General features: G+C 37.5%; 85 protein-coding genes and 5 tRNA genes (2 of these 90 only partly in view). 54 read left to right on the top strand and 36 right to left on the bottom strand.

Translation table 11 applies throughout. The features are described from left to right. The 4 genes from ACKWCD_RS14820 to ACKWCD_RS14805 all read right to left on the bottom strand — a co-directional run. Positions 1-330, bottom strand: the 5' portion of a protein-coding gene (locus tag ACKWCD_RS14820; RefSeq protein WP_413984733.1) for a response regulator. The gene continues 75 nt to the left of window position 1, outside the view; 330 of the gene's 405 nt are visible here — the first part of the coding sequence; it begins with the start codon at positions 328-330; its stop codon lies off the left edge, out of view. Next, a complete protein-coding gene (locus ACKWCD_RS14815; protein WP_413984732.1) occupies positions 317-2,167 on the bottom strand; it encodes a PAS domain S-box protein in 1,851 nt (616 codons plus the stop codon). The genes ACKWCD_RS14820 and ACKWCD_RS14815 overlap by 14 nt, the downstream gene beginning before the upstream one ends. A 171-nt stretch (positions 2,168-2,338) precedes the next feature. Continuing rightward, entirely contained in the window at positions 2,339-2,794 is a 456-nt protein-coding gene (gene coaD, locus ACKWCD_RS14810; RefSeq protein ID WP_413984731.1) for a pantetheine-phosphate adenylyltransferase, read from the bottom strand. Positions 2,795-2,819: 25 nt separating this feature from the next. Next, the gene (locus tag ACKWCD_RS14805) at positions 2,820-3,803 is read right to left on the bottom strand and encodes a D-alanine--D-alanine ligase (protein ID WP_413984730.1); all 984 of its coding nucleotides are present in this window, start codon (positions 3,801-3,803) and stop codon (positions 2,820-2,822) included. 159 nt (positions 3,804-3,962) lie between these two features. Here ACKWCD_RS14805 and ACKWCD_RS14800 point away from each other — a divergent pair, with 159 nt between their 5' ends. The 5 genes from ACKWCD_RS14800 (at position 3,963) to ACKWCD_RS14780 (ending at position 7,522) form a co-directional block, all read left to right on the top strand. Then, entirely contained in the window at positions 3,963-4,550 is a 588-nt protein-coding gene (locus ACKWCD_RS14800) for a PASTA domain-containing protein (RefSeq protein WP_413984729.1), read from the top strand. A 1-nt stretch (position 4,551) separates the two neighbouring features. Continuing rightward, entirely contained in the window at positions 4,552-5,577 is a 1,026-nt protein-coding gene (locus ACKWCD_RS14795) for an RluA family pseudouridine synthase (protein ID WP_413984728.1), read from the top strand. Between the two features lie 41 nt (positions 5,578-5,618). Further along, the gene (locus ACKWCD_RS14790; RefSeq protein WP_413984727.1) at positions 5,619-6,245 is read left to right on the top strand and encodes a peptidoglycan DD-metalloendopeptidase family protein; all 627 of its coding nucleotides are present in this window, start codon (positions 5,619-5,621) and stop codon (positions 6,243-6,245) included. A 95-nt stretch (positions 6,246-6,340) separates the two neighbouring features. Then, entirely contained in the window at positions 6,341-7,102 is a 762-nt protein-coding gene (yaaA, locus tag ACKWCD_RS14785) for a peroxide stress protein YaaA (protein WP_413984726.1), read from the top strand. A gap of 57 nt (positions 7,103-7,159) precedes the next feature. After that, a complete protein-coding gene (locus ACKWCD_RS14780; RefSeq protein WP_413984725.1) occupies positions 7,160-7,522 on the top strand; it encodes a hypothetical protein in 363 nt (120 codons plus the stop codon). A gap of 1 nt (position 7,523) precedes the next feature. Here the strand turns inward: ACKWCD_RS14780 and ACKWCD_RS14775 are convergent, their stop codons facing one another. Further along, positions 7,524-7,652, bottom strand: coding sequence for a 30S ribosomal protein THX (locus ACKWCD_RS14775; protein ID WP_413984724.1), 129 nt, complete (start codon positions 7,650-7,652; stop codon positions 7,524-7,526). A 180-nt stretch (positions 7,653-7,832) separates the two neighbouring features. Between ACKWCD_RS14775 and ACKWCD_RS14770 the strand changes: the two genes are divergently transcribed. Together ACKWCD_RS14770 and ACKWCD_RS14765 are read left to right on the top strand one after the other, a co-directional pair. Next, positions 7,833-8,531 (top strand): uracil-DNA glycosylase family protein, encoded by a 699-nt coding sequence (locus ACKWCD_RS14770; protein WP_413984723.1) that lies wholly within the window; start codon positions 7,833-7,835, stop codon positions 8,529-8,531. Positions 8,532-8,879: 348 nt separating this feature from the next. Beyond that, entirely contained in the window at positions 8,880-11,426 is a 2,547-nt protein-coding gene (locus tag ACKWCD_RS14765; protein WP_413984722.1) for a phosphoenolpyruvate carboxylase, read from the top strand. On the opposite strand, the gene ACKWCD_RS14760 is transcribed toward ACKWCD_RS14765, so the two are convergent. After that, complete coding sequence (locus ACKWCD_RS14760; RefSeq protein ID WP_413984721.1) at positions 11,423-12,397, bottom strand: carboxypeptidase-like regulatory domain-containing protein; 975 nt, start codon at positions 12,395-12,397, stop codon at positions 11,423-11,425. The two genes, ACKWCD_RS14765 and ACKWCD_RS14760, sit on opposite strands and share 4 nt — an antisense overlap. A 62-nt stretch (positions 12,398-12,459) precedes the next feature. Continuing rightward, positions 12,460-12,903 carry a hypothetical protein gene (locus tag ACKWCD_RS14755; RefSeq protein WP_413984720.1) on the bottom strand — a complete coding sequence of 148 codons (444 nt, stop codon included), beginning with the start codon at positions 12,901-12,903 and terminating at the stop codon, positions 12,460-12,462. 178 nt (positions 12,904-13,081) lie between these two features. On the opposite strand from ACKWCD_RS14755, the gene ACKWCD_RS14750 reads away from it, so the two are divergent. Beyond that, a complete protein-coding gene (locus ACKWCD_RS14750; RefSeq protein WP_413984719.1) occupies positions 13,082-14,290 on the top strand; it encodes an outer membrane beta-barrel protein in 1,209 nt (402 codons plus the stop codon). A 4-nt stretch (positions 14,291-14,294) separates the two neighbouring features. On the opposite strand, the gene ACKWCD_RS14745 is transcribed toward ACKWCD_RS14750, so the two are convergent. The 13 genes from ACKWCD_RS14745 to ACKWCD_RS14685 all read right to left on the bottom strand — a co-directional run bounded on the left by ACKWCD_RS14745 (position 14,295) and on the right by ACKWCD_RS14685 (position 30,578). Continuing rightward, the gene (locus ACKWCD_RS14745; protein ID WP_413984718.1) at positions 14,295-15,788 is read right to left on the bottom strand and encodes a M20/M25/M40 family metallo-hydrolase; all 1,494 of its coding nucleotides are present in this window, start codon (positions 15,786-15,788) and stop codon (positions 14,295-14,297) included. 136 nt (positions 15,789-15,924) lie between these two features. Continuing rightward, entirely contained in the window at positions 15,925-21,228 is a 5,304-nt protein-coding gene (locus ACKWCD_RS14740; RefSeq protein WP_413984717.1) for an Ig-like domain-containing protein, read from the bottom strand. A 365-nt stretch (positions 21,229-21,593) separates the two neighbouring features. Next, positions 21,594-22,106, bottom strand: coding sequence for a hypothetical protein (locus ACKWCD_RS14735; protein ID WP_413984716.1), 513 nt, complete (start codon positions 22,104-22,106; stop codon positions 21,594-21,596). 78 nt (positions 22,107-22,184) lie between these two features. Further along, positions 22,185-22,949, bottom strand: a complete 765-nt coding sequence (gene trpA, locus ACKWCD_RS14730; RefSeq protein ID WP_413984715.1) for a tryptophan synthase subunit alpha — start codon at positions 22,947-22,949, stop codon at positions 22,185-22,187. A 56-nt stretch (positions 22,950-23,005) separates the two neighbouring features. Further along, a complete protein-coding gene (locus ACKWCD_RS14725) occupies positions 23,006-23,296 on the bottom strand; it encodes a GIY-YIG nuclease family protein (protein ID WP_413984714.1) in 291 nt (96 codons plus the stop codon). 37 nt (positions 23,297-23,333) lie between these two features. Beyond that, positions 23,334-24,518, bottom strand: coding sequence for a tryptophan synthase subunit beta (gene trpB, locus ACKWCD_RS14720; RefSeq protein WP_413984713.1), 1,185 nt, complete (start codon positions 24,516-24,518; stop codon positions 23,334-23,336). Positions 24,519-24,574: 56 nt separating this feature from the next. After that, positions 24,575-25,255 (bottom strand): phosphoribosylanthranilate isomerase, encoded by a 681-nt coding sequence (locus ACKWCD_RS14715; RefSeq protein ID WP_413984712.1) that lies wholly within the window; start codon positions 25,253-25,255, stop codon positions 24,575-24,577. A 3-nt stretch (positions 25,256-25,258) separates the two neighbouring features. Further along, a complete protein-coding gene (trpC, locus tag ACKWCD_RS14710) occupies positions 25,259-26,041 on the bottom strand; it encodes an indole-3-glycerol phosphate synthase TrpC (RefSeq protein ID WP_413984711.1) in 783 nt (260 codons plus the stop codon). 120 nt (positions 26,042-26,161) lie between these two features. Continuing rightward, positions 26,162-27,157 carry an anthranilate phosphoribosyltransferase gene (gene trpD / locus ACKWCD_RS14705; RefSeq protein WP_413984710.1) on the bottom strand — a complete coding sequence of 332 codons (996 nt, stop codon included), beginning with the start codon at positions 27,155-27,157 and terminating at the stop codon, positions 26,162-26,164. Between the two features lie 122 nt (positions 27,158-27,279). Continuing rightward, on the bottom strand, positions 27,280-27,843 hold the full coding sequence (locus ACKWCD_RS14700; protein ID WP_413984709.1) for an anthranilate synthase component II: 564 nt from the start codon (positions 27,841-27,843) through the stop codon (positions 27,280-27,282). A gap of 1 nt (position 27,844) precedes the next feature. Next, complete coding sequence (locus ACKWCD_RS14695; protein WP_413984708.1) at positions 27,845-29,242, bottom strand: anthranilate synthase component I family protein; 1,398 nt, start codon at positions 29,240-29,242, stop codon at positions 27,845-27,847. A gap of 249 nt (positions 29,243-29,491) precedes the next feature. Beyond that, positions 29,492-30,067 carry a YceI family protein gene (locus ACKWCD_RS14690; RefSeq protein WP_413984707.1) on the bottom strand — a complete coding sequence of 192 codons (576 nt, stop codon included), beginning with the start codon at positions 30,065-30,067 and terminating at the stop codon, positions 29,492-29,494. Positions 30,068-30,131: 64 nt separating this feature from the next. Further along, entirely contained in the window at positions 30,132-30,578 is a 447-nt protein-coding gene (locus ACKWCD_RS14685; RefSeq protein ID WP_413984706.1) for a MarR family winged helix-turn-helix transcriptional regulator, read from the bottom strand. Positions 30,579-30,781: 203 nt separating this feature from the next. Here ACKWCD_RS14685 and ACKWCD_RS14680 point away from each other — a divergent pair, with 203 nt between their 5' ends. Continuing rightward, a complete protein-coding gene (locus tag ACKWCD_RS14680; RefSeq protein WP_413984705.1) occupies positions 30,782-31,093 on the top strand; it encodes a rhodanese-like domain-containing protein in 312 nt (103 codons plus the stop codon). Positions 31,094-31,109: 16 nt separating this feature from the next. On the opposite strand, the gene ACKWCD_RS14675 is transcribed toward ACKWCD_RS14680, so the two are convergent. After that, on the bottom strand, positions 31,110-31,973 hold the full coding sequence (locus ACKWCD_RS14675; RefSeq protein ID WP_413984704.1) for a peroxiredoxin family protein: 864 nt from the start codon (positions 31,971-31,973) through the stop codon (positions 31,110-31,112). Positions 31,974-32,034: 61 nt separating this feature from the next. Between ACKWCD_RS14675 and ACKWCD_RS14670 the strand changes: the two genes are divergently transcribed. The 29 genes from ACKWCD_RS14670 (at position 32,035) to ACKWCD_RS14530 (ending at position 58,971) form a co-directional block, all read left to right on the top strand. Next, on the top strand, positions 32,035-33,318 hold the full coding sequence (locus ACKWCD_RS14670; RefSeq protein WP_413984703.1) for a DUF2851 family protein: 1,284 nt from the start codon (positions 32,035-32,037) through the stop codon (positions 33,316-33,318). Between the two features lie 9 nt (positions 33,319-33,327). Then, positions 33,328-33,555: a PspC domain-containing protein gene (locus ACKWCD_RS14665; protein WP_138658920.1), complete on the top strand. Its 228-nt coding sequence runs from the start codon at positions 33,328-33,330 to the stop codon at positions 33,553-33,555. A 2-nt stretch (positions 33,556-33,557) separates the two neighbouring features. Continuing rightward, positions 33,558-34,565, top strand: coding sequence for a potassium channel family protein (locus tag ACKWCD_RS14660; protein WP_413984702.1), 1,008 nt, complete (start codon positions 33,558-33,560; stop codon positions 34,563-34,565). Between the two features lie 88 nt (positions 34,566-34,653). Continuing rightward, complete coding sequence (locus ACKWCD_RS14655) at positions 34,654-36,270, top strand: alanine/glycine:cation symporter family protein (RefSeq protein WP_413984701.1); 1,617 nt, start codon at positions 34,654-34,656, stop codon at positions 36,268-36,270. Positions 36,271-36,280: 10 nt separating this feature from the next. Then, entirely contained in the window at positions 36,281-37,153 is an 873-nt protein-coding gene (locus ACKWCD_RS14650) for a ComEA family DNA-binding protein (RefSeq protein ID WP_413984700.1), read from the top strand. 10 nt (positions 37,154-37,163) lie between these two features. Further along, entirely contained in the window at positions 37,164-38,333 is a 1,170-nt protein-coding gene (locus ACKWCD_RS14645; RefSeq protein WP_413984699.1) for an acyl-CoA dehydrogenase family protein, read from the top strand. A 117-nt stretch (positions 38,334-38,450) separates the two neighbouring features. Further along, entirely contained in the window at positions 38,451-38,645 is a 195-nt protein-coding gene (rpsU, locus tag ACKWCD_RS14640) for a 30S ribosomal protein S21 (protein WP_138658915.1), read from the top strand. 148 nt (positions 38,646-38,793) lie between these two features. Next, positions 38,794-39,687 (top strand): tyrosine-type recombinase/integrase, encoded by an 894-nt coding sequence (locus ACKWCD_RS14635; protein WP_413984698.1) that lies wholly within the window; start codon positions 38,794-38,796, stop codon positions 39,685-39,687. A 44-nt stretch (positions 39,688-39,731) separates the two neighbouring features. Then, entirely contained in the window at positions 39,732-40,034 is a 303-nt protein-coding gene (gene hpf, locus ACKWCD_RS14630) for a ribosome hibernation-promoting factor, HPF/YfiA family (RefSeq protein ID WP_413984697.1), read from the top strand. Positions 40,035-40,133: 99 nt separating this feature from the next. Continuing rightward, positions 40,134-40,207, top strand: a tRNA-Thr gene (locus ACKWCD_RS14625). A 45-nt stretch (positions 40,208-40,252) separates the two neighbouring features. Further along, positions 40,253-40,334 (top strand) — tRNA-Tyr (locus ACKWCD_RS14620). 51 nt (positions 40,335-40,385) lie between these two features. Then, positions 40,386-40,458, top strand: a tRNA-Gly gene (locus ACKWCD_RS14615). Positions 40,459-40,519: 61 nt separating this feature from the next. Then, a tRNA-Thr gene (locus tag ACKWCD_RS14610) sits at positions 40,520-40,591 on the top strand. Between the two features lie 60 nt (positions 40,592-40,651). Next, positions 40,652-41,839 (top strand): elongation factor Tu, encoded by a 1,188-nt coding sequence (gene tuf, locus ACKWCD_RS14605; protein WP_138658912.1) that lies wholly within the window; start codon positions 40,652-40,654, stop codon positions 41,837-41,839. A gap of 65 nt (positions 41,840-41,904) precedes the next feature. Continuing rightward, positions 41,905-41,980: transfer RNA gene (locus ACKWCD_RS14600), tRNA-Trp, on the top strand. A 15-nt stretch (positions 41,981-41,995) separates the two neighbouring features. Then, a complete protein-coding gene (gene secE, locus ACKWCD_RS14595; RefSeq protein WP_413984696.1) occupies positions 41,996-42,184 on the top strand; it encodes a preprotein translocase subunit SecE in 189 nt (62 codons plus the stop codon). A gap of 11 nt (positions 42,185-42,195) precedes the next feature. After that, positions 42,196-42,747 carry a transcription termination/antitermination protein NusG gene (nusG, locus tag ACKWCD_RS14590; RefSeq protein WP_138658910.1) on the top strand — a complete coding sequence of 184 codons (552 nt, stop codon included), beginning with the start codon at positions 42,196-42,198 and terminating at the stop codon, positions 42,745-42,747. A gap of 67 nt (positions 42,748-42,814) precedes the next feature. Then, positions 42,815-43,252, top strand: coding sequence for a 50S ribosomal protein L11 (gene rplK / locus ACKWCD_RS14585; protein ID WP_138658909.1), 438 nt, complete (start codon positions 42,815-42,817; stop codon positions 43,250-43,252). 21 nt (positions 43,253-43,273) lie between these two features. Next, positions 43,274-43,963: a 50S ribosomal protein L1 gene (rplA, locus tag ACKWCD_RS14580; RefSeq protein WP_413984695.1), complete on the top strand. Its 690-nt coding sequence runs from the start codon at positions 43,274-43,276 to the stop codon at positions 43,961-43,963. A gap of 26 nt (positions 43,964-43,989) precedes the next feature. Further along, positions 43,990-44,508: a 50S ribosomal protein L10 gene (rplJ, locus tag ACKWCD_RS14575; RefSeq protein ID WP_413984694.1), complete on the top strand. Its 519-nt coding sequence runs from the start codon at positions 43,990-43,992 to the stop codon at positions 44,506-44,508. 49 nt (positions 44,509-44,557) lie between these two features. Further along, entirely contained in the window at positions 44,558-44,938 is a 381-nt protein-coding gene (gene rplL / locus ACKWCD_RS14570) for a 50S ribosomal protein L7/L12 (protein WP_138658906.1), read from the top strand. A 147-nt stretch (positions 44,939-45,085) separates the two neighbouring features. Further along, the gene (gene rpoB / locus ACKWCD_RS14565) at positions 45,086-48,895 is read left to right on the top strand and encodes a DNA-directed RNA polymerase subunit beta (protein WP_413984693.1); all 3,810 of its coding nucleotides are present in this window, start codon (positions 45,086-45,088) and stop codon (positions 48,893-48,895) included. 58 nt (positions 48,896-48,953) lie between these two features. Beyond that, positions 48,954-53,252: a DNA-directed RNA polymerase subunit beta' gene (gene rpoC, locus ACKWCD_RS14560; RefSeq protein WP_413984692.1), complete on the top strand. Its 4,299-nt coding sequence runs from the start codon at positions 48,954-48,956 to the stop codon at positions 53,250-53,252. 50 nt (positions 53,253-53,302) lie between these two features. Further along, positions 53,303-53,614, top strand: coding sequence for a DUF3467 domain-containing protein (locus ACKWCD_RS14555; protein WP_413984691.1), 312 nt, complete (start codon positions 53,303-53,305; stop codon positions 53,612-53,614). Between the two features lie 97 nt (positions 53,615-53,711). Then, positions 53,712-54,467: a hypothetical protein gene (locus ACKWCD_RS14550; protein WP_413984690.1), complete on the top strand. Its 756-nt coding sequence runs from the start codon at positions 53,712-53,714 to the stop codon at positions 54,465-54,467. A gap of 681 nt (positions 54,468-55,148) precedes the next feature. Then, positions 55,149-55,739, top strand: coding sequence for a hypothetical protein (locus ACKWCD_RS14545; RefSeq protein ID WP_413984689.1), 591 nt, complete (start codon positions 55,149-55,151; stop codon positions 55,737-55,739). A gap of 372 nt (positions 55,740-56,111) precedes the next feature. Further along, positions 56,112-56,342 carry a hypothetical protein gene (locus ACKWCD_RS14540; RefSeq protein WP_413984688.1) on the top strand — a complete coding sequence of 77 codons (231 nt, stop codon included), beginning with the start codon at positions 56,112-56,114 and terminating at the stop codon, positions 56,340-56,342. A gap of 196 nt (positions 56,343-56,538) precedes the next feature. Then, positions 56,539-57,621 (top strand): DUF4421 family protein, encoded by a 1,083-nt coding sequence (locus ACKWCD_RS14535; RefSeq protein ID WP_413984687.1) that lies wholly within the window; start codon positions 56,539-56,541, stop codon positions 57,619-57,621. Between the two features lie 114 nt (positions 57,622-57,735). Next, positions 57,736-58,971 (top strand): aspartyl protease family protein, encoded by a 1,236-nt coding sequence (locus tag ACKWCD_RS14530; protein ID WP_413984686.1) that lies wholly within the window; start codon positions 57,736-57,738, stop codon positions 58,969-58,971. A gap of 313 nt (positions 58,972-59,284) precedes the next feature. Here ACKWCD_RS14530 and ACKWCD_RS14525 read toward each other — a convergent pair whose 3' ends face one another. From ACKWCD_RS14525 to ACKWCD_RS14515, 3 genes are all read right to left on the bottom strand, one after another. After that, the gene (locus tag ACKWCD_RS14525; protein ID WP_413984685.1) at positions 59,285-59,839 is read right to left on the bottom strand and encodes a hypothetical protein; all 555 of its coding nucleotides are present in this window, start codon (positions 59,837-59,839) and stop codon (positions 59,285-59,287) included. Positions 59,840-60,229: 390 nt separating this feature from the next. Beyond that, complete coding sequence (locus ACKWCD_RS14520) at positions 60,230-61,066, bottom strand: hypothetical protein (RefSeq protein WP_413984684.1); 837 nt, start codon at positions 61,064-61,066, stop codon at positions 60,230-60,232. Positions 61,067-61,071: 5 nt separating this feature from the next. Further along, entirely contained in the window at positions 61,072-61,968 is an 897-nt protein-coding gene (locus ACKWCD_RS14515) for a hypothetical protein (RefSeq protein WP_413984683.1), read from the bottom strand. A 182-nt stretch (positions 61,969-62,150) separates the two neighbouring features. Between ACKWCD_RS14515 and ACKWCD_RS14510 the strand changes: the two genes are divergently transcribed. Further along, entirely contained in the window at positions 62,151-62,825 is a 675-nt protein-coding gene (locus ACKWCD_RS14510; RefSeq protein ID WP_413984682.1) for a hypothetical protein, read from the top strand. 102 nt (positions 62,826-62,927) lie between these two features. On the opposite strand, the gene ACKWCD_RS14505 is transcribed toward ACKWCD_RS14510, so the two are convergent. Further along, positions 62,928-64,517 carry a peptide chain release factor 3 gene (locus ACKWCD_RS14505; protein WP_413984681.1) on the bottom strand — a complete coding sequence of 530 codons (1,590 nt, stop codon included), beginning with the start codon at positions 64,515-64,517 and terminating at the stop codon, positions 62,928-62,930. Between the two features lie 403 nt (positions 64,518-64,920). Here ACKWCD_RS14505 and ACKWCD_RS14500 point away from each other — a divergent pair, with 403 nt between their 5' ends. The 10 genes from ACKWCD_RS14500 to ACKWCD_RS14455 all read left to right on the top strand — a co-directional run bounded on the left by ACKWCD_RS14500 (position 64,921) and on the right by ACKWCD_RS14455 (position 99,277). Then, complete coding sequence (locus ACKWCD_RS14500; RefSeq protein WP_413984680.1) at positions 64,921-67,965, top strand: T9SS type B sorting domain-containing protein; 3,045 nt, start codon at positions 64,921-64,923, stop codon at positions 67,963-67,965. Between the two features lie 13 nt (positions 67,966-67,978). Beyond that, on the top strand, positions 67,979-68,935 hold the full coding sequence (locus ACKWCD_RS14495) for a PorP/SprF family type IX secretion system membrane protein (RefSeq protein ID WP_413984679.1): 957 nt from the start codon (positions 67,979-67,981) through the stop codon (positions 68,933-68,935). A 12-nt stretch (positions 68,936-68,947) separates the two neighbouring features. Next, positions 68,948-70,912: an OmpA family protein gene (locus ACKWCD_RS14490; RefSeq protein ID WP_413984678.1), complete on the top strand. Its 1,965-nt coding sequence runs from the start codon at positions 68,948-68,950 to the stop codon at positions 70,910-70,912. Positions 70,913-71,220: 308 nt separating this feature from the next. Continuing rightward, positions 71,221-74,796 (top strand): beta strand repeat-containing protein, encoded by a 3,576-nt coding sequence (locus tag ACKWCD_RS14485; RefSeq protein ID WP_413984677.1) that lies wholly within the window; start codon positions 71,221-71,223, stop codon positions 74,794-74,796. A gap of 227 nt (positions 74,797-75,023) precedes the next feature. Beyond that, positions 75,024-79,649, top strand: coding sequence for an FG-GAP-like repeat-containing protein (locus ACKWCD_RS14480; RefSeq protein ID WP_413984676.1), 4,626 nt, complete (start codon positions 75,024-75,026; stop codon positions 79,647-79,649). 474 nt (positions 79,650-80,123) lie between these two features. Further along, positions 80,124-86,945 (top strand): hypothetical protein, encoded by a 6,822-nt coding sequence (locus ACKWCD_RS14475; RefSeq protein WP_413984675.1) that lies wholly within the window; start codon positions 80,124-80,126, stop codon positions 86,943-86,945. Positions 86,946-86,976: 31 nt separating this feature from the next. Next, the gene (locus ACKWCD_RS14470) at positions 86,977-89,001 is read left to right on the top strand and encodes an Ig-like domain-containing protein (protein ID WP_413984674.1); all 2,025 of its coding nucleotides are present in this window, start codon (positions 86,977-86,979) and stop codon (positions 88,999-89,001) included. A gap of 3 nt (positions 89,002-89,004) precedes the next feature. Then, positions 89,005-89,958: a PorP/SprF family type IX secretion system membrane protein gene (locus tag ACKWCD_RS14465; RefSeq protein WP_413984673.1), complete on the top strand. Its 954-nt coding sequence runs from the start codon at positions 89,005-89,007 to the stop codon at positions 89,956-89,958. A 72-nt stretch (positions 89,959-90,030) separates the two neighbouring features. Beyond that, a complete protein-coding gene (locus ACKWCD_RS14460) occupies positions 90,031-98,199 on the top strand; it encodes a T9SS type B sorting domain-containing protein (protein ID WP_413984672.1) in 8,169 nt (2,722 codons plus the stop codon). 25 nt (positions 98,200-98,224) lie between these two features. Beyond that, complete coding sequence (locus tag ACKWCD_RS14455) at positions 98,225-99,277, top strand: TolB family protein (RefSeq protein WP_413984671.1); 1,053 nt, start codon at positions 98,225-98,227, stop codon at positions 99,275-99,277. Between the two features lie 76 nt (positions 99,278-99,353). Here ACKWCD_RS14455 and ACKWCD_RS14450 read toward each other — a convergent pair whose 3' ends face one another. Then, on the bottom strand, positions 99,354-99,851 hold the full coding sequence (locus tag ACKWCD_RS14450; RefSeq protein WP_413984670.1) for a hypothetical protein: 498 nt from the start codon (positions 99,849-99,851) through the stop codon (positions 99,354-99,356). 244 nt (positions 99,852-100,095) lie between these two features. Between ACKWCD_RS14450 and idi the strand changes: the two genes are divergently transcribed. The 4 genes from idi to ACKWCD_RS14430 all read left to right on the top strand — a co-directional run bounded on the left by idi (position 100,096) and on the right by ACKWCD_RS14430 (position 102,450). After that, entirely contained in the window at positions 100,096-100,623 is a 528-nt protein-coding gene (gene idi / locus ACKWCD_RS14445) for an isopentenyl-diphosphate Delta-isomerase (RefSeq protein WP_413984669.1), read from the top strand. 1 nt (position 100,624) lies between these two features. Beyond that, positions 100,625-101,032 carry a 6-pyruvoyl trahydropterin synthase family protein gene (locus ACKWCD_RS14440; protein WP_413984668.1) on the top strand — a complete coding sequence of 136 codons (408 nt, stop codon included), beginning with the start codon at positions 100,625-100,627 and terminating at the stop codon, positions 101,030-101,032. Positions 101,033-101,147: 115 nt separating this feature from the next. Further along, complete coding sequence (locus ACKWCD_RS14435; RefSeq protein WP_413984667.1) at positions 101,148-102,110, top strand: type I phosphomannose isomerase catalytic subunit; 963 nt, start codon at positions 101,148-101,150, stop codon at positions 102,108-102,110. Positions 102,111-102,180: 70 nt separating this feature from the next. Further along, on the top strand, positions 102,181-102,450 hold the full coding sequence (locus ACKWCD_RS14430) for a hypothetical protein (RefSeq protein ID WP_413984666.1): 270 nt from the start codon (positions 102,181-102,183) through the stop codon (positions 102,448-102,450). Between the two features lie 51 nt (positions 102,451-102,501). Here ACKWCD_RS14430 and ACKWCD_RS14425 read toward each other — a convergent pair whose 3' ends face one another. The 8 genes from ACKWCD_RS14425 to ACKWCD_RS14390 all read right to left on the bottom strand — a co-directional run bounded on the left by ACKWCD_RS14425 (position 102,502) and on the right by ACKWCD_RS14390 (position 113,411). Then, complete coding sequence (locus ACKWCD_RS14425; RefSeq protein ID WP_413984665.1) at positions 102,502-103,206, bottom strand: DUF4369 domain-containing protein; 705 nt, start codon at positions 103,204-103,206, stop codon at positions 102,502-102,504. Between the two features lie 70 nt (positions 103,207-103,276). Then, complete coding sequence (locus tag ACKWCD_RS14420) at positions 103,277-104,554, bottom strand: DUF819 family protein (RefSeq protein ID WP_413984664.1); 1,278 nt, start codon at positions 104,552-104,554, stop codon at positions 103,277-103,279. A gap of 37 nt (positions 104,555-104,591) precedes the next feature. Beyond that, positions 104,592-105,389, bottom strand: coding sequence for an HAD family hydrolase (locus ACKWCD_RS14415; RefSeq protein ID WP_413984663.1), 798 nt, complete (start codon positions 105,387-105,389; stop codon positions 104,592-104,594). A 70-nt stretch (positions 105,390-105,459) separates the two neighbouring features. Beyond that, positions 105,460-107,661 carry a DUF5916 domain-containing protein gene (locus ACKWCD_RS14410; protein WP_413984662.1) on the bottom strand — a complete coding sequence of 734 codons (2,202 nt, stop codon included), beginning with the start codon at positions 107,659-107,661 and terminating at the stop codon, positions 105,460-105,462. A 108-nt stretch (positions 107,662-107,769) separates the two neighbouring features. Continuing rightward, the gene (locus ACKWCD_RS14405) at positions 107,770-109,968 is read right to left on the bottom strand and encodes a DUF5916 domain-containing protein (protein WP_413984661.1); all 2,199 of its coding nucleotides are present in this window, start codon (positions 109,966-109,968) and stop codon (positions 107,770-107,772) included. 73 nt (positions 109,969-110,041) lie between these two features. After that, complete coding sequence (locus ACKWCD_RS14400; RefSeq protein WP_413984660.1) at positions 110,042-110,203, bottom strand: type II toxin-antitoxin system antitoxin; 162 nt, start codon at positions 110,201-110,203, stop codon at positions 110,042-110,044. 22 nt (positions 110,204-110,225) lie between these two features. After that, positions 110,226-111,086, bottom strand: coding sequence for an SPFH domain-containing protein (locus ACKWCD_RS14395; RefSeq protein ID WP_413984659.1), 861 nt, complete (start codon positions 111,084-111,086; stop codon positions 110,226-110,228). Between the two features lie 81 nt (positions 111,087-111,167). Continuing rightward, on the bottom strand, positions 111,168-113,411 hold the full coding sequence (locus tag ACKWCD_RS14390) for a transglycosylase domain-containing protein (protein ID WP_413984658.1): 2,244 nt from the start codon (positions 113,409-113,411) through the stop codon (positions 111,168-111,170). Positions 113,412-113,516: 105 nt separating this feature from the next. Between ACKWCD_RS14390 and ACKWCD_RS14385 the strand changes: the two genes are divergently transcribed. After that, the gene (locus ACKWCD_RS14385) at positions 113,517-114,293 is read left to right on the top strand and encodes a S1/P1 nuclease (protein ID WP_413984657.1); all 777 of its coding nucleotides are present in this window, start codon (positions 113,517-113,519) and stop codon (positions 114,291-114,293) included. A 173-nt stretch (positions 114,294-114,466) separates the two neighbouring features. Here the strand turns inward: ACKWCD_RS14385 and ACKWCD_RS14380 are convergent, their stop codons facing one another. Further along, positions 114,467-115,063 (bottom strand): alpha-ketoglutarate-dependent dioxygenase AlkB family protein, encoded by a 597-nt coding sequence (locus tag ACKWCD_RS14380; protein WP_413984656.1) that lies wholly within the window; start codon positions 115,061-115,063, stop codon positions 114,467-114,469. After that, positions 115,063-115,343, bottom strand: the 3' end of a protein-coding gene (locus ACKWCD_RS14375) for an AraC family transcriptional regulator (protein WP_413984655.1). 607 nt of this gene lie beyond the right edge of the window; only the last 281 of its 888 coding nucleotides appear in the window; the start codon falls outside the window, past its right edge; the stop codon is at positions 115,063-115,065. The genes ACKWCD_RS14380 and ACKWCD_RS14375 overlap by 1 nt, the downstream gene beginning before the upstream one ends.

The raw sequence follows: 115,343 nt of genomic DNA, 5'->3' as shown, positions 1-115,343 counted from the left end.
TTTGCCTTTGTACAACTTCCAGTTTTGTTCGTCTGTGCTATCAATTGATGATGTTATAATATTGATGCGCACTTTGTTTGTAATAGGAAGGGCAATGAATTCCTCTAGAAATTGCCACCCATCCATAATAGGCATGTTGATATCTAGGAAAATCACTTCGGGAATTTGTTGGCCATCAAATATCATGTCTTTAATGCCATCTATGGCAAGTTTTCCATTTTCGAAGGTGTTTATGGTGTCGTAAGAAACCAGTGAATCGAGCATTTTCCGCATTCCAAATACGGTTATTGGGTCGTCATCTATTATACAAATAGAGTTAATCTTTGTCATTGAAATATATTTTAAATGTAGTGCCCTTGCCAACTTTACTGTCAACTGTCACTTTTCCTCGCATAGCCTCTATTTGATTTTTTGTGATATAGAGACCAATGCCCTTTGCGTCTTTATTGTCATGAAATGTTTTGTACATTCCGAATAGCTTTTCGCCGTACTTATCTAGGTCAATTCCAAGTCCGTTGTCTTCAATATGCAAAACCGTGTAGTCACCTTCTACTGAAGTACTCAATCGAATAAATGAATCACGTTCTAGTGACCTGTACTTAATGCTATTGGTCATGAAATTGGTAAGAATACTGTCGATATATGCCGGCACCACTCTAATTTTCACATGATTTTTAATAGTATTAATAATTTCGATTTTGTTCTGCTCTAATTCTGCACTTAAATTCTGTTGAACCTTAGCTATTTTTTTGTTTAATTGAAGGTATTTTTTATGTAAACTTGTATTTGTCGTTATGTGGACTACCTCATTTAAATTATCAAGGGTCTCCAAAAGATTATCAGAAGAATCAAGGAGCATTTTCATTATTCTCTCTTTCTCTACTTCGGACTTTTCGTTGGCTAAAAAGTCTAGCAACATCGAGAAATTGGCACTATGCGAACGTAAGTTGTGAGAAACGATATGCGCAAAATTGATCAGTTTTTCATTCTGTGATGAGGTTACATCTATTAATTTTCTTAGTTCGAGTTCCGTTTTTTTGATATCGGTAATGTTCATGCGAATACTGACCAAACCATAAGCATGTTCATCAGTGTCGATAAGGGGAATTTTGGAAATCAAATAGGTGCTGGACTCGCCGTTGTCCTCCTTATGAGTAACCTCTTTTCTTAAAATTGGTTTAAGATCTCGCATTACTGACAAATCGTCCTTCCTAGTAATTTCTGCCCTAGTCTTTTCGAAGAAGCTAAAATCATCTTTTCCAATAATTTCAGCTGTAGAAGCTACTTTGCAGAAATCCATTTCTGATTTGTTAACAAGTATTCTTCGAGATTCAAGATCTTTAATGCTTACGCTTAAGGGTAAGTTATCAATTAGCGTTCGTAAAAGACGTTGATTCTCTTTTGTCCTGACTTCTGTTAAATGACGTTCATTTATATTTTGAATAGTACCTACCATACCTGAGAACTTGCCTTTTTTGTATAGAGGTTTTCCAGATACTATTACCCATATCTCATTTCCTTTTGCGGTGATTAATTGTAATTTTTCACTAAAGGGAACTTCCTTTGTTATCGCTCTATTAACGGTCATTGAAATGGTATTTCGACTATGACCAAGCTTGTAAAAATTCGAAGTTTCTATAAAATTGGGGATATAATCTTCAGGTACTTCGTGAATTGCCTTTGTGCGACCATCCCAAAACATTTTATCTTCTGCCAGATTATAATCCCAAAAGCCTATTTCAGCCATATCGGAAATATCTTCAGATATGATTTCCAGTTTTTCGAGCTTGGTTTCAGTTGAAACTCGACGGGTAATGTCTTCCGCTTGTAAAATTGTTCCAAGTATGTTTTCGTTTTCGCTATACCACGGTGTGCTTTGTAGCTCAAACCATTTTTTATTTTCATTTTTGGTTTGGTGGCTTTCAGTTAAGGTTAAGTTAGGTAACCCCTTTAGACAAGCCGAAATACTCTTCTGCCATTCAAGATTTGAATGCTTAAAAAGAGAAATAATGTTTGCGCCAATTACCTTTGAATTGTTAAGTTCGAAGTCATTTAACCATTTATCTGATACATAAACTACTGTTTTTCGTTTGTCAACGAAAACTGTTGCTTTAGGCAGCTGTTTTATTAGATAATTGTTGGTGGATTTCTGACTTCCTTTCAACATATTGTTGTATTTTCTTACAATAATAAGTTGAATTGAGAATGAAAATTAATTTATGTTGTGAATCGCACGAATGTAGTGGTGTTATTCCATTTTTATATGGAAAACGTACTTTAATTCGGAGGTTTTCCTTGAATAAATTCCTACAAAACAATGGATAGGTTAATTCAAGTGCTATTTCACTATGACTGTTGTTGGAACTAAACCTGTATAATCACCGCCGTTACGAATAACGTCTCGAACGATCGAAGAACTTATAAATGATTTTCCAGATGCGGTAAGAAGAAATACGGTTTCAATTTCAGTTAAAGATCGATTTGTATGGGCTATAGCTTTTTCGAACTCAAAATCCCCAGGATTTCTCAAACCACGTAGAATAAAATCGGCATCAACTTTTTTACAAAAATCTACGGTCAACCCTTCATAGGTCTGGACTTTGATTTTCGACTCATTAACAAATGCAGCTTCAATAAACCCCATTCTTTCCTCCAAAGAAAACATATATTTTTTATCCGCATTAACCCCTATCGCTATTATCAATTCATCAAAAAGTGTAATGCCTCTCTTAATAATATCATGATGACCTAAAGTCAAAGGGTCGAAAGAACCTGGAAAAATTGCACGTCTCATTCTATATTACTTATGGTTTCTAAAGTTAGCCTTTTTTAGCTAAAGCTTCATCAATTGCACTTTCAAACAGTTGTGAAAGTGATATGCCTGCCACACCCGCCTGTTGGGGTAAAATACTTTGTTCGGTAAGACCAGGAGTAGTGTTCATCTCCAGCATGTAAGGGGTATCACTAACAAAAATGAATTCACTTCTTGAATACCCTGTCATTTTCAAAATGTCATAGGCCCGCCGCGCCATTTCAGAAACTTTTCTTTCTTGTTCTTCTGATATTCTGGCCGGTGTAATCTCTTTCGACTTGCCTTCGTATTTGGCCTCATAATCGAAGAAATCATTTTCAGTAATGATCTCTGTAATCGGAAGCACTTTGGTTTCTCCTTGATACTTTATAACACCTACGGAAACTTCAGTGCCATCTAAGAAGGCTTCGATAATAATTTCATCATCCTCTTTGTAGGCATTTGCTATTGCAGGCTTCAAATCTTTTTTCTCGTAAACTTTTGTGATTCCGAAGCTGCTTCCGGCTTTATTTGCTTTTACAAAGCAGGGTAATCCTACTTTTTTAGCAATGGCATCTTCATCAATAAGGTCTCCAAAATTTAAGTAATAAGACTCCGCGCAAGGTATTCCGTAAGGCTTTAATACACTTAAAAGATCACGCTTGTTAAACGTTAGCGCAGATTGATAATAGTCGCAAGATGTTTGCGGAATATCTAATAATTCAAAATATGCTTGCATTAACCCGTCTTCGCCAGGAGAGCCGTGTATGGCATTAAAAACACAATCGAATTGAATGTATTTTGCATCAATTTTTACTGAAAAATCATTACGATTTATAGGGTGCTCCATATTATGATCATCTACATAAACCCACTTGTCTTTTAAAATATGTATGCGATATGCCTCATATTTGTCTGTATCCAAATACTGGTATACAACATTTCCACTTTTCAACGAAATTTCATATTCGCTGGAATAACCACCCATTATAATGGCGATCTTTTTTTTCATATTCAGTTATATTTCTTGATCGAGTATTAAGAATACTATCTTTCAAAGTAAAGAAAAAGACATGGTATTCATTTAGTTCGTCAATATTTTTTTCAAGAAAGAAAAGGTTTTGTATAGATATAACTTCATTTCCTATCTTTGCGAAGATAAATCGATTTCATGCGAAATTTTCTTAGTTTTTTAAAAAGTAAAACCTTTTTTATACAAATAGGACTTGCAGTTCTAGCAGTTGTAGTTCTGGTTTTCTTACTATTGCGATGGCTTAATAGTACCACGAATCACGGAGAATTTGTTGAAGTACCTGATTTTTCAAAAATGTCAGTTATGGAGATGCGTGAAGCAGTTGAAGAAGCGGATTTGAGGTATGAGGTATTAGACTCGGCAAATTTTAACCCCGATTACCCGCGCTTTTCTATTATTGAACAAGATCCTCCTGCAGGTAATAGGGTAAAGGAGAATCGCAAGATATATTTTACAGTGAATCCTTCAGGGTATAAGAAAGTCACCATTCCCAATGTGATTCAAGTAACCCAACGAAATGCTGCTTCAATGTTACGTGCGGTGGGTCTTGACGTACAGCGTGTCACCTATATTGATCAAATTGGTAAAGACATGGTCTATTACATTAAGTACAAGAGCAAACAGGTAAAACCAGGTGATAAGCTACCAAAGACTTCAAAGGTAGAATTGGTTTGTGGAAATGGTAGAGTAGGAGCGCGTGCCCAAAGCAATGCTGATTCGGAATAAGATGGGTCCAGAAAATAGTCCTGAATTTCAAGAAGACGAACTTTTTGAACACCATAGAATTTTAGCACCCAAAGGTCAAAAACCACTCCGTGTAGATAAATTTTTGATGAATTTCATTGAAAATGCGACTCGAAATAAAATACAGCAAGCCGCAAAAGATGGTCATGTTTTGGTGAATGATGCTGTGGTTAAGCAGAATTACAAAGTAAAGGCTGAGGATGAGGTAAAGGTGATGTTTGAACATCCTCCGCATGAGTTTTTATTGGTACCAGAAGACATTCCAATTGATATTGTTTACGAAGATGATTCTCTTTTGGTGGTTAATAAACCAGCAGGTATGGTAGTCCACCCTGGTCATGGTAATTATTCCGGAACTTTAATAAATGCCTTATTACACCATATAGAAAACTTACCAGTAAATAGTAATGAAAGGCCTGGTTTGGTACATCGTATCGACAAAGATACTTCTGGGCTTCTGCTGGTAGCTAAGACTGAGGCTGCCATGACGCATTTGTCAAAACAATTTTTTGACAAGACCTCAGAAAGAGAGTACGTGGCATTGGTTTGGGGAAATGTTGAAGATAATGAAGGAACGATTGAAGGGAATATTGCACGGCATCCGAAAAATAGATTGCAAATGCATGTTTTTCCTGAGGGAGACCAAGGAAAAGAGGCCGTTACCCATTATAAGGTAATCGAGCGTTTAGGTTATGTTACCCTTGTTTCCTGTAAATTAGAAACAGGGCGAACACACCAAATTCGCGTGCACATGAAATATATAGGTCACACTTTGTTTAATGACGAACGATATGGTGGAGAAAGAATACTGAAAGGAACCACATTTACAAAGTACAAGCAGTTTGTCGAAAATGCTTTTAAAGTTTTACCACGCCAGGCGCTTCATGCCAAAACTTTAGGATTCGTTCATCCTGTTACTAAAAAAATAATGCGATTTGATTCTGAAATACCAGATGATATTTCAAGTTGTATAGAAAAGTGGCGTCATTATTCAAAGCATAGTCAATAATGAATTGTAAGCCCAAATTCCTCCTCAAAATAATACCTGTTGTGATCTTATTTATCTCAGTTGCGATTGTAGGCAGCTGTGGATTATCTGCAAAAGAAAAGCAGCTGTCTCCGAAAAAAGAAGAAAAAATCATAGCGAAAGTGATTGAAATTGATTCGTCAAAAATTGCCTACGGATTTGATTTTCCAGTGGGGAAGCCTGACGGGAAAGGGTATTACGACTACCAGGGTTTTGCGAAAAATAATCATTTGGGAGAAGATTGGAACGGACGTGGAGGTGGAAATAGTGATTTAGGAGATACCATTTATGCCATAGGTAATGGACAGACAACATACGCTGAGGATTTTGGTGGAGGTTGGGGAAATACCGTCCGTATTACCCATGAACTACCAGAGGGGAAATTTTATGAGTCGGTATATGCTCATTGTGACACCTTATTGACAAAAAAGGATGCATGGGTGCTGAAAGGCGAACCTATCGGCACGATTGGTACCGCCCATGGGCAATACTATGCGCATTTACATCTTGAAATACGTGAGGAGATAGGTATGCCAATCGGTAATGGATATTCGGCGGATACAACTGGCTATGTGAATCCGACGGCCTTTATCAAATCACATCGAGAATTACGTAATGCAATCGATACTACTGCGACAAAAATTGAGTAATATCAATTTTAGCAATAGAGCTATTGAAAAGTCCATTTTGCCAGAATAGGCAATCCCAAAAATTGGTATTATTTTTATCATAAAACTAATAGCATATGAAGATTGTTATTTCACCTGCAAAATCCTTGAACTTCGAAAGTAAACTTCCAACAGAAAAATATAGTAAGCCTGATTTTTTAGAACAAGCAGAAAAATTGAATAAGGTTTTGGTAAAGAAAAAACCAAAAGCCCTTGCTCAATTAATGCACATATCTGATAATTTGGCACAGTTAAATTGGCAGAGAAACCAAGAATTTTCTACTCCGTTTACTACTGAAAATGCAAGGCCTGCAGTATTTGCCTTTAATGGAGATGTTTATCAGGGTTTAGATGCATATACTATTTCTGAAAAAAAATTAGAGAAACTACAAGATACACTCCGTATCTTGTCTGGTCTTTACGGTATCTTAAAGCCCTTAGACTTAATGCAACCATATCGCTTGGAGATGGGCACGCAACTAAAAGTAGGTCGTAAAAAGAACCTATATGAATTCTGGAAAAAAGACCTTACAGATTATTTGAATTCTGAATTAGAAGACGGAGAGCTTTTTGTTAATTTGGCCAGCAACGAGTACTTCGGAGCGGTAGACGAAAAAGCTTTAAAAGTTCCTGTAATTACTCCTGTTTTCAAAGACTGGAAGAATGATAAACTAAAGGTAATCAGTTTTTTTGCAAAAAAAGCTCGAGGTTCAATGGTACGTTATATTATCGATTCAAATGCGAAGACTATAGATGATATTAAAGGTTTTGATTTAGATGATTATATGTTTAGTAAAGAGCATACTCTGAAAGAGAATCAACCAGTATTTATTAGATAGAATAATTTCAGAAAGTGTCCGTTTTATAAGTATCGAACTTATCTAAAAGTTGTACTTATGAAGTTTTTAGTATCTATTCTAATTTGTTTTACTGTTGTCTTATTTTCATGTACTGACCGTGATGATAAGCTTGAAGGGGTACAAATACGAGTTCAAAATACATCAATTAGTTCATTCACAGAGGTCGGTATTGATTCATTGTTTTTTTTGGATGTTCAATCCGGTCGAACGGTATTTTACCAAGCCTATAATGGTAATGTTCTTCCGAGTAACGTAATTCTCACTACAGATTCTTTATCCGTAAGTATCGCCGTCGATAACACTTTCGAAATCGATTCTACCACTTTGAACCTTTTTACCTATAAAATCAAGGACCTTCCCGAAGGTGATAGTACAACGATTGAGATTTTAAAGGATTAAATTACTTTTCCTTTTTGGTTGTTTTCTTTTTAAGTGTAGAAGCGACTACCTTTCTATTTTTCCGCCTTCTCACACCATACGATTTGTTTGCGATTTTCACTCTTTTTGATTTAATATCACCTCTTCCCATAATTAGTTTTTTAGTATTTTACTCTTGAAAATAGAAACCTGGCGTATTAAGATATTGATTTTCTGTAAGTCATTGAAATGATTTCAAATTTGTAGAAATGTCACACTAGTTAATTTGCCTTAAGTTTGATTTTTTAAATGGATAGTTATGGCTTTCCAATAATCCAATAATCCAATAATCTTGTTTCTTCACACCCATCCATACGAACCTTTTCTTTTTCCAGAGGCAACAAAGCTTATTGTGGGTACGCTTCCACCTCCTCGATTTACTAAAGGGGAACTTAAAGATGATGATGTTGATTTTTGTTACGGCAGTAGAAACGGACAATTATGGCCGATTCTAGATCGAATTTTCAATCTTGATTTAAAATATGAAACCACAGAATTTGCGGCGAAGCAACGAAAAGACTTTCTTCTAAAGTATAAAATCGGAGTCTGTGATATCGTAGCAAGTGCGGAGCGAGATAAAATTGACGCCTCCGATTTGGGAATGCAGAATATTCAATTACGAAATCTAGTTGGCTATTTACAGAAATATAAAGCTGTGCATACAATTTTATTCACAGGAGGAAACAGCAAAAACGGACCAGAGTATTTTTTCAGAAAACATTTAAAGGAATATCAACTAAAGTTAAAAGTAGTTTCCGATATAGTGCCAAGAATTCACGAATTTGATCTACCGGTAAGTCTTTGTGAAGTCCAAAATACTAGAAAGACTAAGCCAAGAACAATTAAAACAATTTCCCTAACCGCACCTTCAGGAGCAGCTAATAGAGCAGTTGGTAGTATGGATCTTTATAAAAAACTTAAAGATGAGAACCCTGATTTTACGACTTTTGATTTTCGGGTGATGCAATACAGACCTTTCTTTGAGAGGTAATCATATTAGGAGGAGATCCTTGCCTTTACTGAAACGAGTTCATCTCATTCGAAGGAATGAAAAAAAAATTATTCAACTAAAAAGAGCTCGATCAATTAAGACCAAGCTCTTTTATGAGAACACTATATGAAAATGAAAAATTTTATTTCGTTTTTATTACATAGTAAAAGTACTTTCATGTTACTTAATTATATAATAATTGTTGTGAAGCATGTTGGTTTTGTGGTGTAGGTTAGTTTTTTTGTGATTTCGAATCTTTTCAAGCTGGCAATTCCCTAATAATAGCGATATTTGAGGTTCACTTAGTGAATCCTAATTGTTTGGATTTCCCCAATTTCAATTACAAATATGCAGCAGTCAGAACGTTTAGTAGAGTTTAAAAAATCGGTCAACAATAAGTTCAATGTTTACAATAGCTTATTTCTGAATTTACCGTATCGGAATATTGAAAATGTGGGAATGTTAATTCCTTTGATGTTAGACCAGTGTCAGAAGGGATTGCAATCTGGAAAAAACCCGAAAGAAATATTGGAAGCCTTTTTCCAGAACTTCGTAAATATTGAGGACGAAAAAGATCGTATTGATTTTATGTTTCGTATCATTCAATACGTCGAAAGACAGGTAGTACTCTACGATAGCGTAGAAGATGCGGCCTTTCCTAAATTACACGAGCATACAAGTTCTTTGTCTATTAAAGATTATTTTCAATTGGTAGACAAGAATAAAAGTTGGGATAAAATTGCAGACCAACTTTCAAATTTCAGTGCACGTATTGTTCTTACGGCACACCCGACTCAATTTTATACACCTGCCATCCTTGATATTATCGCGAACCTAAGGTCTTTGATACTGGAGGATAAGATTGATGAAATTGATGTCGCCTTACAGCAATTGGGACTAACCTCTTTAATTAATGCCAAAAAGCCGACTCCCTTAGACGAGGCTAAGAACATTATTTACATACTTAGAAACGTATACTACGAAGCGGTAGGAGATTTGTACGCTTATATTAAAAGTAATGTTGGAGCCCATAATTTTGAAAATCATAATATTATGAAGTTGGGCTTCTGGCCTGGGGGTGATCGTGACGGAAATCCATTTGTAACTGCAGATATCACCAACGATGTTGCCGATGAGCTTCGGGTGAACTTAATGAAGTGCTATTATAATGATCTGAAAGTATTGCAACAAAAACTAACTTTCAAAGGCCTACAAGGTTCAATAACGCAACTAAGAAATAACTTGTATACAGCTATGTTCAACCCCAAAAAGACAGTTGGGTATGAAGATATAATAGGTCCGTTGTTAGATATTAGAGAAGGATTGATATCAAAATATCACGGATTGTATCTAAAAGATTTAGATCAACTCATTGACAAGGTTAAAATATTCAAAACACATTTTGCAACTTTAGATATTCGACAAGATCATAGTCAGCATTATTTGACTGTTGAAACTATTCTAAAGAAAAACGGAGTGATATCAGAAAGTCTAGATGAGCTTTCGCAAGACGAGTTACAAGACCTACTATTACATAAGAATTTCAAAGTCTCAGCTGATGATTTCGATGAAGGCATTGTAAAAGATACTCTGAACAATATTTCTCAATTAAAAAGTATTCAACAAAAGAATGGGGAGGAAGGTTGTAATAGATATATCATTAGTAATTCGGAAGATATATTTTCTATTCTCTTTGTTTATGGATTATTCCGTTGGTGTGGATGGAATTCTGAGGAAATAACTTTTGATATCATTCCTCTTTTTGAAACCATGATTGGTATGGACGGAGCGGAAGCAACCATGCAGCACCTCTTTAGTTTATCGGAGTATAAAAGTCATTTGAAACGAAGAAAGGATACTCAAACTATTATGCTCGGCTTCTCTGACGGCACAAAAGATGGCGGCTATTTAAAAGCGAATTGGTCTATCTTAAAGACTAAGGAAACCCTATCCTCTGTTTGTGGAAAGAATGATATCAAAGCCATTTTCTTTGATGGTCGTGGAGGTCCACCAGCACGTGGAGGTGGTAAAACACATCGTTTTTACGCTGCCCAAACAAAAGATGTGGCCAATAACGAAATTCAATTGACCATTCAAGGGCAAACCATTACCAGTACTTATGGAACCAAAGAACAATTCAAATACAACTGTGAGCAATTACTAACTGCTGGTTTGTCAAATAATATTTTTGGAAAGGAAAATGTAATTTCGTCGGAGCAGCGAAAATTAATCGAGGAACTTTCCGAATTGAGTTTTGAGAAATATGATGCCTTGAAACATCACGAGAATTTCATGTCATATTTGGAAAATCGAAGTACGCTTAAGTACTACACCAAAGCAAATATTGGTAGCCGACCTGGAAAGCGTGGAAATAAAGCTAAACTTGAATTGAGTGATCTTCGTGCCATATCATTTGTAGGCTCATGGAGTCAATTGAAACAGAATGTTCCAGGTTATTTTGGTATCGGTTCTGCTTTAAAAACCATGAAAGATCAAGGTCGAATAGATGAGGTGAAAACACTTTTCAAAGAAGTACCTTTCTTTAAGGCTTTGATGTTGAACAGTATGATGTCACTTTCAAAATGTTATTTCGAATTGACAAGCTATATGAAAGAGGATACTGAATACGGAGATTTTTGGATGATTCTTCAAGCGGAATATCTGTTGTCAAAAGAAATGCTTCTAGAAATTTCTGATATGGATATTCTTATGGAGAAGGAAGCTGTTTCAAGAGAGTCTATTAAGATTCGAGAGAACATTGTATTACCTTTATTGGTAATTCAACAGTATGCCTTGCAGAAAATAGGAAGTAGTTCTAAACATAAAGAACTTTACGAAAAAATCGTAACACGCTCACTTTACGGAAATATTAATGCAAGTCGTAATTCAGCTTAATTTTCATAAACCTTAAACTCAGCACCCATTCCATAATTGCGATGACCCGTTTGAATGAGTTTTGATTTTTCGTTGTATGACTTATCAAAAATCTGCCATTTTTTATTATTTAAAAAGATGCGGCGAACGTAAGTTTTTTGACTTACTAGTTGGTTTGTAAAAGGGAGTAGCGGTCTAAACGAAGTTGATATTTTTTGCACCCCTCGAGCTGTTTTAATTTCACGATATTGCTTGGTTTGAGCTAATTTACCTTTTGAATTGGCATAACCTAAAACTTGGAGTGAAATAAAAATTCCGTTTTCAGGAATATAGATTGTTTTTGAAGAAAGATCTAACTCAAAAACCTTGTCTTCTTTTTCGTTGATAGAGAAAACTACATTTTCATAACCCGTCGGATCTCCTGGAAGTCCTTTCTGATTTTCATAAAAATTTATACGAAATATAGTCGCAAACTTTCCTTTCCCTTTTGATTTGTATTTCGATTCTGCGTTAATGGGCAGCAATATTTTTGAAATTTGAGATGGTTTACCTTCATAACGCTTAAATAAGATGGCAACCTCGCTTTCCACTGTAGGGAGCCAAGAGGTAAAAATATCTGTATGTGAAATAGGTTTGCGTTTGCGCAGCTTGAACTTTCCATTTTTTGGAGCTGAAACTACTACTTCGCTCAATTGAGAAACCTCAGGTTTTAGTAAAATGGTTTCTGGTAAAGAGGTGGTTAAGACTGCTTTTTCGGCGTATCCCATAGCCGAGATAAAAAGCGTGTCTACGTCGCTGTACTTTTCTTTAGAAAAAGAGAATTTTCCTTCTTCATCGGCAAAATTACCCAAACCATTACCAAAGGAAACAGTAGCGTAGGGGATGGGTTCTTGATTCAAAGAGTCAGCTATAGAAATAGTTTGTGCAATGGTCAAATTGACAAACAATAACATTAGAAATTGCAATGAATATTTTATGAAAATCTGTTTCATACTTATGAAACGAAAAGAAAGCGGGTTAAGTACCTATTCTGTATTTTGTAAATAGAAAATTGCTAGCTGATTGCTTTAAGCAATTTTTTACCACCATTCCAGCTGCAGGTACCATCGCTGGTACGAAATTCATGACCCTTGTAACGAATTACATAGGTGTCTACTGTTGAACAACCTCCCATTTGTAGCTGATGCAATTGTAACTCGAAGGTTCTAAATGCTTCTATATCAGCTGTACTAAGAGTTTTTGAAAAGTCTGGAAAACTTGCGGTTAAGATCTCTCTTTCTTTTGAAATTCGGATCGTTTGTCGTGACCCACCAAAACAACCAACAGAAGTAATTTCTATGGAGTAACTTTCACCATTTTCAAGTGATTCTATAATAGTAGCTATGGGTTCCTGTGCATCAAAAAATGCCTTTCTTGAATCTATAGGCACAAATGCCGATGCGAAAGATATAGTAAAAAGTGATAGAAGAATTATGGTAAAGTAGTTTTTTGCTTTCATATGTTCAATTAAGAATCAATAATTATGCCGTTTTCAGAAGCATTTCTGGTATTAAAGACTTGAAAAAACAAATGGTGTTACAAATGAATAATATCTTTGAAAGGGAAAACAACGATTAAAGACAATAATATAATACTAATAAACTGGTAATTACGTTTTTTCAAAAATGATAGCCCTTATGAGTTTTAAAAATAGTCTTCTTTTTCTTGTTTTCTTATTTACTAGCTGGGCTTACGGTCAGTTGACATATGACCCTGGGTATTTTATAAGTAACGATGGTCGACGTACAGAATGTCTTATCAAGAATATTGAATGGAAAAATAGCCCCACAGGGTTTAAATATAAGATAACGGAAAATTCCGAAATCATTTCTACTAAAATAAGTGATTACCCTGAGTTCGGTTTAAATGATGGTGCTGTATTTAAAAGGTTTAAAGTTGACATTGATAGGTCTCCTAGCTTTAAGGTTCAGAGTATAGGAGATATGAGCCAGCAGCGAAGCCCTATTTTTAAGAATGAAGAGCTTTATTTGAAACTCTTATTTGATGGTGAGGTTGATCTTTATTTTTATGAGGATAACAACTTGACAAGATATTTCTATTCCAAGGGTAACGACGTTCCCAAGCAATTGATATATAAAGGTTTTAAGACCGATAATGGTGTTTCTGAAAATAATGAGTTCAGACAACAACTACTAAATGAATTGAAATGCGATGAAATATCGACTAAAGATGTTTCTGAACTTGGATACAAAAGAAAAGAACTAATCAATTTTTTTAAAAAATATAGTGCTTGTGTTGGCTCAGACTTCTCTGTGTTGGATAAAGTTAAAAAGAAAGATTTTTTCAATTTACATATTAGACCGGGTATTGATTTTTCGAATTTAACGTTTGTGGATAACTCCCTATTTAACCCTGTTGAAGCGAATTTTCCCTACATGACAAGTTTTAGGCTCGGTTTACAGGGAGAATTCCTTCTTAATTTCAACAAAAATAAGTGGAGTGTGCTACTTGAATCTGCATATCAAAGTTATAAGAATGAAGAAACCCTAACCGGTGAATTCTCAGGAGTTGAAAGATTGTATAGTATAAAATACTCTTCTATTGATTTTGCAGTGGGTATTAGGCACTATATGTACTTAAATGAAAACTCTAGATTCTTCATTAACGCAAATATGGTGGTGGGTTTTAACCTAAATTCTGAAGCTGTGATTAGGGATAGAACTGATCTCGAACTAAGTAATTCTTCAAACTTGGCTTTTGGTATCGGGTATGGATATAAAAACTTCACATTGGAAGCCAGACTAAGAAGGCCTCGTGGTATTTTCAAGAATGAGGAATCAAATTTCAGTGGGTATTCTATTATTTTGGGATACTCTCTTTTTTGAAAATTCACATTTTCGTACTCAACAATCCGTAGAAAACCTCGATGCCATAGGCGATCTGACCAATTTTTAAATTCTCATTTGGGCTATGCTGATTGTTATCAGGATTCACCATAGGAACAATGAAAGCTGGAATCTTTAACTCGTTGATAAAAGGTGAGATAGGTACGGTGCCTCCCATAATCCTTATTTGTACTACATCTTCTTCAAAGTTATTCTTTATGATATTCAATAAAAATTCACCATATGGATTGCTCAGATCAGTTCGAAAAGCGTCGGTAACACCTCTTTCGGTAATCGTCATGATTTTATCATGCGCCATCCGTTGTTCTTTGGTAGGAATGGTATCAATAATGTAAAAACCTTGCTTCTCGATATGCTTTTTTACCAAATCTTTTAATCGTTTTCCATCACTTTCAGGAACTAAACGCAAATCAAGTTCGGCAGTTGCTGATTCTGGAATTATAGTCCGTGCTTTATATCCTATCCACCCAGAACCTAAACCACGAATATTCAATGAAGGGTATTGCAAAGCTTCTTGATAAAAGCTGCCCACTTTTTCTGGAGTCTTAATTGCTAAATTCGAATTAATAGCTGATGCGTTATCAGGTACACTTTTGATAACGTTCATGGCAGTTTCATCAATTGTAATACCGTCGTAGTAACCATCAATTGTAACCCTTCCTTCGGTATCTTTCATACTTGCAAGAACTTGCGCTAGCTGAAATCCGGGGTTGGGGGCGTAGTTGCCATAGTGACCACTATGTTGTGGTTTTATAGGACCATGAGTGGTCAATGAAAGTGTTGTAATTCCTCTACATCCGTAAACCATAGTAGGTTTACCCGAAACATGAACAGGACCGTCATTGATAACAAGAAAATCAGCTGCTAAAAGTTCACGATATTCTTTTACCGCTTTGGGCAATGGTTTGCTACCTTTTTCCTCTTCGCTGTCTAAAATAATTTTAATGTTAAAAGGAATTTCTTGACCATTTTCTTTTAACAAATCGATGGCACTTAAAAACATTACTATGGGTCCCTTATCATCTGAAGTAGAACGCCCAAACAAGCGCCATTCGTAATCTATATCTTCATTTAAATCTTCAAAGACTTGGTTTTTCCAACCATCACCATCTGGAGACTTTAAGACAACTTCATACGGATTAGGCTGATCCCATTTTGAAGGATCCACAGATTGTCCATCGAAGTGCATATAAAACAGAATAGTAGGCTTATTGTCTTCCATAGGAAGTGAGGCAAAGAATAATGATTCACCTTCAGTAGGAAGTATTGAAGAGTTAAATCCTCTGGCGTTAAAGTTTTTTTCAAGCCAAGTCAAATTTCTATTTATATCTGAATGTTCTAGCGCGTCATTAGGAATTTTCACAAAACTGCGGAGCTCATTTATAGCCTGTCTTACTTGTGACTTCAATTGCGCTGGTTCTTGACCTTTAAGACTTAAAACAAGAAGAAAAGAAAAGATAAAAAGTGCTTTTTTCATTCGATTTTCTATATAAAATTCAAGAACTAAAAGTAAGTCAATAGCTATTACCTTGAAAGTTTTTTGAAAATAACTTCTCTTAAAGTTTGAAAAAAGAACCCACATGGTTCAATAGTGGGTGTCAGGCAACAACATCTTATCTTTTACTAAACTTTTTCGTTAATACCTCTTCATCTTTTATCAATTGCAATAGATATACGCCAGAAGGTAGTTGTGAAACATTAATTTGCTCGTTGAAAGTATCCGGATTAATCACCTTGCCAATTACTTGTCTACCGACATGATCAAAAATGCTCAACTGAATAAGACTTTCAGATTCATTGTTGAAGGAGCATTGAATGTTCAAAATGTTTCTAGTTGGTACGGGGCTCAAAATCAATTGTAAATCAGGCTCAACAAAAGATCCTAAACTTGGTGCAGTATTTGCCAGTAAAGGCGATAAAACAATTCCCGGAATAACTTCAGTAGGTAATGAACCATTTCCATCACTTGGTCTACGCCATGCTACCGCTAGATTATCACCAAAAGTACCTTCTTTCATTAGTGCTTCTATGTAATAGGTATCTCCTTGGGTTAGAACAATACCTTCTGATTTCTGTGAGGGGAACTTATCCCATTGCCTATTACTTGCATAAGCCTCATGACTGGCTATTCGAACCTTGTCTGCTGCATTTGAGCTAGTACTTAAGCTAATCTCAGAATGATTGTTACCTGCCACCCAGAAGTAGTAGACGCCTGTTTCAGGAGCACACAAATAACCGCTAACTCTTACCCCATAGTTGTTACCCATATTCTTGGGAATCTCAAAAAGAGACAATTCTGAAGTCGATGATGGATTCTCTGGATAATTAGCAGCGCTTGTTAAATCCGAAATCGCAATTCCTGATATATCATCATAACGCTCCATCAAAATACTACCACTAGCCGTGCAGGTGTTAGGAACCGTTGAAGTTACCTCAATGGTAGCCTGAGAAGTAAAACCACCATCATTGGTAGTTACCGTTATGGTAGCTGTACCTTCAGAGATGCCTGTTACCAATCCGTTTGTATCAACACTTGCAATAGCAGCATCACTAGAAGACCAACTTACAGATTGATCGCTAGCTCCAGAGGGAGCTATGGTAGGATTAAGCATAACCGTTTGGCTCTCACTAAGAGTTAGTGTAGTTGGCGATAAAGAAACGCCACTCACTGCAACCATGTCGGGTATGAAGGGTGATAATACATTTCCTGGTATAACCTGACTAGCCAAAGCACCATCTCCATCACTAGGTCTGCGCCAACCTATCGCTAGATTATCACCAAAAGTACCTTCTTTCATCAGGGCCTCTACATAATAACTATCACCTTGGGTTAGAGAAATACCTTGAGATTTCTGTGTTGTGAACTTGTCCCATTCTCTATTACCTGCCCAATTACTATGGTAAGCAATTCGAACCTTTGCTGCGGCATCTGAGCTTGTACTAAGGCTAAGCTCTGAACCATTATTACCAGCCACAAAGAAATAGTAGGTGCCTGTCTCAGGAGCACACAAATAACCACTGACTCGAACTCCGTAGTTATCACCTTGGTTTCTTTGAATCTCAAAACTAGAAAGCTCTGAAGTAAAAGAAGGATTGCCAGGGTAATTGGCTGCACTTGTTAAGTTAGACACTTCAATGCCTGATATGTCATCATAGCGCTGCATTAGAATTGTTCCACTTGCTGTGCATGTACTAGTATTGTCCGGAATGACTTCAATAGTAGCGGTAGAAGCGAAATTACCATCATTGGTAGTCACTGTTATTGTAGCTGTACCTGAAGCAATACCGGTTACCAACCCACTAGAATTAACTGTTGCAATAGTAGCATCACTTGATGACCAGGTTACTGATAGGTCAGTGGCATCAGAGGGTGATACTACAAAAGTTAATTGTTGATTATCTCCAACAGTTAAATCTGCCGTAGTAGGGTCAATATTTATTCCCGCAACTGAAATTGTACTTGCCTCCACGGTAATAAGCGAGGTTGCTGTAAAGTTTCCATCCGCAGTGCTCGCAGTAATTGTGGCTGTTCCTTGAGAAATTCCTGTTACTAAACCACCTGTAGTTACGGTAGCAATAGAAGTATCACTAGAAGACCAAGTTACCGAAGCATCATCTGCATTGGTAGGACTGACCACAGCAGTAAGCTGCTCAGAGTTGCCTTCAATCAGCGTTGCCGAATTAGGATTCACATTCACCCCTGTTACAGGAACAGGAAGCGCATTTACGGAAATAAGCGAAGTAGCCGTGAAATTACCATCAGTCGTAGTTACTGTTATAGTGGCTGTGCCCTCTGTAACAGCTGTTACCAATCCATTTGTATCTACAGCTGCAATTGAATCATCACTAGATGACCAGGTTACTGAATCGTCAGTTGCATTGCTGGGAGTTATTGTTGCAATAAGTTGTTGAGTATCTTCTTCAATTATAGTTGCTGAATTAGGAGAAACACTCACGTTTGTTACAGGAATCGATACATTTTCTATGATAACCAAGAATTGATTTGCTGAGGGGTTCAGAATTTCATCAACAATTCCCGAAGGCCAACGAACTATGATTTTATCAATTTGTGTGTTTACTCCAATACCGAAGTGCTGTGTAAATGAATTGACAAGACCATAACCCTCCCCTGAACGAACATCTCTTATTTGTATTCCCCAAGCGCCATAAACTTCTACTCTAGCACCAATACCATTTATATTGCTTTGCGTTCCCTTTAATTGAATGTTCAAGTAGTTATTTGAATTTCCTTCGTTTAACCAAATACGATCTCTAGTAGAACTAGGCGAATTTAATCCGTTCGCATATCCTGCATAAATATCTAAGAAACCATCATGATTAATATCACCAACGGAAAACGATTGAATCTGATTCGAGTTAAACGGATTTGACGCATTCTGAAATGTGCCATCACCATTATTATAAAAGATGTAATGATTGTCTCCAGAAACCATTAAATCGATATATCCGTCATTATTAAAGTCCTTGAAGAATCCTTGTATACCATAAAAATCTTGTGGTTGGAGGGTAGGCAAAAGTCCACTACCTGAAGTAACTTCAGTAAAGGTTCCATTACCATTATTTCGCATTAAATTAGGTCCTGTACCGTGATTAATTATGATAGCATCTAGGTCACCATCGTTATCAATATCCCCAAAATCAGAGAGCCAGGTTTGATCTCCAATTTTTAAGTTGGCTTGCTCTGCTACTTCAGTAAAATTATTATCACCATCATTCTGCCACAACATATTTATTCGACGAGGATCAGAGCTACTAGTTACTCCGCCACGACACTTAGAGATGTAAAGGTCAAGATCACCATCGTTATCATAATCCATCCACATACTGGCGTAATTTCCTGAATTATCACTAGATGGAGTTGTTGCAGTTCCAATTAGGCCTGCATTGAATGAAAAGGAGCCATTTTGATTATTTTGATAGGCCCTTGATTGGCCATCATCATGGCAAGCAAAAATGTCGGCCCAACCGTCATTATTGATATCTGCAAAATTGGCACCCTGTAAAAAAATATTTGAGTAAGGAAGAATTGATTGCGAGTACGAATTAGTTCCGTTGTTATTACTTATGATTTTCAAATTGTCATAAGCACCACCTGACATGATATCATTATATCCATTTTGGTCATAATCTGCGATGGCCGTACCCCATTGATTGTTAGAGCTAACTTGACCATGATTATAACTGGTAAACTGTTGGTCTGGGTCATTTTGATATTGAATACGAAGATTTTTTGCGGAGTTAAATTGAACGATATCGTCTTTTCCATCTCCGTTCATATCAATTACCCCCATGGGCAAACCGCTGTAGTTATTTTGGGCTAAAAGATCAGTGCCATCGGTAAAAGCAACTGTATTGGTTCCTGGGCTACTATTGTTTACAATAATGGTTGTAATTTCTTGATCTGAGAATTGTCCGTCATTAACAGTTAAGGTTGCTGTATACGAACCTGGATTCGTATACACATGACTTGCTGTTTCTCCTTGAGCAGTTGAATTGTCACCGAAGTTCCAAGAATAGGTTAAGGTATCTCCGTCAGCATCAGTTGAGGCAGAGGCATCAAAATTGACAATTAATGGCGCAGGTCCATTATCGATTGAAGCTGAAAAGGCTGCTAATGGGGGTGATGTTGTTGCCGGAGTAAGGCTATTTATCCAATCCGCTATTAATTGAACACCCTCTGCATCTACTACATCTTTGGAAATCGGAGGCATTTCAATTCCTGTCTGGGTAGAATTCATCCTAAAATGTCCCATAGAATTTGAAACATCCTGTGGAATAATAACCTTAGGATTATTCAAGCCTTCGTCATAAATAACATCTCCATAAATAATATTTTGGTTTTCTATAGGAGTAGAATAGCGCGCATCAAACATAGCAATATTGCTCACTTGCGGATTATGACAACTTGCACAATTCACATCAAGATACGTTCGGGCCCTATCTTCAATGGATGCCGTTAAATCATTTTTTGCCGCTACAGCCGGATAGTTGCTAACATTACTATTGGTTATGTTTTGGGTAAGAATGCCCAGCTCACTAAGGTTTACCAGTTGATTCATTTCGATGCCAGAACTAGGATAAACTATTGATTTATTTAGGTTTCTAGTTTTCGGACCGAGAACACTTCCATTTTGAGGAAAGTGACAAGAGGCACATTCATTTCTACTAGGATAGTGCCAAGACTGGGTTACTCCATTGACAACAACATCTTCATCAACAGAATCGTTTAGAAGAGTCGCGTCCGTCTGTTCAGCGTTCCATTTATAAGTAAGATAGTAGTAAACATCGTCATCACCTTTTACTTCAAAGCGTGTTTCAAGACGTTTACCTGGGAATTCAAAATGTTTAATAAGAACAGTTCCTCTTGGAAAATCCCAAGCTTCATCGGTTAAAGTAATTTGCTCGTCAGGCGTATTATGAGTACCATCATTTGGTATGACCATCCATCGCTTTTTTGTGGCACCATCAGACCAAAATGGTTCGATCATGTCATATGGAATAAGACCTGGACTTGGAGTTAAAGAACCGAGGTTTGAGAAAGCCCCGGTTTGCGACAATAAAGAGGGAACATTGTTATTACCGTTTGGTGTAGTAGTCGGTAAATTTCCATTTAAAAATTTTGCAATAGTTACTGCATCTATAGCCGGCATAAAAATATTTCTTGCTGAGCTTCGATTCTTTTTTGGAACATTAGCATTGGCGTCGAAGGTTCCAATCTTATTTAATTTATGATCAGTATCATTGATTAAAAATGCTCCAGAAGCTAATTTTTCATGATCTGATACTGCTAAAAGTTGGTAATCAGAGCTTGGCGAATTTTGAGTTGTATTAAAATATAGAACCCCTATAGTTGTAATCGCTAGAAAAAGGGCAACAAGGTACTGCTTGTTTATCATTTTGGTTTGGTATTAATGATAAGCAAGGTTGAATTACAAAAGCAGACTTGGGGTTTTGACTAAATGTCAAATTCTGTTTTTAGAATGTAAAGCTGGTAAAGCTAGGAAAGGGTATTATTTTCTTATACTATTTGATTTAATGGTCAATTTATACAGCAATATCGTCAAACCTTTGTTGTAAGCCTCTAAATAAGTGGAAATTTTCGGTAAGTAGCTTTATTAATAGATGTATGGCGGAAGCTAAGTCTCTGATAATGAATATTCCTACAGAGTCTTAAAGTCAATAAATTTAGATCATATATTTGAAGAGTTTGTTATCAAAAAAAGTCATTTAAAGCCTTTTTTGTTTTTTGGAAAGAATTCAATTAAAAACTATACCCAAATCCAAAGTAGGCCCATTCGGCGATCCCAACACCGGTTCTAAATACAAAGCCTTTTTCTGTTTGCTTTCGATATCCAATTGATACAGATGGGTAGAATGTACTCTCATCGGAAGAACCGAAAGGGTTAGAAGCACTAACTATATTTTTGGTATCCATAAAATAGCCTAGGCCCAAACCAACTTCAAAGTGATTTTTACCTTGTCCTGTAAGTGCTGTTACGCCAACGCCGAAAAGATTACCAGTTGCCCCGTTCGAGCCACTAAAATCAATTCCAAAATTCCCACCTGCTTTGGCGGTCAAGTAATACGATTTGAAAAATCCATTTTCCGATTGTTTTAAAAGTCGGTCATAGGAAATATGACCTGAATTTAGAGCAATTGCAGTTCCCAGGGAACCATGAATTACATTTTTTGGAGCTTCAACAACCGAATTATTTTGAGAGAACGTGTCTACTGATAAAAGAACGAGTAAAATAAACAGAGAATTTTTTTTCATTGTCAATTTTTAAGAATTATAGATAGAACAGCTCAAACCTATAAATCCCTTCTTTTTAGTGATAAAATTATATAAGTATTAACTTTTGATACTCTTTACAAAGCTGCTAATCCCTGCTACTCCCTTAGCAGTCAAATGCTTAATAAAAGCAGAACCAATAATAGCTCCTTTTGCATTTTTTGTAGCTGCTTGGAAGGTTTCAGCATCTTTAATTCCGAAACCGACGATTTGTGTTTTTTTTAAATTCATGTTGGCGATACGTTCGAAGTACTCCGTTTGTGTATCTCCAAATCCAGATTTAGAACCTGTAACGCTTGCAGAGCTTACCATATAGATAAATCCGTCCGAGGCAGCATCGATTTGGTGAATGCGTTCATCACTAGTCTGTGGCGTAATCAAGAACACATTGATAAGTCCGTATTTTTTGAAAATGGCTTCATACTCTACTTGATAGACATCTAAAGGTAAATCAGGCATGATAATTCCATCGATGCCAATTTCATGACATTTTTTACAGAAATCCTCAACTCCATATTGCAGCATCGGATTGAAATATCCCATGACAATTAACGGGATAGAAACTGTTTTTCGAATGTCTTTTAATTGTTCAAAAAGCTTTTCAGTGGTCATTCCATTTTTCAATGCGGCAGTAGAGCTATCTTGAATGGTTGGTCCGTCAGCCAAGGGGTCACTAAAGGGCAAACCGATTTCAATCATATCGACTCCATTTTTTTCTAGGTCTTGAATGATTTGAACGGTATCATTTAAGGCTGGATATCCAGCGGTGAAGTATATGGAGAGGAGTTTTTTATCCTCTTGCAATTTTTGGTTTATTCTGTTCATAATGCCTTGTCATTCCCGCGAAGGCGGGAATCTGTTTAATATATTCTAAATGTTTTTTAATCTCCTAACATCCAAGAAAGGTCTTCCCAATCTGGATTCATATCGTTTATTAGGTTCTCTTTCCATTGTCGCCTCCAACCTTTTATTAGTTTTTCTCTTTTAATAGCGTTATTCACATATTGAGTTTTTTCAAAATAGACTAGTTTGTAGGTACTATACTTTTTTGTGAACCCTTTATTATTTTTTGATTGATGTTGTTCTAGTCTTAATTTCAGATTATTTGTCATTCCTACATACAACACCGTATGGTTTTTGTTGGTTACTATGTAGATGTAATACTGTTTCATTTCATAAGCATTCTACTTGCTTCGCGGGAATGACAAATTATTTTAACCCAAAATAATCAATATAGGTTTGTAAATCCTTATCCCCACGTCCAGACAAACTAATCACCACGACATCATCTGCTTTGAATTTCTTATGGTCAAATATGGCAAATGCATGTCCGGTTTCTATGGCTGGAATGATTCCTTCCAATTGCGAAAGTTCTAGCCCTGCAGTCATGGCTTCGTCATCAGTGGCGGAATAGAATTCCGCTCTTCCAGATTTATGTAAGTGCGAGTGCATTGGCCCCACACCGGGATAATCCAATCCTGCGGAGATAGAATAGGGTTCTGTAATTTGTCCGTCTTTAGTTTGCATTAACATGGTTTTGCAACCGTGAATAATTCCAACTTTTCCCAAAGCAGAAGTTGCTGCGCTTTCGCCCGTGTCTACTCCTTTTCCAGCGGCTTCAACGGCAATAATGCCCACTTCTTCTTCATCTAAGAAATGATAATACGTTCCTGCGGCGTTACTTCCTCCACCTATACAGGCAACCACATAATCAGGATTCTCACGCCCTTCTTTTTCTTTCAATTGCCATTTGATTTCTTCGGAAATAACTGATTGAAAACGAGTCACCATATCCGGGTAGGGGTGTGGCCCAATTGCGGAACCAATAATGTAATGCGTATCTACTGGATTATTTATCCAATCACGAATCGCTTCGTTGGTGGCATCTTTTAGGGTTCTACTTCCAGATAAAGCTGGTCGCACTTCAGCGCCTAACATCTTCATTCGCGCTACATTGGGTGCTTGCCGAGCAATATCGATTTCGCCCATATATACGATACAGTCCATACCCATCAAAGCACAAACGGTTGCTGTGGCCACACCGTGTTGACCCGCCCCTGTTTCCGCAATGATTCTGGTTTTACCCAATTTTTGAGCCATTAGAATTTGACCAATGGTATTGTTGACTTTATGCGCTCCGGTATGATTTAAATCTTCTCGCTTGAGATAAATTTTACATCCGTGTTTTTCGGAAAGTCGTTTCGCAAAGTAAAGTGGCGAAGGACGACCTACATAATCTTTCAGAAGCTGATGAAATTCCTGTTGAAAGGATTCTTCATACATGATTTCCAAATACTTTTGGCGTAATTCTTCTACATTCGGATAGAGCATTTCAGGAATAAATGCTCCCCCAAATTCTCCGTAATATCCTTTTTCGTCTGCGTGGTATTTCATAGTTAATAGTTGTTAGTAGCCAGTAATTAGTTTAAAGTATTTGTACTTAATACTAATTATTTTTTACTCAATACTTTTTTAAATTTCTTCAATTTTTCAATATTCTTTAACCCGGGTTCTTTCTCAAATTTACTGTTCACATCGATGACATGACAGTACTGAGCTTCAGGTCTTTTCATAAATTCTTTGATAGACTCGATTTCTTCTAAACCAATGCCACCACTTAGAAAATAGGGTTTGGTAGAAGGGTAATCTTTCAATACTTCCCAATTAAAGGCATAGCCATTGCCACCGGGTAGTTTCCCTTTAGTATCAAATAAATAGAAATCGCAAACATCTTCGAAGTGCTTCAATTGACCAAAATCGAAATCATCTTTCATTGAAAATACTTTAATGATTTTGATATGGGGAATTTGAGTTTTTAACTGGTCGCAAAAAGCTGGACTTTCCTGACCATGCAATTGCACCATTAACAAATCATATTTTTTTACTTTCTCCGCGATAATCACAATTCGCTCGTCAACAAATACACCAACTTTTTTAACCCCATGTGGAATAGAAGGCAAATCTCCTTCAAAAAAACGCTTCGAAGGTTCCCAAAAAATAAACCCCAAAAAATCAGGTCGTAAAGCGGCAACCTCCGTGGTATTTCTATTCATACCACAGACTTTGAGTTTTAGCTCAGCCAAATTTTTGGTGATAGGCATTTCGTCTTTATTGGTATAATAATAGTCCATTTGCTATGCTAATTTCTGAATGAATTCGGATGCACTTTTCCCAGGATTATCTGTCTTCATAAAATTCTCTCCGATTAAAAACCCTTGATAGCCATACTGCTTCAAATCTTGTATCGCCTCAATTGAACTGATGCCGCTTTCAGAGACTTTTACAAAATCATCAGGAATCAATTTTGACAATGTTTTGCTCGTTTCCAAACTCACTTCGAAAGTCTTTAGGTTTCGATTATTCACACCCAACATGTCTAAACTAGGCATTATAGATTTATGCAACTCTTCTTCATTGTGGACTTCAAGCAACACATCTAGACCTAGACTTTTTGCCAATTCGGAAAAGGTCTCGATTTCTTCTCTGGATAAAACCGCGGCGATAAGTAAAATCACATCCGCTCCATGAGCTTTCGCTTCTAGGATTTGATATTCATCAATGATAAATTCTTTGCGCAGTAAAGGCATAGCAACCGACGCTCTTGCCAACTGTAAATCTTCCAATGAGCCCCCAAAATACTTAATGTCCGTCAAAACACTCATACCGCAGACTCCTGCTTTTTGATAGCCTTTTGCTACCAAGCCAACATTGGTGTCTTGATTGATAGTTCCTTTAGATGGAGACCGTCTTTTGTGTTCTGCGATGATTCCTGTTTGACTATTTCGCAATGCACTGGCCAAAGAGAAGGTTTCTCTATTAAACAACACGGAAGCCTCCAATTGTTTTATTGGAATAAGCGATTTTTTCAAATCTACCTCCTTGTATTTGTCTGCTATTATTTTAGCGAGTATATCCATATGTAATAATCTCTACTTTCTTTAATCTATTCGTCTTTGCAAGGCACGAAACAATCTGTTACTTAGAAACACAAAACAAGCGGATTACTTCGTCGCGAAAAGGCTCCTCGTAAAGACGAATTAGTTTCTACTTAGTTCCTGTAATTTTTTTAAAGCTTTCAATCCATTTCCACTTAACAAAGACTCCTTCGCCTTTTCAAATCCGTTTTTCAAACTGCTGTTTTTAACTGTTGAAATTGCAACTCCTGCATTAGCGCAGACTACATTATTCTGTGCCTCAGTTCCTTTTCCTTGCAAGACGTTCATAAAAATTTGAGCAGATTCTTCAATGCTATCTCCACCTACAATTTCAGATTGCTTGATGGACGGAACTCCAAAATCAGAAGGTGTAATCATTCCTTCGGAATTGTTGGAAATTGTTTTTGTATTTCCCGTCAAGGATATTTCATCATAACCATCTAAGGCGTGCAGTACTGTAAAATTCTTATCTGTGTTTTGGTAAAGATAGCCGTACATACGAGCCAATTCTAGGTTAAAAACACCAACCATCTGGTTCTTCGGAAAAGCCGGATTAACCATCGGCCCCAACATATTGAAAAAGGTTTTTACCCCTAACTCTCGTCGGATGGGGGCCACATTTTTCATCGCTGGGTGGAATAGGGGAGCGTGCAAAACGCAGATTCCCGCTTCATCAATAGACTTCTCTAAAAAGCCGGCTTCGTTGCTGAATTTAATACCCAAAAACTCCATCACATTACTACTTCCGCATTTTGAAGAAACTCCGTAATTCCCATGTTTGGTTACTTTCACTCCCGCACCGGCAGTTACAAATGAAGCCAAAGTCGAAATATTAAAAGTGTCTTTTCCATCACCGCCCGTACCGCACAAATCAATAGGATTGTATGCCGATAAATCGATTGCCAAACACAATTCTAAAAGCGCATCACGAAAGCCTTCCAACTCTTCGATGGTAATGCTACGCATCATATAAACCGTCAAAAAGGCGGCAATTTGACTGGTATTGTAATCACCTTTTGCAATATTGACCAATATCTGTTTGGCATCTTCTTTTGAGAGTATGTCGTGGTTGATTAGTTTGTTTAAAGTCTGTTTCATATGTCCCCACCCCAGCCCTCCCCAGAGGGGAGGGAGTAGGCTTTTTTTGTTAGTATTACTTTTTCAAAATTATATTTTTTAGTCTCCCTCCCCTGGAGGAGTTAGGGGAGGACTTTCTTAAATTAGTGTTTCAACCAATTTTCTAAAATCTTTTTCCCTTCAGGAGTCAAAACCGACTCTGGGTGAAATTGCACCGCGCAAACATCATATTCTTTGTGCCTTAGCGACATAACCTGTCCGTTTTCGTCAAATGAAGTGGCTTCCAAAACTTCTGGAAGTTCCGGATTTACAACCCATGAATGATATCTGCCTACTTCGATTTCTTTTGGCATTCCTTCAAACAAAATATCATCTTTTACAATGTTTATTTTCGTTGCAATACCGTGATATACTTCATCTAAATTTATCAATGAACCACCAAATACTTCTCCGATAGCTTGTTGTCCTAAGCAGACACCAAAAATACTTTTGGTTGGTGCATATCTTGTGATAATCTCTTTTAGAAGTCCTGCTTCATCAGGAATTCCGGGTCCGGGGGAGAGTACTATTTTGTCGAAAGCATCAACTTCATCTAAAGTCAATTGGTCGTTTCGTTTTACAATTACCTCACAATCTAAATCCTCTAAATAATGGACTAGATTATAAGTGAAACTATCGTAGTTATCTATAACTAATATCTTCTTCATCTTAAATCGTTTCAGCAATTTCTAAGGCTTTTGTCAAAGCGCCCAGTTTGTTATAGGTTTCTTGTAATTCGTCTTCGGCATCTGAAGCGGCAACCAAACCTGCGCCAGCTTGGTAATGCAATTCATGGTTTTTGCTGAGGAAGGTTCGAATCATAATCGCGTGATTGAAATTTCCTTTGAAATCCATAAAACCTATAGCTCCGCCATAATAGCCGCGACTTGTTTTTTCATATTTTTCAATGAGCTGCATCGCCATATGTTTTGGTGCACCGCTTAAAGTTCCAGCAGGGAAAGTATCTGCGACCACTTTCATGGTGGGAATGTCTTTTTTCTTTTTTCCAGTAACTTTCGAAACCAAGTGGATTACGTGAGAAAAGAATTGTACTTCTCGGTAATTGGTTACTTCGACCATACTTCCGTTTCGACTTAAATCGTTTCTGGCTAAGTCTACCAGCATAACATGCTCGCTATTTTCTTTGTCATCTTCTGTCAATTGTTTGGCTAGGATGGCATCTTGTTCATCGTTTCCAGTTCGCTTGAAAGTCCCGGCGATAGGGTGGATTTCTGCTATTCCCTCTTTCACGATGAGTTGTGCTTCTGGAGAACTTCCGAAGATTTTAAAATCTCCGTAATCAAAATAAAATAAATACGGCGACGGATTTACAGAACGCAATGCCCGATATACGTTAAATTCATCCCCCTTAAAGCCTTGTGAAAACCTGCGGGAAAGAACAAGTTGAAAAACATCCCCACGTTGGCAATGTTTCTTAGCAAGGGCTACATGTTCTTTGAATTCTTCATCTTTTAAATTGGAAGTAGCATTTCCATCTAAAGAAAAATTATAGGAAGCAAAATTCTTGACATTCAGAATCTGCTCGATTTCGGGAACATTGTTTTCGGTTTCAAAGCAGTTAGCAAAAATGTAGGCCTCATTCTTAAAATGATTGATGGCAATGATATTCTGGTAAACCGCATAATAGATATCTGGAATCTCAACGGAATTCTCTTTCTTAGAAAGCTTTACGTCTTCATAATACCGGACTGCGTTGTAAGACATATAGCCGAAGAGTCCGTTGTCAATGAATTTAAAATCACTTTTTCCGCTATCAAATCGTTGACTGAAATTGTGAATGATATCAACTACATTGGTTTGCTCCTCAACCTGAATTTCATTTGAAGAACCATCAGGAAATTGCTGCGTTATGATTTCATTTTCCACTTTTATTGAAGCAATAGGGTTGCAACAGATATAGGAAAAACTATTATCATTCGCATGGTAGTCGCTACTTTCAAGAAGAATACTATTTGGAAAACGGTCTCTGATTTTGAGGTAAACGCTAACCGGAGTAATGGTATCCGCTAAGATTTTCCTGTAATGTGATTGTAATTGGTATTTCATCTGATTCTATAAAATGAGTAAGGCTTGTCGTGATGACAAGCCTTATATAGTTTTACTACAATGATGCTTAGCTCACGATATCTGTCGAGAGTTAGACCACCACCAAGTATTTGTATTATTTATTTTCATTGGTTCAAATATAGAAATCATTTTTATAAACACCAATATGGTTTAGAATAAAAACAAAAAAACCTGCACTCGTTAAAAAGTGCAGGCCGCTTAACTGTGAGGTTAAGTCTACTAAATATCTTAAAATTCTAAATCTACTACCAAGTCGAACTCGTCATATATTGCTTTATCAGCAGCGGCACCAAATAGGGTAGAGCCGTATTTTACATCGTAATTTGTTCTGTCTACTTTTAAAGTTGCAGTTGCCTTGCTTCCGTAAACCGATACGTTAAAGGTAATAGACTTTGTGATACCTTTAATTGTCAAATCTCCGGTAACATCATAAGAGTTTTTACCCGTTGCTTTTACCGAGGTAAATTTTAAGGTAGAAGAGGTGTGATTAGCTGTGTCAAAGAAATCAGCTGAATTTAAATGTCCGTCTAATTTTCCTTTTGAATCGCCTTCCAAATCTTCGGTGTTAATCGTTCCCATATCAACAGTGAATTCTCCACCGGTTAATTTTCCCTCATCGAACATCAAGGCACCAGATTTCAAAGCGATACTTCCGTAGTGAGAGCCTGTTACTTTATAGGCTTTCCAAGTCACTTTACTAGTTTCTGTGTTTACTTCTTTCTTTTCTTCTGCTATAGGCTCTGTTGCTGTTGCTGTAAAGCCAAATACCAATGCAAATGCTAAACTTAATACTCCTTTTTTCATGATAAATGTAATTTAAATTCTTTCCTGCTTGAGCAGGAATCTGTTAATAATTAATGTTCTTATTTTAAAATTTGTTGAACAATATGTTCAGTTGTTCCAGTTCTTTTTTAGAGAGATTTTTTAGAATTTTCGTTTGTACCTCTTTCATTGAAGCATCCATTTTTTCTAATTCTTTTTTTCCCCGGGATGTTATATTGATTTCAACCTTTCTTCGATTTGACGGACAGACTATTCTATTCACGAACCCTTTTAAAATCAATTTGTCAACCAACCGCGTTGTATTACTCATCTTTGTAACCATTCTTCCATTCAATGTTGAAAGATTGGCAGGTTTTCCATTTTGTCCTCTCAAAATGCGAAGCACATTGAATTGTTGCAACGAAACGTCAAAAGGTTTTAAAACACCTGAAATAGCTTCATTTATTTTGTTGTTAACTAACATAAAATGAATAATTGTTCTGCTCTCAAGCGGAATTTCTTTATCTGTCTTTATGGTTTGTTCAACATTCATGTCATTACAACAATTGTATATACAAATGTATGTTGATTTTTCATTCTCACCAAATAGGAAACACACAATTTTTTGTTAAAAAAAGATGAGATTAAATTGGTATGGAAATTGTATTTTTGAAATAGAAAATAACAATAATATTCCAGCCGGAGTTTATCTGAGCGATGACGAAGGGCGGGAAAGAAATTAAACAGTATTCAGCTATGGCAGATTTATCACAAGAGGAATGGGTAGCACAATTGCAGAACGATGACAACGCGGTTATATTAGACGTGCGCACTGAGGATGAGGTGGCCGAAGGTCATATACCGCAGATGACCAATATAGATATACACCTAGGGCAAGGTTTTTTAGACGAACTAGAAAAATTGGATAAGTCAAAAAACTATTATGTGTATTGTCGTTCAGGCGGTAGAAGTGGTCAGGCTTGTGCTATTATGAACAGCGTTGGCTTTGAAAATGCTTATAACCTCGAGGGTGGTTTTATGAATTGGGAAGGTGAAGTAGCTGAGTAGTATTCCGTTGTAGTACTTAAATAGAAATTAATTCTTTTATAACCTTCAAGAAGGTTTCTGGTTCTGGCCGCACCCGATAGTTATCGGTTAAATCTGCGAAAATGATTTCTCCTTCTTTGTTCGTAATAACAACTGTTGGCATTACGGTATCACTGTCGTAGCCTAAAACCTGAAATCCGGCTGGTATTCCGTTCTCCGCCAAAATACCAAGTTGTTTAGCGACTTTGTTTTTACGGTCTACTAGAAAATTGAAGTTCAGTTTGAACTTGTTAACTAGCTTCTTGGTTTGGGTATGAGGTTGCGGACTAATCAAAACCGTATTCACACCTAGTTTTTCCAATTCTTCATATTGTGCAGCGATTTCTTTTATCTGCGCCATGCATAAAGGGCACCAGTTTCCTCTGTAAAAAAGAAAAATGCTTGGGTCTCCATGAAATGAAGAAGCTGAAACAGATTTCTTATCATAATTTTCTAGCTGGAATTCTGGTAGTTGATTTCCTATTTGTAGAATATCATTTGTTCTATCCTTAAATACGGAATACCATTTTAGATATACTATCCATCCGAGAGCTAAAACTAGGCTTGGAACTATGGTATAAATATGCACTCCTGAGATAAAGGAATAAAATAGGCTGATGAAAACGCCTAGAACGATTCCCACGGAATATGGAAACAAGTTCTTATCGGTTCTTGCCCTTGGTTTAAGAAACAAACCGGCAAAAAATGTGACAATAGTTGCTGATATGAATACCATTCCAAGAGTTCCCAAGGAAAAATCCTGCTTGAAAAATTCAACTATTCCATAAGTAAGAACTAATAACCCAGTAAATGGAAAAACAGAGATAAATAAGGACCGTAAAACACTTTCGAGGGATTTCATCTAAACAGCTTAATTTAAAAAGTAGACTTTTTCTTACATTTATATTTTAACTATAAATGCAATGCGCGAAGACCTTCTTCACTTTATCTGGAAATACAAAAAACTGCAACTTACAGATTTGCTGACTACTAATAACCAGTCTGTCGTTATAATTGATGTGGGTTTACATAACCATTTGGCTGGTCCTGATTTTTTTAATGCAAAAGTTAATATCGACAGCCAACTTTGGGCTGGTAATGTGGAAATTCATATAAAGTCATCAGACTGGTATTTGCATCGACATGAAGAAGATTCCAATTATGACAACGTCATTTTACATGTAGTTTGGGAGGATGATGCTTCCGTTTTTCGAAAGGATGGTTCGGAAATACCAACCTTAGAACTGAAGAATTACATTCCTTCAAAATTATTATCCGCTTACCAAAACCTCTTTGACAAAAAGCAAAAGACTTTTATCAACTGTGAAAAGGATATTGCTCAAGTAGGTAGCTTCATATTCCAAAATTGGCTGGAGCGCTTATATTTTGAAAGGCTAGAACGAAAATCTGAATTCGTTTTATCTCTTTTAAAGGATTCAAAAAATGATTGGGAACAGGTTTTATTTTCACTTTTATTAAAGAATTTCGGACTCAAAATTAATGGGGATGCATTTTTAAGTCTAGCCGGTGCTTTAGATTTTTCTATAGTTCGAAAATTACAATCTGATGTTCTACAATTGGAAAGTGTTTTCTTCGGAATGACGCATTTACTGAAAGATGAAACAGTTTTAGATGCCTACTACATTCAATTGATGAAGGAGTATCAATATTTAAAAAGCAAATTTGATTTAGCGGATGATGGTGTTATCAAGCCAGAATTTTTTAAACTTCGTCCACTTAATTTTCCAACAATCCGTCTTTCTCAATTGGCGAATCTATACGCTTCCCATCAAAATTTATTTGATAAAGTTATTCATGCAAACTCACTGGGAGAGTTGTATTCGCTCTTTGATGTTTTTGCAAGTACCTATTGGGATAACCATTTTACCTTTGCGAAACCTTCCAAAAAAAGCACAAAAAAACTAACGAAGAAGTTTATTGATTTACTTATAATTAATTCCGTTCTTCCCATGAAATTTTGCCATGCAAAGCAACTGGGTAAAGACACTAATGAATCTATTATCAGTATTATCTCCGAGATTAAAAAGGAAGATAATTCCATCATTTCCAACTTCAAAAACCAAGGAGTTACCACCAAAAATGCTAAGGATACTCAGGCCATTCTTCAACTATACAATGAATACTGTACCAAGAATAAGTGCTTGGAATGCGTCGTCGGTAATACCTTATTACAAGGAAATGATTAATTTTAGCTTGTGAATTTGTTCTATACGCTATTATATTACTTTCAAAAGCGCGGTTTTGAAGTTTGTCGCCGAATTGCCGAGCGTTTAGGTATTCGTGCACGAGTGGTCAGAACATCATTTATTTATCTTACGTTTGTAACCATTGGTTTTGGTTTTGCGCTTTATTTGTTTTTAGCTTTTTGGTTAAAAATCAAAGACCTTATTTATACCAAAAGAACTTCTGTTTTTGACCTATAAAAATGATTAAACTTTCTCGGTCTAAAATTTACCTCGCCATAATTTTGCTTCATGCAGTTGTGTTAATTGGTGTTTTAGGGTATCGATTTTTGGCAGATTATACATGGACCGATGCGCTTTATATGACGGTCATCACTATGGCTACCGTTGGTTTTAAGGAAGTCCAACCCTTAGACGACACAGCTAAAATTTTTACCGTATTTTTAATTTTAGCCAGCGTTTTTATCCTTGGTTTTGCAATTACAGTATTAACCGAATACCTTTTAGGAAGAAATTCCCTTCAACTTTTAAAAAAGAAAAGAGTGAAAAACAAAATCAAAAGTTTATCCAATCACATTGTAGTCTGTGGATACGGTCGAAACGGAATGCAGGCTGCAGAACGTTTAAATGCTTACAACAGACCTTTTGTGGTAATTGAAAAGAATAGAGAAGTTGTTGAGAAGTATGAAAATGAAGTTTGGTTTATAGAAGGGGATGCCAGTGATGACGACGTTTTGAAAGAAGCGGGCATTGACAAAGCGCAATATCTTATTGCAGCAATGCCAGATGACGCTGCCAATTTGTTTGTGGTGCTTTCTGCGAGACAATTGAATCAAAAGCTTTTTATTATAAGTCGAGCTTCCTTAGCTACATCACAAAAGAAGCTTCTCTTGGCAGGTGCAAATAAAGTTATCATGCCCGATAAAATAGGGGGAGACCATATGGCTTCTTTAGTGGTAATGCCTGATTTAATCACTTTTATGGACAAGCTTTCTATAGAAGGTGAGCATACTACGAACCTAGAAGAAGTGGCCATTGAAGATTTTGCAGACCAGATGGATTGTAATTCAATTCGCGATTTAGACCTCAGACAAAAAACTGGATGTACAATCATCGGCTACATTGCTCCTGACGGAGATTATATTATTAATCCGGAAGCCGATTTAGAGCTTCAACCCAAGAGCAAAGTAATTGTTCTCGGAAGACCCGAGCAGATTAAGAAACTGAACGAGATGTTTCACATCGACTAAGTTAATTTAACCTCAATGCTTGATTGTGTTGCTTATTTTTAAGATATTGCTTGCCAACAAACTTTAAACTAAAACCAAAATTCTAATTATGAAGTCTAAACTTCTTACCATTTTCACCTTGTTTTTGCCGTTATTAACGTTTGCTCAGGAGCAAGAAGTCGGTTTAGACCAAAAAATAGACCAGGCTTTTCAGCCAATTTCAGATTTCTTTTCAGCCGTAATATTTTTTACAATCCCGATAGCGGGATACGATGTTCCCTTTGTTTTAATATTATTGGTGGCCAGTGCGCTGTTTTTTACAATTTATTTTGGATTTCCAAATATTAGATATTTTGGGAAAGCAATTAATACAGTAAGAGGAAAGTATGATGCTGTTGAAGCTCCCGACGGTCATGGAATAGAGAAAACTGATTTGGCAATCGATGGAGATATCCCTGATACAATACGAGATGAAAGCGAAGAAGGGGAGGTTACCCATTTTCAAGCTTTGGCTACTGCAGTTTCAGGAACCGTAGGTAACGGAAATATCGCAGGTGTTGCATTAGCAATTGCTCTTGGTGGACCTGGTGCCACTTTTTGGATGATAATCTGTGGATTACTGGGTATGTCAACAAAATTTGTGGAATGTACGCTTGGTGTTCAATATAGAGATGTAGGAGAAGATGGTACGGTTTACGGTGGTCCGATGTACTACATAAGTAAAGGATTAAAAGAAAGAGGATTTACCATGGTTGGTAAAATCGCTGCTGTAATTTTTGCAATTTTCTGTATCGGAGGTTCTTTTGGTGGTGGTAATGCTGCACAGTCGAATCAAGCTACTATTGTAATAAAAGATTTGATGGGCTTAGATAGCACAAGTGCTGGTGCAATTATAGGCCTAGTTTTAGCTATCTTAGTAGGAATTATTATCATTGGAGGTATAAAAAGAATTGCATCGGTAACCGAAAAGGTAGTTCCCTTTATGGCTTTGATGTATTTGATAGCGTGTTTGTATATCATCTTCAGTAACTTCTCTTTCATTGATGATGCATTCGGTTTGATTATTTCAGAAGCATTTAATCCAACCGCGATGGGCGTAGGTAGTGTAATAGGTGTTTTGTTAGTTGGGTTTAAGCGTGCTGCATTTTCGAATGAAGCAGGTGCGGGTTCCGCTTCGATTGCGCACTCTGCAGTTAAAACAAAATATTCCGCCTCTGAAGGTATGGTAGCTTTGTTAGAGCCTTTTATTGATACCGTAGTTATATGTACAATGACTGCCTTAGTAATAATCATTTTTAACTTCGGAGGAGCTTTCGAATATGGTGGAGATGGCAGTGGTTCTGTTTTAATTGATGGGGTTGCTTACGAAGGCGCGGGAATAACCTCTGTAGCATTCGCAGAATATATTCCTTATTCAGATGTCTTTTTAACCATTGCGGTGGTCTTATTTGCAGTTTCAACAATGATTTCGTGGTCATACTACGGATTGCAATCTTGGAAGTATTTATTCGGAAGAGGTAAAGTAATGGATATGGTCTATAAATTATTGTTTTGCACCTTTATCGTAATTGGGGCAGCAGCAAGTATGAATTCCATTTGGGCTTTTTCAGATGCAATGATTTTCGCCATGGTCTTCCCAAACATGGTAGGCTTGTTCTTCCTATTTCCAGTAGTTAAAAAGCAACTGACAAGATATTTAGAAGCTATAAAAATGACGCAGTCATAAATTTTTTTAAATGAGTTACAAATCCCACTTCAAGTTCAATAAACAAGAACGAAGTGGGATTTTCTTTTTGCTCCTTATTATAATACTTCTTCAAATAGGATATTTTGTTTTCCGTTCTTTTCCTATGGAAAAATCTGTAGCTTCTTTTTCTGCGGATATGCAACTGCAAGCTCAAATAGATGTTTTAAAGGAGAATGCTTTACGGAAGGATTCAATTAAAATATATCCCTTCAATCCAAATTTTATAACAGATTACAAAGGATATACTTTGGGAATGTCTGTAGAAGAAATCGATAGGCTACATGCTTTTCGCGCAAGAGATGAATATGTAAATACACCGGAAGATTTTCAGAAAGTAACTCAAGTTTCAGATTCTTTATTAAAGACAATTGCTCCATATTTTAAATTTCCTGATTGGACAAAAAAGCGGAGGCAGTACGCGACAAAAAATAATAACCAGGCCAAGTCTAAGAAACAGGCATTCGAAATTAAAGATTTAAATGTTGTATCCGCAGAGGAACTAAAAGCAATCAACGGAATTGGCGAAAAGCTATCTGCAAGAATAATCAAATTTCGAGATAGATTAGGAGGGTTTTTAGTAGATGAACAATTGTATGATGTGTATGGACTTGAACCGGAGGTAGTTGAGCGCACCTTAAAACGATTTAAAGTGTTAAATCCTCCACAAATAGAAAAAATTAACATTAATACTGCTTCTGTTGAAATGTTAACGAAATTGATATATCTGCAAAGAAAAGTTGCCAATAATATAGTAAGCTATCGGGATTCTGAGGGAAGTATAGATTCTTTTGCGGAATTGTCAAAAATTGAAGATTTTCCCACAGAAAAGATTGATAGAATAGCTTTATATTTGTCTCTATAAAAAGATTGCTATGCAGAGTATGTACTTCACCGAAGAACATCAATTATTTAGAGAAAGCCTTAAAGAATTTTTAAAAAAAGAAGTTTCCCCACATATCGAAAAATGGGAAGAGACTGGTACCATTGAGCGCTTCATTTGGGAGAAATTTGGCGAGATGGGGTATTTTGGCTTAGCAACTCCAGAAGCCGATGGTGGATTGGAGTTGGATTTGTTTTATACGGTAATTCTCTTGGAAGAACTACAAAAAATAAATTCCGGTGGTTTTGCTGCTGCTATTTGGGCACATGTCTATTTGGCAATGACCCATTTAAATAAAAACGCTGGCGAGAAGTTACGCAAAGAATATCTTGAGCCTAGCGTTGCAGGTGAAAAAATTGGTTGTCTAGGCGTAAGCGAACCTTTTGGTGGAAGTGATGTTGCTGGAATGCGAACCACTGCAGTTAAAAAGGGTAATTCATACATTCTTAACGGTTCTAAAACTTTCATCACGAACGGAGTTTACTGTGACTACATGATTGTCGCGGCAAAGACAGAACCGTCCGCAGGAAATAAAGGCATAAGTATTTTTGTAGTAGACAGAAAAAGCAAGGGCGTTTCTGCGAATAAGTTGAATAAGTTAGGTTGGAGAGCTTCTGACACTGCTGAGTTGGCATTTGATAATGTTGAGGTTCCAGCAGCAAATATGCTTGGAGAAGAACATAAGGGTTTTACCTATATTATGGAGGCATTTTCATTAGAACGTTTGATTATGGGTATTAATGCTCATGCTCGTGCAGAATACGCTATAGAATATGCTTTGCAGTATATGTCAGAGCGAGAAACTTTTGGAAAGACTATAAATCAATATCAGGCGTTACGTCATCGTATAGTTGATTTATATGCGGATATGGATATGTGTCGTCAATACAATTATGCCGTAACGAGCGCTCTAGATAAAGGAGAATATGTCGTTAAAGAAGCTACTATTTCAAAACTTCGTTCCACAAAAATGGCAGATGAGGTGGCTTATGAATGTTTACAATTCTTAGGCGGTTATGGTTATATAGAAGATTACCCGATGGCTCGATTATTTCGAGACAGCCGCTTAGGGCCAATAGGAGGAGGTACTTCAGAAATACTTCGCGAAATCATAGCTAAAATTGTAATTGATAAAAAGGAGTATAAAGCTCCTAAAAATTAGTTTTAGTAAATTCAGAAATAGTTTTTAAGATATTTATACATATATGGTTGCGAGTTGAAATATAGTTTCTATATTTGCAGCCTTAATTTAATCACTAAAGAAAGGAGGTTGTAGCCCATGTTAATAATACCAATTAAAGAAGGAGAAAACATCGATAGAGCTTTAAAGCGCTTCAAGCGAAAGTTCGATAAAACAGGTACAATGCGTCAATTGCGTAAGCGACAAGCATTCACAAAACCTTCAGTAGCTCGCAGAGCTCAGATTCAAAAAGCACAATACATTCAAGGTTTAAGAGATCAAGAAGAAATATAACCTTCTGACATTCTTAATTCAAGATATTTAAATCCCGCGAATAGCGGGATTTTTTTTGTTATATCATTTTTTGCGCCATTCCCGGGAAGGCGGGAATCTGTTTAAGTGATTACAAAGTTTTTAAGCCAAACTTTCCTAACTTTGATATATGTCATCACTCGAATCTTTCATTTCCTATTTATCTTTAGAAAAGAATTACTCGGCTCATACGGTAAAGGCATATCAAAGGGATATTGAGGAGTTTACTTCTTTTTGTGAGGTAGAGTATGATGTCAGTAAAATAGATGCTATTGATTACTCTATAATTCGTAGTTGGATAGTTTCATTAGTTAATGCATCCATTTCAAATCGAACCATAAATCGCAAGGTTGCTTCTTTAAAAGCCTTCTATCGTTTTTTACAAAGAATAGAAAAGATTGTTTCGAATCCCTTAGCAAAGCATAAGGCATTAAAAACTTCTAAGAAGATCGAGGTTCCTTTTTCTGAATTGGAGATGGAAAATGTATTACAGCAAATTGTTTTTGAAGATGATTTTGAAGGACGTCGCGACAAGTTGATGATTGAGCTTCTGTATACAACAGGAATCCGTAGAGCAGAGTTAATCAATCTTAAGCAGACAGATATAGATTTGAGTAGAAATACAATTCTAGTTTTAGGTAAAAGAAACAAAGAACGTATTGTTCCACTTTTGCCTTCAACAAAAGAATTGTTTTATGGGTATTTCGATGAACGGAATAACTTGGAGAAGATATTCGATGAACCGTTTATTTTCTTGTCAAAAGCTGGGGTTAAAATCTACGAAACGCTTGTCTACAGAGTAATAAATAAGTACCTTAGTGAAGTGTCATCTAAAGTAAAAAAGAGCCCCCATATTTTGAGGCACACCTTTGCCACACATCTGCTTAACAAAGGTGCGGATTTGAATTCGGTTAAAGAATTGTTGGGTCATTCTAGTTTAGCATCTACGCAAGTTTATACTCATAATAGTATAGCTGAACTAAAGAAGGTTCATTTGGCAGCTCATCCAAGAAGTAAAAAATAAATTTTCTTCTTTATTCTATTTGTTTAACTTTTAAAACCCAAAGTATGAAAGTAAACGCTCAATCAGTAAATTTTAACGCAGATATTAAACTTATTGAATTCGTCCAGAATCGTTTAGATAAATTGGAAACATTTTATGATAAAGTCATTAGTTCAGACGTGTATCTTAAAGTTGAAAATACGAGTTCTAAAGAAAATAAAATTGCAGAAATAAAATTGAATATCCCAAGGGATAAATTTGTAATTAAAAAACAATGTAAATCCTTCGAAGAAGCTGTTGATTCAGCCTGTAATTCTTTGGAAAGAAAGCTTAAAAAAAGAAAGGAAAAATTACGTGTAAATAGTTGATGAAAATTTTCAATATTTTGTTTTGTTTAAACAAATAAATATATACATTTGCAGTCCGTTAGAAATAGCGGACTTTTTTATGCGTAAAAAAGTTAAAAAGCCGATGTAGCTCAGCTGGCTAGAGCAGCTGATTTGTAATCAGCAGGTCGTGGGTTCGAGTCCCTCTATCGGCTCTTTTGAAGAGAAAGTTCATTACAATATTGATATATTTTAAAGAGGGGGAGATACTCAAGCGGCCAACGAGGGCAGACTGTAAATCTGCTGACTACGTCTTCGCAGGTTCGAATCCTGCTCTCCCCACATCTTTAAGGTAAACCAAGAATTTCAATTTTTTTTGAGATTCAAAAAAATGCGAGAGTAGCTCAGTTGGTAGAGCGTCAGCCTTCCAAGCTGAATGTCGCCGGTTCGAACCCGGTCTCTCGCTCTAAATGAGTTTGCGTTTGTGGTCTAGAGGTTTGATATTTTTTTGACCTCGAACTCAATAAGCCGACGTAGCTCAGGGGTAGAGCGTTTCCTTGGTAAGGAAGAGGTCACGGGTTCAATTCCCGTCGTTGGCTCTATTAGTTGACAAATTTGTACACACACTAATATAAACATAAGATTAAAATTCATTAAAAATGGCAAAGGAAACTTTTGATCGTTCCAAACCGCACTTAAATATTGGTACAATTGGACACGTCGATCACGGAAAAACTACATTGACTGCAGCTATTACTACGGTATTGGCAAACGCAGGGTTATCAGAACTTAGAAGTTTTGAATCTATTGACAACGCTCCTGAGGAGAAAGAAAGAGGTATAACAATTAATACTTCACACGTAGAGTACTCTACTGCTAATCGTCACTATGCACACGTTGATTGTCCTGGTCACGCGGATTACGTTAAGAACATGGTTACTGGTGCTGCCCAAATGGACGGTGCTATTCTTGTTGTTGCCGCTACTGATGGTCCTATGCCACAAACTCGTGAACACATTCTTTTAGGTCGCCAGGTTGGTATTCCTAGAATTGTTGTTTTCATGAACAAGGTTGATATGGTTGATGATGAAGAGCTTTTAGAGCTTGTTGAAATGGAAATCAGAGAATTACTTTCTTTCTATGAGTATGATGGTGACAACGGACCTGTTGTTGCTGGTTCTGCTTTAGGTGCACTTAATGGTGAGCAAAAGTGGGTTGATACTGTAATGAAGTTGATGGAAGAAGTTGATGCATGGATAGAGCTTCCAAAAAGAGATGTTGAAAAAGATTTCTTAATGCCTGTTGAGGATGTATTTACGATTACTGGTCGTGGTACTGTTGCAACTGGTCGTATCGAGACAGGTGTTGCCAACACGGGTGATGCTGTTGATATTATTGGTATGGGTGCTGAGAAATTAGCTTCTACTGTAACTGGTGTTGAGATGTTCCGTAAGATCTTGGATAGAGGTGAGGCTGGAGATAATGTAGGTATCTTATTAAGAGGTATAGAAAAATCTGACATCAAAAGAGGAATGGTAATTTGTAAGCCAGGTTCTGTTAAGCCACATGCCAAGTTTGAAGCTGAGGTTTATATTCTTAAGAAAGAAGAAGGTGGTCGTCATACACCATTTCATAATAACTACCGTCCACAGTTCTATGTAAGAACAACTGACGTTACAGGTACAATCAACCTTCCTTCTGGAGTTGAGATGGTTATGCCTGGTGATAACCTTACGATTACTGTTGATTTATTGTCTCCAATTGCATTGAGCGAAGGACTTCGTTTTGCAATTCGTGAAGGTGGTAGAACAGTAGGTGCTGGTCAGGTTACTAAGATTTTAGATTAAGATTTTTAAAGTGATATATTAAAGGGTGTCCGCCAAATGGCGGATACCTTTCAATGTAAATAGATACGGGTGTAGCTCAGTTGGTAGAGCACTGGTCTCCAAAACCAGGTGTCGGGAGTTCGAGTCTCTCCTCCCGTGCCAAAAAAATAGAGTAATATGTTGACATATATAAGAGAATCAATAGAGGAGCTTCGTAATAATGTTACGTTACCTCCTAGAGCAGAATCTACCAACTTGATGGTGGTTGTAGCTGTTTTCTCTATCCTGTTTGCTTTAGCCACATGGGGTGTTGATACTGTATTCAGCGAATTGATAAAAGTATATTTCAATAACGTATTAAACTAAGCCAAAGTCTTATGTCGGAAGTATTGGAGAAAAAATGGTACGTGGTAAGAGCAGTTAGCGGCCAAGAAAATAAAATCAAAGGATACATCGAAAGTGAAGTATCTCGTCTTGGTTTTTCTGACTATTTAGAAGACGTTTTGGTGCCTACTGAAAAGGTGGTGCAAATTAGAAATGGAAAAAAAATTAACAAGGAAAGAGTTTATTTTCCTGGTTATATAATGATAAAGGCAAATTTGGGTGGTGAAATGATTCACATTATACGCTCAATTACCAACGTAATTGGATTTTTAGGTGAAACCAAGGGAGGCGATCCTGTTCCATTGCGTAAGTCTGAAGTAAATAGAATGCTCGGTAAAGTAGATGAATTGGCAGTGAATACAGATAGTGTTGCTATCCCATTTGTTTTTGGTGAGACGGTAAAGGTAATTGATGGGCCTTTCAATGGTTTTAATGGAACTGTTGAAAAAATCAATGAAGAAAAGCGTAAGCTTGAGGTAATGGTGAAGATTTTCGGCAGAAAAACCCCATTAGAATTAAGTTATATGCAGGTAGAAAAGATTTAAAACAATTGTTACATATTTAAAAGTTGTGTTGCTTCCAATTAACACACTTTCAATTTAATTTTAAACAATGGCAAAAGAAGTAGGTAAAGTAGTTAAACTACAAGTTAGGGGAGGTGCAGCGAATCCATCGCCACCGGTTGGACCCGCCTTAGGTGCTGCCGGCGTTAACATCATGGAATTCTGTAAGCAGTTTAATGCTCGTACGCAGGATAAACCGGGTAAGGTTTTACCAGTTGTTATCACCGTCTATAAAGACAAGTCGTTTGACTTTGTCGTAAAAACACCGCCAGCGGCAGTTCAATTGATGGAAGCAGCTAAGATTAAAAAAGGATCTGGCGAACCTAACCGAGTGAAATTAGGTAGTGTATCTTGGGATCAAATCAAGACAATAGCTGAAGATAAAATGGTAGACCTGAATGCGTTTACTGTTGAATCTGCTATGAGTATGGTTGCAGGTACAGCACGTTCAATGGGTATGAAGGTAGCCGGAAAACGACCTTTTTAAAATCTTAATAAAGCAATTTAAATGGCAAAGTTAACTAAGAATCAAAAAGAAGCATACGCTAAAATAGAGAAAGATAAGCTCTATTCTTTAGATGAGGCTTCTGCTTTGATAAAAGAAATAACCAATACAAAATTTGACGCTTCTGTTGATTTAGCGGTTCGTTTGGGTGTAGATCCAAAAAAAGCAAATCAAATGGTTCGTGGGGTAGTAACACTTCCGCATGGAACAGGAAAAGATGTTAAGGTTTTGGCTTTGGTGACCCCAGATAAAGAGGCAGAGGCTAAAGAAGCTGGTGCTGATTTTGTAGGATTACAAGAATATTTGGATAAAATTAAAGGAGGCTGGACCGATGTTGATGTTATCATCACCATGCCAAGTGTAATGGGTAAATTAGGACCATTAGGTCGTGTTTTAGGACCAAGAGGATTAATGCCCAACCCAAAAACAGGTACGGTTACGATGGACGTAGCTAAAGCTGTAAATGATGTAAAGTCAGGAAAAATAGATTTCAAAGTAGATAAGACTGGTATTGTACATGCTGCAATAGGTAAGGCATCTTTCTCAGCTGATAAAATCGCAGGAAATGCCAAGGAATTATTGGAGACTTTAAATAAGTTGAAGCCTACTTCATCAAAAGGTGTTTACATGAAAACTATTTTTATGTCTAGTACTATGAGTCCAAGTGTTCAGTTAGACCCAAAGACAATTTAAATAACCGGAAGTTAAAAGTTATAAATATGACAAGAGAAGAAAAAGCAACGGTTATAGAAGATTTAACTGCACAATTAGCAGAGAGTTCTACGATTTATTTGGCGGATATCTCAGGCTTGAACGCTACAAACACTTCAGATTTGAGAAGAGCTTGTTTCAAAGCAAATGTTAAATTGGCCGTAGTTAAAAATACCTTGCTTGCAAAAGCAATGGAAGCTTCTGATAAAGAATTCGGTGAACTCCCTGAGGTGTTAAAAGGAAATACTTCTTTAATGTTCTCTGAAGTAGGAAATGCTCCAGCAAAATTGATAAAGAGCTTTAGAAAGAAAGCAGATAAGCCTCTTTTGAAAGGTGCCTTTGTTGAAGAAGCAATTTATATTGGTGATGAGAACTTAGACGCTTTAGTTAGCATTAAGTCTAAAGAGGAAATGATTGGTGAAATCATAGGATTACTTCAATCTCCTGCTAAGAATGTTATTTCCGGATTAAAGTCTGGCGGTAGCAAGCTTTCAGGAATCCTAAAAACATTATCAGAAAAAGAATAGTACGCACTAAAAACAATTATATTTTAAAAATTATTAAACGATAGTAAAAATGGCAGATTTAAAAGATTTCGCAGAACAATTGGTTAACTTAACCGTAAAAGAGGTTAATGAACTAGCTGATATATTAAAAGATGAATACGGTATAGAGCCTGCAGCTGCTGCAGTTGCTGTTGCTGCTGGTGGCGGTGCTGCTGGTGGTGGTGAAGCCGCTGAAGAAAAATCAGAATTTGATGTAATTTTAACTGCTGCTGGTGGTTCAAAATTAGCAGTTGTTAAATTGGTTAAGGAATTGACTGGTTTAGGATTGAAAGATGCTAAAGACATCGTTGATAGTGCACCAAAAGCCGTTAAGGAAGGTGTTGCTAAAGACGAAGCTGAAGGAATCAAAAAATCTTTAGAAGAAGCAGGAGCGGAAGTTGAGCTTAAATAATAGCGTCAACATATAGCACTTATGGTTTAGGTCTTTCCACGCTTCAGCGGGGTTAGACCTAAACCTATTTTATACACTTAGCGAAGTATATAAAGTCATATACAACCCAAAAAGTTTTAGTATTCACTATCATAATACTGTCCATAGATGTTCACAAACACTACTGAAAGAATAAATTTTGCATCCGCTAAGAACACACCGGAATACCCGGATTTCTTGGACATCCAGATTAAATCATTTCAAGACTTTTTCCAGCTTGAAACAAAATCCGATGAAAGGGGCAATGAAGGATTGTACAATACCTTCATGGAAAACTTTCCAATTACAGATACCAGAAACCAGTTCGTATTAGAGTTTTTGGATTACTTTATCGATCCGCCAAGATATTCTATCCAAGAATGTATTGAGCGTGGGTTGACCTACAGTGTTCCACTGAAGGCTCGTTTGAAACTGTACTGTACAGATCCTGAACATGAGGATTTTGAGACTATTGTTCAAGATGTGTATTTAGGAACTATTCCTTACATGACTCCATCTGGTACTTTTGTTATCAATGGTGCTGAACGAGTAGTAGTATCTCAATTGCACCGTTCTCCTGGGGTTTTCTTCGGACAATCTTTCCATGCAAATGGAACTAAGCTATATTCAGCAAGAGTTATACCATTTAAAGGTTCTTGGATTGAATTTGCTACTGATATCAATGGTGTTATGTACGCTTACATTGATAGAAAGAAAAAATTACCTGTTACAACATTGTTCAGAGCTATTGGTTTTGAGCGTGATAAAGATATATTAGAAATCTTTGATCTTTCTGAAGAAGTAAAAGTTTCTAACGCAGGTTTGAAAAAAGTTTTAGGTCGTAAGTTAGCGGCTAGAGTATTGAACACATGGCACGAAGATTTTGTAGATGAAGATACTGGTGAAGTAGTATCTATCGAAAGAAACGAAATCGTATTAGATCGTGATACTATTTTAGAGAAGGAGCACATCACGGAGATTATGGAAGCTGATGTGAAAACCATTCTTCTTCATAAAGAAAATAATGCGCAATCTGATTACGCTATTATTCATAATACCTTACAAAAGGATCCTACGAACTCTGAAAAAGAGGCCGTAGAACACATATACCGTCAATTACGTAATGCTGAGCCGCCTGATGAAGAAACGGCACGTGGTATTATTGACAAATTGTTCTTCTCAGATCAACGGTACAACTTAGGTGAAGTTGGTCGTTATAGAATGAACAAAAAATTACAGTTAGATATCGGAATGGACAAGCAGGTATTGACCAAAGAAGATATCATTACGATTATCAAGTATTTGATTGAGTTGATTAACTCTAAAGCAGAGATTGATGATATTGACCACCTTTCAAACCGTCGTGTACGTACAGTAGGGGAGCAGTTATCATCTCAGTTTGGTGTTGGTCTGGCTCGTATGGCGAGAACAATTCGTGAGCGCATGAATGTTCGTGATAATGAGGTATTTACTCCTATTGATTTGATTAATGCAAAGACCTTGTCTTCTGTTATTAACTCTTTCTTTGGTACAAACCAATTGTCTCAGTTTATGGATCAAACAAATCCATTAGCGGAGATTACGCATAAGAGAAGATTATCAGCCTTAGGACCTGGTGGACTTTCAAGAGAAAGAGCAGGTTTTGAGGTGCGTGATGTTCACTATACGCACTACGGAAGACTTTGCCCGATTGAAACACCAGAGGGACCGAACATTGGTTTGATTTCTTCTTTGGCTGTATTTGCTAAAGTGAATCCAATGGGCTTCTTAGAAACGCCGTATAGAAAAGTAGATAAGTCCAAAGTAAATACGAAAGAATTTATCTACTTAAGTGCTGAAGAGGAAGAAGGAATGAAAATTGCCCAGGCAAATATTCCTATGAAAGATAACGGGCAAATTGATAGCGAAAAAGTTATTGCTCGTGAGGAAGGAGATTTCCCAGTAGTTGATCCATCAGAAATTAACTATACTGATGTTGCGCCAAATCAAATTGCATCGATTTCCGCCTCATTGATTCCTTTCTTAGAACATGATGATGCCAACCGTGCTTTGATGGGATCAAACATGATGCGTCAGGCGGTTCCATTATTAAAACCACAGTCTCCGATTGTTGGTACTGGTTTGGAGCGTCAAGTTGCTTCTGACTCTCGTGTATTGATTAATGCAGAGGGTGATGGAGTTATTGAGTATGTTGATTCTCAGAAGATAACCGTAAAGTATAAGAGAACTGATGCTGAGAGATTAGTAAGTTTTGAAGAAGATTCAAAATCTTACAAATTGGTGAAATTTAGAAAAACGAACCAAGGTACTAGCATCAACTTAAAGCCTATTGTTAAAAAGGGTGATAAGGTGAAGAAAGGACAGGTTCTTTGTGAAGGTTATGCAACTGAAAAAGGTGAATTGGCATTAGGTAGAAACCTTACTGTTGCCTTCATGCCTTGGAAAGGATATAACTTTGAGGATGCTATTGTAATTTCTGAAAAAGTAGTGCGTGAAGATATCTTTACTTCGATTCATGTTGATGAATATTCTTTGGATGTTCGTGATACGAAATTAGGAGCTGAAGAATTAACACATGATATTCCAAATGTTTCTGAAGAGGCTACAAAAGACCTTGACGAAAACGGTATGATTCGTATCGGTGCAGAAGTGAAACCTGGAGATATATTAATAGGAAAAATTACTCCAAAAGGAGAATCTGATCCTACTCCTGAAGAAAAACTTCTACGTGCTATTTTCGGTGATAAAGCTGGTGATGTAAAAGATGCATCGTTAAAAGCTTCACCTTCTCTTAGAGGTGTTGTTATTGAAAAGAAATTGTTCTCACGTTCTATAAAAGATAAGCGCAAGCGTTCTGAAGACAAAGAGGCAATTACAACACTTGAGTTAGAATACGAAGTGAAGTTTGAGCAGCTGAAAGATATTTTGGTTGAGAAGTTGTTCTCTATTATTAACGGAAAAACATCACAAGGTGTCTTAAATGATTTGGGAGAAGAAGTACTTCCAAAAGGAAAGAAATACACCATGAAAATGTTAAATGCAGTTGATGATTTCGCTCACTTAGTAGGTGGAAGTTGGACAACTGATAAAGATACTAATGCTTCCGTTGCTGATTTGCTTCACAACTACAAGATTAAGTTGAATGATCTTCAAGGAAACTTGAGAAGAGACAAATTTACAATCTCTGTAGGTGATGAATTACCAGCAGGAATTATAAAGCTGGCGAAGGTCTACGTTGCTAAAAAACGTAAACTTAAAGTTGGTGATAAGATGGCAGGTCGTCACGGAAATAAAGGTATTGTTTCTAGAATTGTACGTCAAGAAGATATGCCTTTCTTAGAAGACGGAACTCCGGTAGATATCGTATTGAATCCACTTGGTGTACCATCTCGTATGAACATCGGTCAAATTTATGAAACTGTCCTTGGTTGGGCAGGTTTGAAATTAGGTAAGAAGTTCGGAACGCCAATTTTTGATGGTGCTACCTTAGATGAAATCAACGCCTATACTGATGAGGCAGGTATCCCAAGATTTGGACATACCTATCTTTACGATGGTGGAACGGGTCAACGTTTTGATCAACCTGCAACTGTAGGTGTGATTTACATGTTGAAATTAGGTCACATGGTAGACGATAAGATGCACGCACGTTCAATAGGTCCTTACTCTTTAATTACACAACAACCATTAGGTGGTAAAGCACAGTTTGGTGGTCAGCGTTTTGGAGAGATGGAAGTTTGGGCACTAGAGGCATACGGTGCTTCTGCAACCCTAAGGGAAATATTGACTGTAAAATCTGATGACGTTATTGGTAGAGCTAAAACTTACGAATCAATTGTCAAAGGAGAGACCATGCCAGAACCTGGTTTACCAGAATCTTTCAATGTATTGATGCACGAACTTAAAGGTTTAGGTTTGGATATCAGACTAGAGGAGTAGGTAATACCGGTTTTGAACACTATTTAGAATAACACATTAAAATTATCACCATAGAATTATGGCAAGAATAAACGATAATACACCGCAAAAAAGGTTTGATAAGATTTCCATCGGATTGGCATCTCCAGAAGCAATTTTGGCTGAGTCAAGAGGTGAGGTTTTGAAACCTGAAACTATTAACTACAGAACACACAAGCCAGAACGTGACGGACTTTTCTGTGAGCGTATTTTTGGTCCTGTAAAGGATTATGAATGTGCTTGTGGAAAATACAAGCGTATCCGTTACCGTGGTATTGTTTGTGACCGTTGTGGTGTGGAGGTGACTGAAAAAAAAGTACGTAGAGATAGAGTAGGGCATATCAACTTGGTGGTTCCTGTTGCTCATATCTGGTATTTCCGTTCGTTACCAAACAAAATAGGATACTTATTGGGTCTTCCGTCTAAGAAATTAGATATGATTATTTACTACGAACGTTATGTAGTAATTCAACCAGGTATCGCTAAAGGTCCTGAAGGAGAAGAAATCAATAAGATGGATTTCCTAACTGAAGAAGAGTACTTGAACATTATCGAGGAAATTCCTCAGGAAAATCAGTACTTGGATGACACCGACCCAAATAAGTTTATCGCTAAAATGGGTGCGGAGTGTTTGATAGATCTTTTGGCTAGAATAGACCTTAAAGATTTATCATTCAGCTTACGTCACAAGGCAAATACAGAAACGTCTAAGCAACGTAAAACAGAGGCTTTAAAACGTCTTCAAGTTGTTGAGGCATTACGCGAATCTCAGGAGAATCGTGAAAACAATCCAGAGTGGATGATTATGAAGGTAGTTCCGGTTATTCCACCAGAATTACGTCCATTAGTTCCACTTGATGGTGGTCGTTTCGCAACTTCAGATTTGAATGACCTTTACAGAAGAGTAATTATTCGTAACAACCGTTTGAAGAGATTGGTTGAAATCAAGGCACCAGAAGTTATTCTTAGAAATGAGAAACGTATGCTTCAGGAAGCTGTTGATTCACTTTTTGATAACACCCGTAAAGCATCTGCAGTTAAAACGGAATCAAACCGTCCGTTGAAATCACTTTCAGATTCATTGAAAGGTAAGCAAGGTCGTTTCCGTCAGAACTTACTAGGTAAACGTGTAGATTATTCTGCTCGTTCAGTAATTGTTGTTGGTCCTGAATTGAAATTATTCGAATGTGGACTTCCAAAAGATATGGCTGCTGAACTTTATAAGCCTTTCGTTATTCGTAAGTTGATCGAAAGAGGTATCGTTAAGACGGTTAAATCTGCAAAGAAAATTATAGACAAGAAAGAGCCTGTAGTATGGGATATTCTTGAAAATGTACTAAAAGGGCATCCGGTATTACTAAACCGTGCTCCTACGTTACACCGTTTGGGTATACAAGCTTTCCAGCCAAAACTTATTGAAGGTAAGGCGATTCGCTTACACCCCTTAGTTTGTACCGCATTTAATGCAGATTTTGATGGTGACCAGATGGCAGTGCACCTTCCATTAGGCCCAGAGGCTATTTTAGAAGCACAACTTTTAATGTTGGCATCACATAATATTTTGAACCCTGCAAATGGTTCTCCTATTACTGTACCTTCTCAGGATATGGTCTTGGGTCTATATTATATGACGAAAGAAAGAAAGTCGACTCCCGAAGTGCCTATTAAGGGTGAAGGATTGACATTCTATTCTGCTGAAGAGGTTATCATCGCTCTAAATGAGGGAATGGTAAGTCTTAATGCCGGTATAAAAGTTAGAGCAAAAGACTTTAACGAGGAAGGTGAATTAGTATATAAAGTGATACCAACTACAGTTGGTAGAGTTTTGTTTAACACTGAGGTACCGGAAGCTGCGGGATATATCAATGATGTATTGAACAAGAAATCTTTAAGAGATATTATTGGTGGAATATTGGCAGTTACTGATGTGCCAACTACTGCTGCGTTCTTGGATAAGATTAAAACTATGGGCTATGAATTCGCATTCAAAGGCGGATTATCCTTTAGTTTAGGGGATATTATTATTCCACAGGAGAAGCATGAGATGATTGCTGACGCCAACGGACAAGTTGATGGAATTATGGCCAACTATAACATGGGTCTTATTACCAACAACGAACGTTACAATCAGGTAATTGATGTTTGGACATCAACGAATGCTCAACTTACTGAGTTGGCGATGAAGCGTATTCGTGAAGATCAACAGGGATTCAACTCTGTTTATATGATGCTTGATTCTGGTGCGAGGGGTTCTAAAGAACAAATTCGTCAGTTGACAGGTATGCGTGGGTTGATGGCTAAGCCGAAAAAATCTACTGCAGGAGGTGGTGAAATTATCGAAAACCCTATTCTTTCCAACTTTAAGGAAGGTCTTTCGATTTTGGAATACTTTATATCAACACACGGTGCTCGTAAAGGTTTGGCAGATACCGCTTTAAAAACGGCAGATGCAGGATATTTAACACGTCGTTTGGTTGATGTTTCTCAAGATGTTATTGTAAATATTACAGATTGTGAGACCTTAAGAGGAGTTGAAGTTTCTGCCCTGAAGAAGAATGAAGAGATTGTTGAGTCTTTAGGGGCTCGTATTTTAGGTAGAGTTTCCTTGCATGATGTTTACAATCCATTAACAGAAGAACAATTACTTTCTGCCGGTCAGGAAATAATGGAAGCTGATGCGAAACGTATAGAAGAATCGCCTGTTGAAAAAGTTGAAGTGCGTTCTGCATTAACATGTGAAGCTCCAAAAGGAATTTGCGCGCAATGTTATGGTAGAAACCTTTCTACTAATAAAATGGTTCAAAGAGGTGAAGCTGTTGGGGTTGTTGCTGCACAGTCAATTGGAGAACCGGGCACACAACTTACACTGCGTACTTTCCACGTTGGTGGTATTGCAGGTAACATTTCTGAAGAGAACAAGCTAGAAGCGAAATTTGGTGGAATTGCTGAAATAGAAGACCTTAGAACTGTAAGTGGAGAAGATGGTGATGGCAAAAAAGCTGAAATCGTTATTTCAAGAACTTCTGAATTAAAAGTAGTTGATCCGAAAACAGGTATTACATTAAGTACAAATAATATTCCTTACGGTTCGCAAATCTTTATTAAGAATGGAGCTAAAGTTGCTAAAGGAGATGTGATTTGTTCTTGGGATCCATATAACGGTGTTATTGTTTCAGAATTCCCTGGAAAGATTGCTTATGAAAATATTGATCAAGGGGTAACTTATCAGGTTGAGATAGATGAGCAAACTGGTTTCCAAGAGAAGGTAATCTCTGAATCTAGAAATAAGAAGTTAATTCCAACACTATTAATTCAAGATAGTAAAGGAGAAACCCTACGTTCATATAACTTACCAGTGGGTTCACATATTATGGTGGATGACGGTGATAAGATTAAAGAAGGTAAGATTTTGGTTAAAATACCTCGTAAATCTGCGAAAGCGGGTGACATTACAGGTGGTCTTCCAAGAGTTACTGAACTGTTTGAAGCACGTAACCCGTCTAACCCAGCTGTTGTTTCTGAGATTGATGGAGTTGTTTCTTTTGGAAAAATTAAAAGAGGTAACCGTGAAATTATCATCGAGTCAAAATTAGGCGAGGTGAAGAAATACTTGGTGAAACTTTCCAATCAAATCTTAGTTCAGGAGAATGATTACGTTCGTGCAGGTATGCCACTTTCTGATGGATCAATTACTCCAGAAGATATTCTTTCTATCAAAGGCCCATCTGCTGTGCAACAGTATTTGGTGAACGAAGTACAGGAAGTATATCGTCTACAAGGTGTGAAAATTAATGATAAGCACTTTGAAGTAGTAGTAAGACAGATGATGCGTAAGGTACGTGTTCAAGATCCAGGTGATACTATCTTCTTAGAGAATCAATTGATTCATAAAGATGATTTCATTAGAGAAAATGATGGAATCTACGGAAAGAAAGTAGTTGAAGACGCGGGAGAATCTGAAAATCTTAAAGCTGGGCAAATTATAACAGCGCGTGAATTAAGAGATGAAAATTCTATTTTGAAGCGTTCTGATAAAAACTTGGTTACCGCTAAGGATGCAGTTGCTGCAACTGCAACTCCAATACTTCAAGGTATTACGCGAGCGTCGTTACAGACGAAATCATTTATTTCGGCAGCATCTTTCCAGGAAACTACTAAAGTCTTAAACGAAGCCGCTGTAAGTGGTAAAGTAGATACATTAGAAGGCTTGAAAGAAAATGTAATTGTTGGTCATAAAATACCAGCAGGTACAGGAATGCGAGATTATGATTCTATAATCGTTGGCTCAAAAGAGGAATACGACGAAATCATGGCGCGTAAAGAAGCTTTAAAATTCTAAATTATAACAAACCCTGATAAGCAATTATCAGGGTTTATTTTTTAAATCATATGGCGGACAAAGACCAAAAACAAAAGCAAATCAATATAGAGCTCGATGAGAAAATGGCGGAAGGTATATATTCCAACCTTGCCATTATCAACCATTCAGTTTCGGAATTCGTTGTGGACTTCATAAGTATGATGCCAGGAGCTCCAAAGGCGAAGGTGAAGAGCAGAATTGTATTGACGCCGCAGCACGCTAAGAAGTTCTTAAAAGCTTTAAGCGACAATGTGAATAGGTTTGAAAAGGCACATGGTAATATAAAAGACTATGAGCAACCTCCTATTCCATTAAATTTCGGACCGACCGGAGAGGCATAGTACTAAAAATTGTTTGAATTCTAAAATAGTTTTTAGTATGAACTAATCATAATTTTGTTATATTTCCTACAATATTATACGGAAAATATAAATTATTATGAAAGTATTACCTATTGTTTTTCTTCAGTTATTTTTGGTGTTTGCCAGTGCGCAAGATTCACCTCAAGATATTATTTACCTAAAAGACGGTGGTATCATCCGTGGTATTATCTTAGAGCAGATACCTGACGTAGCTGTAAAAATTAAGATAGTAGGTGACAACGTACTCGTATACCCTTTAAATGAAATAGAAAAAGTCTCCAAAGCACAAGGATCTAGTTTAATTGGTGAAAATAATCGCAGAGATAAAAATGTGAAGGGATATTTAGGTTTCTCTGTGGGGGTATCAATCCCTTTGGGAGATTTTGGGAGTAGTTCAAATGGACTTGCTGACATAGGAATTCAAGTTAACGGTCTTAATTTTGGATACCTGTTTTCCAAGCATTTAGGTATCGCCACAACGCTGATGATAGCCAACAATCCGAATATTCGAGCAGGCATTGAGCCCTGGTCTTATGGCTCACTTCTGATTGGGCCATTGGTTTCTTTTCCGATTAATCAAGAACTTACAATTGATGGTCGTTTTCAAATGGGTTATGCAGTAGCAACTCTTCCCGACCTTAGTTTGGGTAAAGATACTTCCACGGCCATTGCCTATAATGCGGGAATTGTAGGTAGATACTCATTCATAAAATCATTTACACTACTATTAGCACTAGACTTTCTTCATACGAAACCAGAGTTTGAAGATTATGGTTTCAAGCAGAATATGAAAACTATCTCGCTTGGTGTCGGTGCTGCCTATTCATTTTAATTTTCTGGTTTATTTAGGGTCGAAGAAGGCATAGCATTTAATTTGCCAAAATTTGCGGATGGCCATATTCTAAAAAAGTGATGAATAATACCTCAAAATATACAAGAAAATGGCCTTCACGTTTATAACGGGGATTCATTAAAATAACTGATATAGTTTGCGATAGGCTTTTTTTGGGTAGTTAAACTACTGTGAGAAAACTCATGATACCCAAAATTCGAAGAACTTAGAACTCAGACAAATGAGAAGTGTTTGCAGTCCATTTTGGAGAGACCTTATATACTGCAAGCATTGTTTTTATTATTTAATTGTGAATTCTGGAACCTAACACCAAGTCAATAGTATTTAAGTCACACGCACTCTTTCATTTCTATTGGCATTGGTCTTCTTGAAATTATCCAAAAACTTCATTATGGCATCAGCAGCCAAAATTGGTATTGACAGATTTCTAATTTCTTAGTAAATAAAAAGTAAGAAAATAAATACAATAAAGCAGGAAATAACACGTTAATTAAAAAGTCTAGTATTTTCTACCCATTGTGGGTGTTTGTATAAGACCAGTATTAACTATTTAAATATAATATATGAATTAGAATTTTCAATGATTTCCTAACACTCAATATACTTTGGGTTGTTGGCCAAAGTTTAACCCATTAATAAATAAAATTAAAATTTTAACAAATGAAACGATTGACAAGTACTTACAAACTTTTTACAATATTATTCATCGGTTTGGCTATAATGGCCTGCTCTGATGGCGAAGACGGAATGACAGGTGCAACCGGACCTGCAGGTGCTGCTGGCGCTGCTGGCCCTGCCGGTGCCGATGGTGCCGATGGTGCTGATGGTGCTGATGGTGCTGATGGCTCTGGTTACGGGGTAGTGACAATTAACAGTGATATTGGAAGCTCCGGTGTGACAATAACTACAAATGGCGCCGATTTATCGGCCCCTGGCTGGCGAACTGATTATCTTACAGGAACTATAGATTCTGTGCAGGTTGTACCGTCATTAGCTATAGTCGATGCTTTTGGTGACATTATTACAGGAACTATCAATGCATATGATTTTGCCGCAGATGTTGAAATAACCAGTCCGCAAACATATAACAATACGAGTGATGACACCTTTACAATGACCACCAATTTGCCGACGACAGGTGATCCAGTGGACATAGGTATTAGATTTATAGCAGACCCTGGTCAGCAACCTATTGATGTTACTGAAACAGGTAGCTCAGCGATAAGATATATCCTATACATAAGTCAGTAAAACTAAACTGTAGCGGAACTTATGATAAATAAAACAGAGGTTTGACATAATTGTGTCAAACCTCTGTTAATTCGTTTAATAAAATATGTAAAATTTGAGATTCTGCATCATCTTGCTTTTGGTTTAAAGAATGTAAAACTTCTATGTTGCCTTAAGTTTGGGAATAGGGCTTTCTTTGATTAGTTCTTTTATATTGAATTGGTCTCTGAGGTTTTTGAAATACGGGCGATAAATGTAACTGTGTGCCTATTTGCAAATGGGTCTTTCTATTTTCGTTACAGGTTTGCTTGGCTTGTATAGGTCTTTTTATGAACAACAATAATCATATAGTGTTTTCCGTAGCATGTTGGTACAACACAAAATTAAATTCAAATGGATAATGAAAGTAAAGTGGTAAGCGTCAAAGAATGGCTTATTTCATTGATTATAACCGTGATTCCAGTAGTAGGTATCATCATGCTTTTTGTTTGGGCCTTTGGTGAACGCACCAACCCTAACAAGGCTAATTTGGCAAAGGCCTTTCTCTTGTTTCACATCATCGCCATCGCTTTATTTTTAATTATTGGGATCTTTGGTGGAAGCTTGGCTTATTTTAATAGCTAGTATACCGTAAAACGAATGGTGAGATTTTCCACTGATTAGTAAGGCCATTCGCGGACAGGTCAAGGTTTGATAACTTCTCGTGAAGACCGCTATACGGGCGTAAAATAATTTGTCAAGGGCAAAATTTTCGTAAATTTCATTGTTGCCCGAAATAATCAAATTTAGAAAGGGTTTGGAGATGTACTAGTTATTTCCAATGGTCTCATTAAAGGTATCCTGTGTGAATTTTAATCGAATTTTTATTGCTTATTTCGTAGGTAAACTGCATTTGTTGACTGAGTTTAATTTGATATTGTTTATTAGTATTATCTCGATGGATGTCATCGCGCAGTCTGATGAAAAGAAAGACTCAACAACCATAAAATCTTATATTGATAAGGTAATAGTCAAAACTAATATTGACTCAAAGTTCGATTCATACGTCATTGGATCATCAGATGGATCGGATCTTCGTCTTGTAGCCAATAATGAATATAGAATGTTTCTCTCATTAGACTATGAGTTTATAGGTGTCAGTGTTGGGTTTGCACCAAAAATTCTACCCATTAATAATGATGATAATCTAAAGGGAAAGACGGCATTTTCAGATTATAATTTTCGATTTTTCTTGGGCGGCTGGACTTCGCAAATACAATACCAAAAAGTACAGGGCTTTTATATTGAAAACACAAATGAATTTATTGAAGATTGGGTCAAGGGTAGGGACGAGTACCTGCAATTACCAGGGTTAAGAACGTTATTCTTCGGGGGATCGACCTCATATGTTCTAAACCCAAAATTCTCACTAAGAAATGTGGTCTACAACACCGAATGGCAGCTCAAGAGTGCCGGAAGCTTTGTACCTACTATTAATTACGGTTATTCCAAACTATCAAATGATTTGGAAGGTGAAAATATCTTTGAAAAAAGTTTTGAGATTTCTTTGTCCCCTAATTATTACTACACATACGTAATCGCTGAAAACTGGTTTTTATCCACTTATATATCACCAAGCTTTGGAGTTCGATTTGCTAGGGAAGGCGAGAACGGAACCTCGAACGGATCGCGAAATGTGTACTGGCCCGTTTCTCTCGACGGAGGAATACAGTTAGGGTATAGTGCTGAAAGATGGATCTTCGGAGCAAACCTCAATTTTGAATCGACCTGGTACAGAGAAGATGTAATGACCAGAGTTGAAAATGATGTAGTCTATGCCAAGATATATTTTGGCTATAGGTTCGATGCCCCGAAGGTAGTTCAAAAACCTTTCGATTGGATGAACGAAAAACTTGGACTTTGAACTAAAGATGTACTGCTTTTTGAGGTGGTTCTGCCAATGACAAGGCCTATCTTTTGATTCATGTAATTGCCGTCGCATTATTTTTAATCTTTGGGCATTTTTAAAGGTAACCTGATGTATATTAATAAAAAAAATACGTTTCATGTGCTTATACAATCAATGCAATTTAGTACAAAGCGCTTAGTTTATTTGCTAGTCTTTACACTTCTTGGAGCAACTGTTTCTGGGCAAGAGGGTTTTTACGCAAATGGTTCAATGAACATGGCAGGGCAAACAGACACTTTAAAAGTTAAGGTGCTGGCAAACGGTTGGCTGCTCACAGATGTGGTAATCAATGATAAGACCTATACCTTCTTGCTCGACAGTGCTGGCCCTACCACATTAACCACCTCCGTTAGCGGTCATTTTGAGAATATCACCAGCCGGCGAATTATTGATGCTTCTAACCATGCCGAGATGGTGAATTATGTAAGCATACCGAAATTGACCCTAGGTAAAACCACGTTTTTAAACATTGCGGCAATGCAATTCGACATTAAACTACTAAAGCACCATGGTATCGACGGTTTATTGGGAGCGAATATCATGGCAAAAGGTATTTGGGATTTTGATTTGAGGAACGAGCGTATCATCATTCATAAAAACAATGCCTTTCAAGACTTTCCGTATGTCTCCAAAATAACGCTTCAAGCAAACGGTACACCTGTAATAAAAGCAAAATATTTTAATAAGGTAAAAGAGAACGTTTGGATTGATATTGGTTTTGACGACTTGTTTTCTTTAAACGGAGACTACTTTAAAAAACTTGAAAAACAAGCCCTACTAAAAAATGAGGTTGTAGGGTATGGTAATTTTGCCCAAACAGCTTTTGGCGCTTCAAGCGGCAAATTTCACCTATCGATGATTAACCTCGGTCTAGGAAATCTAACTATAAAAGATATACCAGTAAAGGTAGATCATAACCCCCAAAGTAAAATAGGGGTAAAGTTCTTTGAACATTACCGCACCGTAATCGACTTTATAAACAAGCGAATATATTTTAAACCATACCATAATAAAATTGATAGCACCTATCGCACTTTTGGTTTCAAAACCAAGGTTAACAGACAAAAAAAACTAGCCGTTGCTTTTGTATGGAATAATTCGAGTGCCTTTGAACAGGGGATAAAAATCGATGATGTGATTCTTTCTCTAAATGATCTTGATTTGAAAACAACCCCTATTTCGCATAAAATATTAAATAAGGCGTATCGGTTAAAGAAAGAAAAAGATTCCATTGTTGTCGAAGTCAACACCTCTGGTAATTTTAAGATGTTATACAGATGGGATATTCTTAAAAAACGCAATTGATATGTTAATTAGAGTACGGTCGACTTAAGCTGTTCCATGAGTTGAAGTCCCCGGTTTTATAAAAAGCATTTTAGAAAGAACATCCATAACTCATAAAGTTAAAAACGAACAAGTTGTTTTGCTAAACGTGTAATCTGATTAGTTGTTTGAACAACTTCATAGTTGCCTTGAAGTGAAAATGGAAAAGGACGTTTTTTAGTTTATAACAGAGATTTATATGCTACTAGACGTGACTCGCAACGCTATTTTTCTTTACGTATGCCTAGTGAACTTGCCCTAGTGTAGTTGGCTTTTGGTCTATTCTAGTGATAGTTTACGGGTTCAAAAATTTTATTTGAGAGTTAAGAAGCCTCTTTTCCAATTGGCCATAGTCATTCATGATCATCATTAATTTCATTTTGACTTTCTCCGAATTAGAATTGATTTCTTCGTATATGGTTTGTTGAATTAATTCTTCATATCGTTCTTTTCCTTTTAATAATTCTAAAATCTCAAATGCTTGTGACGATTTACTAATCTGCAGATGTTCAATTTTCGAATTGACAAACATATTAAGATAATTTTCACTATTTGGAGTAATATTGAGTCCGCCATTTTGCTGAATTATTTCAAGAACGCTCATTTCGGGGTTGGTTAGATGTTCAGAAAATAATTTCGATAATTCTAAATGCGCTTTAATATCAGCACTAAGTTGCGTTGAATCTTGAACAATTTGTTCTTGTGACTTTTGAAGTAAACTATTGACATAGGACCTGTCTTTTTTAATTTGTTCATTTTGGTTTACGTACAAGGCCAAGAAAATACCAAAGATTACTGGAAGGGTCTGTAGAAGAACGTTTATAAATTGTTTTTTTAAATTTTTATTCAATAAGAGCGATTTTTAATTGTTTTCTAAATTCTTTTTTTGTTTTTCAAAATTGGCTTAAGTTATTAAAAATTATATTAAGCGGTACTGCAGGGCAAACAATTTCCCTTTGATAGTCATTGCAAGCAAAACCAATACAAAGCAAATAAACAAAAACTACAGCTGTGCTCTATATATTAAGGAGCTATATGTAGTACATCTTATATTGGCATAGGCTGTTTATGGCCTCCACTCTTTTTTACGGGATATAAAATAAAATTGATTTGATTTATGGGTAGCGGAATCCTGTGCTCTAAAATCATTAGTCTATTGCGTCTAATCATTAAAGTCATTTTTATAATTGACCGCCCATAGAATGGAAAACATGCCAATATTTAAAAACCTAAATTCTAACTAGAGTATTACTGCTTTAATTGTGCCCGTTGTAGGAAATGCCATTCCGCATATGGCCTCCTCCTTTATAATGCACGCAGGCACATCAACATATGTTATATTAAGCAAAGCACCATCTAGAAAAGCGCTTATTGCCTCGATTTCCTTGTTGCAAATTTGTAAGTTTCCTTTTTCAGTTGCGAGAAAAGCTCCCAAACAGTTTTTAACCAAAGTACCTTCGGCCAAAAAGGTGGGTTTTGCTTGAAGGTTCCATGAGGCCTCACCTGCATTTAAAGTATAGGCAATAGTGACTTTATCGCCCGTTGGTTTGTTTGCAGTATCCCCTTCTTTAAATTGATAAAACTGTCTCATAAGAACATTGTTTTGCATGAGAAAATCATCTTTTCCCATAAAACCTGCAAAAAGACCCTCTTCAGCCATATCGGCCTCACTTATTTGAGGCGCATAAATGCCAGAAACACTTTTATCACCATTTGAGGCAAAACCATAAATTGATGAATAGGCACCTGATCCCGCTGCTTGAGTGGTTACATAGAGTTCTTCAAATCCGTTTTCATCTAAATCGGCAAAAAACACCTTCTTTATTGGGTCTATGTCCGACAGGGTTACATTAAACTCGGTCTCAAAACCCTTTGTTTCAATTTTAAGATTGCTAAGACTTTCGCCCTTAGGGTGCGATTCCGAAAGTTTAAAAATCTTGCCACTTGCAGAAATATGATCTGTTTCAGAAACGGTTACCGTTCCTTTATCTGAGTTAACTATTTCCTTTTTTTTCTTTTCTGCGCATGAGCATGTCAATAACAGTGACAAAAAACCAACTAATGATTTATTTTTCATAATCGTTATCTTTTGAATAAAGGAGAACGTTTAGTTAAATACTTAAGGGTTATTTTATAAGCATCTTGGGTTTGCCAAAATGAAGAATGATCTTGGCTGAAAATACTGTCACCTCTATCGTTGTAAATGTTAATGGTCATCGATGTTGAATAATTCTGAATATTTGTCGAAACGCTGCTCGAGCTTGTTTTTCTCTTGCCATTGCCCCAAATATCTCCTATTATTCGTCCCCGCCTGTCAACATAGGGTTTGTTTGAAGTCTTTCGTGTGGTCGAACTACTATTACTAATATTGGTTTGATTGGTTTTTTCTATCGATATCATTCCTTGTATTACGTATTCAACACCCAATACATTACATATTTCGCCCATAGTAAACCCTTCGATATTATTATTACTTATACCAGCCTTGATTAGAAGGGCATTTGTAGTTTGTGGGGGTAGAAAACTTAGCGAAGCCTTGTTCTTATTATATAATGAAAAGGCTTCATTTTGAATTTTATTCGATTTTGTTTTTGAGCCATCTTGATCATCCCGTAAATAAGCGAAGGGCAATATGGCAACTTTATTATGGTGGTCTTCAAGATTTGCATATTTCTTTTCGCCTCTTGCTTTATTTGAAGAACCTTCCGATTGTTTAGAACCTCCACCTGTATCAAATTTATTGAAGAACTGAACCCTGCCCGATCCGAAGGTGATTTTTACAATATCGCTTTCGGCCACATTGTATTCAATAGACTCGTTTTTGTAAACGAATTTTAAGGCATCATCTCCAATTTCTTTGACGTTGCCCTCCATTTCTTCCCCATTTGTTTTGAGAATTATGTCATAATTTGAATCTTGGGCGTAGCAAAACGCAATAGCGAAACACCACACCACTAAAGATAGTAGATGTCTTTTCATATTGTTGTTGGGTTTACATTAATTTCGAACAAAATAAAGATACTTATTTTCTTTTATATTTGTAAGTATATTATTACATAAAAAATTTATGCTAATTTTAAACTAAAGAGGACTTAACAATACCTTCTTTAAAAATTAATTCTAGGTGTACAGAACAATTTATCAAGACGCCCTGAAGTTATATGGAGAAATTAAAAACAAAAATTAGCTGGCATCACCTTTTTCTACAGGCAATTGTGGTGTTTCTTGGGGTTACAGTGGCGTTTTTATTGAACAATTGGGCTTCCAATCGACACGAGAAGAAATTGGTAAAATTATACAAACAGGCCCTGCTGGAAGATGTTTCCACCAATATCAATGAACTGAAAAGAGCCGTGAAGAACGATAGTTTATGGATAAAATCTACTGGCAATCTTCTGGATTATTTGGATGAACACCAGAGTGCAGTTGTAGATTCTCTGCAGATTATTTTTGACAGAACCAGATACGCCCATCGCGTTAATCCCCAAAAAGCGACTTACCATAGTATGGAAGCTAGCGGACAACTAAATTTGCTTTCTGATTTTAATCTTAAAAAGGAAATTGTAAAGTACTATAATGGTAGTGTTGTAAAAGTTGAGTATGCTGAGAATTATCTTTGGAATTTTATTAATTCTGAAGTTATTCCTCATGCCCTGATCTCGTATAACCGACACGAAAAAGAATTTTTGAATCCGCAAAGAGATGCCGTTAGATACCTTAATAATCTTATCACGGTTCACATTGCTAAGGAACAAATTTTATTTTATTATCGCGAATTACTAAGTCATAGTGAATACCTTAAATCGGAATTGGAGCGAAATATAGATGAATCGTAGGGCAGAAACTCAGTTTTCCATTCTATATTTTTACCATTGCATTTATGTCAATGCAGTTAAAATTGTGCTTTTGCCTTCTAATATAAAGTGTAGTTGCAATCTTTAATCAAACTCCGAAACAAAATGTAACTTCACAGATGAATATTTAGATTGCGTCATTTGCAACGAAAACTGAGAATCTGCTAGAAATACTAATTGTCCTCTTTTATCCTTTGCTAAGAACTTAGACTTGACTCTTTGAAATTCTTTAAACTCGTCGTTTTTCGAATCATCAGGATCTACCCAGCAAGCCTTAAATACAGGAAAATTTTCATAAGAACATTTGGCACCATATTCATGTTCTAGACGATATTGAATTACTTCAAATTGCAAGGCGCCGACGGTTCCAACTACTTTTCTTCCATTTAACTCCAATGTAAAAAGTTGCGCTACCCCTTCGTCCATCAATTGATCAATACCTTTATAAAGTTGCTTAGACTTCATAGGGTCGGCATTGTTAATGTATCTGAAATGTTCTGGTGAGAAGCTAGGTATTCCTTTATAGTTAAGTTTCTCTCCTTCAGTCAAAGTATCACCTATCTTGAAATTGCCCGTATCATGAAGCCCAACGATATCCCCAGGATAAGAAATATCTACAATTTCCTTCTTTTCAGCAAAGAAAGCATTTGGGCTCGAAAATTTTAGTTTTTTGTCTTGTCGAACATGTAAATAGGGTTTGTTTCGTTCAAAAGTACCAGAAACGATTTTGACAAATGCCAGCCTATCGCGATGTTTCGGGTCCATATTGGCATGAATCTTAAAAACAAATCCGGTTAGTGCCTTTTCATTGGCATCTACCAAACGTTCTTCTGCCATTTTGGGCCTTGGAGAAGGTGCTATCTCAATAAAACAATCCAGCAGCTCACGAACTCCAAAATTATTCAAGGCAGATCCGAAAAATACGGGATGCTGAGTACCATTTAGATATGCTTCTTTATCAAGTGCTGGATACACACCACTTACCAATTCTAAATCACTCCTTAGTGTTTCTGCTGCGGAACTTCCTATAATGTCTTCTAACTCGGTATTTTCTATATTATCAAAAGCTATGGTCTCTTCAATATTCTTTTTGCTCTCACCACTAAAAAGATTAATATTCTTTTCATAGATGTTATAGATACCTTTGAAATCATACCCCATCCCGATAGGAAAACTTAAAGGAGAAACGGAAAGCCCTAATTTTTGCTCAACTTCATCCAATAGATCAAAGGCATCTTTACCTTCCCTATCTAATTTATTGATAAACACGATTATGGGGATGTTTCGCATACGACAGACTTCAACTAATTTCTCAGTTTGTTCCTCAACTCCTTTGGCAACATCTATAACAACAATTACGCTGTCAACCGCAGTCAAGGTTCGAAAAGTATCTTCAGCAAAATCTTTGTGTCCTGGAGTGTCTAAAATATTGATTTTCTTATCCTTATATATAAAAGCCAAAACAGAAGTAGCTACTGAAATACCCCTTTGTCTTTCAATCTCCATAAAATCACTGGTAGCTGATTTTTTTATTTTATTGTTCTTAACCGCACCAGCTTCTTGTATGGCACCGCCAAATAAGAGCAACTTTTCAGTCAAGGTTGTTTTACCTGCATCGGGGTGAGAAATGATACCAAAAGTTCTTCGTCTTTCTATTTCTGTCTGAAAATCCATAAAAAAATTTGTGCAAAAATAAGCTAAATAATGTATCCCAACATCTTTGAAAATAGATCTGATATAAATCTAGAAATGAGATCTTTAAGAAATATGTTGTTCTTTAGTAAGTGCATGTTTGTCATAGACCGATTAAATCGGATAGTTGTCGACAGGCTAAACCCCAAATGATCTTTTTTTTAACAAATAACGTATTTAAAAAAGCGTTTCTTATTAGGGTATTTAGCATTTTAACGAATTATTCTGTTTTTGAAAGACATTTGATACTATCTACTTTGAAAAGAATTTGAAGATTGAAATATTAGGTATACCTTGCACATTAAGCAAACTTTTGTCCCTCTTTGTCTTACCTATTAAACCTTTGATTGCCATGGTGATTAGTAAACCTTAATTACTGACACTTATGGAAGATAATACTACCCGAGTTTTGCAAGGAATAAATGCGAAACAAACCCACAAATTAGCATTAGCCTTAGTTTTGGCATTTTTTGTGTCAACTTTTGCATTGTTATCTAACGAGGCTAATAATTCACTTGATGATGTTACTCCGATTTATTTTGAGGACGGATGTGAAAAGCTAGAATTGGTTGAAATACTTGCTTCTGATTTTGGGTTTCCAAATAATGTTCTAGATGGAAGTTTATCTGCTACCGATGTCGATTTGAGTTCAAAATGGGGTTTGCCAGCTGGAAGTGTTTTGGTAAGCGTTAGTGGTGGAAGTACAAAAAGCTTTGGTGGACTTTTTGAAGTTAATAATGGAGTTCCAGTCACTTTTACTTTCTCTGGTACTGTACCGGTAATGTCAGTTGTTGAGCATTCTCCAGCGGTGGATGCCTTGCATAGAGATGGTATTATTGCCCTTGACAATGTGGAGTATGTTTTTCAAAACACCTCTTTGCCTATAGGTTTGGTTTCAGACTCAACAGGTAATAATTATTTTGTAGAAAACACAACAGAAAAAACGATTTCAGGATCAGTAAGATATGTTTGGAAATCTCAAGGCACGGTAACGCAAGTTCAATTTTATACTACTTCTGAGAGACTTATTAACGGAATCCGATTAAGGTTACAGCCACTAGACTGTTTAGATACAGACGGAGATGGCGTACCTGATTTTTCTGATTTAGATGATGATAATGATGGAATTTTAGATACTGTAGAAGATCCGAATATCGATAAAGATGATAATCCTTTAACGGATCCTCTAGACACTGATGATGATGGCATTCCAAACCATTTAGACATCGATGCTGATAATGACGGCATTCCTGATAATGTAGAAGCTCAAACTACTGCGGGTTATATTCCGCCAAATGATGATGATGATGCTACAATTTTGGCTAATAGTGGATTGAACTCTGCTTACCCAGATGGATTAACCCCTAATAATCACGATGGGGAAGATACACCTGATTACATCGATTTAGATAGTGATAATGATACTGTACCTGACAATAACGAAGGAAACGATTTCAATTTTGATGGTATTCCTGATCAAGTTTTCACTGGAATTGATACCGATGGTGATGGTTTAGATGATGGCTACGAAGGCAGTGATGTTAATGATGGTTTTGATGTGAATGATGAAATAGACGATCCTGCGAATGATTTGCCAGATACTGATGGTACAGAAGATGTAAACTATCGAGACATTGATGATGATGGTGATGCAATAAATACTGTAGATGAAGATGTAGATGGTGATGGCGACCCAACCAATGATGATACCGACGGTGATGGTACTCCCGATTATTTAGATCCCGACGTGGATGATCCCGATGTTGATACCGATGATGATGGAGTTTTAGATTCAACTGATTTGGATGATGACAATGATGGTATTTTAGATACTGAAGAAGATCCAAATTTTGATGGGGACGATGACCCGTTGACCGACCCCTTGGATACCGATGGAGATGGATTCCCAAATCATTTAGATATCGATGCAGATAATGATGGCATTCCTGATAATGTAGAAGCTCAAACTACGGCAGGTTATATTCCGCCAAATGATGATGATCGAGAAACTTATATAGCAAACGATGGCTTGAACACGGCTTATCCTGACGGACTAACCCCTAATAATCACGATGGGGAAGATACACCTGATTACATCGATTTAGATAGTGATAATGATACAGTACCTGATAATAACGAAGGAAATGACTTCAATTTTGATGGTATTCCTGATCAAGTTTTCACTGGAATTGATACCGATGGTGATGGTTTAGATGATGGCTATGAAGGAAGTGATGTTAATGATGGTTTTGATGTGAATGATGAAATAGACGATCCTGCGAATGATTTGCCAGATACTGATGGTACAGAAGATGTAAACTATCGAGACATTGATGATGATGGTGATGACATTAATACTATTGATGAAGATGCAGATGGTGACGGTGATCCAACAAACGATGATACGGATGGTGATGGAATTCCTGATTACTTAGATCCAGATTTAGGGCCTGATACTGATGGTGACGGAGTTCCTGATTTGGTTGATTTAGACGACGATAATGATGGAATAAGAGATTCTACTGAAGATCCAAACCTTGATGGTGATGATGACCCATTGACTAATCCCTTAGATACCGATGGAGATGGATTTCCAAATCATTTAGATATCGATGCAGACAATGATGGCATTCCTGATAATGTAGAAGCTCAAACTACTGCCGGTTATATTCCGCCAAATGATGATGATGAAGCCACTTATGCTGAAAATGAAGGAGTAAATTCAGCTTATATTAAAAGCCTTGAGCCTGTTAATACAGATGGAGAAGACACTCCTGATTATATCGATTTAGATAGTGATAATGATACTGTACCTGATAATAACGAAGGAAACGATTTCAATTTTGATGGTATTCCTGATCAAGTTTTCACAGGAATTGATACCGATGGTGATGGTTTAGATGATGGCTACGAAGGAAGTGATTTGAATGATGGTTTTGATGTGAATGATGAAATAGACGATCCTGCGAACGATTTACCAGATACTGATGGTACAGAAGATGTAAATTATAGAGATATCGATGATGATGGAGACGGTATTCATACAACCAATGAGGATGCTAATGGCGATGGAGATCCAACTAATGATGATACAGATGGTGATGGAACTCCTGATTATTTAGATGTTAATATTGAGGTAAATCAAATGTTAACGCCGAATGGAGATGGTATGAACGACTTTTTGTTCATTCGTGGGGTAGATCAGATAAGAAGCAGTACGTTAAGAATTTTTAATAGATGGGGTATAGCAGTTTACGAAGGTGAAAACTATAACAATCAGAATAATGTATTTGACGGAAGATCAAGAGGAAGAAATACGCTTACTGTTGATAACTATTTACCGGCAGGTATTTATTTTTATATCTTTGATTATACGACTTTAGATGGGGAAAGCAAGACTGATAGCGAGTACCTTTACATAAGCAAATAACGGAAACACTACCATGATTTTAAAAAAGAACTTAATACTAGTTGCTCTCCTCGCTTTTATTTCTTCTACAGGCGATTTAACAGCCCAACAAGACGCTCAGTATACGCAGTATATGTTTAATACCTTAAGTGTCAATCCTGCATATGCAGGTTCGCGAGGTCAATTTAGTGCGGCAGCTTTATATCGTTCGCAATGGGTGGGCTTGGCTGGAGCACCTGAGACTTTTACATTGAACTTGCATTCTCCAATACGAAATAGTAGGTTAGGTTATGGTTTATCGGTAGTTCAGGATAATATTGGCGATGGTGTAGTTTCTGAAACCTATTTGGATGCTGTTGTTTCGTATACTATCGATGTCTCTTTAGAGGGTAAGTTATCTTTTGGACTAAAAGCAGGCGGAAATCTTTTGAATCTAGATTTTAATGCCTTGCGAAATTTTGATCTTGAACCAGTAAGTGTTGATAATATTGAGAACAAATTCTCTCCGAATGTGGGCTTGGGAATTTATTACCATACAAATAAGTTTTATGCAGGTTTATCGGCTCCTAATTTATTACAGACCGAGCATTTCGATAATACCAGAACTGAAGCGACTGCAACTCAGTTTTTGTCTAAAGAAAGAATCAACTTTTATTTGATTACGGGCTATGTATTTGATTTAAGTGGCAATTTGAAATTTAAACCGGCTTTATTAACCAAAGTAGTGGGTGGCGCGCCATTGCAGATAGATGCCTCGGCAAGTTTTCTCTTTAATGACAAATTCTCTTTTGGAGCAGCATATAGATGGGATGCAGCGGTTAGCGGACTTGTCGGATTTCAGATATCCGATCAACTCATGCTTGGCCTAGCTTATGATCGAGAAACTACAGAATTAGGAGGTAGACAATTTAATGATGGATCTTTTGAGGTATTTCTAAGATTCGAACTTGTAAAATCCTTTCAGAAACTGGTCTCACCTCGTTTCTTTTAAAAACTGCTAACCATGACAAAAAGAACACTACCATTACTGATTATATTTATTCTTTTCCTCAAGTTTGCTGTAAATGCTCAAGAAGACAAAGGGGCTTCTAAAGAAGAGCGTTTGGTCACCAAGGCAAATGAACAATATCAGAATTATTCTTTTAGTCCGGCGATTGATATTTACAAAAGAATTTTAGATAAAGGCTATACCTCCGCAGACCTACTTAAAAAATTAGGAAACTCTTATTATTTCAATGCTGACTACAACGATGCTGCTAAAACTTATAAAAGATTGGTTGTTGAGTATCCTTCTGAAATAACTCCTGAGTATTATTTTAGGTATTCTCAAACACTCAAGTCTTTGGGAGATTATGATGATGCAAATACGGCGATGTCTAAGTTCATTGAGATGACTTCAGGTGATGTGAGAGCTGAAACTTATAAAAGTGAAAAAGATTATTTGAGTGACATCAAAAAGAATTCAGGAAGATATGAGTTAACTCCGTTTAAATATAATTCTTCATATTCTGATTTTGCACCTTCTTTCTACAAACAAGGTGTCATTTTTTCTTCAGATAGGGATACAGGAAACTTAGCACGATATCGGCATACTTGGAATTCTAAAGACTTTTTAGACCTATACAAAGTGAATGTTGACAGTGTTTCAATGAACACCGTAACAAAATTCGGAGATAAACTAAATACAAGATTACACGAATCTACTTCAATAACAACTGCTGATGGTAATACCCTTTATTTTACTCGAAATAATATTGTTGAAGGTAAATATGTAAAAGATGAGGAAGGTGTAATAAGACTGAAGATATTCAAGGCAACTTTGAATGGTGGTATTTGGGCAGATATTCAAGAACTACCATTTAATAGCGATTCGTATTCAGTGGCTCATCCAGCTTTAAGCAAAGATGAGAAGACCCTTTATTTTGCGTCAGATATGAAAGGTACTTTGGGAGAATCTGATATTTTCAAAGTTTCGATTAATGATGATGGTACTTTTGGAACCCCTGAAAATTTAGGGAGTAATATTAACACCGAAGCTAGAGAAACATTCCCATATGTGACAAGCGAAGACGTGCTTTATATGTCTTCTGACGGTCACCCAGGTTTAGGTGGGCTTGATGTTTTTGCAACTAAGATAGAGAATAATAAATTTGACAATGCTATTGTAAATGTGGGAGAGCCAGTAAATAGCCAAATGGATGACTTTACCTTCATTTTCAATGAAGAAACTAGAAAAGGGTATTTTGCCTCCAATAGAGCAGATGGTCAGGGAGCAGATGATATTTATGCTTTAGTTGAAACTATTCCTCTTAAGCTAGAATGTGAACAAGAAATTACAGGTACAGTTCGCGATAGAATATCAAATGAAGTTTTGGTTGGAGCAACGGTAAAGGTAATTGACGAAAATAATGAAGAGATATTATCTACCATTACTGATGCTGCTGGTAATTATAGTTTGGTTATCGATTGCTATAAGGGTAATTTTGTTAGAGCACTTACTCAGGGGTATGTGCCATCTGAAGAATATTTAGAAAAGTCAGACGCAAAACCAAAGATTATTGATTTTTATCTAGAAAGAGATAAGGTAACTGCTGGATTTGGTGATGATTTGGCGAAACTATTACAATTAAGCACGATTTATTTTGATTTTGATAAATACAACATTCGAAAAGACTCAGAACTTGAAGTTGAAAAAGTCATAGCTGCGATGGAAAAATATCCAAGTCTTAAAATAAAAGTGAACTCGCATACTGATAGTAGAGGTAAGGACGCTTATAATTTATGGTTGTCACAAAAAAGGGCAGAATCTACCGTGAATTATATGATATCAAAAGGCATTGCAAAAGAACGTCTTCAAGGCGAAGGTTTTGGTGAAACCAAGTTAATGAATACCTGTTCGAATGGTGTAAAATGTTCTGCTGCAGATCACGAATTGAATCGTAGATCAGAGTTTATTATTTTGGAATAATTCCTTAGAAATTTTAAAAAAACAAAAAGCAGCTGCTATAAACAGCTGCTTTTTTATTATCCCTAAAATTCATCTGATTACTGCGTTTTATTGTTATTTGACAACACTGAATAATTACACACACCTTTTTTTTATTGATTCATAACGATAAAAAGACCATACACAACAAATCTTAGGTAGAGGTATACTATCGGCTTATTTTTGGTTAATACAAGATTGAAGTACCCCAAATGAAACCTACTAAACCAAATTTTAATAAATTTTTATCGCTTACATTTTTTACATGTTTGTTGTTTTTTACAACGAACATGAATGCGCAATGTGGTTTTGGTTGGAATGATTCTGGGGTCGTTGTAACGCCTACAGCAGGTGCTCAACTTACCCCTAATATTCAAGCCGGCGAGTATTTCCTTATAAATGTAGTTAATGGAGGAACATACACTATAAGTACCTGTAATTTGGGAACATGGGATACACAATTGTCTCTCTACAATCAAACGACTTCTGCTTTTGTTGCATATAATGATGATGCGTGCGCAAATTTTCGATCTGAAACTTCTTTCACCGCAACATTTACAGGACAGGTTCGAGTGATACTAAACCAGTATAATTGTGCTGCCTCAGCCAACACTTCTCAGGTTCAATATTCAGGAATCATTCCAGGCCCTCAATTGACTGTTGGGAACGTCTCAGTTGATGAAGATGCTGGAACATTAGCATTTACTGTAGACCATACAGGATTAGCTTCTTCTGGTCCATACACCGTGACTTATAACACAGTTGATGGCACAGCTGGACCAACTGATTATACACCAGTAACGGGTGGAACTTTAAATTTTGATGGCACATTGGGTGATTCAGAAACAATAACAATCTCCATTACAGATGATTCACTCTATGAAACATCGGAAGACTTCACTCTTGAATTTGCAACGACAACAGATGCGTCTGTTGATATTACAGATACAGCTATAGGAACTATTGATGACGATGAGGTCATTCTAAATAATACAGACCTAGTTTTAGTAGAAGAACTAGATGGGTATATAGGGTATACCTCTACAGGCGGTTCTCTTCGAACACAGGATAATAATACGAATGCCTGCTCCATAACCACAACTTCTAATAATACATTAACTTCTGCGGTACCAGTCGGAGCTACAATCGATAAGGCATTTCTATATTGGGCGCATTCAAATGCTACACCTGATTCACAGGTTACTTTTGAAGGCAATACGGTAGACGCGGATTTGATGTATACTACAACCTTAACAGGTGGCAGGATATTTTATGGGGGTGTAAGTGATGTTACCAGTATTGTGGCAGGCATTGCGAACCCCAATTCGAATTCTTTTGATTTTTCTGGACTTACTATTGACAACTCACCGACGTATTGTAGTTCAGCTACAGTTTTAGGAGGCTGGAGTTTAATAGTATTTTATACTGATCTTAACCTACCCGCGTCAACTGTTAATGTATATCAAGGTTTTCATGGTGAAAGTAATACTACTTCTACATATACTTTAGATGGCTTTTTTGCGATAGGAGCCTCAGGATCGAAAACTACGGTTTTGTCTTGGGAAGGTGATCAGACCTTAAACAATAATGAAGCACTTGAATTTACCACCGGAGCGGGCACAAATGACTTGGTAGGCGATGGTGACAATACTATTGGCAGTCCGAACCCATTTAATTCCACAATATATGATAATACTGGTGGAACCACGGTTAATATTACCACATCTTATGGAGTAGATCTAGATACATATGACGTATCTTCTTATATTTCGGCGGGAGAATCTACCGCAACTACTAGAGTTGAATCTGGTCAAGATTTTGTAATACTGAACGCGGTCGTTTTGAAAGTACCGTCAAACTTGGTGACAGGTAACGTTTTTGAAGATATTAATTACGGCGGTGGCGCAGGTAGAGATTTAATAAGTTCTTCGGGAATTCCAATTGAAGGAGTTGACATGGAACTCTATGATAATACAAACTCGAGAATTCAAACCACTACAACAGACACTTCAGGCGAATATGTATTTGGCGGAATGGCAAATGGAACCTATACCATACGCGCAGTAAACAGTACAGTAAGGTCAACCAGAACTGGAGGAGCAGCATGTACTAGCTGTATGCCAGTACAGACCTTTAAAACAGACTATGTAGCAAGTGCTTTAATACCTGATATTAACGCCGTTGGCGGTGAAAACCCTTCAGGTGTAGACCCTTCTGCAAATACGTTGACAGGTGCTCAATCTATATCTTCTATGACTATTTCTAGTGAAGGTGTCGTGGGAATGGATTTTGGTTACAATTTCAATACCATTGTGAATACAAATGATGATGAACAGGGATCATTAGAACAGTTTATAATCAATTCAAATGCTTTAGATGCCTCTGGTTTAGATATTGTGGCAAATAGTATTTTTGATCCCTTAGCTGGTGATGACACTTCAATATTTATGATTCCGCCAACAGGTGATATACAAGGAAGAACGGCGGACGCTAACTATGCAAGTGGCTACTTTGATATTGACACTTCAAGCAATCAATTGACAGTCATATCTGGTGCAAGTACAAAAATAGATGGCAGAACCCAAACGGCATATTCTGGCGATACAAATACAGGCAATGTAGGTTCTGGGGGAACCACTGTTGGTACATCGGCAAATACGCTTCCAGATTATGAAAGACCTGAAATACAGGTTCATAGAGATGGAGGTGATGTATTTCGAACGCAAGGAGATTTATTTGAAATGCGAAATATATCCGTTTACGGCGGTAATAATGCTAGTGTGAGAATACAAGGTGGTTCAGCAACTCTAGTAGGTAATCTTTTAGGGGTTAATGCAACAGGTGTTGCTTCTGGAAATGTAGATTATGGGGTTGAGATAACAAATGGTGCAAGTAGAATTGAAGGCAATTATATCGCTCAAAATACAGATGAAGGTATTTATGTAAATGGAGGGACATCTACGCTTATTCAAGAAAATCATATTACAGATAATGGTAGAAGGGGTCCTTGTTACGAAAATATCCGAATAAACAATGGAACAGGAGTCGTCATTCGACGAAACCTAATTGATAGAGCCGCTTCCCTAGGAATAGATGGTGATGGTATTACAGGAAATGTGGCTATTTCAGAGAATACAATCACAAATTCCGGTCAAGACACGGGCACCTGTAGCGGAAACAATGAAAATGCAGGGATACTATTAGATGGAAATAACTCCTCAATATCTAACAATATAATAGCTTCCAATGGAGGCCCCGGAATTGTTTTAGCAGGCGGAAATACTTCAGGTAATCTTATCTCACAAAATTCGATTTATGCAAATGGAACGGCTGCAGATGCTTTAGGTATTGATCTTGATTTATCAGATGATGCGGGTGACGGTGTTACCCTCAACGACACGGGAGATGTCGACAATGGTCCAAATAGTGCGATTAATTTTCCAATTATCGAAACAGCGTATAAATCTGGCTCAAACGTTGTGGTTTCTGGTTGGTCAAGACCTGGAGCAACTATTGAATTCTTCCTTACAGATATCAATCAAGGTACGGCCACCTTGGGTGATAATCAGTTAGGTCTTTCCGCTGATTACGGCGAAGGACAAGTTTTTTTGGCTTCAGTTGTAGAGGGCGGTGGCTCTGATACCAATTCTAGTACTTCTTTTTATCTTGACGATGATAGTAATACGGACAATACGAACAAATTTACCTTCACTTTTGCAGTACCCCCAGGGATAATATTAGGAGATGATCTTACAGCAACCGCTACAATAGCAAACTCCACTTCTGAGTTTTCGCCTTTCAGCAAATTAAAGGCTTTTACGGTTATTACAAATCGTAGAATCACCTATCGCGTAAAGAAAGAGTAGCATTTTCTGACAAAAAATAATTGTAAATCACTGTTTTAGAAGAGGTTATTATAGTTATAAACCTCTTTTCTTATAATGGTAAACCTCAACTTTCTCTTACTAAATGTCGTTTGCGGAGGTCTTCACAACATTTTTTTTAACATGTATAGTATTAGGAATAAATTGAGCTTTCAATTAAGCTGGGGGGCGAACAATTGATACTCCTCTCTTGGCGATAGTCCCAAAAAATGAAGGTGTTTCAATTGTTGAACTTCTCTGATAACCTCCTACATAAGATAGTCTTTGGTTTTGCCTTAATAGCAACTTCAATTCTATCTTCTCAAACTACTTTTACCGAAAGTGGAGCTTCATATAATTTAGATATTACAGGAAACAAAGATGGTGGGCATGCCTGGTCTGATTACGACAATGATGGTGATGTAGATGTTCTAATATTAGAAAATTCAGGAGGAAGCAATAAAAGTTTCCTTATGCGCAATAATGGTAATAATACCTTTACAGACGTTAGAGCGACTTTAGTGCCTGGAATGCTAAATGATCCTGCCGAAAGGCAAGCGGCCTGGGGAGATTTGAACAGCGATGGTCGACCTGATTTTATGATTGGTGCCCATGGTAATAGTAGTAGTAACCCTGCTGCACTTCAAATCTATCTTCAAAATGTCTCAGGTACCTTTGGTGATGGCGCTGGTGGAACAGCCCCAATTACGGTTGGTAGGTCTGGTCATACGATTAATGTAAACCCCATTAATTCTGAGGGTGCTGGTTTTTTTGATTTTGAAGGAGATGGCGATTTAGATATTTTTTTCGATAGCCACGCATTTGGTATTGAACTCCTACGAAATAATTATGTAGATCATACAACACATTTGGTGGTAAACCCACCAGCATCTGGTTTATTTACCCATATTACTCCAGGTAATGGGGCGGGAGTTGTTGAATACGGACTCAATCAATTTGCGACAGATGGTGATTACGGTTCTGCAGCTGACGTTAACGATGATGGCTGGGTAGATATTTTCATGCGTAAAAGAAATGAGAACGATTTTTTCTTGAATCAAGGAGGAATTTTTACAAATGGTTCTGACCTAGCTCAGGCAGATAATGACAACAAAGGAGGAAATGGACTATGGGATTTAGATAACGATGGAGATTTAGATGCGGTATGGACAGAGAACGGTACAACTCAAATATTTAGAAACGATGGTCCAGGTATTTGGGTCGCTTTAGGAGCAGCTGTTTTCCCAGGGTTACCACAGCCTCCAGATAACAATGGCAGTAATTCTTCAGCGGAAATTGAGGCTTTAGCTGGTGGTGATATTGATAATGATGGTGATATAGATGTTTTGTTAGTTGGTGATGGTAGAAGTTACCTTTATATCAACCAATTGAATAGTCCTACTCCAGCACCAGGGGTAATAGGCAGTGGCACCGCGATGACTTTTACGCTAGATCCAGCTCTTTTTAATTCTGGTCAAAATGGAGAAGGTACTACCATGATTGATATTGATGATGATGGTGATTTGGACATCTATATGAGCATAAGTGGTAGAAACCGACTTTACATTAATAACCTTCCTGCCGCAAATCGAAACAATCATTTATTAATTGATGTAACAGAAGATAGAGGAGCAAATGGTGCTACTGGTGGTGTACCAGAACGTGTAGCGATTGGAACTAATATCATAATAAAAGACTGTAATGGAAATATTATCAGTGGCCTTAGGCAAGTAAACGGAGTATATGGTCACGGAACGCAATCGCCAGAAGAAGTACATTTTGGACTACCCTTAGGTGAAAATGAAACCTATGTTATTGAAGTACGCTATCCGAATTATTATGACCCAGTAGACGGAGTCAAGCGACTCATTGGTACTATTATTACGAACCCCAGCACAATTCCAGGTACCAATCACTATACTTTAAGTACATCAGCGGCCGAGGCAAGTGAGAATATAAATGCACCAGATGCGGTTGATGATGGTACTACTGTAAATGACAATTATAATATATCTGTTCAACTTAATCTATTCATCAATGATTCCGAACCAGATTCAGAAAATTTTTTCATTTCAAGTATTGTTCAACCTGCCACGGGTTCGGTGGTGATTGATGATGCCGATGCGGGATTGGTCACATATACTTATAATTTAGGTGTCCCGTTTTCAGGAACTACGTTTGATTATACGATTTCTGACTCTCCCATCTTTGTTTGTCCAGCCTTGGGTAAAAGAGATACGGCTACCGTAACAATAAATGCAAAGGTTCCTGAAGATTGTAGCAATGGAATTGATGATGATGGCGATGGGCTAATTGATTGTGATGACCCTGAGTGTAATCTTAATGGTAATGGATATGATTGGTATTTTGGATTAAACGCTGGTCTTAATTTTGAAAACGCCGCAGGCCCAGTACAAATACCTTCTCCTTTGTTGAACGCCGAGGAAGGCTCCTCGATATGGTCTGATGACCAAGGTAACTTACTATTTTATACCAATGGAATAAATGTATATAACAGAAATCATCAGGTAATGCCAAATGGTTCCGGCCTATTAGGAAACCCAAGTTCGACGCAATCTGGTGTTGTGGTTGAAGACCCGGGAAATCCAGATAGGTATTATGTCTTTTCTATTGGAGGAGCTGGTAATCTGGCCTATTTTTCTGTGGTCGATATGACCTTAGATGGAGGATTAGGAGATGTTATTGTGGGAAATAAAAATACATTTATACAAAACGTAAATGGTGAAAAAATAGCCGCATGGCCTCATTCAAATGGTACTGATATTTGGGTGGTTCTAGTCGATACAAATAATATATATGCCCGTCTTTTGACGGCTGTGGGTTTAGGTCCAGCGATAACTAGCAATGCAAATTCTTTTGGTAGAAGGTTCGGTCAAATGAAGTTCTCACCAGATGGTCAAAAATTGGCAATTGGCAGTTACCCAAATGCATCTTCAGGCTTTATGGTTCAGTTAGTTGATTTTGATAATAGCACAGGACAGTTTTCAAACCTTCAAGAGTGGCCGCTAAATCAACCTTATGGCGTTGAATTTTCTCCAAATGGTAATTATTTATATGTTACCGAAATGGGTTGGGGTGGACCTGTAGGTCGCCTATGGCAATATGATATCGGTAATAATAGCACAGGTGCAAGTATTGGAGCAAGCGGTGTTGTATTGCTATCCGGAAATTATATGTTCGCCCAATTACAAATTGGCCCAGATGGAAAAATATATATGGCAACCTCGTTCACAGGAAATAACCCGAGAAACGGATTGGCGGTAATTAATGAACCTAATAATCAGGGGCTTTCGTCCAACGCTGTCGCAGACCAAATAACATTTACGGACGGAGCTTTATCTCGTTCAGGTTTACCCAATATTCCAGCGTATCAATTAAGGTCAAAACCAATTATTACTCCTGTTGATGTTACACAAACCTGTTTTAGTAATATCCAGTTGCAATTAGAGGCTTATGGAGCGGATTCCTACCAATGGCTGTTAGATGGTGTTGCAATTCCAGGAGAAACGAATTTGACTCTCGATCCTGATTTACCTGGCCAATATCAGGTTGAGGTTACCTATGGATGTGATATTGAATTGACAGAAATTTATACTTTATTGCTTGATACCGATAATGATTGTGTTCCTGATGTAGTCGATTTAGATGATGATAACGATGGTATTCTGGATATTGTTGAACGAGCGAAAACAGTATTGTGGGTTACACAAGGAACACCTGAAACCGAAGAACAAAATACTATTGACAAACTGATAGCACTAGGTTATACGGTAACTGTGGTGGATGACAACGTGGGAGGTAATGCAAATGACTATTCGGTCACCTTTTTGTACGAAGATGTTAATAGTGGTACCGCTTATGCCAACGTCGCCAATCTATCAACTACTACAAATGGGGTAATTACAAGTGAGAATGCCCTTTTTGACGAAATTTTAGGTACGACAGGCACCACTGGAAATAGCAATACTAATATCATAGACATTACTGACAATACTCATCCTATAACAGAAGATTTGGCGATTGGCAATTATGACGTTGGTGATGCAGCTTTTTATGTGAATAATGTTGTTTCTGGTCAAAAATTAGGTAATCATCCAAATGGACAAGCGGTTTTAATTGCTTGGGAAGAAGGAGATGCTATGGATACGGGTACAGCCCCGGGGAGAAGAGCCGTGCTACCGTTGACGAATAGTAATGGAGGTTTTAATACAAATGGTGAAGATCTTTTGGTGAATGCTATTATTTGGACAGGAAATATCGATACGGATAAGGATGGAATAGCAGATCATTTAGATGCCGATAGTGATGATGACGGCTGTAATGACGCCATTGAGGCATATTCAAGTTTGTCGGCAGATCCTGACAGTAACGATTATTATGGTACAGGAAATCCACCGCCCGTAAATGCCGATGGAACTGTTGTGGCAGCCAGCTATCAAACACCCGCAGACCTTGATTCCAATTCAATTTATGATTTTCAGGAAGCTGGAACTCCCCCTTCGATAACATTGCAGCCTGTGAACTTAACTCTTTGTCCTGGTTGTAATGGTTCCCTTACTGTTACCGCCAATAATGCAGATGGTTATCAATGGCAAATTTTCAATGGAACAACTTGGGTTGATTTGACTGATTCCGGTATCCATTCAGGTGTCACTGCGGCTACACTAAATATTATGAATGCCACACCCTCAGATAATGGAAATCAGTATCGGGTTATAGTCTCGAATACTTTATTTGTATGCCAAACAGTTATATCGAATACGGCAATTTTGACCGTAAATGTGACATCGGTAATTACCAATAGAAGAATTACCTATCGGGTTAAAAAGAACTAGTTTTTAGTCATTTAGAATTCCTTTTTAAATTGTTCATACAACCGATTTTTCCTACATAAAATCGTTCCGAACTTACTGATATACAATGGCTAATCGACCAATGAAACATATAAAAACCTCAACTTTTAATACCTATACAATGCATTTTAACAGTTACACAACATTTATTTTCCTATGGGCATCTTAAGGTTAATTTTGTAAAGTGTAATTAAACCATTTCACCAAATGTGGTTTAACTGCAACCCAAAGTATGAATAACTTAACCGAACTCAACCACGGTTTTCGTCTAGAAAACAAAATGGCATTCAGAATGCAAAGACATTCTCTTCTCCATGGTAAATGTTCTTTACTGAACATGACTTCTGTTAACTATTCAGCTTAGTAAATTTTTCAGTAGCGTATTTAATCGTCTATTGAATTATAACAATGAATAAAAATAAGTAGACAATACAATTTCTAAGTAAAGTAATGGTCATGAAGAAAATAATTGTAGTACTAACTTTTCTAATATCAGGTTTGGCATTTGCCCAAACCACGGTCACATTAGAAGATCAATGCAATTGCGAGGTTCTCAGTGGAACAGCCGTAACTACTCCTGGTACGGTAACCCCAGCAGGCGCAGATACCGGCGATATCTATGTGAATACCAATACAGGAACAATCTATTTTTGGGATGGTGATTCTTGGGAGCTGACCTCTTCCGATGATCAACAGGTTTTGAACTTTAGCTACGATGCTGCCACCAGAGGACTTACACTAGAACTAGAAAATGGAGGTGCTCCGATAACGGTAACACTCCCAGCAGAAACTATAACGACCATTACTGGAGCTGCTGCAACTGGAAACGCAGTAGGTGTTTATGAAAATGAAAATGGAGATTTGGTTACAATTAATGAAACAATTATAAGAATCGAAGATAACGCTGATGGTAACATCACTTTAATTAATGAAACAGGTGCAACTTTGACTGTTGCTAAATCAAATATTACTGACCGTGGGAATGGTACTTATGAATTCTCCAATAATAATGGTGCTAATGTAATTATCGACACCAACGGTGTAACAATTTTTGATACTATAACAGGAAATTTGATTGCTACCATAGCTAACCCCAATGGTACTTTTACTGAGATTAATGAAACAGTTACCACAATAGTAGAGAGTGCCAACGGAACATTCACATATACTGATGAGGATGGAAATCCCACCATTATCGATGTTACAAATTTAGAGACCTTGACGAGTCTTGTTTTAAATGGAGACAACACGAATTTAGATTATGAGGATGAAGATGGAAATACAACTCAGATAAACTTGACTGCCGCGGTACAAAACCTTGAAACAGTTACTACAATAGTAGAGAGTGCCAATGGAACGTTCACTTATACTGATGAGGATGGAAACCCCACCATTATCGATGTTACAAATTTAGAGACCTTGACGAGTCTTGTTTTAAATGGAGACAACACGAATTTAGATTATGAAGATGAGGATGGAAATACAACTCAGATAAACTTGACTGCCGCGGTACAAAACCTTGAAACTGTTACTACAATAGTAGAGAGTGCCAATGGAACGTTCACATATACTGATGAGGATGGAAATCCCACCATTATCGATGTTACAAATTTAGAGACCTTGACAAGTCTTGTTTTAAATGGAGACAATACGAATTTAGATTATGAAGATGAGGATGGAAATACGACTCAGATAAACTTGACTGCTGCGGTACAAAACCTTGAAACAGTTACTACAATAGTAGAGAGTGCCAATGGAACGTTCACTTATACTGATGAGGATGGAAATCCCACCATTATCGATGTTACAAATTTAGAGACCTTGACAAGTCTTGTTTTAAATGGAGACAATACGAATTTAGATTATGAAGATGAAGATGGAAATACGACTCAGATAAACTTGACTGCTGCGGTACAGAACCTTGAAACAGTTACTACAATAGTAGAGAGTGCCAACGGAACGTTCACTTATACTGATGAGGATGGAAATCCCACGATTATCGATGTTACAAATTTAGAGACCTTGACAAGTCTTGTTTTAAATGGAGACAATACGAATTTAGATTATGAAGATGAAGATGGAAATACGGCTCAGATAAACTTGACTGCTGCGGTACAGAACCTTGAAACAGTTACCACAATAGTAGAGAGTGCCAACGGGACATTCACTTATACTGATGAGGATGGAAATCCCACGATTATCGATGTTACAAATTTAGAGACCTTGACGAGTCTTGTTTTAAATGGAGACAATACGAATTTAGATTATGAAGATGAGGATGGAAATACAACTCAGATAAACTTGACTGCCGCGGTACAGAACCTAGAAACAGTTACTACACTTTCAACAGCCGATAATATAACATATACGTATACTTCCGAGGATACCACAACAACTTCATTTGATGGTACTGATGACCAAAATGCAATGCAGGTACCATTAAGTACAAATGTAGATGTAGATGGTGATTTGGTTGATGAAACAACTGTCCAAGAGGCAATTGAGGATTTAGCCACAAATAGTAGTGATGATCAAAACCTTACGGGAGCGACTTTAGATGCCCTAAATGAATTACAAATTGATATTGAAAACGGAAATTCAACAAGCGTTGATCTTTCATCACTAAGTGAAACTGTAGCTGCTGGAACAGGTGCTGTTACCGTAGTTGATGATGGCAATGGTAATTATACTGTAAATTCTACTGATCCTGATGAAGATTTAACAAACGAGCTTACCCTTGTTGGTACTGGTGCTCCAACCGTAACACCAACTAACACTGGTGTTACTTATGTTGATGATGCGGCAGGACAATTATATGTTTGGGATGGAACTTCATGGCAAGTAGTTGGTGGTAATGCCAGTCCCGATTTAGATCCAGACCCAACCAATGAAAGAAATACTGCTTTCAATGTAAACGCAGGTAATTTGAATATTACGGATAGTGGAGGAACATTATCAGTTCCAATAACTTCTTTAGGAACAGACGATCAAGATGCTACGGAAGTAAACTTGAATGCTGCAGTAGATGTTGATGGTGATGGAAATAACGAAACAACAGTTCAAGAAGCCATCGAAGATTTAGCTGCTGGAAGCAGTGACGACCAACAATTGGATGACCCGAACACGGTGTTCAATGCAGGAACGAACGAACTGACAATCGCTTTGGAAGATGGTGGAACAGCCACTGCTGACTTAAGCGCTTTGGACCAAGATGCAACCGAGGTAAACCTGAACGCAGCAGTAGATGTAGATGGTGACGGAAACAATGAAACAACTGTTCAAGAAGCCATCGAAGACTTGGCCGCTGGAAGCAGTGACGACCAACAATTGGATGACCCGAACACGGCTTTCAACTCAGGTACGAATACCTTGACTATTGCCTTGGAAGATGGAGGAACAGCGACTGCTGACTTGAGCGCATTGGACAATGATGACCAAGATGCTACAGAAGTAAATTTAAATGCCGCGGTAGATGTTGATGGTGATGGAAACAATGAAACAACGGTACAAGAAGCCATCGAAGATTTAGCTGCGGGAAGTTCGGATGACCAACAGTTGGACGATCCCAATACAGCTTTCAATGCAGGAACGAACGAACTGACAATCGCTTTGGAAGATGGTGGAACAGCAACTGCCGACTTGAGCGCATTGGACAATGATGACCAAGATGCTACAGAAGTAAACCTGAATGCGGCAGTCGATGTCGACGGCGATGGAAACAATGAAACAACTGTTCAAGAGGCAATCGAAGATTTAGCTGCTGGAAGCAGTGACGACCAACAATTGGATGACCCGAATACGGCTTTTAATACTACAAATGGTGAATTAACAGTAGCCCTTGAAGATGGTGGAACTGCAACAGCAGATTTAAGTAGTTTACAGAATCAGAATACTGATGAGCAAGATTTAAGCAATTCAGTTGTTACAGCAAATGAAAGTGTTGCAATTGAAATTACTAATGGTAACAATACAACAATCGATATTCGAGATGCTGATTCAGACGTAACAAATGAACTTTCTTTATTAGGTACAGGTGCTCCAACGGTAACTCCAAGCAACGCTGGTGTTACTTATGTTGACCAAACGGCGGGACAGTTATATGTCTTCAATGGTTTAGCCTGGGAAGCAGTGGGTGGTAACGCCAGTCCAGATTTAGATGGTGACCCAACCAATGAAAGAAATACTGCTTTCAATGTAAACGCAGGTAATTTGAATATTACGGATAGTGGAGGAACATTATCAGTTCCAATAACTTCTTTAGGCACAGACGACCAAGATGCTACCGAAGTAAACTTAAATGCGGCAATCGATGTTGATGGTGATGGAAACAATGAAACAACGGTTCAAGAAGCCATCGAAGACTTAGCTGCTGGAAGTACGGACGACCAACAGTTGGACGACCCAAATACTGCTTTCAACTCAGGTACGAATACCTTGACCATTGCATTGGAAGATGGTGGTACAGCCACTGCTGACTTAAGTGCATTGGACAATGACGACCAAGACGCTACCGAAGTGAACTTGAATACTGCAGTCGATGTTGATGGTGATGGAAACAATGAAACAACAGTTCAAGAAGCTATCGAAGATTTAGCAGCTGGAAGTACGGACGACCAACAATTGGACGACCCGAATACTGCTTTCAACTCAGGTACGAATACCTTGACCATTGCCTTAGAAGATGGTGGTACAGCCACAGCAGATCTAAGTGCATTAGACAATGACGACCAAGACGCTACCGAAGTGAACTTGAATACTGCAGTCGATGTTGATGGTGATGGAAACAATGAAACAACAGTTCAAGAAGCTATCGAAGACTTAGCAGCTGGAAGTACGGACGACCAACAATTGGACGACCCAAATACTGCTTTCAACTCAGGTACGAATACCTTGACCATTGCATTGGAAGATGGTGGTACAGCCACAGCAGATCTAAGTGCATTAGACAATGATGATCAAGATGCTACCGAAGTAAACTTAAATGCGGCAATCGATGTTGATGGTGATGGAAACAATGAAACAACGGTTCAAGAAGCCATCGAAGATTTAGCAGCAGGAAGTACTGACGACCAGGATATTAGTACTGATGGTACGGCCGGAAATATTTCCATTGAAGATGGGAACTCAATCACGTTGAATGTGAACGATGCTGATTCAAATATTGGTAACGAGTACAATACAGGTAGTGGCATTACTGCTGGTAGTGTTGAAATAACTGATGGCGGTGGTACCGAATCAGTAAACTTGATTAGTGCAGATGCTAATAATGATATTTCTGCTGGAACTGATGGAGCTTTATATTTAAATGTTGCCTCCGTGACCATTTCAGAGACTAATACAGCATTAGGTTTCAATGGTGCAACCAATGAATTGACGTATACCAATGAATTAGGGAACAATCCTGTAGTGAATTTATCATCTTTAGCAAATACTGATGAACAAGATTTAAGTAGTTCGGTAGTTACCGCAAATGAAAGTGTGGAAATACAAATAACAGGTGGTTCGAATACCACGATTGATATACGAGATGCAGATTCCGACCCAACAAATGAGATTGAACTTCCCACAGGAGGTACAAACGGACAAGTATTATCTACCGATGGCAGTAGTACCTATTCTTGGGTAGATCCCGATACAGGTCCTCAAGGCCCTGCAGGTCCTCAAGGACCAGCAGGATCAGACGGATCAGTAGGCCCACAAGGTCCAGCCGGTCCTACGGGTCCAGCGGGAGCTGATGGTGCAGATGGAACTAACGGTGTTGATGGTGCAATAGGCCCACAAGGCCCAGCCGGTCCTACGGGTCCAGCAGGAGCTGATGGCGCAGATGGTGTAGACGGAGCAATAGGTCCTCAAGGTCCAGCAGGAGCAGATGGTGCAATAGGCCCACAAGGCCCAGCCGGTCCTACGGGTCCAGCAGGAGCTGATGGCGCAGATGGTGTAGACGGAGCAATAGGCCCACAAGGTCCAGCCGGTCCTACGGGTCCAGCGGGAGCTGATGGTGCAGATGGAACTAACGGTGTTGATGGTGCAATAGGCCCACAAGGTCCAGCCGGTCCTGCGGGTCCAGCAGGAGCTGATGGTGCAGATGGAACTAACGGTGTTGATGGTGCAATAGGCCCACAAGGTCCAGCCGGTCCTACGGGTCCAACCGGAGCTCAAGGTCCACAAGGTAATGTTGGTCCTGCAGGCCCAGCGGGTCCAGCCGGTCCGACGGGAGCAACGGGTGCACAAGGTCCAGCCGGAGCCACAGGCCCTCAAGGTCCAGCAGGCGACCCAGCTACTGATGACCAGACATTATCAACTAATTCGAATCCTGGCCATATAGCTATTTCAGGAGGAAATAACATTACACTAAACGTAAACGATGCTGATTCAAATATTGGTAACGAGTACAACACAGCATTCGGAATTGTTGGCAGCAACCTTCGATTAACAGATGGTGGTGGTGACCGAGATGTGCCATTGGCGTCCTTTTCAGACCACGACTGGTACGAAGTAGGAGGTACATCTGCACCAGATGCAATAGGAGACAATATTTTCACACAAGGAACAGTTGCCATTGGTAGAACTACAGTTACAGCTAATCGTGCACTTGATGTAGAAGGTAACATTGAAATGAATGATTTCCTATATATGAATGGAGATCTTGCACTTAGGGGGAACGATGGATATCTAAGGTTGAATCCTAACGGTAATTTTGGTTCTGGCACATTTATAAATAATTATTTAAGAGTAGATGATCGTATGACGGTTAATGAAAGTGGTAATAATAATGATATGCGAGTAGAAGGTCAAAATGATATTAATCTTTTGTTTACTGACGCTTCAACAGACCAAGTTGGTATTGGCTTAAATAACCCTGAAGCCAAGTTAGATGTAAATGGTAATGCGCGGGTACGTACGTTACCTGCTGCTGCCGACACCGATCAACTTGTTTCGGCAGATGTAGATGGTAACCTTAGGAAGGTAAACTCTTTGAAAGCTTCAAAAGTTTTCTATCCACCGTCGATTGAGATAGATGCATCTGCAAACGGTACGTTTATGATTGACTTATATGCGCAGTATATCGCACAGTTTGGCTCTCCGGTTGTAAGTAGTGCTGGAACTATTCCAACTTACTTGCCTGCGGAATTGGACTATCATGTGACCTACGCTGATCCTACAGTATTTAATACAGCTACTATGTTAATCAATGCTGCAGGTGAATTAACGTATACCGTAATTGCTCAGCCAACAGATTATAACACCTTAATTAATGTTGTATTTGTAGTAAAATAAATAACAAAAAACAAAACGATCCCAAATCGAATTGAAAGTAACCCCTACATATAAAAAACTATTCCTCAGCTTTGTTTTTATCTTGCTGGGGATTGTTGTATCCAATGCCCAACATGTTTTGCGGGTACCAGCGGACACTCCTACTGAAACTAGGACCAATTTTCGATGGTATGAGGCGTCAGATACAAGTACGGTTCTCAGTACAGACTCTTTTTTGGAAGTAACTGATCGCGGGGTTTATTTTGCCTTGTACGATGGTACTATTTGCGGAAGAAATGCATCAAGTTACTTTATACTTACCAACTGTAATTCTCCCTTTAATGAAGTAACACTAGATATTACTGATAATACAAATAATGTATCTCCAAGTGCTACATTGACTTGGAATCCTTCTGTTACTGGAGATCAAACGCGCCCAACAGTAATTGCTACTGAAATGCCAATTAAATATCAAGCTACAATTACCAAGGTGGGAAACAGTTTTGATTTACCCAGTTTTACTGTAGTATGTATTTATGAAGCAGCAACTTTAGTTGATGACGTAGTCACTACGGATGAGGATGTTTCTGTTACAATCGATATTTATGATAACGATTCAGACTTGCCTGACGAAGGTTCATTAATGACTACAAACCCTACAAATGGTACCGTAATCGTTGATAATAATGGGACCCCAAATAATCCTATAGATGATATCGTGACCTATATTCCTAATCCAGATTATAATGGCCCTGATTCTTTTGACTATACCGTTTGTAACATCTTTGGCGATTGTAGTACAGCCACTGTAAATATTGATGTGCTTCCTATTCTTGATGCCATTGATGATTTTGTGGCAACTCCTGAAGATACACCAATTGATATTCCTATTCTCGATAATGATAATGATATACCTTCTACAATAACATTAACAACAACAAATCCTTCAGATGGAACAATTACAATAAATGATGGAGGAACTCCTACCAACTTTACCGACGATTCTGTTATCTATACACCGAATACTGGTTTCTTAGGTGTTGATACTTTCACATATACTATTTGCGATACTGCTGGCAACTGTGAGACAGCTACGGTTACTGTTGTTGTTACTGATGTCATAGACTTAGATTCTGATGATGATGGAATCCTTGATAATATTGAAGATTTAGACGCAGACAATGATGGTGACCCAACAACAAACCCAACCGATACCGATAGTGATGGTATTCCAGATTACTTAGATATTGATAGTGATAATGATGGTATTCCTGACAACGTAGAAGCGCAAACAACAGATGGATATATTCCGCCTAGTGGTGAAGACCGAAATACCAATGGTCTTGATGATGCCTATGAAGAAAATGGCAATTTAGGAGTATTCCCAGTTGATACAGATAATGACCTAATTGCAGACTACCTTGATGAAGATAGTGACAATGATAATGTACCGGATTACATTGAGGGTCATGATCACAATCAAGATGGAATTCCCGATGTGGTAATTATAGGGTCTGATAAAGATTTAGATGGATTGGATGATGCCTACGAAGGTGATACCCAAATTGATTTAGATGTTAATGATGAAATAGACGACCCTTATAATGACTTGCCTAATACTGATGGTGACAATGAATCAGATTATAGGGATACCGATGATGATGATGATGAAATTGATACCATTAATGAAGATATAAATGGTGATGGTAACTATGCAAATGATGATGAGGACGGTGACGGCATACCTGATTATTTAGATCGTCCGGACCCTGAAGAAATTGAGATTTTTAATGTGATAACACCTAATGGGGATGGTATCCACGATACCTTAACAATTTCAGGATTAGAGAATTATCCAGTTAACACAATTCGAATATACAACCGCTGGGGAGTTTTAGTCTATACAACAAATGCCTACAACACTCAAGGGAATGTCTTTGATGGAACGTCCCTAGGTAGAGTGACAGTTCAAGTAGATAACAAGTTACCAGTGGGTACGTACTTCTATATTTTAGATTACGAAGATGTGAATGGCAATACCAAATCATTATCAGGGTACTTATACCTAAATAGATAAGTTATGAGATTTAAAATAAAAAAAGACATACCTTCTAGTGCGAGATTAGTGAAAATTCTCTTGCTACTATTGATCTCAGGTACTTCATTGTATGCACAACAAGATGCCCAGTATACCCAGTATATGTACAATACAGTAAGTGTAAATCCTGGTTATGCAGGTTCTAGAGGTCATTTAAGTGTAGGTGCATTACACCGTTCTCAATGGGTTGGTCTAGATGGGGCACCTACAACGCAAACATTTAATATTCATTCTCCGGTGGGTTATAGGGGTGTTGGGCTAGGTCTCTCCGTTGTAAATGATAGAATAGGCCCTACATCTGAAACTAATTTTGATATTGATTTTTCATATACTTTGTACCTCTCTAAAGAAGCAAGATTAAGCTTTGGACTAAAAGCAGGAGGTAATCTTTTAGATGTTAAGTTCTCTGAGCTTAATCAATTTACTACAGACCCTTCACTAGCGGTTGATATTGATAACAGATTTTCACCAAATTTCGGTGCAGGAGTATATTATCATAATGAGCATTTTTATGCCGGACTTTCCGTGCCTCGGTTTTTACAAACAGCACATTTTGACGAATCCTCTTTATCAACTGCCAAAGAACAAATGAATTTTTATTTCATTACTGGTTATGTTTGGGATTTGAATGACTTTCTAAAGTTCAAACCAACCTTACTAACAAAAGTTGTACAAGGAGCTCCCTTACAGGTTGATTTATCTGCAAATTTTATGCTTAATGATAAGTTCATATTAGGAGCTGCATATCGCTGGGATGCCGCAGTTAGTGGGATGCTTGGATTCAATATTTCTGAAGGTTTCTTAATTGGCCTTGGCTATGATAGAGAAGTTACCGAGTTAGGTAATGCCGCGTTTAATGATGGCTCTTTTGAGGTAATTTTACGCTATGATTTTATCAAAACCAAAGGTCAAATGAAATCACCTAGATTTTTCTAAAAAAGTTTAATGAGAACATATTGAGGTTTAAGAACGCTAAATGAATAAAAGTATGAGTAGTTAAAAAGAACAATGTTTCTGCCAAACACTAACCAATATCCCTCGTTTTATAAACGCTTAAGCTTGTTTGCTTTTGCGGTTCTTTTGTGTTTTGTTAATTTCTCTTTTTCTCAGGTACCTTCAAATGATGATTTTTCAAACCCTATTGACCTTACTGGCCTTATAAACAACTGTTCTTCAGATGCGGCATATACAACTTTGAACGCAACCCCTGATTTGAACGCAGGTTCTTGTTGGGCAGATGGTCCGAATGCAAATGTTTGGTTTAGTTTTGTGGCAACGGCAACGGGCACTATTCAGGTTAACATGGATCGGGGAAATACCAAGGGGGATTTACGATTTGCCTACATGACTTTATGGGATGCCGATTGCGTAACTGAACTTGCCTGTAGTACCTTTGTTGATGCACATGATGATATATCTCTATTATATTCGGGATTAACTTCGGGTGGAACCTATCATATTTCTGTAGATAGAAGATATACCACTGTTAACGATGACTTTACCTTATGTCTAAGTGATCAGGCAACAAATGACTATTTGGAAGGCGCGACGAATATCGATGCGCACATGAACGGTTGTTCAGCAGATGCCGAATTCAGTACTTTGGCAGCGACACGTGATCGCAACGCTGCTTCTTGTTGGCCAAATGTTGTAGGTCCTGGACCTTATCGAAATGTTTGGTTTGCAGTTACTGCCCCATCAACTGGAACTATTGAAGTGAAGTTGGATCGGGGAGGTGTAAAAGGAATGTTGAGAACGGCATATATGGCACTTTGGGAAGCTGACGGCATCACGGAAGTATCCTGTAATAGCTACCGTATAGGTAGCGATTATGATGACATTTCTATGTTGGCGACTGGTCTAATTACTGGAAATATATACTATATATCCGTTGACAATACTTATATAAATGAGCCTGATGATTTCACCTTATGTTTAAGTGATCAGCCTACAAATGATTATTATGAGGGGGCTACCAATATAACTTCTTTGATTGGGAGTTGTTCCGCGGATGAAGCATTTACCACTTTAGGTAATACTTTTGACAGGAACACCGGGTCATGCTGGCCCGCTCCTGTGGAACATAATACTTGGTTCCAGTTCACAGCACCTTCTACCGGAAGAATCGAAGTTAATCTTGATAGTGGAGGAGCACAAGGAACATTGAGACATGCTTATATGGCTTTATGGGATACCGATGGTACAACCGAATTAGCCTGTACATCTTATGTGGATCCTGATGATGACCTCTCAATGCAGTATTTAAGTCTTACAGCAGGAAATACCTATTACGTTTCAGTTGATAACAGATACGTCACTACAACCGAAACTTTTGCACTTTGCTTAGATGCGCTGTATGATTATGATTTTTATGAAGGGGCTCATGATGTGACCTCCTTAATCAACAGTTGTTCTGCTGATGAACAATTCAGTACTGTAGGTGCTACTCCTGACAGAAATGCAGGAAGCAATTGGAACAATAGCGGCCCTCTTCATAATCGTTGGTTTAGATTCACTGCCCCTCCTTCTGGTGAAATCAATGTTGTTGTAGATCGAGGTGGTACTAAGGGCGCACAACGCTATACCCAGATTGCTTTATGGGAGTCAGATGGCACAACCGAAATAAAGAGTGAACAGTATGCTTATCAAAATGAAGATACCGATTTGGGTTATGTCGGGTTGACCCCAGGCAATACCTACTACATTTCAGTTGATGTCTTGGGGGCGAGTTCTGTTGGCACATTTACCCTCTGTCTGCAAGATGAGGTGGATTATGATTTTTATGAAGGTGCCATAGACATAACGTCATTTATGAACTCTTGTTCACCCGATGCCCAATACGATACGCGTGGTGCAACACCAGATAGAAACGCAGGAAGCGATTGGGGTGGAGGACCAGGTTACAACAGATGGTTTAAATTCACAGCCCCTACAACCGGGCAAATTCATATAGTAGTTGACGTACAAGGCGTCAAAGGCACGCAAAGGTATTCTAAAATGGCACTTTGGGAAGCCGACGGCCTAACTGAAATTCGAAGTGAACGTTGGCATCTACAGAATGGTGATATTGATATTGGTCATATAGGTTTAGTACCTGGTAACGAATACTTTATTTCGGTTGATGCCCAAGCCTCAAGTTCTGCTGGTACCTTTACCATGTGCATTCAAGATCAAGTTGATTACGATTTTTATGAGGGTGCCAGGAACATCACTAGTTTTATAAATAATTGTTCTCCTTCAGGAGGATACGATACACGAGGTGCCTCAGCAGATTTAAATCCGGGCACCGAATGGGGCAGTGGACCTGTATCAAATAGATGGTTTCAATTTGTCGCTCCGACAACAGGGGAAATTCATATTGTAGTAAATAGAAGTGGTGGTACTGCCCAGCGATATGCTCTGATGGCACTATGGGAAGCTGACGGAGTTACCGAGGTAACTAGCGAGCGTTTTTGGTCCCAAAATGACAATATTGATATGGGTTGGCCAAATCTGGTACCGGGCAATACGTATTATATTTCGGTGGATGGCGTAGCGACTAGTTCGGCTGGAACCTTCAACTTGTGTCTTCAAGACAGGGTCGATTATGATTTCTATGAAGGCGCTGAAGACATTACGGGGTATTTACATAGTAGTACGCCAGATGCAATTTATAGCACTTACGGAGCTTCCCCGGATCGAAGTGCCGGATCTAATTGGAACGGTGGCCCGACAATAAATCGCTGGTTCAGCTTCACCGCTCCAGTTGGTGGCGAACGAATGGAAATTACACTAGACATCGGAGGGGCAAAAGGAACACAACAATTTTCGCAATTGGCACTTTGGCAATCCGACGGTACTACCGAGATAGCTAGCGCAAGATGGAACCTTCCAGATGATGATATTACGCTTGCTGCTTCGAATCTTGTGGCAGGAAATACCTACTACATCTCTGTAGATGCATTTGCTATTAGCTCCGCAGGAAGTTTCACGTTGTCCATGCAACCTTTGGGTCCAGATTTAGATGGGGATGGGGTGTCTGATATTGATGATTTAGATGATGATAATGATGGTATTTTAGATGTTGTTGAGGGATGTGAAAATACTGATATTGACAATACCGTGGGTATAGGAAATAATGTTGTAAACTCAACATATAATCTTGTTGGTACTGATTTGACCTATACCTTAAATAACCCTGACAATGTTGAAATATTTGGTTATGATGCGGGTCTCAACGGTCATAGTATTCGATTAAGAGGTGACTCCGGACAGTCCGGTACCCTTACTTCCGAATATAGTACCCCAATATCGCATGTTTTTTTCAAGATGGCCGATTTTGATAATAATACGCGGTGTACAATTAACGTGTTCGATGAAAATAATGTGTTGTACGATCTTACTTTTGAAGGAGTTGCATCTTTAGGATCAATCATTACACAAACCGGAAATCTTTTTGTAGCAGATGCAATTGACGTAGATGGTAACAATCCAGCCGAAGATATGCTAGGATCAATAGTTTTCTATTTTGAAAGACAAGTCAGTAGAATTGAACTGAACTTTGAATATCCATCAGATTCATCAACACGGTTTACTCAACCTATTTATTGTATCTCTGATAGTGATAATGATGGTTTAACAGATCATCGCGATTTAGATAGTGATAATGATGGATTACCTGACAATGTTGAGGCACAAACTACAATTGGTTATGTTCCACCAAATTCAGATGATGCAGCAACCTATTTAGCAAACAATGGTGTGAATTCAGCCTATTTGGGTGGATTAACACCTACCAATACCGATACACAAGATAATCCAGATTACTTAGATATTGATTCAGATAATGAGGGAGGTACTGATACTACGGAAGCGCAAATAACTTTGCTAAATACCGATTCTGATAATGACGGGCTCGATGATGCCACTGATGCAACATCTGATTATTCTGATGTAGGCGGAACCATAGACAATCCTTTAAACGCACCAATCGCACTACCAGATTCTGATAGCGATGCTACATCGGCTGGTGATGTTGATTTTAGAGACGCTTTAGACGATAGCTTGGATACTGATAATGACGGTGTTTCTGATTCTGTAGATTTAGACGATGACAATGATGGTATTTTAGATAGTAGCGAAAACACTTGCCCTCCCATTAGTGCAGGTCAGAACCTTCTCTCTAATACGAATGCTTTACAAAATGCCAATACGGTTTTGGAGGCCGGAATCAAATATAACTTCAATATAGAAAATGTATCATCTTCAGGTATTTTATCAGGAGTTGCGATAGATGGTCCATTTGCAGGAGAAAATATTAATATTTATTTGACCAATACTACTGAAGGGGGAGTTGTGTTTAATGGTCTTACGGCGGTATATAATTCTGATTTTACCTACAATGCTGGTTCGTCTGCCGGAAGCGGTGGTCTGACCAATGGAGGATTCTATGTTTTTTATGCTATTGTAGATACGAATTCAAACGGCACTTATGAAAACGGAATTGATGAACTAGTAGGGCCTGTAGACCCTCTTGTAATAGGAAGTTTGCCAATTTCTACAGCCACAGGAGACTTATATTTTTATTATAACGATAGCATTTTAGGGGATAATCTAGCAAACATCGATTACGGTATAGCAATTGTCGAATGTGATGCAGATGGTGATGGAGTTCCAAATTCAACAGATTTAGATACCGATAATGATGGAATTTTAGATATTATTGAAGCAGGTCATTCAGAGGTGGATGCTGATAACGATGGACAAATCGATGGATCATCCGCGGATTTTGGTGCCAATGGTTTGTTTAACAGTATAGAATCTGATGATTCTCAGGGAGCAACAGTGACGTATTCAATATCAGAAAGCTCTGATGATATTGATACGATACCCGATTTCTTGGATTTAGATAGTGATGGGGATGGTATTCCCGACAATGTTGAGGCCCAAACAACCTTGGGTTATGTTGCTCCAACCGCCGATGATGTTGCTACTTATTTGGCAAATGATGGTGTAAATTCTTCCTATTTAGGAGGCCTCAATCCGACAAATACTGATACTACCGATGATCCAGATTATTTAGATGTTGATTCTGATAACGAAGGGGGAACAGATACTTTAGAAGCGCAAATAACGCTTTTGAATATTGATTCTGACAATGATGGACTCGATGATGCCACCGATGCAACACCTAATTATTCGGATGTCGGCGGAACTATAGACGATCCACTTGCTGGCGCTATCATTTTATTGGATACCGATAAGGATGCCAATTCGGGCGGAGATGTCGATTTTAGAGATGCCCAAGATGATCGCTTAGACACCGATACCGATGGCATTGCTGATGCTATTGACTTAGATGACGATAATGACGGCATACTCGATTCGGAAGAATTGAATGTGATAATAGGTAATACGCAACCGGATTGTACGGGCGAGACCATTCTTGATTTTAGTACTGCACCTATCTTGGAGTCAGGCACAGCCTTGATGCAAGGGGCAGTGTATCGTTTTCCAAATGTTACAGCAGGCTCCGATGCCTTGGTAACTATTGTTGAAACCTTTAACGCATCTGTTGCTGATATTGACAATAACTCCGCAGAAGCTCAGGCGTTTCGTCCTAGAACCGCCTTTGATATATCAAATGTTGGTAAAGAGGGATATATAGAATACAGAATACAGTTTGTTAACTCAGGAGGAACAACGCCGGTTATAGTTTCAAAGTTCTTCATCAATGTCAACGATACTGACGGAAATGTGGATTATAGTGAGGAGATTTATGTTGAAAACCCAACCAACTATATCATATCAAATCCTAGTGATTTATCAGTTTCGTATGAATTTCCTTGGATTGTTGCTACGGGCGGAACAAACGAATACCCCGGTGCAGGAAATACCAATCCGCAGGCCAATTTTGGCATAAATTATGAAAACCGTTCTGAAATTCGATTTAGAGCGGGTATTACCACTATTGTCCCCGCAGTTGCAGCTTCAGGTAGAGAGCATAATCTCGATTTCAGGTGTACGACGAATTATATAAATCCAGAGATTTATGTTTTGGATAGCGATGAAGACGGTTATCCTAACCCTATTGATTTAGATAGTGATAATGACGGCGTATTGGACGTGGTTGAAGCGGGTCATGGTCAAACTCATAGTCTCGGGAGAATACTCGGATCCGTTGGTGCCGATGGTATTCCGGATAGTGTGCAATCAGATCCAGATACTGGAATGGTGAATTACGCTATTGGAGAGAGTATTGATGATATAGACATAATTCCTAATTATGTTGACTTAGATGCTGACGGCGATGGTATTCCAGATAATGTTGAAGCGCAGACAACCATTGGTTATCTTCCTCCAGATGGAACGGTTGATAGCAATGGAGTTGATACAGCATATCCAAATGGACTAACACCAACAAATACGGATTCACAAGATAATCCTGATTACCTAGACATAAATTCTGATAATGAAGGCGGTGATGATACCGTAGAGATGGCACTTACACTAAGTGGAAATGATGTAGATAATGATGGTTTAGACGATGCGACTGATACGACTGTCGATTATTCAGATGCCGGAGGAACAATTGACAACTTGTTGACAGCTCCTATAATCGCTCCAGACAATGATGATGATGCTACAACAGGTGGTGATGTTGACTTTAGGGATGCGCCCGACAATGACAATGACGGTATACCCGATGATGTTGATATGGATGATGATAACGATGGTATTCCAGATGATGTAGAAGATATAGACAACGACGGTGACAATGACCCTTCAACAGATCCGACCGATACTGACAATGATGGTGTTTGGGATTATATTGATTTGGACGCTGATAATGATGGAATTCCTGATAATGTTGAAGCTCAGACTACGGTTGGTTATATCGCTCCAAATGGAGTGGTGAACGCCAACGGATTTGACACGGCCTATCCAACGGGAATCATTCCAACGAACACCGATGGAATGGATACTCCTGATTATATTGATACTGATTCTGATAATGAAAGTGGAAACGACACCGAAGAGGCAGGCATAACCTTGACAGGTAATGACGCGGATAATGATGGTTTGGATGATGCTACCGATGCTACTCCCGATTATACCGATGTTGGCGGTACAATCGATGACCCTTTAACGGCACCGGTAATCTTACCAGATTTGGATAACGATGCAAATACGGGCGGAGATGTAGACTTCAGAGATTCTGCGGATGACAGGGTAATTGATTTGGACAGTGATGATGATGGTATCCTGGATAGCTTTGAAGATTTAAATGAAGATGGAGATAATGACCCATCAACGAACCCTACAAACTCAGACGGCGACGCGAATCCTGATTATTTGGATATTGATAGTGATGATGATGGTATTCCCGATAATGTAGAGGCCCAAACCACACCTGGATATATTTCGCCAAGTTTAGATGACACAAATAACAATGGTGTTGATGACGCTTACGAAACTGGAGGAAATATCGGAATAATTCCTGTAAATACAGATGGCGAAGACCTCCCCGATTACTTAGATACAGATTCAGACAATGATAACGTCCCTGATAGTATTGAAGGAAATGATGCCAACCATGACGGTATTCCAGATGTAGTCTTTATCGGTTCAGATAAAGATAATGATGGACTCGATGATAGTTTTGAAGGTACTGACCAAATCGATATCGATGTCAATGACGAAATCGATGACCCCTTAAACGATTTGCCAAATACAGATGGTGATAATGAACCAGATTATCGTGATATCGATGATGACGATGATGAAATTAATACCATAGATGAAGATATTAATGGAGACGGAGATTACGCTAATGATGATACCGACTTTGACGGGACTCCAGATTATTTAGACCCTGACCCACCACTGGCGCTTGAAGATGTTGAGGTATTTAACGTGGTCACTCCAAATGGTGACGGTGCTCACGACTACCTGATCATAACAGGTCTTGATCTACGCTCAAATAATACGCTTGAAATTTACAATAGATGGGGTATACTGATATACTCAACTACGTCATACAACTCAAATGGAAACGCTTTTGATGGTACTTCTAAGGCTAGAGCAACGTATAATTCAAGTGAAAAACTACCTGTTGGAACCTATTTTTATATTTTGAATTACGAAGATTTAGATGGTTCAAATAAAACATTGTCTGGACATCTTTATTTGAACTAAAAGGTTCTCTAGGCCTACAAAACTTATGAAGAAGCAGAACAAAGTAAAATCAGCACAACAAAATTTCCTATTTCAGGCAGTGTGTATGCTTGCCTTGGTTCTTTTAGTTTTGTTTTTTAATTCATGTGAAAAGGATAAAGTTTCAGAAAATCCAATTAGTGAAAACCCACTACCTGAAGAGCAGGTTGCTTCAGGCCTACTTTTTTCTTCGGATAAAAACGGTCATAACGAGCTGTACAGGCTTCAAAATGATGAAGAAACTTTACTTTTAAGCGATTCCAATTATGATTATTGGTGGCCTAAAGTTTCACCAGATAAATCAAAGATTTTGGTGTATCGTTCGGCTGCGAACCCTGCCAAGAACCATGATAATTATCAGGAAGCTGAATTGCTATTAGTTGATATAGAAGGAAAAAATGAGCAAGTAATTATAGAGAAAGGAAAGCATGGTTGGACGGGTCAAGGGGTTTCTCGATGGAATAAAGACGGTACCAAAATCCTAATGATAAGTGAACAAATTGTCCCAACAGGTAAGCAGTGGCGAATGGTAACTACCGATGCGCAAGGAAACAACCCAAAGAACTTATCAGATTGGTGGATTATTGACCCGAACTTTTCAATTGATAATTCGCAAGTAGTTTTCATGGCTTTTCCTGATAACGCATTGTCCTTCGATCTAGCTGAATTAGAATTGCATAGGGCTAATTATGATGAGACAAGTGGAAGTATTTCTGACATAATCAGGCTAACAACTAACTTTACGCGAGACCACGACCCGGCTTTTTCCCCTAACGGAAAACAAATTGTTTTTTCTGCGGGTAATGTAGCTTACACGAACGTAGATATTGCGCTTTACGATACCGAAAGTAATGAGGAAAGCAAATTAGTTGATGATTCGGGTTCTAATGGAGGCAGTATGTGTTGGTCTTTGGATGGCAAAGAAGTCTATTTTCATAGTCTCAATCTCACGCAACATCCGTTTCAAATTAAAAAAGTAAATATAAATTCAGATGAGGTTACTACCCTTTTAGCTTCAACTCCTCAGAATTTTGGGTATTATCATCCAGAAGCCTATTAAAATATAATAGACGCTTAACCGCGGTATGTTATGGCACAAAAAAACCCAATGTTCGCATTGGGTTTTTTATTATAAATTATTGTTTGAGAGGACCTTCATAAGTTCCCAAAACTTTACTATTTGCTAAAATTTTTAGGGAAGCCCATTTTTCACTTTTTGGTTTTTCGAGTAAAAATAAATATTCTTTTTCCTCGCGTTCAAAAACCAAGGTAACCTGAATATTTTCTGTGTCGTCTATTTCATAGTTGTAGCTAGAAACTTTGGCGTCGTAGGCCGGTATTCTGTTGAGTTTATCTACGTTTTTAGCATTTGGGATAAGAACATTGAACAAAGTCATTTGCATATTTGAAAATGTAAACATTCCGCCATCATCTCCTGATTTTACTGATGATACTATCTTATAAGGAAAAAATCCCCAGGTAGAATCCTTGACCGATTTAATTAGTCTTTGATGCTGTTCATCTTGTTTGGCAGCTTTCCGTAGTGCACGTAATTCTTTTTTAGATTGCTTTTCTTGACCGGTAACAACAAAAGAGGTGAAAAACAATAGCAGAACAACTGAAAATTTATTCATAAAATTGATTTTAAATAAATATAAAGAATTTATGAATCCCATTTCCAATATAAACAGCAGTCATTTTTTTAATCAAGAAATATATGTTCTAAAACCAAAATTGATAGGCGTCATCTGAAGGGTATCGCATCAAGTGATAAAATCATCATAATATTTTATTCCTTCATCCATTTTAACTACACTAAAGGTGTTATTTTTGTTAAAAATGCTTTGCTATGGGCATTTGTCAAAAAAAGAAAACAATTTGAAAGAAGAGAATGTAATTTTAGTAAATGAAAATGATGAGCAAATTGGGTTGATGCCTAAAATGGAAGCCCATGAAAAGGCGGTTTTGCATAGGGCATTTTCAGTTTTTGTAATTAATGATAAAGGGGAAACTATGTTGCAACAACGAGCAGCACACAAATATCATTCCCCTTTACTTTGGACAAACACTTGCTGCAGTCATCAGCGTGATGGTGAGTCAAATATTAGTGCTGGCAAACGCAGATTGGAAGAAGAAATGGGCTTTGTCACCGAACTTTCAGAACTATGTTCTTTCATTTACAAGGCACCTTTCGATAACGGACTCACAGAACACGAATTGGACCATGTTATGATTGGCGATTATAATGACGCCCCCAGAATTAACACTGATGAAGTTGCCGATTGGAAATGGATGAAACCAATAGACATTAAAGATGACATTGCGAAGAACCCTGAGAAGTACACAGCTTGGTTTAAGATAATTTTCGAGAAGTTTTACGAACACTTGACAAAAAACATTTCCTGAAATGAAAGTAAAAGTAAGTAGAAGAGCACATTTCAATGCCGCGCATCGGTTATACCGACCTGATTGGAGTTTTGAAAAGAATGATGAAATTTTCGGAAAATGTAACAATCCGAATTTTCACGGACATAATTACGAATTGATTGTTAGTGTATACGGTGAGATAGATCAGGAGACAGGTTTTGTAATTGATGTGAAGATTCTCAAAGACCTGATAAAATCAGAAATTGAAAACGCCTTTGATCATAAGAATTTAAATGTTGAGGTTCCTGAATTTAAAGACTTGAATCCTACTGCGGAGAACATCGCTGTTGTTATTTGGAACAAACTCCGTCCACATATTGATTCAGGGAAAAACCTTGAGGTTACTCTGTATGAAACTCCTCGTAATTTTGTAACCTTTTCAGGTTAGAAGCTGGTTGGTTGAGTATAACAGTAGTAATTAGTAAGAAGTTGTAGTAAGTTTTCAGAAACCGTATTTTTCGGGTTTTGAATATCTGGAATCTGACACCAAACACCTAAGATTTATGTATCCACTTAAATTTCATCCGATTTTAAAAGAACGTCTTTGGGGAGGAACCAAATTAAAAGATGTTTTGGGCAAACCCATTGATAATGATATTACTGGTGAAAGCTGGGAGCTGTCAACTGTAAAAGGCGATATTTCGGTTGTTGCTAATGGAGATTTATCGGGCACTTCTCTACAAGAGCTTATAAATGATAACCCTGAAGTGGTTTTAGGTAAAAGTGTCGTTCAACGTTTTGGAACTGATTTTCCTATTCTTATCAAATTCATAGATGCTAAGAAAGACCTTTCAATACAATTGCATCCTAATGATGAATTGGCGAAAGAGCGTCATGATTCCTTCGGAAAAACAGAAATGTGGTACATCATGGATGCAGATGATGATGCCAACTTGATTGTAGGTTTTAATAAAGATGTTACCAAAGAGGAATATGCGCAAAGTCTTGAAAATGATTCGTTGTTAGATTTATTAAACTACGAATCTGTTAAGGAGGGAGATACTTTTTTCATAAATACTGGAAAGATTCATGCGATTGGAGCGGGGGTTTTGCTAGCGGAAATACAACAGACCTCTGATGTAACCTATCGGGTTTTTGATTTCAACCGAAAAGACAAAAATGGAAATTTGAGAGAGTTACATACAGATCAGGCATTAGATGCTATTGATTATGAAAAGAAAGATGACTTTAAGGTCTCGTATGAACAAGAATTAGATACGGTGAATACCATGGTGGATTGCCCTTATTTTAAAACCAATTTTATAGAACTTTCCGAAGAGCTTGAGCAGAATGTAATAGAAAGAGATTCCTTTACTATCTATGTGTGTGTTGGTGGCTCTGTTGAAGTTTATAATGATTTAGGCTCCGCAACCATTCAAAAAGGGGAAACCGTTCTTGTGCCGGCAAGTTCAAGTAGAATTCATCTTAAAACTATTGCCGCAAAACTGCTTGAAATCACAATCTAAATCATACTTTTTTTAATTCCCTTGAAGAAGAGAATCCAAATAACCCTATTTTTGTAAAAAAATACTACAAATGGCGAATATTAGAGATTTAAAGAAAGATATCAATTATGTATTGGGTGATATTATCGAAGCAGTATATATTGTTGATGCGGCCAATAATAAACCAGATTCAAAAGATGGCGCTAAGATTATCGATAGTGCTATTGAGACCTTTGACGATTTGATTGCTAAGGTGAATCAAAGAAGTGTTGAGAATAGACCAGCTCATTTGAAAAGTGTTCGCGAAGAACTTGAGAAAAAAGGTGCTGCATTAATTGAAAAATTGAATAAGTTGAGTTAGGTCTCAAAACCGATAGATAAAAAAATCCGCCTTGAGCGGTTTTTTTTATGTCTAGTTTTTTATGCTGGCAATGTGTTCTTGTAAAGCACGACCATACTTCGAAGCTGCAACCTCGGGGGTAAGTGAATTGTTTATAGAATCTAAATACTTCACATTGGCATTAGCGATTTCGCTAACAGCAATGTAAGGAGCCACATAAGAGTCTTTGTTATTAATGGCAAAATTTATAGCGAAGAGATAACCACGTTTCAAGTTTTTATCACTTTGACGTTGTAACGAATCGAGTTGTAACGAATCTAGAGGAGCCTCAGTTTGTATACTTTGCTGTAAAATTTCGAGATTGCGCTTATTCACATTCGACATTTGTCGACGATACTCTTTTAACTTTTTATCAGATTCTGAACCTGATATTTTAGCATTCGTATCAAAGGTATTCCAAGAAGTATTAATAGTGATGTTGCCTGGTTCGCCAAAGAAAGTAATGCGATCATTTAAATCATTGTTATCTTTCTTGTTTAAATAGAGATAAAATATTTCAGGACTTTCCAGTTCTGTTTGAAAGCTAAAACTACCATCTCCATTAACCTGTAATGAGTCCACAACAATTAAAGCTGAATCAGGTATATGTTGTAGATATAAGGTACCTTTTTTAAGGCCCTTGACCGTACCAGAAACAGTCATTGTATTTTCGGTAATTCCATCGCCACAAGCAGAAATGAATATCAGTAATGCGAAAGCATAAAGCGCCTTTTTCATATTCTCAATTTAGTGGGGCAAATATCAGTAAATTTTTTGAATAGACTAAAAAAGTTTTCCGCCTTAGTCTTTATAATTTTGAGGCGACTTCCATCAATATAGCACAAAGATAGGCACCTCCGGTACCTACCACATATCCGAAAACAGCTAACAAAATTCCTACGGAAGTTAATGAGGGGTGAAACTCTGCGGCAACTACAGGAGCTGAAGCAGCACCACCAACATTGGCTTGACTTCCCACTGCTAAAAAGAAAAATGGAGCCTTAATTAATTTGGCAACTAGTATTAGTAGTCCTGCATGAACGGAAATCCAAATAAGTCCTATTAAAATGAGTCCGGGATTTTCAAGTACTTTGCTTAAATCCATTTGCATACCTATAGTGGCTACAAGAATGTAAATAAACATTCCTCCGATTTTACTAGCACCTGCGCCTTCGTAGTTCTTTGCTTTTGTAAATGATAAGGCTATTCCTATTACAGTCGCGCAAACTACCATCCATAAAAATGTTGAACCTAAAGAAGATAGTATTTTGGTTTTATCGCTAATGACTTCGAAGGTGTTCTTTAGGAATTCAGCGAAATTATTCCCAAATAAATGAGAAACACCAACGGCGGTAAATGCGAGAGCTAGCATTATAATATAATCATGTAAGCTTGCAATCCGTGCGATTTTTGCGGTGTGAGCAGTAACCTTTTCTTTTAGAATTTCAATAGATGAAGTATCTGCTTTTAACCATTTGTCAATTCGTTTCGTTTTACCAACACCGAGGAGCAATATGGCCATCCAAATATTAGCAACTACAATATCGACGAGTACCATACCTCCAAATTTATCGGGATTGTATTCAAAAATCTCAAACATGGCTGCTTGATTAGCACCACCGCCAATCCAACTACCTGCTATAGTGGAAAGTCCGCGCCAAACGGCATCTGGGCCAACACCACCAACAGTTTCAGGAGAAAAAATGGAAACAATCAAAATTGCCAAGGGACCACCGATTATGATACCTGCGGTTCCGGTAAAAAACATGATAAGCGCTTTTGAACCCAAATTGGCAATAGCTTTTAGGTCAATGCTTAGGGTCATTAAAACCAAAGCCGCCGGCAATAAATAGCGACTTGCTACATAATACAGATTGCTAGTTTCGTCGGAAATAACGCCTAAACTGGTCAAGATTCCGGGTAGCAAATAGCACATCAATACCGTTGGAACGATTCCGTAGAACTTTTTCCAAAAACCCGTTTTTATAGAGGAAGTATAGAAAACAAAGCCGAGACATAAAGCTAGAAGTCCGAAGACTATAGTATCATCAGCAATTAATGGTTGGGGTACGCTCGTTTCGGTCATTTAGAAGTAGATTATTACTTCTTCCAAATATAAACATTTATAAGTGTTGCTTGATAAAGTGGGCAACACCATGCTCTGTGTTTTTTAAAGTGGTATAGTTGGCAATAGCTTTGACTTCTTCTCGCGCGTTTGCAACTGCGACGCCACATCCTGAATGTTTTAGCATCTCGATATCATTATAGTTATCTCCGAAAGAAATCACATCAGCTAAGCTTTCATCTGAAGAAAGTAACGTTTGAATCGCTGATAATTTTGAAACAGATTTTGGAGCTATCTCTATTAAGGTGTCATTGGAGCGATAGCTATGTATTTGATTTCTCAATTGACTGGCGAGAATTGGAAATAGAGCATCAGCAGAAGCTCTGGTACACATTAGCATAACTTTATGCGCACTTACATTACTTGCTTTCCAAACTTCTAATGTCTCTGCTGTTTTTTTTAATTGAGGTACTGTTTTGGTGTAGTTGATTTCTTTTTCTACACGCTCTGAAGTTTCTTCAACATACCATTCGCCACCGTGGTATAATCCTAACTTGATATCATGTATTTCTGCAAGACGATACACTTCTTCGAGTACCTTGAGGTCAATCACCTCTGAAAAGGTTTCTTTTTCACCATCTAATATTAATGCGCCATTGTAACAAATCATAGGTTGACGGCTAATACCCAAACGTTCTTGTAAATAGGTCATAGACTGGGGCATACGAGCTGAAACTAGGATTACACGAGTGGTTTCTCGAATGCGTTCTATTTGCGAAATTGTGAATTCTGAAACATCACTTTTTGTTGAAAGCAGCGTGCCGTCTAAATCGGAGCAGAGTATTTTATAATTCATCAAAAAATGGGAAGCCTTTTCAATTAAAAACGCAAAGCTAGGAAAAGAATTATTGAATGCTATCTCAACCCTAAATATTCAACCAATACGTAAGTTTTAAATTGATAGACCGATTTTTGGGTTCAAAACTGTTTACAAAGTAGTTGTCATTATACACCAAGAATAAATCGGAAAGTGGTGCAAAACGCCATTGAAGTCTAGAGTTGATTCCGAGATTATCCCGCTGATTGCTGTATTGTATTAAAGTTGACCAAAATACCGATTTACTAAAAGTGACATCAATTTTTGGACTAACTAGCCAAATGTCTGCACTAGGGTACGGGTCTGGTAGGGTTATTTTATCATAATTAAATAGTAATGAAATAAAGACTTTTGGTTGAAAGCGAAGTGTCATACCTCCTTCAAGGGAAAATCTTTTTCCATTAAAAAATCGACCTACTTCTGCACCTAAACCATAGCCAAAAATTTTTCTTTGGTCAGACTGATACCCTGCTTCAACAGTGTTATAATGATAACCTTGATTTCCTGGAAGAGGAATGCCTCCGTCAGTACCTGTAGGATCAAATTCATCGAACAAAAAAGTAAATCGGTTGGTGGCGCTTACGCCAAACTCGCTAGTGTCATTGAATTTGGCTTCCCAAGAACCTCGATAAGTGAAATCAGTATTTTTAAAATCATCCTCTAAGCTCCAAATAAATAAAGGGAAAAATTGAAAAGAATGGGTTTGTATTTTCCCCTTCGTTGGCCAAAAAGCACGTTCTACGTTGACAAAACTTTTTGCAATACCCGTTCTACGTACAAAACCTAAGTCTGATGAAAAATCTTCATCAATAAAAATACCTTTTCCAGAAAAGTTCCAGTTTCTTGAATTGTAGGAAAGACGCGCTCCACCCGATAGATTTCCTTGGTTATCGTCGGGCTGAAATGATTTGTGCATATAGAAGTTACCCGTCCAGGTATTATCCTCTGAGGCCAAGTTGTAGTCTAAGCCAAGCAACCTATTGTATTCATCTTCCCTCTCTACAAAATCATAGTCTTTAAATGATTGTTTATTGATAAAGAACATACCAATATTTGACCTTGAAAACACTTTTTGTTGCAAGGCAATCATGGTATTGTTATTTGAAGCAATTTCGTTTTCTAGGTCTTCATCAGTTTGAATATTCAAAAGACCCACACGTAGATTATTCGATAGTTTACCACTCAAACGTACACCACCGATTATTCTATTTTCTATAGAATTTCCGGCAGTATCTCGTGCAATTCCAATACGTCTAGAGAAGAAAGGATTTGCATCGCGCGAATCACCAAAGCTTGAAAAAAGATCACTATTGTCAATAAAGAATTGGCGTTTTTCAGGAAGCCCAACTTCGAAACGTGTCAAATTTGTAACGATGTCATCAACTTCTACATTTGAAAAATCAGGATTGAACGTAAGGTCTAAATTCAGACCTGTACCGATAGCAATTTTGGCATCTCCACCAAACTTGATATTATTTAAGCCCTCATCAGTTTCAAAATCTTTTTGTGAGAGAGCATTTACGTAAGGAATAAGGGCTAGTGGAGTTTTCGACTTGCCCAATGGTTTTTCGAAAATCATATCGCCCATGAATGCTGTTCCAAAAACCAGTTGATTTTGAGGTATCTGAATCCATGTACTGGTTTCATTTGATTGAGTGTCAAATCGGTAACTGTTAAAGCGCCATTTTTTGGTACCTTCCTTAAACTTAAAAGAGCTTAAGGGGATTATCATTTCCGCCGTGTAATAGTCATCATAAATTTTAGCATCGCCCCTCCATTTTACATCCCACGAAGTGGTGAAACCACTTCGTTGTGTTCCGCCACCTGATATTAGTGCTTCTCTACGAACACCATATGGGTTTGTTCCGAACAAAAAGGCATTCTGTCCGTCACTAAAAGTGTCAAACATAAGAGAGATATTATCGCTGCCACCAGCCCTAAAGTCACGTTTGAGTGATTGTATGGCATAGTCCCTTCCAGCAGAATTAATAGTAATACCAACATATAAATTTTTGTCGTCGTAAAACATTTTTATATCTGACTGCTGGCGCGCCTGAATAGAATCTAGCGGAAAGTACTCCCAAAATTCATTGGCGCTCTCTGCTTTTTCCCAAATAGCCTCGTCAAGAATACCATCCGGAATGATATTAGAATCTGTGATATATTTTACGGTGAAGCTTTTAGAAGCACTTTGTCCAAAAGAAACAAAAGCAAAAAATAGAAAGGGGAGAACTAGTAAAGTTCTTGTCATTGAGTTTTGAATTAGCTGGTGCTACAAATTTACTTCATTTGAACGTTAAGAAAACCCTAAACTTTAAGGCTTAATCTGTTAATATATACGAGTTCAATGCAAATTTGACTAGATATTCAACCAATAGGTTAACTTCAAATTGATTGAGCGGTAGCGCGGAGAAAACTGATTTACAAAGTAGTTATCATTATATACAATGAACAAATCAGAAAGGGGAGCAAAACGCCATTGTAAACGTGAATTTATACCTAGGTTATCACGTTGGTTGCTGTATTGCAAGATGGTGGTCCAAAATACGGATTTGCTAAAAGTGAATTCAAAACGTGGACTTACCAACCATAAACCTGCCGATGGGTAGGGATCAGGCAAAGAAATTTTATCATAATTCAGGGCAAGGCTAATCAATGCTTTCGGTTGAAGCCTTAGGTTGATTTCAGAACCAAAAGAGAAGCTATTTCCATTAAAGAACCTTCCAAGAGACGCATCTGTTTGGAAGAAAAATACATTACCACGATTTGACTGATAGGATAAAGAGAATTGGTTAAAATGATATTCTTGATTTGCGGGTAATTTAATACCATCTTCAGAACGTGTAGGGTCAAAAGGGTCTGTCAAATACACAAAAGAATTGCTGAAACCAAGTTGACCTTGTGATTGGTCTGTAAAATTGAAACCCATACTTGTACGAATATCACGGTCAGTATTCTTAAAATCTAACCCAGGTCGCCAAGTCAATATAGGAAACAGTTGGAAGCTGTAATTGTTCAAAAGTTTACTCTTCGGCCAAAAAACCACTTCCGCCGAAGTTGCTGTCTTAAATATATCTGTTCGCGGCACAAAACCTAAATCAGAGCGAAACTCTTCGTCGATATAAGCAATATCTTGAAAGAAATTGAAATGGCGAGAATTCCGGCCAAGGAAGGCCCCAGAAGAGAAATTTCCTTTATTGTCATCAGGTTGAAAAGATTTGTGCAAGTAAAACTTTCCGAACCAAGAGTTGTCTTTACTAGCTAGGTTATAATCCATTCCTACTAAGCGATTGTATTCATCATCTCTTTCAATAAAATCATAGTCTTTGAAAGACTGTTTGTTGATGAAAAACATACTTACATTAGAGCGTGCGAAGACCTTTTTCTGAAGTGCAAACATCATGTTGTTGTTCGAAGCAATTTCATTATCAACATCCTCATCGGTTTGAATGTTTAGAAAGCCAAGCCTCCAATCTTCATTCAGTTTTCCACTTAAACGGACGCCACCGATAATACGATTTTCGATTGAGTTTCCTATGCTATCACTGGCAATTCCGATACGTCTTGAGAAAAATGGATTGGCATCACGGCTTCCGCCAAAACTTCCGAAAAGGTCACTATTATCTACAAAAAACTGTCGTCTTTCGGGTAGTCCGATTTCGAAGCGCGTGAGGTTGGTAATGATAGCATCTACCTCTACATTCGAAAAATCAGGATTAAAAGTAAGATCTAGATTCATTCCATTTCCAATGGAGATTTTAGCATCGCCCCCAGCTTTTAGCTTAGTATTTCCAACTTCGGTTTCAAAGTTTTTTTCAGAAATGGTATTGATGTATGGAATTAGAGCTAAGGGAGTTCGTGATTTTCCAAGTGGTTTCTCAAAATACATATCGCCCATAAAAGCCAAACTAATGACCAATTGATTTTGGGGTACTTTGTACCAGACACTTCGTTCGTTGCTTTGCATGTCAAAGCGGTAGCATTGAAAGCGCCATTTGGTTTCTCCTTCTTTAAATTTAAAGGAGGTTAAGGGGATAGCAAGTTCTGCCGTGTAATAGTTTTTATAGCGTTTTGATTCGCCTTTCCACTTGACGTCCCACGCCGTATTGAAACCTCTCAAGTCGAGGCCACCCCCAGATATTAATACTTCACGCTGAACGCCGTAGGGGTTTATTCCGAACATGAAAGCATTCGTGCCATCATTAAAAGTATCGAATACCAAGTTGACATTATCGTTACCACTTGCTCTAAAATCTCTTCGTAAGGAAGGTATGACCCAATCATCACCTACCGAATGTACGGTGATGCCGATATAAAGCGTGGTATTGTCATAGACCATTTTAATATCGGTCTTATTCTTTGCCAAAATACTGTCAGAGGGAAAATACTGTTGAAAATCATTCGGACCATCAGCATCTTTCCAAACGGCTTCATCAAGAACACCATCAAGTTTTATAACATCAGATACTAAGCCAACAGTGAATGACTTTTCAGTTTCTTGTGCGAGTAAAGCGACTGTAAAAAGAAGGGCGGCGAGGGTACAGCGTACTTTCGACATTTAGTTTTTGAATTAGCAGTGCAAATTTAAATGTTTAAAACGTTAAGAAAATGCCAAAGTTAGATGAAACCAACTATTCTTTTTTCTTTGGCTCTCGTTTGTGTTCTTTTAGCGATTTCATTAACATCCATTCAATTTGACCATTGGTGCTGCGAAATTCATCCGCAGCCCATTTCTCAACAGCCTTCAGCATTTCTTCATTCAAACGTAGTGCAAACGCTTTCTTTTTTGCCATTTACTTATCTCTAAAATAAAGATTAGTGATTTAATGTGCCAGTATTTACAATTGGTGAGACATCTTTGTCAGAGCAAAGTACGACCATTAAATTGCTAACCATTGCCGCTTTTCTCTCCTCGTCTAACTCTATTATGTCTTTTTTGCCTAGTTTTTCTAGAGCCATTTCTACCATACTTACCGCACCTTCAACAATTTTATGACGGGCAGCGACAATCGCTGTTGCTTGTTGACGCTTTAACATGGCGTTCGCTATTTCTTGTGCATAAGCCAAATAGCCGATTCTTGCTTCCAGAACTTCGATACCGGCCATTGATAGGCGTTCTTGTAATTCTTTTTCAAGTGCTTCGCTGACTTCATTTACACTTGAACGTAGCGTGATATCTTCATCCAAACCTTCATCCGCAAAGTTGTCATATGGATACATACTAGCTAATTTTCTTACCGCTGCATCCGTCTGAACTCTCACAAAGTTTTGGTAATCATCAACGTCAAAAGCAGCTTTATAAGTGTCAGTCACTCTCCAAACTAAGATGGTACTGATCATTACCGGGTTGCCCAGTTTGTCATTTACCTTAAGTCTTTCACTATCGAAGTTACTCGCTCTCAAAGATATAGTTCTCCTCAAATATAGAGGATTGACCCAAAAGAGTCCATTCTTCTTAACAGTGCCAACATATTTTCCAAAAAGTAACAAGACCTTTGAACTATTTGGATTTACCAAAATCAAACCACGAATCATGAAAACAGCTATCGGAATAAGCAATAACCAAACAAAGATGTCGGTTCGTATAAACATGATAAAACTTCCTGCAAGAATGAGAAGAATTATAAATAAGAAGAGATAACCATTTAAAGCCGATACATTTTTTTCGTTCTTCATGATAAAATAATTTAATTGATATTAAAATGATATCATAAAGATATAATAATAAATTATATTTCCTAGCTTATAATCAAGTATTTACTTATTTCTAAACCGTTTAGACTTTTTCTTCTTCGGATTCGTAAACAAGCGTTTAAAAAAACCATCTCTTTTTATAGGTTCACAGTTCAATTGGTCTAGCACAAAAGGATTCGGCTTTTCAAATCGCGCTTTTGTAATATGGTTGAATTCTTTCTGCTTGTTCAGTTGTTGATACCAACTTGCAAATATCGGCAGTGCTGCATTTGCGCCCTGACCGAGGCTTGTGCTTTTGAATCCGATTTCGTGATTGTCTAAACCTACCCAGGTGATGTGAACGAGTTTTGGAGTAAGCGCTACAAACCAAGCGTCTTTGTTGTTCTGTGTAGTTCCTGTTTTTCCAGCGATATCGTTATTCAATTTGTAGGTGGAACGGATGCGTTTTGCCGTTCCGCTGTTAATAGTGGATTTCATCATTTCGAGCATAATTTGCTCTGTTTGCTTTGAAAATGCTCTATTTTTTGCTCTTTTGGGTTCGTTTTGGGCTAAAATGGAATCTTTTTGGTCTGTAATTGTTTCAATAAGATAGGGGAGTACCGCTCTTCCATTATTAACATAGCTGGCGTACACTCCTGCCAACTCGTTGAGGTAAATTTGACCAGTTCCTAAGGCAACTGAAGGTTGATTCGGAAGTTTTGAAAATACCCCCATCTTTTTTGCCTGGGCCAATACATTTTCAATTCCTGTAGCTTCTAAGACCTTTACGGCAACTGTATTTACAGAATTGCTAAGTGCTTGTTCCATAGAATAATTCAAATAAGCTTCGTCTTTCTTACTAGAATTGCTGGGTGACCAACCTTTTAGATTTTCATATTCCACCTCGCGCGCCGAAAAATAAGCGCATGGGGGAATTCCAGTTTCTAAAGCAGCGGTATAAACAATGGGTTTAAAAGTAGACCCTACTTGTCTTTGGGCTTGTGCTACATGGTCAAATTTGAAACGTTTGAAATCGATACCGCCAATCCAAGTATGCACCGCACCCGTTTTCGGATTCATACCCAACGAACCCGTGTTCAAGAATTTCATATAGTGCTGCACACTATCAATAGTACTTGCATTTACCGTCTTATCACCTGACCAATCGGTCAATACCATACTCCGTTTTTGGCTTAGGGAATCCCAAATTTCAGAAGTTGATAATTCGTTTTTGAGTAGTTTCTTATAATGAGGTGTTGCCTTTACCGCTTTTTCAACGAGTTCTTTGTTTCGTATCCATGGGGCTTTTTTTCCGTAGCTGTCTTCAAAGCTTTTTTGGAGTTTGCTCATATGCTTTTTCATGGCTTCTTCGGCCATCACCTGCATTTTATAATTTAGGGTGGTGTAAATTTTGAGTCCTGAAGTGTAAATGTTGTATTCGTTTCCTTTTTCGTTTTCTGATTTAGCCCATTTGATGAGCTTCTTGCGGACTTCTTCTCTGAAATAGGGCGCTACTCCATCGGTATAATCGTATTTTCTATAATTTAATTTTAATGGGATGGTGGTTAAACTATCTTTTTTGGCTTCCGAGAGAAAATCATTTTTCACCATGCTTTGCAAAACCAAGTTCCTTCTGGCTCTACTCTTTTCAGGATACACTCTAGGATTGTATCCGTGGGTTGCTTTCAACATTCCCACCAGAACAGAAGCCTCTTCAATGGTGAGTTGTTTGGTTTTCTTGTTGAAAAATTTAAGAGATGCACTTTCTATTCCGAAGGTATTATCTCCGAAGGATACTGTATTCAGATAATGTGTCAAGATTTCATCCTTAGAAAAAATATCCTCTAAACGGGAAGCAATTATCATTTCCTTCACCTTATTGACTGTGATGTTAGTTTTTTTTCTTTCCCTTCGGGGATATAAGTTTTTAGCCAACTGCTGCGTAAGTGTACTTCCGCCACCCGAGGATTGGTCTTGCATTAAAATGGTTTTGAAACCAACTCGTACAACACTAGGGTAGTCTATTCCTGAATGTTCATAGTACCGTTCGTCTTCAATCGCAATTAAGCCTTCTATGAGATGTTTTGGAAATTCTGTATAAGCAATAGGCTGCCTATCGTACAGGTAGTACTTGCCAATAAGCACGCTGTCCGCGGTATATACTTCAGAAGCTTGTTGGTATTGGAAATTAGCTAGTTCGGTTTTATTTGGAAGCTTTCCCCATGCACCAAAATAAACACTTAGAACGAAAAGAAGCACTCCGACGGAAAAGGCTACAATTGCAACTAGTGCGTATTTTAGATATTTCGATTTTATCTTTTTAAGCATGAAAACTCTATTTGGCGGTGCAATATCCAACTTTAAATATAAAATAAGATACGAGTTAACAGTAGATTAAAGTTCATTAGCTACATTTGAAAAAAATCACATTCCATGAAAAGCAGTTTTGTTTTAGTTCTTTTTCTATCACTACAATTTACATTCGCTAATGATATGGTTTGGTCAAAGACTGGCCACAGAACTACAGGGGAGGTCGCACAGCAGCACTTATCGAGAAAAGCGCGGAAAGCAATTGATAAACTGTTAGATGGACAAAGCTTGGCTTTGGTTTCAACATTTGGAGATGATATCAAGGCTGACCGTAAGTATAAGAAATTTAGTGCTTGGCATTATGTCAACTATGCAGCGGATAAAAAATATGGTGATGAAACCCCTAGTGAGTTTGGTGATTTAATCACGGGAATTGAAAAGTGTATCGAAATTATAAAGGACGAAAATAGCTCTCAAGAGGATAAGGCATTCTACTTAAAACTTCTAGTGCACTTAGTTGGAGATTTACATCAACCGATGCACGTTGGTCGATTGGAAGACAAAGGCGGAAATGATATTCAAGTACAATGGTTCAACAAAGGTAGTAACCTGCATCGGGTTTGGGACTCTAATATGATTGATGATTACGGTATGAGTTATACCGAACTTGCTGAGTCACTACCTCGGCTTTCAAAGGCACAAAAGAAATTTATTCAACAAGGCACAATTTACGATTGGGTGGAAGAGTCGCAAGATATAGCGAATAAATTATATGATTCCGTTGAAGTAGGCGAGAAGCTATTTTATCGCTATAGATATGTTTGGTGGGGTACTGTTGAGAAACAATTGCAAAAAGGGGGATTGCGCCTTGCGAAAATCTTAAATGAAATCTACGAATAACACTTTATCTAATAAATAACAATTTCAACGAGCGCCTATACCTTGGCACAACATTTGAAGTTATATTAGAGAAGTTAGGCGCGAGGAAATTAGCATATTCACCCAAATGTTAAAGATAGTTACTAGCTCTAGAAAAGGGTATTAAAAAAGCTGTTCTGTTAAGAACAGCTTTTTTATTTGATAACTCTAAAGGTTAAATTAATTCTTTCTTTAATTGGTTTTGCAGTTTTGGGTATTTGATGTAGCCAATGGTGCTGCGTTTCACCTTGCATTAAAAGTAGACTGCCATGTTCTAGTAATAACTTATGCTTAAGCTCTTTCTTCGTTCTATGTTTTAAATGGAAAAAACGTTCTTGACCTAAAGTAAGCGAAGCAATCACCGGATTCTTACCCAATTCCTTTTCATTATCGGCGTGCCATCCGTTACTGTCATTGCCGTCTCTATATAGATTCAATAAACAAGTGGTGAAAACAGTATTTGCCTTAGTTTCTATTTTCTCTTTTATTGCTATGAGTTCTTTAGTGAACTCATGAGGTTGCATAGTAATATTGGAGTAGGAATACGGTTTGCTATTATTACCGTAGAGTGCGGTTAAACGAGGTTGGGCATATACTTTTCCAAATACTTTAATATCATCTTGTTGCCAAGGAATAGAATTCTTGAAAGTTTTAAAAAAAGCATTGGCATTCTCATTATCAATGAAGTTTGGATAATATATAACATCACTATCTGGTAAGTTGAGATTTTGCTTTTCAGAAAATAAATTCATTAGGTAATTACTTGCTTGAGCTCATTGCGATATTTAGAAGGACTTTGCCCCGTAAATTTTTTGAATGATTTGTTAAAGTAGGAAAAATTGTTAAATCCAGATTCAAAACATACTTCGGTTATACTAAGTTGTTGTTCTGATAATAGTTTAGAAGCATGAACCAATCTATATTCGTTTACAAATTGAGTAAACGTCTTGTTGGTGATTTTTTTAAAATACCTGCAAAACGATGGTACTGTCATACTTACAACATCAGCAATTTCTTGTAATTTGATTTCTT

Source organism: Maribacter taeanensis (assembly GCF_047345145.1).
Classification (GTDB): Bacteria; Bacteroidota; Bacteroidia; order Flavobacteriales; family Flavobacteriaceae; genus Maribacter_C.
Note: the sequence above shows the minus strand (reverse complement) of the source record. Positions and strands in the feature narration are given on the sequence as shown.

Coding starts and splice junctions, on each gene's coding strand:
- rplK (WP_138658909.1), top strand. CDS start 42,815: ATGGCAAAAGAAGTAGGTAAAGTAGTTAAACTACAAGTTAGGGGAGGT.
- rpoC (WP_413984692.1), top strand. CDS start 48,954: ATGGCAAGAATAAACGATAATACACCGCAAAAAAGGTTTGATAAGATT.
- ACKWCD_RS14715 (WP_413984712.1), bottom strand. CDS start 25,255: ATGGACTATTATTATACCAATAAAGACGAAATGCCTATCACCAAAAAT.
- ACKWCD_RS14535 (WP_413984687.1), top strand. CDS start 56,539: ATGGTCTCATTAAAGGTATCCTGTGTGAATTTTAATCGAATTTTTATT.
- trpA (WP_413984715.1), bottom strand. CDS start 22,949: ATGAACAGAATAAACCAAAAATTGCAAGAGGATAAAAAACTCCTCTCC.
- ACKWCD_RS14500 (WP_413984680.1), top strand. CDS start 64,921: ATGGAAGATAATACTACCCGAGTTTTGCAAGGAATAAATGCGAAACAA.
- ACKWCD_RS14795 (WP_413984728.1), top strand. CDS start 4,552: ATGGGTCCAGAAAATAGTCCTGAATTTCAAGAAGACGAACTTTTTGAA.
- ACKWCD_RS14655 (WP_413984701.1), top strand. CDS start 34,654: ATGAAGTCTAAACTTCTTACCATTTTCACCTTGTTTTTGCCGTTATTA.
- ACKWCD_RS14490 (WP_413984678.1), top strand. CDS start 68,948: ATGACAAAAAGAACACTACCATTACTGATTATATTTATTCTTTTCCTC.
- ACKWCD_RS14395 (WP_413984659.1), bottom strand. CDS start 111,086: ATGAAGAACGAAAAAAATGTATCGGCTTTAAATGGTTATCTCTTCTTA.
- hpf (WP_413984697.1), top strand. CDS start 39,732: ATGAAAGTAAACGCTCAATCAGTAAATTTTAACGCAGATATTAAACTT.
- ACKWCD_RS14450 (WP_413984670.1), bottom strand. CDS start 99,851: ATGAATAAATTTTCAGTTGTTCTGCTATTGTTTTTCACCTCTTTTGTT.
- ACKWCD_RS14765 (WP_413984722.1), top strand. CDS start 8,880: ATGCAGCAGTCAGAACGTTTAGTAGAGTTTAAAAAATCGGTCAACAAT.
- ACKWCD_RS14680 (WP_413984705.1), top strand. CDS start 30,782: ATGGCAGATTTATCACAAGAGGAATGGGTAGCACAATTGCAGAACGAT.
- ACKWCD_RS14745 (WP_413984718.1), bottom strand. CDS start 15,788: ATGAAAAAAGCACTTTTTATCTTTTCTTTTCTTCTTGTTTTAAGTCTT.
- ACKWCD_RS14740 (WP_413984717.1), bottom strand. CDS start 21,228: ATGATAAACAAGCAGTACCTTGTTGCCCTTTTTCTAGCGATTACAACT.
- ACKWCD_RS14685 (WP_413984706.1), bottom strand. CDS start 30,578: ATGAATGTTGAACAAACCATAAAGACAGATAAAGAAATTCCGCTTGAG.
- ACKWCD_RS14415 (WP_413984663.1), bottom strand. CDS start 105,389: ATGAATTATAAAATACTCTGCTCCGATTTAGACGGCACGCTGCTTTCA.
- rplJ (WP_413984694.1), top strand. CDS start 43,990: ATGACAAGAGAAGAAAAAGCAACGGTTATAGAAGATTTAACTGCACAA.
- ACKWCD_RS14695 (WP_413984708.1), bottom strand. CDS start 29,242: ATGAAATACCAATTACAATCACATTACAGGAAAATCTTAGCGGATACC.
- ACKWCD_RS14530 (WP_413984686.1), top strand. CDS start 57,736: ATGTATATTAATAAAAAAAATACGTTTCATGTGCTTATACAATCAATG.
- ACKWCD_RS14465 (WP_413984673.1), top strand. CDS start 89,005: ATGAGATTTAAAATAAAAAAAGACATACCTTCTAGTGCGAGATTAGTG.
- rplA (WP_413984695.1), top strand. CDS start 43,274: ATGGCAAAGTTAACTAAGAATCAAAAAGAAGCATACGCTAAAATAGAG.
- ACKWCD_RS14495 (WP_413984679.1), top strand. CDS start 67,979: ATGATTTTAAAAAAGAACTTAATACTAGTTGCTCTCCTCGCTTTTATT.
- ACKWCD_RS14760 (WP_413984721.1), bottom strand. CDS start 12,397: ATGAAACAGATTTTCATAAAATATTCATTGCAATTTCTAATGTTATTG.
- ACKWCD_RS14540 (WP_413984688.1), top strand. CDS start 56,112: ATGGATAATGAAAGTAAAGTGGTAAGCGTCAAAGAATGGCTTATTTCA.
- ACKWCD_RS14405 (WP_413984661.1), bottom strand. CDS start 109,968: ATGTCGAAAGTACGCTGTACCCTCGCCGCCCTTCTTTTTACAGTCGCT.
- ACKWCD_RS14815 (WP_413984732.1), bottom strand. CDS start 2,167: ATGTTGAAAGGAAGTCAGAAATCCACCAACAATTATCTAATAAAACAG.
- ACKWCD_RS14410 (WP_413984662.1), bottom strand. CDS start 107,661: ATGACAAGAACTTTACTAGTTCTCCCCTTTCTATTTTTTGCTTTTGTT.
- ACKWCD_RS14780 (WP_413984725.1), top strand. CDS start 7,160: ATGAAGTTTTTAGTATCTATTCTAATTTGTTTTACTGTTGTCTTATTT.
- ACKWCD_RS14700 (WP_413984709.1), bottom strand. CDS start 27,843: ATGAAGAAGATATTAGTTATAGATAACTACGATAGTTTCACTTATAAT.
- ACKWCD_RS14455 (WP_413984671.1), top strand. CDS start 98,225: ATGAAGAAGCAGAACAAAGTAAAATCAGCACAACAAAATTTCCTATTT.
- ACKWCD_RS14675 (WP_413984704.1), bottom strand. CDS start 31,973: ATGAAATCCCTCGAAAGTGTTTTACGGTCCTTATTTATCTCTGTTTTT.
- ACKWCD_RS14400 (WP_413984660.1), bottom strand. CDS start 110,203: ATGGCAAAAAAGAAAGCGTTTGCACTACGTTTGAATGAAGAAATGCTG.
- ACKWCD_RS14390 (WP_413984658.1), bottom strand. CDS start 113,411: ATGCTTAAAAAGATAAAATCGAAATATCTAAAATACGCACTAGTTGCA.
- ACKWCD_RS14505 (WP_413984681.1), bottom strand. CDS start 64,517: ATGGATTTTCAGACAGAAATAGAAAGACGAAGAACTTTTGGTATCATT.
- ACKWCD_RS14735 (WP_413984716.1), bottom strand. CDS start 22,106: ATGAAAAAAAATTCTCTGTTTATTTTACTCGTTCTTTTATCAGTAGAC.
- nusG (WP_138658910.1), top strand. CDS start 42,196: ATGTCGGAAGTATTGGAGAAAAAATGGTACGTGGTAAGAGCAGTTAGC.
- ACKWCD_RS14800 (WP_413984729.1), top strand. CDS start 3,963: ATGCGAAATTTTCTTAGTTTTTTAAAAAGTAAAACCTTTTTTATACAA.
- ACKWCD_RS14420 (WP_413984664.1), bottom strand. CDS start 104,554: ATGACCGAAACGAGCGTACCCCAACCATTAATTGCTGATGATACTATA.
- tuf (WP_138658912.1), top strand. CDS start 40,652: ATGGCAAAGGAAACTTTTGATCGTTCCAAACCGCACTTAAATATTGGT.
- trpD (WP_413984710.1), bottom strand. CDS start 27,157: ATGAAACAGACTTTAAACAAACTAATCAACCACGACATACTCTCAAAA.
- ACKWCD_RS14725 (WP_413984714.1), bottom strand. CDS start 23,296: ATGAAACAGTATTACATCTACATAGTAACCAACAAAAACCATACGGTG.
- ACKWCD_RS14545 (WP_413984689.1), top strand. CDS start 55,149: ATGAAACGATTGACAAGTACTTACAAACTTTTTACAATATTATTCATC.
- ACKWCD_RS14660 (WP_413984702.1), top strand. CDS start 33,558: ATGATTAAACTTTCTCGGTCTAAAATTTACCTCGCCATAATTTTGCTT.
- ACKWCD_RS14425 (WP_413984665.1), bottom strand. CDS start 103,206: ATGAAAAAGGCGCTTTATGCTTTCGCATTACTGATATTCATTTCTGCT.
- ACKWCD_RS14555 (WP_413984691.1), top strand. CDS start 53,303: ATGGCGGACAAAGACCAAAAACAAAAGCAAATCAATATAGAGCTCGAT.
- rpoB (WP_413984693.1), top strand. CDS start 45,086: ATGTTCACAAACACTACTGAAAGAATAAATTTTGCATCCGCTAAGAAC.
- ACKWCD_RS14485 (WP_413984677.1), top strand. CDS start 71,221: ATGAATGCGCAATGTGGTTTTGGTTGGAATGATTCTGGGGTCGTTGTA.
- trpB (WP_413984713.1), bottom strand. CDS start 24,518: ATGAAATACCACGCAGACGAAAAAGGATATTACGGAGAATTTGGGGGA.
- ACKWCD_RS14805 (WP_413984730.1), bottom strand. CDS start 3,803: ATGAAAAAAAAGATCGCCATTATAATGGGTGGTTATTCCAGCGAATAT.
- ACKWCD_RS14430 (WP_413984666.1), top strand. CDS start 102,181: ATGGCGAATATTAGAGATTTAAAGAAAGATATCAATTATGTATTGGGT.
- ACKWCD_RS14670 (WP_413984703.1), top strand. CDS start 32,035: ATGCGCGAAGACCTTCTTCACTTTATCTGGAAATACAAAAAACTGCAA.
- ACKWCD_RS14690 (WP_413984707.1), bottom strand. CDS start 30,067: ATGAAAAAAGGAGTATTAAGTTTAGCATTTGCATTGGTATTTGGCTTT.
- ACKWCD_RS14435 (WP_413984667.1), top strand. CDS start 101,148: ATGTATCCACTTAAATTTCATCCGATTTTAAAAGAACGTCTTTGGGGA.
- ACKWCD_RS14440 (WP_413984668.1), top strand. CDS start 100,625: ATGAAAGTAAAAGTAAGTAGAAGAGCACATTTCAATGCCGCGCATCGG.
- ACKWCD_RS14480 (WP_413984676.1), top strand. CDS start 75,024: ATGAAGGTGTTTCAATTGTTGAACTTCTCTGATAACCTCCTACATAAG.
- rpsU (WP_138658915.1), top strand. CDS start 38,451: ATGTTAATAATACCAATTAAAGAAGGAGAAAACATCGATAGAGCTTTA.
- ACKWCD_RS14645 (WP_413984699.1), top strand. CDS start 37,164: ATGCAGAGTATGTACTTCACCGAAGAACATCAATTATTTAGAGAAAGC.
- ACKWCD_RS14775 (WP_413984724.1), bottom strand. CDS start 7,652: ATGGGAAGAGGTGATATTAAATCAAAAAGAGTGAAAATCGCAAACAAA.
- secE (WP_413984696.1), top strand. CDS start 41,996: ATGTTGACATATATAAGAGAATCAATAGAGGAGCTTCGTAATAATGTT.
- ACKWCD_RS14750 (WP_413984719.1), top strand. CDS start 13,082: ATGAGTTTTAAAAATAGTCTTCTTTTTCTTGTTTTCTTATTTACTAGC.
- ACKWCD_RS14650 (WP_413984700.1), top strand. CDS start 36,281: ATGAGTTACAAATCCCACTTCAAGTTCAATAAACAAGAACGAAGTGGG.
- trpC (WP_413984711.1), bottom strand. CDS start 26,041: ATGGATATACTCGCTAAAATAATAGCAGACAAATACAAGGAGGTAGAT.
- ACKWCD_RS14755 (WP_413984720.1), bottom strand. CDS start 12,903: ATGAAAGCAAAAAACTACTTTACCATAATTCTTCTATCACTTTTTACT.
- ACKWCD_RS14520 (WP_413984684.1), bottom strand. CDS start 61,066: ATGAAAAATAAATCATTAGTTGGTTTTTTGTCACTGTTATTGACATGC.
- yaaA (WP_413984726.1), top strand. CDS start 6,341: ATGAAGATTGTTATTTCACCTGCAAAATCCTTGAACTTCGAAAGTAAA.
- ACKWCD_RS14460 (WP_413984672.1), top strand. CDS start 90,031: ATGTTTCTGCCAAACACTAACCAATATCCCTCGTTTTATAAACGCTTA.
- rplL (WP_138658906.1), top strand. CDS start 44,558: ATGGCAGATTTAAAAGATTTCGCAGAACAATTGGTTAACTTAACCGTA.
- ACKWCD_RS14510 (WP_413984682.1), top strand. CDS start 62,151: ATGGAGAAATTAAAAACAAAAATTAGCTGGCATCACCTTTTTCTACAG.
- ACKWCD_RS14635 (WP_413984698.1), top strand. CDS start 38,794: ATGTCATCACTCGAATCTTTCATTTCCTATTTATCTTTAGAAAAGAAT.
- ACKWCD_RS14475 (WP_413984675.1), top strand. CDS start 80,124: ATGAAGAAAATAATTGTAGTACTAACTTTTCTAATATCAGGTTTGGCA.
- ACKWCD_RS14385 (WP_413984657.1), top strand. CDS start 113,517: ATGAAAAGCAGTTTTGTTTTAGTTCTTTTTCTATCACTACAATTTACA.
- ACKWCD_RS14380 (WP_413984656.1), bottom strand. CDS start 115,063: ATGAATTTATTTTCTGAAAAGCAAAATCTCAACTTACCAGATAGTGAT.
- coaD (WP_413984731.1), bottom strand. CDS start 2,794: ATGAGACGTGCAATTTTTCCAGGTTCTTTCGACCCTTTGACTTTAGGT.
- ACKWCD_RS14550 (WP_413984690.1), top strand. CDS start 53,712: ATGAAAGTATTACCTATTGTTTTTCTTCAGTTATTTTTGGTGTTTGCC.
- ACKWCD_RS14515 (WP_413984683.1), bottom strand. CDS start 61,968: ATGAAAAGACATCTACTATCTTTAGTGGTGTGGTGTTTCGCTATTGCG.